Raw genomic sequence first — 112,128 nt, 5'->3', positions numbered from 1 at the left:
GGCTCGACCATGCGCGTGCTGCGGCCAGAACCGGGCCTGCTCGCCTTCTATGACGGCCGGATCGACGGGCTCCGGCTGCACTCGGCCGACCCCAACTGGCTGGACGACGGTGCCTTCGGCCTCGGCACCTGCACCTACGCGCTGGTCGAGGGCGAGGAGGCGCTGGTGTACGACACGCACATCTCGCTCGGGCACGCGCGCCTCATCCGCCGCACCTTGGCCGAGGCGGGCGTCCGGCGGACCCGGGTGGTGCTGAGCCACTGGCATGTCGACCATATCGCCGGCAACGAGGTGTTCGCCGATTGCGAGATCATCGCGCACCGGCTGACGGCCGAGGCGCTGCTGGCCCATCGGGCAGAGCTGGAGCATGGCGACCCGCCGGTGCGGCCGCTCGTCATGCCCCGCACCACCTATGAGGAGCGGCTGGATCTGCGCGTAGGCAGCATGGCGGCAGAGCTGCGACATGCCGACGTGCACAGCCTGGACGGCACGGTGCTGGTCCTGCCCGATCGCGACCTGATGCTGGCCGGCGACACGCTGGAGGACCCGATCACCTATGTGGTGGAGCCGGCACGGCTGGAGACGCATCTGGGCGGGCTGGCGCGCATGGCCGGCTGGGCGATCGGCCGGATCCTGCCGAACCATGGCGCGCCGGAACGGATCGCCGCCGGCGGCTACGGTTCCGGCCTGATCGACGCCACCCGCCACTATGTCGAGAAGCTGCTGCGCAGCCGGACCGAGCCGGCGCTGCGCCAGGCCGACCTGCGCGGCTTCCTGCCCGAGGCATTCGCCGCCGGAACCATCCTGTACCATCCGGCCTACGAGGCCGTTCATCGCCGCAACCTCCAAGCGGTCGCCTGAAGGAGACGAACTTGGCCAAGTCAGGAGCCCGCCGCGGCAGCCGTGCCGAAGCCCTGCCCCATCCCCAGCCGTCGACACCCGGCCTGACCGGCCGCCATCTGGTCCTCCTGCCCGAGGACGACGTGCGGACCGGGATCTCGGCGTTGAAGAGCGTGGCCGGCCTCAAGCTCGCCCATTCTCGCGACTTCGGCGAGCAGTCCATCCAGACCGCACTCGCCGAGGCCGACGGCATCCTGTTCGACCAGTTGCGGGTGGCGGTGGTCGCCACCCCTCCGGACCAACTCCACGCCCTGAACTCGGTCGGCACGGACGAGGGCATCCTGGCCATCGAGCCGGAGCGGGTCGTCCACGCCCTGGCGAACGGCCGGATCGGCATTCCCGAGCCGGTACCCACCCGACCGAACGATACGGCGACCGGCAACCTGTCGATCGACTATCTGCGCGGCTACCGTGACGGGGTGAACGCGATCCTGGACCGGCTGATCGGCGATGCCGGCAGCCGTGCCGGCCTCCTGCCGCAAGCCGGCGAGAGCGAGGTCACCTGGGGGCTGCAGGCGGTGCGCGCCACCACCAGCCGCTGGACCGGCCAGGGCATCCGGGTGGCCGTGCTCGATACCGGCATGGACCTGAACCATCCCGACTTTGAGAGCCTGCCGATCGAGGCGCGCAGCTTCATCGCCGGCGAGGCGGTCCAGGACGGCAACGGCCACGGCACCCACTGCATCGGCACGGCCTGCGGGCCGCTCCGGCCGGAGCGCCTGCCGCGCTACGGGGTGGCCGGCAACGCGACGATCTATGCCGGCAAGGTGCTGAGCGATGCGGGCAGCGGCTCGGACGGCAGCATCCTGGCCGGGATCGACTGGGCGCTGGCGAATGGCTGCGCGGTGATCTCCATGTCGCTGGGGGCACCGGTGGCCGCCGACGCCACGCCGTCTGCGGTGTTCGAGCAGGTCGGGCGACGGGCACTCGCGGCGGGCAGCCTGATCGTGGCGGCGGCCGGCAACAGCAGCCAGCGGCCGAATCGGCTGGCCCCGGTCGGCCATCCCGCCAACTGCACCTCGATCATGGCGGTAGCGGCGGTCGACCAGCGCCTGGAGGTCGCCTGGTTCTCCTGCGCCGGCCTGAATCCGCAGGGCGGCCAGATCGACCTCGCCGCCCCGGGCGTGGCCGTCTACTCCGCCTGGCCCGGCACGCTCTACAACACGATCAACGGCACCAGCATGGCCACCCCGCACGTGGCCGGCATCGCCGCCCTGTTCGCCGAGGCCGATCCGAATGCGCGGGGCCAGGCATTGTGGGCGCGGCTGGTGCAGACCGCCCGGCGCCTGGACCAGCCGGCCCGCGACGTCGGCACGGGCCTGGTGCAGGCGCCGGCCTGACCGGCAGGTGCGATCACTTCTGTGCATACTTGCGTAGCTCAAACGCAAGTGTTCGCTAAATGTTCTAGTTTTGTTCTCGTCACTTCGTCTTCCCATCCCTGCGTGGCACCTTGTCCAGCCCCATGATTCGAGGCACGTTCACTATGATCGAACGCCCACCATATATTGGTGGGTACCTCGCGGGGCTTCGAATGTCAGACAGGCTCAACGTCGTGGTGTCGGTCGACGAGGCCAGGCTCAAGGACTTCGCGGATGTCCTGCAGGAGATGGCCGACGCCGGCCTGCACATCGAGAACGAAATGGCCATGCTCGGCACCGTGTCCGGCTCGGTCGACGATCCACAGGTCCTGAGCCGGCTGCGCCGGGTCAAGGGCGTGGCGCATGTCGAGCGCTGCCGCCACTTTCAGATCGCGCCGCCCAACGCCGAGATCCAGTAGCGCCGCCCGCCCGGCGCGATCATCCTCGGTCCTGCCTCGGTATGGCGAACTTGCGCCGTCCTTGGCTGGAGGGAACGCGGATGGATGGCATCAGGATCTGCGCCGGCATCGTGCTGGCAGCCGCACTGGCAGCCCCGGCGAGCGCCCAGGATGGTGGCCTCTGGGGCATCTACGAGCAGCAGCTCAAGGGCGCCAAATATATCGACCTGACCCATGCCTTCGCCCCGGTGCAGCCGGTATGGCCGGGCTTCGCCAACGCCACCTTCGGTCCTGCCGTGGCCGGCCGGGACATCGAAGGCTATGTCGCCAAGGGCGAGGAGTTCACCTACGCCCGGCACGGCTTCGTCGCCTCCGCCTACCAGCTGCCGACCGACCAGTACGGTACCCAGCTCGATCCGCCGGCGCACTGGGACGAGTATGGCGCCACCATCAGCGACCTTCCGCCCACCTTCGCCATCCGGCCGCTGGTCGTGATCGACATGTCCGCCAAGGTCGCAGCCGATCCCGGCTACGCGCTCCAGGTTGCGGACATCGAGGCGTTCGAGCAGGAGCATGGCCGGATCCCCGAGGGGTCGGTCGTGTTCGTCCGCTCCGACTGGTCGAAGAAGTGGGACGACGTCGCGCACTTCAACGACAAGCCCTTTCCCGGGGTCGGGCTCGACGCGCTGAAATTCCTCCATCTCGAGCGCCGGATCCTGTTCCACGGCCACGAGCCGCTGGACACCGACGCCACGCCGACGCTCGAGGGCGAGGCCTGGCTTCTGCACAATCACTTCACCCAGGCCGAGGGCGTCACCAACCTGGACCGGGTGCCGCCGACCGGCGCGCTGGTGACCATCGGCTTTGCCAAGCCGCTGGGCGGTACCGGCGGCTATGCCCGCTATGTCGCGATTGCACCCGCGGACTGGCCGCACGGCGTCACCATCGCCGAGGCGCCGGGGGCCCCCTTGCCGAAGCAGCCGGCACCGCTCCGGCGCGGCGCCGACGGGGTCATGCGGCCGACGCCGCAGTCGTGACGCTGCTATGAGCTGATCACGACCAGGTCGCTGCCGCTCTGCCGGTCGGGTGTCAGCGGCAGGTCGGTGGTGATCAGGAGAGCGCCCTGGTGCAGGTGCCGGGCGATCGCCGCTCGCCCCGCCTCGTCCACCTGCACGCGCGCCATGATCTGCTCCGGCCGGGGCTCCGGCGGTCCACCCGCTTCCTGGCCGTGGCGGAATGCCTGCCAGCGCGCACCGTCCCGGCCGGCGCCGGCCAGCACCAGGACGTGCTCGCCCAGCGGCGTGGCCGGATCGGCGATCGTCACCGCACCCGATGCCACCGTGTCGCCGCCGAGCTGGATCACGAAGCGCTTGTCGGCGGAGGAGACCAGGATCGCCAGGGGCCCGGCCGGCGCCGCAGCACCCGCCACCGGCAGCTTCTGCCCGGCCTTGGCCTGCAGCTCGCCGTCGATCTCGCGCTCGGCCGCGGATGAGAGCAGCAGGCCCGGATGGACGATCTCGACCGGTGCCGAGGTCGCGTCCGCGATGATCACCACCGTGCCGACCCGGGTGATCGCGTAGAGCCGGTCGGAGAAGGCACGCGGCAGATGCACGCAGCCATGCGAGCTGGGATAGCCTGGCAGGCCGCCGACATGCAGTGCGATCCCGGTCCAGGTCAGCCGCTGCATGTCCGCCATCTCCGCACCGTCATAGATGTTGGAGTGATGGTCGACCTGCTTTTGCAGGATGGTGAACACGCCCGTCGGCGTCGCGTGGCCGGGCCGGCCGGTGGAGCAGGTCGAGACGCCGATCCGTATGCCGTTGCGATAGACATGGGTAAGCTGGTCGGGAAGCGAGACGATCACTGCCACCGGCCCTTCCGGCGATCGCTCCGGATGCCAAGCGAACTGGCCGGGTTTCAGGAGATGGTCGTCCTCGACCGCCTGCCCGAGTGCTGGCCCCGCCACGACGCCCGTGGCCATGCCGAGAAGGAGCGCGCGGCGTCGGATGGAGGCAGGGGGCACGGCAGGTAGCTCCGGCGGCTTCGGGTTCAGCCAAGGCCATCGTTTCGCGGCGGCGGGCCCAGGGCAAGCGGGATCGGCAGTGGCCCTTGTGCTTTGCCGCGCCAGCGGCCACCCCTCCCCCGAAGGCCGGCCCTGGCGACGATGATGCGGATCCTGCTGATCGACAATTATGACAGCTTCACCTTCAACCTCGCCCATCTGGTGGCGGAGGTGGTGGGCGAGCTGCCGCTCGTGCTGCGCAACGACGCGCTCGACCTGGCCCTGCTGGCCAGGCTCGACCCGGCGGCGGTGATCATCTCGCCAGGCCCCGGGCGCCCCGACCGGCCGGGCGACTTCGGCATCTGCACGCAGATCTTGGCTGCCTTCCATGGGCCGATCCTCGGCGTGTGCCTGGGTCATCAGGGCCTGGCGGTGGAGCATGGCGGGGCCATCGACTACGCAGCCACGGTGATACATGGCCGCCCCAGCCGGATCCGCCACGACGAAACCGGCCTGTTCCGGGGCCTCCCCCAAGACTTCCAGGCGATCCGCTACCATTCCCTGTTGGTGACCCGGCCCGGCGCCGGGCTCGTGGCCAATGCCTTTGCCGAGGACGGCACGATCATGGGCCTGCGCCACCAGGAGCGCCCGGTCCACGGCGTCCAGTTCCACCCGGAATCGATCGCCACCGAGCACGGGGCAGGCCTGTTGCGCAACTTCCTGGCCGAGATCCCCCGGGGACGGCCCTGGCCAGCACGGCAGCCGCCTCCCCACCCGGCCGGCACTGCCTCCCCGGGCCTGCGGATCTTCACCCGGGAGCTGACGAGCGATGTCTCGCCCGAACGCTGCTTTGCCGCCCTCTACGGCGATTCGGCGGACGCGTTCTGGCTGGACAGCGCCGCTGCGGCCAGCCCGCTCGGCCGCTGGTCGTTCATGGGCGACGCGTCCGGTCCGCTGGCAGAGCAGATCAGCTACTGCGTGGCGGGGCAGGAGCTCCTGGTGAACGGCGTGGAGTCCCAGGAGCGGCTGTTCGACGCCCTCCAGCGCTGGCTCACCGAGCGCCGCGTCGAGCGTCCGGTCGGGCTGGACGTGCCGTGCCTGCCGGGCTGGGTCGGCTATCTCGGCTACGAGCTGAAGGCAGATGCCGGGGCAGCAGCCGCCCACCAGGCCGCGACGCCGGATGCCAAGCTGATCTTCGCCGATCGCATCGTCGCCTTCGATCACCTGCAAGACCGCATCGTCCTGCTGGCGGCCGACCATGCGGATGCGGCTAGGCGTGCCGCGGCCTGGTTCGATGCCACCGCGGCCCGCATCCGGGAGGTCCCTGCCCTCCCCCCGCCACGCCCGCCGGCAACACCGCTGCGCTTTGTCCCTCACCAGGACGACCAGACCTATCTGGTGCAGATCCACGCGGCCAAGGCGGCGATCCGGCGCGGCGAGAGCTACGAGGTCTGTCTCACCAATGAGCTGGTGGCCCAAGGCGAGATTGACGCCTGGGCCGCCTATCGCCGGCTGCGGCAGGTCAACCCGGCGCCGTTCGCGGCCTTCCTGCGCTTCGGCGACCTGGCCGTGCTGTCCTCCTCGCCCGAGCGCTTCCTGCGGATCGGGCCGGATGGTGCGGTCGAGGCCCGCCCGATCAAGGGAACCGTCCGCAGAGGCCGGGATGCGGCCGAAGACCGGATACTGGCCGAGCGGCTGCGTGCCAGCGTCAAGGACCGCTCCGAGCATCTGATGATCGTCGATCTGCTGCGCAACGATCTGGGCCGGGTCTGTGAGGCCGGCAGCGTCCGCGTCGAGGGCCTGTTCGCCATCGAGCCCTATGCGACCGTCCACCAGATGGTGTCGACCGTCCGCGGCCAGCTCGCCGCCGGCAGCTCACCGGTCGGGTGCATCGAGGCTGCATTCCCGGGCGGCTCGATGACCGGGGCCCCCAAGCTGCGCACCATGGCGATTCTGGACGAGCTGGAGGGCCGGCCGCGCGGGATCTATTCGGGTGCCATCGGCTATGTCGGCCTGGATGGCAGCGTCGATCTCTCCATCGTGATCCGCACCGCCGTGCTGCATGACGGCACGGTGCGGATCGGTGCGGGCGGTGCGATCGTCGACCTGTCCGACCCGGCCGAGGAACTGGCCGAGCTCCGCCTCAAATGCAGAGCCCTGCTGACCGCGCTGGGCGGCAGCCTGGAAACGGAAAACGGGGAGAACGGATGAACTGCCGCATGGCAAGCTGGCTGCTGCTCGGCCTGACACTTCTTCTGGCCGGCTTCGCCGCTGATGCGGCCCGGCAATCGGTCGACTGGCATGAGCCCCCGCTGCGCACCCTCTACGCCAGTCCCGCAGGCAGCGGCGACGGAAGCAGCCCCGCAGCGCCTGGGGCCCTGGATCGGCTGCTGGCGATGCTGGGGCCGGGCGACCGGGTGGTCCTGCTGCCGGGCGACTATCCGGACACCCGGATTTCGGTCCAGGGCACGGCCGAGCGGCCGATCCGGATCGAGGCGGCCCAGCCGGCGGTAGCGACAGACGGCCATGCCGCCACCGGCACGGGCCGGGCGATGTTCCGGAACAGCGGCCTGGAGATCGACCGGTCGGCATTCCTGCGCGTGGACGGGCTGGTGTTCACGGTCGAGCCGGACCGGTACGGCAACGGCATCACCGTCACGGACAGCCACCATCTGGCCTTCGGCCGCAACCTGTTCCACCAGCAGAGCAATTACGGCCTGCTCCTGGCCGGGACCCAGGAGAGTCCGGTCACGCAGGTCCTGGTCGAGGGCAACCTGTTTCGCAACCACCTGCTGGAGAGCGAGGGCGGCGGCATCGGCGGCGTGCGCATGGATTACGGCCTGCGCGTCCATGGCACCCACGGGCTGGTGGTGCGGGACAACCGGTTCGACGGCTACTTCAACCACTCGGCTTCGCTGAAGGAGTTCGTCCAGGACGTCACGATCCGGGGCAATCGCTTTCGCACCTGCGGCCTGGTCTGCATCGAGGCCGGCCAGGAGCCGGATACCGAAGCCGCCGGGCGCGTGATGGACCGGACCGTCAGCGACGTGGCGATCACCGGCAATGACTTCACCGGGTCCGACGACGGCACGGTGGCCGTGTTCGCGCGCAATGCCGGGCAGGTGGTCATCGCCGACAATCGCTTCGCCGGGATCAGCGAGCCGCTGCGGGTCGCCAACAACGACCGCAACTCCCGCAGCTGCGAACGCCAGCTGCATTTCCTCGGCCGCAAGCTGCGCACCTGCGAGCCCGGTTCGCGCCTGACCCTGGCCGGCCGGCCCGCAACGGGCGTGCGGTTCGAGCGGAACGAGATCGCGGGCGATGCACAGCTGATCCTGGCGGGTCGCGGCTATGCCGACGATGCGGTGACCATCGGCGCCGCGCGCACCACCGGCACCGTGCGCATCTGCCGCCGCCCGTTCATCCATAACGGCGCCGACTTCAACGCCTGGACCGATGGCCTGCCGAACTGGAGTGCTGCACCACGCCTGCACTGGGACGAGCAGGGAGACTTCACCGTGCAGGATGGCGGCTGTACCGGCAAGGACCTCACCCATGACTGCGAGGCGGAGGGCAACTGCACCGGCCTGAACGACTGAGGAGCCGCCTCCTCAGCGCGGCGCCGCCAGCACCGACACCGTCGCGGTCTGGCCGGCCACGAGCCGGACACCGTTCGGCAGCGGGTCGAGTGCCACCCGCACCGGCACGCGTTGGGCGAGCCGCACCCAGGCAAAGGTCGGGTTGACGTTGGCCATCAGGCCGTCGCTGCGCTCGCGGTCCTCGATGCCGGCAGCGATGCTCTCGATCCGGCCGCCGAGCGGTGCGCCGCCGCCCATGAGCTGGACTTCCACCCGGTCGCCCACCCGGATCCGGGCGAGCTTGGTTTCCTCGAAATAGCCGGCGACATGGAAGGAGGCGTCGTCGACCAGGGCGGTGACCGCCTGGCCGGCCTCTATGTAGTCGCCTGGGCGCAGGGTGAGGTTGGTGATCACCCCTGCCACCGGTGCGCGGATCTCGGAGCGGGCCAGGTTGAGCGCGGCGAGATCACGATCGGCCTCGGCCAGGCTCAGGGCAGCTTGGGCCTGCGCTGCCGTGGTGGCAACCTGCTCCTGCTTCTGCCGGGCCACGATGTCCTCGGCGAGATGGCCGTAGCGTTCGACGTCGCGCTGGGCCTGGTCCAGTGCCGCCTGGCTGCTGGCGACGGCCGCCTCGGCCTGGCGCAGCGCCAGGGCGAACCGCGCCTGGTCCAGCCGGAACAGCACCTGGCCCTGCGCCACCTTCGCGTTGTCCCGCACCAGCACGTCGGCGACCATGCCGGAAACGTCCGGCGCCACCCCCACCACATCGGCCCGCACCCGCCCGTCCCGGGTCCAGGGTGCCCGCATGTAATAGTCCCAGAGCTGCCAGCCGACGAAGGCGGCAGCGGCAACAACCAGAAGAGTGACCAGCACCTGGCTGGCCCGGGCGAGATTGCGGCTCATGGAGATGTCTCTAGATGCGGGCCGCCAGGGCGGTGATGCCGCCCAGCAGCAGTACGAACAAGGCGAGGTCGAAGAGCGGGCGATGCCAGACGAAGCGGTAGGCGCCGATCCGCACCAGCAGGCGGCTGGCGAGCTCCTTCAGCACCAGCGCCAGCACCGCATAGACCAGCAGGGCCGGGAGGAAGACACCATAGAGGTCGATCTCACCGGGCATCACACGGCTTCCTACACAGGGTTCTTCGGCATGACCGGCCCGCCGGCCGGCAGGATGGCGCGCCGGATGCCGAACAGGGCCAAAAGTGCCGCGTCGGTCGCCTGATCCGGAGCAGTCCGCTGCATCAGGCGGGGCATCACGGCGTCGAGGCCAGCCGCCAGCCGCTCGCGGCTGCCTGGGTCGGCCCGCTCGCCCTGAAAGTGCCGGCTCAGCGGGTCGAGCAGTGCGGCGACGGTGCGGCGATCGTCGGGTGTCAGGGCATGGCGCAGGCTGCGCAGTTCCATGATGTTGAGGCCGGCGCGCAGGTCCGCCAGCACGGCGTCGGTATCCCGGACCTCGCCCCCGGCACCGGCCAGGCGCGGCGCCAGCAGGCCCAGCCGGTCGACCACGCGGCGGATCAGCCGGTGGAGGTCCTGGCCCTGCTCCCGGCTGGCGGCGCGGGCGATGTCCCGGCGGCCCGCGCGCAGCAGCCGCCTGGCACTCTGCTCGGCACCGATCGAGCGCAGGATCGCAGTGACGGCGGTGGCAGCGAGCACGCCCGCGACCGTGGCCAGCGCATTGTTGGTGAAGGCGGCGAAGTCCGCGTCGAAGCGGGACTGCAGGGCCAGCATCATCGGCACGTTGGCGGAGACGGTGAAGCCGGCCAGGCCCCAGCTTGCAGTGGCCATGAACGCGCCGCTCACCAGGAGGACCGGCGCCAGCACCAGGGCCAGCCCCTCGAAGCCGGTCACCATCGGCAGCACGGCGAACTGGTAGGCCAGGATCAGCACGAGGGACAGGCACAGGAACAGGGTGAACCGCCGGAGCATCGGCACCGGATTGTCCATGGTCGCGAAGATCGAGCAGAACACGGCACCCATCTGCGCGGCCGTACCCCCTTCCTGCCAGCCGGTCGCGATCCAGAAGACGCAGCAGACCAGCGTGCCCACGGTGGCGGCCACGCCCGAGAGGGCTGCCATGCCGACATCACGATGCAGGTCCTCGTCGCCGGCATAGCGGGACGACATGCGCAGGTGGGAGGGCAGCCCTTCCCTGCCCGCCATGATGTCCTGGTGGAGGATCAGGCAGTCGCTCCAGATGTCGATCAGGTCGTCCAGGCGGGCGCACAGGCTGGCCTGGAGCAACCGGTCCCAGTCCCGCGGCTGCTCCGGCCGGAGCGCAGCGATCTCCTGGCGCAGCCGATGGGCCTCGGCCGCCGGCGCATCCAGGCCCTGGCCGATCCAGGCAGCGATCGCCTCCAGCAGGACCGCCATCCCTGCCGAGGGCGGGTCTCCTGCCAGCCGGTCGCGCAGGGCCGACAGGATCGGCAGGAGGGCGATCATGCGCTGCTGGAGCACCCGCATCTGCCGGGCGGAGTGCCGGTAGCGCGAGGTGTCGTAGGCGAGATGGGTGGACAGGGCGACGAGATCGACCGTGTCCGCGGCGAGCCTGCGGCGAGCATGCTCGGCGTTGCTGCCGCTGCTCTGGCGCAGCAGCACGTCGTTCGCCCAGCTTCCGGCATCGGCCAGCCAGCGGTCGATCCGGCCAGTCACGATCGGGCCGACATGGCGCGGGAACAGGACCCGGCTGACCAGGGCCGAGCAGAGGATGCCGAGCGTGATCTCCAGGGTCCGGGCCAGCGCCGTGTCGAACACCAGGGCCGGCTCCGTGACGGAGGAAAAGCCGATGATCGCCGCGGTATAGCCGGCCAGCATGAAAACGTAGGAGCGCGGCGTGCGGTCCAGCAGGCTGACGAACAGGCACCCACCCACCCAGATGGCCAGGGCCAGGCAGAGCAGCTCCGGCGCATCGATGAGGTTGGGCACCAGGGCCACGGACGCGACCGCGCCGATCAGGGTGCCGAGCACGCGATAGACCGCCTTGGAGGTCACCGCACCGGCCAGCGGGTGGGCGACGATAAAGACCGTGCCCATCGCCCAGTAGGGCTTGGGCAGGTCGAGGCTGAGCGCCACCCACAGCGCCAGCAGGGCCGCCAGGAAGGTCTTGACTGAGAACAGGATCTCGGTGCGCCCGAGGCCGGCCACGCTGGTCATCCCGCCTGGTCAGAGGGGTGCTGCAGGATCTGCTCGACCCGCTGGAGCACCGACATGGTGACGGCGAGCTCGTCCGCAGGAATTTCCGACAGGATCCGCTGGCGGAACGCCACCACCACCTGGTCGATCTCGCCGACCCGCTCCCGGCCCGCCTCGGTCAGGGACAGGATCTTGGCGCGCCGGTCGGCCGGATCCTCGCGGCGGGTGATCAGCCCCTCGGCGACCAGCCGGTCGATGATCCGGACCAGGGACGGCCCTTCCAGGGACAGTTCCTCGGCGAGCGCGCCCGGCCGCTGGTGGTCGCCCAGCCGGTGCAGCGTGAGGAGCTGCAGGGCGGTGGCCTGGGACAGGCCGCACTCGGCCAACGCTTGGTCCACGGCGCGCCGCCAGTAGCGGCCCACATGGATGACGAGCTGGCCGAAGGCGCTGTGGCTGACGGGATCGTCCTGCATGGGCGGGAGATAAGCACCCATCACTTAGGCTACAACTAGATAGGATGCTAATTACCAACCAGAGATGCAGCCCGGGTTCCCTGCCCTGCCCTTGCTAGATCATGCGTCGCCACAGCAGGGCGTTCGGCTCGCGCGACGCTTCCATGAGGCGCAGTTCCTGCATGCGTGCCTGTTCCGCCGGTGGCACACCGATGTCCTGCCACTGAAGCTGGCTGAGACGGTCGATCTCCGTGCTGCCCGTCCAGCCGCTGCCCAGGCGGCGCCGGATCGTGCCCAGCAAGGTGCGCAGCCTGGGCTGGCCGGACGCCGGCACGTAGGGAATGGTGATCTGGGTTGCCATCTTCAACTCGCCTTTCAGCTCGTGTCAGCCCCCAGACTCAAGATTACCCCTGCTGCTGCCGGCTTGCCCAGCGAACGCTTCTTGAAGCAACATCAAGCTAAATTTGGTAATCAGGACGGATCGGCCATGGCGAGGTTGATTCCCGGGCTCGGCATGCTGCGGACCTTCGAGGCCGCCGCCCGGCACCTGAACTTCACCCGGGCCGCGGAAGAGCTCGACGTCACGCCGGCAGCCGTGAGCGCCCAGATCCGCAGCCTCGAGGACGTGCTGGGCGTGCGGCTGCTCTGGCGCACCAGCCGGAGCGTGCGCCTGACTGAAGCGGGCGAGGTGCTGCTGGAAGCGGTGAGCGAGTCGCTGGACCGGATCGGCCAGGCGGTCGACCGGATCAGGGCACCGTCCGGGCGGCCGAGTCTGAAGATCAGCACCGGCTTCTCCTTCGCCGCGAAATGGCTGGTGCCGAGGCTGGAACGCTTCCGCCGCCACCATCCCGATCTCGACGTGCGGCTCGACGTCAGCGAGCGGCTGGCCGATTTCCTGCGCGACGAGGTCGACGTGGCGATCCGCTTCGGCGCCGGGGTCTATCCGGGCCTGCGCAGCGATCGCCTGTTCGACGAGCAGGTCTTCCCGGTCTGCAGCCCGCGCCTGCTCCACGGCGACCCACCGCTACGGGCGCCGGACGACCTGCGCCACCATGCCCTGATCCACGAGGCTTGGCAGTCGCAGGACGGCACCTGGCCGGACTGGCGCATGTGGCTCCTGGCAGCCGGCCTGGAGGACATCGATCTCGGCCGCGGCCTTCATGTTCAGCAGAGCGCGCTTGCGATCCAGGCCGCGGTGGACGGCCAGGGCGTGGCGCTGGGCAATACCAGCCTGGTGGCCGACGACCTGGCCGCCGGCCGCCTGGTCCAGCCGTTCGCCCTCTCGCTCAACGTGCCTGGCTTCGCCTACTATCTGGTGGCACCCCGGCGCAGCGCCGATCGTCCGGTGGTGCGCGCCTTCCGCGACTGGCTGATGGCTGAGGTTCGTGGCGGGCCCGCCCGGAACTGAGGCCCTCCCCTGCCGCCCTAGGAAGCCTTGCGGTCCAGATAGGGCTTCAGCACCAGGAGCAGCTGCTCGGGGTCATAGGGCTTGGCGATGATCGGCAGGTCCTTGAGGTCCGGCGGGATCGGCAGCTCGGCGCCGTGGCCCGTGGTGAACACGCAGGCCGTGCCCTCGCGCTGCAGCCGGTCCGCCAGGGGGAATGACGTCCCATCCCGCAGCTCGATGTCCATGACCGCCACGGTCGGCCGTTGCCGGTTCACGAAGGCCTCGGCCTCGGCCAGGGTCAGCGCGGCATCCACCCGGCCAGCACCCAGCCGGTGCAGCGTCATGCTGGTGTCGAGCAGGATGATCGGATCGTCCTCGACCAGCAGGATGACCAGCTCGGCGGATCCCAACGTCATATCCTCTGGCTCCGGCCCGTCGCCTGCGGAGCGCCGCGGCTGATCGAACGGTGGAAGAAGAAGCACGGATCGGGAGACACTGTCTGTGCGCTAGTCGACAATTCTACGGACGCCGCGTAATTTGTCACGAGCCTGGGCTCACCCCTGCGCCGCGACCTCCGGCAGGATCCGCCGGAAGTGCCGGTACACGCTGGCATGGCACTCGCAGGACGAGGCTTCCAGACCTTCACGGCTGCGGATGATGATCCGCCCCCGCGCCTGCCGGATCAGGCCCCGCCGGTCGAGATCGCCCAGCGTCCGTGTCATGGTGGTGCGCTGCACCCCCAGCATCTGGGCGAGGAATTCCTGGGTGATCTCCAGCTCGACGCTGTCGGCGCGGTCCATGGTGGAGAGCAGCCAGCGGCAGCAGCGCTGGTCGAGCGGATGCAGGACGTTGCAGACCACCGACTGCAGCACCTGGGCCAGCAGGGCGTCGGCATAGCGGGCGAACAGGTCGTGCAGCCGCGGGCTCCTGGCCTTGCCCGCCTCCAGCCTCGCGGTCTCGATCCGCAGGCAACTGCCGGGCAACTGCACGATCGCGCGCGCGAATGCCGGCTTGTGGCCGGCACTCACCACCCCGCCGATCGCCCCTTCCCTGCCGATGGTCGCCGCCTCGGCGACCGAGCCGTCCGCCATGACCACGACCAGCGCCGCGACCATGCCCGAGATCGGGAAGTAGGTGCTCAGCACATCGTCGCCGCTGTCGACCAGCACGGTGCCGGCCGCCAGCTCGACGACCTCCGCACCTGGCAGCAGCAGTTCCCGCTCCGCCGGGCCGAGCGTGGCCAGGAGCCGGTTCTGCGCCAGCCGCTCCGAGGTCGCGGCGGGCAGATGGGCAGGAGACGAAGGCGTTGCGGCGGCCATGGCTAACGCATCCGACGTCGGATGAACGGCCGGCCGCCGCTCACGGGTTCCTGCCGAGTAGGCTGCCGAGCCGTTGCCAGACCTGCTCCAGCGTGGCGCGGGTGCCGTCGTCCAGTTCCCGCGCCTGCACGGCGTCCAGCGTGCTGAGCAGCCGGCGGCCGCTGTCGCCCACGATCCGCGCCGCCGGTCGAGTCGATACCGTCCGGACGGGTGCCGGCACCCGCCTCGCTGCTCGCACCTGCCGCACCGTCGCCAGGCCCTGCTTGGCGAGATCCCAGAGCCGGAGCTGCTCCGCCTCGTCCTGGACCTGGGCCAGCTCGACCAGGAGTGACCGCCCCAGCCCTGGCACGCCCGGATATTCCTCGCGGATCCGTTCCGGCAGCCGGGCCAGGGACAGGAGTGCCGAGACGGTGTTCTGCTTCTTGCCGACCGCCCTGCCCACCTCGTCCTGGGTCCAGCCCTTCTCCTGCATCAGGCGCAGGATCGCGGCGGCTTCCTCGAACGGCCCGAGCTGCTCGCGCTGCAAATTCTCGACCAGCGCCAGCTCCAGCGGGTCGCCATCGCTCACGATCGCGGCGATGGTGCCGCGCCCGAGCGCGCCCGACGCCCGCCAGCGCCGTTCGCCGGCCACCACGATCCAGCGGCCGGGCGTGGCGGCACGGCGGACCAGGATCGGCTGGAGCAGGCCGTGTGCCTCGATCGAGGCGGCCAGTTCCTCCAGCGCCTGCGGGTCGAAATGGCGGCGCGGCTGCTCCGGATCCGGATCGATCGTCGCCAGGTCAAGCTCGACGATCTTTGGCAGATCGGCCGAGGTGCGGAACAGCGCGTCCGTGGCGATCCGGTCACGCAGGGTCGGGCGGGCCGCCTTAGCGGATTTCGCGTTCGATCGCATCGGCGACCTCCTCGATGCCCCGGATGATGTCCGCCCGGATCTCGTCCGGCGCGGAGGTGACCGATGCCCGGTCGAAGGCGGTGGTGCGGCGGACCGGCGCGAACACCCGGTGCTTGGCGCCCACCGCCGCGGTCAACTCCTCCAGCGCTTCCCGGTCGTGCCGGTTGCGGGAGTCGTGGATGGTCGGCACCAGGCCCAGGATCCCGAGAGCGGGATTGAGCCGGGTCCGGATCCGGTCGATCGTGTCGAACAGCAGCGACACGCCCATGATCGACAGGTAGTCGGTCTTGACCGGCACCAGCACATGGTCGGCCGCTGCCAGCGCGTTCACCGTGAGCAATCCCAGCGAGGGCGAGCAGTCGATCAGGATCACGTCGAACCGGTCGGCCAGCGGCGCCAGCTTGTCGCGGACCAGGGTGGCGCCGTTCCAGGCAGCGACCAGCTCACTCTCCGCCGAGGCCAGGCGGATCGAGGCCGGCAGCAGGGCAGGCGCCTCGCCGAGCAGGACCTTGTCGACGGGCTGGCGGTCGAACAGCAGCGCATGGAGGGTCTGGTCGCGCCCCTCCAGCACCCGCGGGTCATGACCGGCATAGACGGTCAGGCTGGCCTGCGGGTCGTCGTCGATCATGAGCACGCGCCGGCCGCGCCGGGTCAGAGCATGGGCGAGATGGAAGGTCGTGGTCGTCTTGGCGACGCCACCCTTCTGGTTGGCGATCGCGATGGTCACCGCCATGTGGACGTCCGGAGCCTCTCGATCGGTGGAGCCAGCCCGATCGCTACGCGGGCACCGGTGCGGCCGCAAGTGGCCTGGGCATCCGACGTCGGATGAAGTGGCGCGTCGGCCACGTTATCCGACGTCGGATGAAGCCTGCCGTGTCTCGACGCCGGCCGAAGGACGTGGCACCTGCGTCGGGCGCCCAGGCAAGGCGAGGGGGAGCAGGCATGGCGATCAGTGGTGCGGCGCGCGTGGCAGGGGTGATGGGCTGGCCGATCGCCCACTCGCTCTCGCCGCTGCTGCACGGCTACTGGTTCGAGCGCTACGGCATCGACGGCGCCTATGTCCCGCTCCCAGTCCGGCCGGAGAATGCAACGGCCGCGATCCGGGCGCTGCCGCTGCTGGGCCTGCGCGGGTGCAACGTCACCCTGCCGCACAAGGAGGCGGCCTATGCCGCCGTGGACCGCCACGACGAGAGTGCCCGGCGCATGGGCGTGGTTAACACGGTGATGGTGCAGGACGACGGCAGCCTGCTGGGTGCCTGCACCGATGGTATGGGCTTTCTCGCCAACCTGACCGAGCAGACGCCCGGGTGGCGGCCGGCGCAAGGCGAGGCGGTGCTGGTCGGGGTCGGCGGCGCCGCCCGGGCGGTCGCGGTCACCCTGCTGGATGCCGGGGTGCCTGGTTTGCGCCTGGTCAACCGCACGGTTGCCAAGGCGGAAGCGCTCGCCGCCGAGCTCCAGGTGATGTTCCCCAGCGCCACCATCACCCCGCTCGGCTGGCCGGAGCGGGCAGGGGCGCTCGACGGTGCCGGGCTGCTGGTGCAGGCGACCGCCCTCGGCATGAAGGGCCAGCCCCAGCTCGACCTGAAGCTGGACGCCCTGCCGGTCACTGCACCGGTGGCCGACCTGGTCTACACGCCGCTGGAAACCGACATCCTCCGCCATGCCCGCCGGCGCGGCCATCCGGTGGTGGACGGGCTGGGCATGCTGCTGCACCAGGCCGTGCCCGGCTTTCGCCACTGGGGCGGGGTGACGCCGGCGGTGGACGCCGAGACGCGCCGGGTGGTCGAGGCAGCGCTCCGGCAGCGCGATCATTGACGCAACAGCCGGCGATGATGCCGGCCAGAGGGAGGACGACGGATGGATCTGGGCCTGCGTGACAAGGTGGCCGTGATCACCGGGGGCAGCATCGGGATAGGCCTGGCGATCGGCCATGGCCTGGCCGCCGAGGGCGCGCATGTGGTGGTGGCGGCACGCAACGAGGAGCGTGCCAGGTCCGCCGCCGAAGAAATCGCCGGCCGCCATGGCGTACGTACCCTGGCGCTGGGCGTCGACGTGGCGACCACGGCTGGCTGCGACACCATCGTCCAGGAGGTCGAGAAGGCATTCGGCGGCGGCGATATCCTGATCAACAATGCCGGCACCGGCAGCAACGAGACGATCCTGGAGGCGCCCGACGACAAGTGGCAGTACTATTGGGACCTCCATGTCATGGCCGCGGTGCGCCTGGGCAGGGGCCTTGCCCCGCAGATGATCCGGCGCGGCGGCGGCGTGGTGCTGCACAACTGCTCGATCTGCGCCACCCAGCCTTTGTGGTACGAGCCGATCTACAACACCACCAAGGCCGCCCTGGTGATGTTCTCCAAGAACCTCGCCAACGAGCTCATCCCGCACAACATCCGGGTCAACGCGGTCAATCTCGGCCTCACCCTCACCCCCGACTGGGTCAAGACCGCCACCCAGCTCACCGAGGGTACCGGCAGGACGTGGCAGGATTATATTCAGGGCATCGCCGACGAGTTCGCGCCGATCAAGCGGTTCGCCAGCCCGGAGGAAGTGGCGAACTTCTTCGTGTTCCTCTGCTCGGACAAGGCCACGTACAGCGTCGGCTCCACCTATTACATCGATGGCGGCATGCTGAAGACCGTGACCTGAGCCGCCGGCCGTGCCCGGTTCTACATCAGTGTGGCACGGTCATTGCTCATCTTCCGGGCAGCGTCGGGGGGCGCTGGCCGGAGCGATGAGCCATGCATTTCGATCTGATCGTCATCGGTAGCGGCCCCGCCGGGCGGCGGGGTGCGGTCCAGGCCGCCAAGCTCGGCAAGGATGTACTGGTGGTGGACCAGGGCCGCCGGGTGGGCGGCGTCTCGGTCCATACCGGCACCATCCCGAGCAAGACTCTGCGCGAAACCGTCCTGAACCTGTCGGGCTGGCGCGAGCGCGGCTTCTATGGCCGTTCTTACCGGGTGAAGAAGGAAATTTCTGCCGCCGATCTCCTGAACCGGCTGCACATCACCCTGAACCACGAGGTCGAGGTGCTGGAGCATCAGTTCGCCCGCAACCGGGTGACCACGCTCACCGGCACGGCCCGCTTCCTCGACCCGCACCGGATCGAGGTCGCGACCGCCTCGGGCGAGCGGCTGACCATCTCCGCCGACCGCTTCCTGCTGGCGGTCGGCACCCGTCCGCATCGGCCGGACCATATTCCTTTCGATGGCCGCAGGGTCCTGGACAGCGACCAGATCCTGGAGATGGACCGGCTGCCGCGTCACCTGGCGGTGGTGGGGGCAGGGGTGATCGGCGTCGAGTACGCGACCATCTTCAGTGCGCTGGACGTGCCGGTCACCCTGATCGAGCCGCGCCCGGCCATGCTGGAGTTCATCGACCAGGAATTGGTCGAGGACCTGGTCCACCAGCTCCGCGACCGCGGCACGACCCTGCGCTTCGGCAGCAAGGTCACCGCGATCGACACGCCGGCGGACGGGCCCTGCATCGTCCGGCTGGAGAATGGCCGCATGGTCCAGGCCGACATGGTGCTCTATGCCGCCGGCCGCACCGGCGCCACAGCCAGCCTCGATCTCGCCGCCTGTGGGATCGAGGCGGATGCGCGCGGCCGCCTCGCCGTCGATCCCAGGACCTTCCAGACCAGCCAGAAACACATCTACGCCGCCGGCGACGTGATCGGCTTTCCGAGCCTGGCCTCGACCTCCATGGAACAGGGCCGGCTCGCCGCCTGCCATGCCTTCGGCGTGGCCGCGCACGAGGCACCGCGCTTCTTCCCCTACGGCATCTATTCCGTGCCGGAGATCTCGACGATCGGGCTCACCGAGGCGGAGGTGCGCCAGCAGGGCATCCCGTACGAGTGCGGCATCGCCCGGTTCCGGGAAACGTCACGCGGCCAGATCATGGGGCTGAACGCCGGCATGATGAAGCTGATCTTCGCGCTGGACGGCGGCCGCCTGCTCGGCTGCCATATCGTGGGCGAGGGGGCGACCGAGCTCGTCCATATCGGCCAGGCGGTGATCAACCTGAACGGGACGCTCGACTACTTCATCCAGAACACCTTCAACTACCCGACCCTGGCCGAGGCCTACAAGGTGGCGGCCCTGGACGCCTGGAACCGGATGCCCCGATACCCCTGCCGCTGAGAGGGGAGGGGGTTTACCTGGCAGGTCCCGTGACCCAACTGGTTCGGGAACGCTCGCCGGTATGGAGAAGGCAGTTGGAACAGCGGGAACTCGGCAAGTCGGGACTCAGGATCGCGCCGCTCGTGTTCGGCGGCAACGTGTTCGGCTGGACGGCCGACGAGCGGACCTCGTTCGACCTGCTCGACCGCTTCGTCGATGCCGGCCTGAACGCGATCGACACGGCCGATGTCTATTCGGTCTGGGTGGATGGTCACCAGGGCGGCGAATCGGAGGCGATCATCGGCCGCTGGATGAAGGCGCGGGGTGAGCGCAACCGGGTCGTGCTCGCCACCAAGGTCGGCATGGACATGGGCGGCGGGCGCACCGGGCTGAAGGCCGCCTGGATCGCCGAGGAGGTCGAGGCCTCGCTACGCCGGCTGCAGACCGACCATATCGACCTCTATTTCGCCCACCAGGACGATTTGGACACGCCGCTCGAGGAAACGCTGGAGGCGTTCGCCCGGCTGGTGCAGGCCGGCAAGGTCCGCGCGATCGGCGCCTCCAACTACGAGGCCCCGCGCTTGGCCGAAGCGCTCGAGCTCTCGGCGAAGAACCGCTGGCCGCGCTACGAGGTGCTCCAGCCGCACTACAACCTCTACGACCGGATGGCCTATGAGGTGGCGCTGGAAGAGGTCGCCACCGAAGCCGGGCTGGGCGTGGTCACCTATTACTCGCTGGCCCGGGGCTTTCTCACCGGCAAGTACCGCAGCGAGGCCGACCTCTCCAAGAGCGTGCGCGGTCAGGCTCTGGCCAGCAATTTCGAGGAACGTGGCCTGCGCGTGCTGGCAGCGCTCGACGAGGTCGCGGCCGAGACCGGCGGCTCGCCCGCCCAGGTGGCGCTCGCCTGGCTGATGGCCAGGCCGTCGATCACCGCACCGATCGCGAGTGCGACCAGCCTGGCTCAGCTCGACGAGCTGATCGGCGCGGTCCACCTCCGGCTCGGCGCGGACGTGCTGGAGCGCCTGGACCATGCGAGCATGCCGAAGCTGCTGGAAGAATCGGAGAGGATCATCGTCAACGAGTGACGGGCGCGGGCGGCCTCACGCGGCCGCCTTGGTGCCCGCCACGGTGAGGCGCACCAGCTCGTCCACCACGCCGATCAGGGCCTGCTGCTCCGGCAGGTCGTCCTCCCGGCCGGTGGACCAGGCGGCGAGCTGCACTTCCGCGCTGGTGCCGCGGGCGACGATGTCGTTGGCGCGGCGCAGCTCGTCACCACAGCCGAGCTCGTCGGCATCCGCCTGGAGCTCCTCGACCAGCTCGGCCACCAGGGTGCGCACCGGCACCAGCCGGCCGCGCTTCAGGCAGGCGATCTCCGCCTCGACCCCGGCGATCTGCACCCGCCACGTGTTCTCCTCGGTGACCAGCTTCTGGAAGCGGTGCGGCTCCGGCTCCTCGGTGCGGGCGAACATCGCGAGCAGTGACTGGTAGAGGGCGGCCAGGGTGAGCGTGTCCTCCAGCCGGGTGCAGATCTCCGCGATCCGCAGCTCCAGCGTCGGCTGCCGCAGGCTCGGGCGCAGGTACCACCAGATCTTGGAGGGATCGGTGCACAGCCCGGTCGAGGCGAACAGCTCGGTGAGTGCCTGCCATTCCGCCCAGTTGGCCATCACCTGCGGGATCCCGGTGCGCGGGAACTCGCCGAAGATGGTCGGACGGAATGCCTTCATCCCGGTCGCATGGCCCTGCCAGAACGGCGAGGAGGTGGACAGGGCCAGGAAGATCGGCAGGTAGGGGATCAGCCGGTTCATCACCCGGATGCGCCGGTCCTTGTCCTCGATCCCGGCATGGATGTGCATGCCGCAGACCAGGGCGCGGCGCGCCACCATCCGGTAGTCCTGGGCGATCTTGCGGTAGCGCGCCCCCTTGCTGGTCACCTGCTCGTCCCAGCGCGAGAAGGGATGGGTGGAACTCGCCACCGGTGCCATGCCGTAGCGGCGCGCGATGGTCGCGATCGTGCCGCGCAGCCGCGCCAGCTCCCGGCGCGCCTGGCCCACCGTCCGGCACACCCCGGTCGCGATCTCGATCTGCGACTGGAGCAGTTCGCCGGTGACCTGGTCGCCCAGGGCCTTGCGGCACTCGGCGAAGAATTGGGGGTTGCGCCTCGGCACCAGGGCGCGGGTCTCCAGGTCGACCAGCAGATATTCTTCCTCGATTCCCAGCGTGTGGCGGACCGGCTTGCTGCTCATCGTTGCACGCAGTTCGGGCTTGGCCCGGCACCGCTGCCGGGCATTCGGTCAACCCGGGTGGATGCCACGCGGTTCCGTGTGAAATGGCAGGGCCCGATCAGAGGCCCAATGTGGTGAACGCCATGCCGCCGACGGCTGCTGCCGCCACCACCAGCCAGACCGGCAGCCGCCAGATCGTCAGCAGGAGGAACAGCAGCAAGGCCAGGGCGAAGTCGGCCGGACGATGGATGCTCGACACCCAGACCGGGTCGTAGAGCGCCGCCAGGAGGATGCCGACCACGGCCGCGTTGATCCCGGCCAGGACGGTGCGCACCAGCGGGCGGCGGCGCAGTGCTGCCCAGAACGGCAGGGTGCCCAGCACCAGGAGGAAGGAGGACAGGAAGATCGCGGCCAGGCAGAGCAGCCCGCCCGCGATCCCGTTCGGTTCCGGTTTCAGCACCGCGCCCAGATAGCCGGCAAAGGTGAACAGCGGCCCCGGCACCGCCTGGGCCATGGCATAGCCGGCCAGGAACCGGTCGGGGTCCACCCAGCCGGGTGCGACCACGGCGCCCTGCAGGAGCGGCAGCACGACATGGCCGCCGCCGAACACCAGGGCACCGGTGCGATAGAACCGGTCGAAGATCGCGAGCGACGTGCTGCCCGTGCTTTCGGCCAGGAGCGGCAGGCCTGCGAGCAGGAGGGCACAGAGCAGCAGGGCGCCTGCCGCGAGACCGGCCGGGGCCCGTACCAGCAGCATCTCGCCCTGCCCGGCCGGCGCCTCCCGCGGCAGGAACAGGCCGACCGCACCGCCGAGCGCGATCGCGGCGAGCTGCCCGCCGGAGCCCGGGGCCAGCAGCGCCAGCACCGCCGCGGCGGCGGCCAGCGTCGCCCTCCTCCGGTCAGGGCAGAGGCTGCGCGCCATGCCCTGGACCGCCTGGGCCACCACCGCCACCGCCATGATCTTGAGCCCGCGCAGCCAGCCGGCCGAGCCTGGGTCCAGGTCGGTGACGAGCAGGGCGAACAGGATCATGATCACGGCCGAGGGCAGGGTGAAGCCCAGCCAGGCCGCCCCGGCACCGGGCAGGCCGGCGCGCAGCAGGCCGATCCCCATGCCGACCTGACTCGACGCAGGGCCCGGCAGGAACTGGCACAGCGCCACCAGGTCGGCATAGGCGGCCTCGGTCAGCCACCGGCGGCGGACCACGAACTCCTCGCGGAAATAGCCCAAATGGGCGATGGGGCCGCCGAACGAGGTCAGGCCCAGGCGGAAGAACACCGCCAGCACCTCGATCGCCGGGTGCCGGGTCACGTCAGTCTTTTTCCACCGGGCGCAGCGCGGCCGCTTCCTGTTCCTCTTCCCGCCATTCCAGCTCCGGGTCGTAGGCCGCGATCTCGGAGAAGGCGAACAGCAGCAGCACCACGCCGAAGATGATCTCGGCGATCACCAGCAGCCGGGCGAAGGCGTGCAGCGGGGTGATGTCGCCATAGCCGATGGTGCTGAGGTTGATGAAGGAGAAGTAGATGGCATCGGGCAGCGCCAGCTTGCCGGGCGTGCCGGCGATCGCGAAGGAGGGCTCACTCGTCACATGGTCGAGCATGGCGAACAGGGCGGCGAAGACGATGCCGATCATCAGGTAGACGATCACGAAGGCGAACACCGGCACGATCCGGGCCTGCATCCGCCGCAGGAAGATCCGGAACAGGAGCCCGGTCTCGTTGAGCAGGAACACCACATCCGCCGCGAACCCGGCGCACAAGGCCCCGGTCAGGGCCGCCGCAGCCAGCAGTGCCAGCGTCACCGCCGCAGGGTGCTCGTCCGCCGGGAGCAGGACTACGGCCACGGCGCCGGCCAGGGTGCAGGCGCCCAGCCAGACCAGGCCGCGCTGGAGGATCCGCCGGGTCGCACGGCGCTGCGGGCGCCGGAGCTGCGCCAGGATCGCCGGCTGCTGCCGGGCGATGCCGAGCACCAGGCCCAGGAGCGGCAGGAAATAGGCGGCCGCCTCGCCCAGCGGATAGGCGCGGCGGAACAGCGATACGGAGGCCGCGGCGAACAGGGCGGTATAGATCGCGATGCAGATGGCGAGCGTCACGGTGATGCCGGTGGTGCCGGGCAGCAGTCGGCCGACGGCGAGGATGCCGCCGCCCGCTGCCGCCAGCATCAGCAGCACGAGGACAGGCCGGTGCAGGCCCACCGAGCCGGCGATCAGCAGGAGCATGACCAGGCTCAGCACGAGGCCGCCGGTGAGGATGGCAGGGCGGTGCGGCCCGTGCGGTTCAGCCGGCAAGGGCCGCCCCGATCCTGGCCTCGACCGCATCGGACCAGACCAGCTCGTTGTCATAGTCGCCGGCAAAGCACGGCCGGTCGTCCGGCAGGACGACCCAGGGATGCCGGGTTGCGGTGAAGCAGTGGATGTCCGGAACGATCGCCTCAGCCCGGTCGAGGATGCCGACCGGCACGATCGCGATCCGGTCGCCCAGCAGGGAATGGTTGCTCCAGAGCATCGCCCGGCAGGTCCGGCAGCGATGCAGCTTCTGCCCAGCCGGCAATGCCGAAGGCGTGTGGACCGCTTCGGGGTGCTGGCCGGTGAGCGTGATCCGGTCCGCCTCGATCATGGCGTTGACCGCGAACGGCGCGCCGGTGACCCGCTGGCAGAACCGGCAATGGCAGGCATGGGTGAGGATGGGCTCGTCTTCCAGGCGCAGGCGCACGGCACCGCACAGACAGCCGCCCTCGAACGTCCTGGCCATCACCCGTCCCCTGGCTCCGTCGCGCATCGGGCGCGAGCCTGTCAGCCGGACCCGGAACTGCCAAGCCCAGTCAGCGCCGCACCAGCCGGAGCAGGCTCCTTCCGTCTTCCCGGCTCGGCAGGAGCAGGTCGCGCAGGCTGGTGCCGAAGATTCGGTGCCAGGCGACCAGCACCGCCACCGCCACGGCCGCCTGCCCCAGCGTATAGGCGACCGCAGCGCCCGGCACGCCGTGGAGCGGGGTGAGCCACCAGGCCAGCAGGCCGTGGATCAGCGTGCCCGGCCCGAAGATCACCAGGCCGAGCTTGGCCTGGCCGCGCGCCGAAAGGCCCGGGAACAGCATGCTGGCCTGGCAGCCCAGCACCGCACCCGGCAGCATCAGCCGCAGCGACGGTGCCTCCGCGGCATAAGCTTCGCCCAGCAGCAGCGTGAGCAGGTACGGTGCCAGCACGGCCACCAGCACCGCGAACAGGGCCATGGCCAGCGTCAGGAGCCGCACCAGCCGGATGGTGGCGCGCGCTCCCTGGCCGTCCCGGTCCTGCTGGACGCCATGGGCGAACACCGCGACCCCCACCGCGGTCGCGAGCTCGGCCAGGAGCTCGGTCATCCTGAGCGCGCCGACATAGCGGCCCACCAGCTCAGGATCCCCCACCGCGGTGACCGCCCAGATGCCGACCCGGCCGAACAGCATCACCCCGATGATCCCGGACAGGAACGGCAGGCCGCCGACGACTAGGCCGCGCCCGAGCGCCAAAGAGGGCAGGGGCAGGGGGCGGAGCCGCCACAGGAGCTGGCCCGTCAGGACCAGTGCACCGCTCCACTGCGCCGCCACCAGGATCAGGAGTGCCGCCTCCAGGTCGAGCCTTCCGGTGAAAAAGGCCGGCACAGTCAGGAGGAGCAGGACGGCCCGCACGGCGAGCTCACCCACGTTCAGTTCCGCCACCCGCTTCAGCCCGAGCAGCGGCCCCTGCAGGGTGCGCATCACCACCTGCGGCGGCGTGACCATCGCGGCGCACAGGAGCAGGCTGCTGCCCAGCTCGTAGCCGGCCAGCGTGCAGGCATACCAGGTAGCGGCAGCACCCAGCGGCATCACGGCGAGCAGGAGCGCCATGGCGGTGCTGGCGACCGCACCGGCCGGCACGCCCCGCTGCCCGATCGCATAGGCGCCGGCTTGGCGCACGCCCAGGTCGAGGGCCACGGTCAGGATCAGCGTGGTCGCCACCAGGAAGCCGTAGAAGCCGAAATCGGCCACCGGCAGGGCACGGGCCAGCAGGGCCAGGGCCAGCACGTTGGCCCCGCGCATCAGGAGTCGGCTGGAGAGGACCCAGGCAGTATCGAGGACGAGGCGGCGCAAGCGGGAGATTCCTCGGGCGGCGGCAGGGTGGCGCCGGTTTGGTACTGGACGGGCGTCCTGCCAAGCGGCATCGCCTTGGGCGACGCCCGGGGCCGGCCCCTGGGCCCCAGGATGCAACGGGAGATGGCGATGGACCAGCGAGTGACGGCGGCATTCGAGGCGCTGCGCCAGCATGCGGGGGAGGTGCGGCAGCTTCACCTCCGCCAGCTCTTCGAGCAGGACCAGGGCCGGTTCGACCGGTTCACGGCACAAGCCTGCGGCATCCTGATGGACTATTCCAAGGCGCGGATCACGCCCGACACCATGCCGAAGCTGGCGGCACTGGCCGAGGCCGCCGGGATCGAGGCGCGCCGCGACGCCATGTTCAACGGCGAGAAGATCAACACCACCGAGGACCGGGCCGTCCTGCACACCGCCCTGCGCAACCGCAGCGGCGATCCGGTGCTGGTGGGCGGCAAGGACGTGATGCCGGACGTGCTGGCCGTGCTCGACGCCATGCGGAAGTTCACCGATGCGGTGCGTGACGGCAGCCGCACCGGCTCGACCGGCAAGCGCTTTTCCGACGTGGTCAATATCGGCATCGGCGGCTCGGATCTGGGGCCCCGCATGGTGGTGCGTGCGCTTTCGCCGGACAGCTCGCCGGAGCTGCGCGTCCATTTCGTCGCCAATGTCGATCCCGCCGACATGCACGACGTGCTGGCGCGGCTCGATCCGGCCACCACCCTGTTCGTGATCGCGTCCAAGACCTTCACCACCATGGAGACCATGACCAACGCCCGCGCCGCGCGGGCCTGGATCGCCGACGCGCTGGGCGAGGCCGCGGTCGGCGCCCATTTCGTCGCGGTCTCGACCAACGCCAGGGAGGTCTCGGCGTTCGGCATCTCCACCGACGAGATGTTCGGCTTCTGGGACTGGGTGGGCGGCCGCTACTCGCTCTGGTCGGCGATCGGCCTGCCGATCGCGCTATCGATCGGCTTTGCCAGGTTCGAGGAACTGCTGGACGGCGCCCACGGGATGGACCGTCACTTCCGGACCGCCCCGCTGCAGGAGAACCTGCCGATGCTGCTGGGCCTGCTGCGGGTCTGGGAGATCGACGCCATGGGCAGCACGTCGATCGCACTCCTGCCCTACGACCAGCGCCTGGAGCTGTTCACCCCGCATCTCCAGCAGGTTGACATGGAGAGCAACGGCAAGGGCGTGATGCTGGACGGGGCGCCGGTCGTGTCCGGCTCAGGCCCGGTGATCTGGGGCTCCCCCGGCACCAACGGCCAGCACGCCTTCCACCAGCTCCTCCACCAGGGCAACCGCATCATCCCGTGCGAGTTCCTGCTGGCCCGGCACAGCCGCACCCCGATCGGCGACGGCCACGCCAAGCTGGTCGCCAACTGCCTGGCCCAGTCCGAGGCCCTGATGCGCGGCAAGAACGAGGCGGAGGTCCGGGCCGAGCTGACCAAGCAGGGCCTGTCCGGCGAAGCTTTGGAGAAGCTCGTCCCGCACAAATTGTTCACCGGCAACCGGCCCTCGATCACCTTCCTCTACGACCGGCTGGACCCGCGCACGCTGGGCGCCATCACCGCCCTCTACGAGCACGCGATCTTCGTCCAGGGTGCTTGCTGGAACATCAACAGCTTCGACCAGTGGGGCGTGGAACTGGGCAAGCAGCTGGCCCTGCCGATCCTGGAGGAACTGACCGGCGGCAAGTCCGGCAGCCACGACGCCTCCACCGCCGGGCTGCTGGCCCGGGTCAAGGGTTGAGAGCAGGCGACCCGGCGAGGAAAATATCCTTGACGTTGCAGAGGAGATTCCGGAAATCCTGAAGTAGCTTCAGGAAGAGCAGCCATGCCGTGTCGCACCGCCGCGGCGGCCGGATGGCCGGGTGGTGGTGAGGCATGGTGGTGGGCAGGGCGTGGGCGGCGCTTGGTCAGGTCGGGCTCGTCATTGCCCTGCCAGCCGCAGCGGCAGCGGAGACCGGCGGTTCGACCTGGCTCGTGAGGATCGGTGGCGCGCTCGAATATGGTCCCGACTATCCGGGCGCCCGCTCCCGGGGCGTCACGCCGGTCCTGACCGACCTGGAGTTCTTCCGGGCCGAGGACGGGCCGACCTTCGGTGCGCCCGACGACGGCTACGAACTACCGCTGTTCGACAATGGCTGGCTCAACCTGGGCCCGGCCGGCGACTACCAGCCCGGCCGCTCGGCCAGCGACGATGCCCGCCTGGGCGGCCTCGACAACTATCCCGCCACCTTCGTGGCCGGCGTCTATGCCGAGGCCTGGCCGGTGGCAGACCGACTGCGCGGCCGGATCGAGCTCGTCCATGGCCTGCGCTCCGGCGCCGGCCTCCAGGCCAATCTGTTCGCCGACTGGGTCGAGCGGCACGGCCCCTGGACCTTCTCGGGCGGGCCCCGGGCGGTCTGGGGCAACGCCACGTTTATGCAGGACCGCTTCGGCATCTCGCCGGCCGCCGCCGCACGTAGTGGCCTGGCCGCCTTCGACGCAGATGCCGGGTTCGGCTCCGTCGGGATGACTCTGGCGGCCAGCTACGCGCTCTCGCCAGGTTGGACGGTCACCCTCTATGACACCTATGCTCGACTGGTCGGGGATGCTGCCGAGAGTCCCATCGTGACGACCATCGGCTCCAGGAACCAGAACGTCCTGGGCGTGAGCCTGGAATACACGTTCGACACGGGCCTTTGAGCCGGTTGCCGAGAAACGCCGGAGGAGAATCATGCGTCTGCTGCTGTTGCTCCTCGGGACCGAGACGTTGCGGCGGCACTGGGCCTGGTTCGTAGCGCTGGGCTTGGTCTGGCTGGCCGCTGGCATCTTCATCTTCGCCGATGCGCTCGACGGCAGGCTGTACTTCCCGCTGCGCCCGTTCGGCTGGCTGCTGGTGACGGAGGGCTCGCTCAGCGTCCTGCTGGCGCTGACCCGGATCGCCGTGCATCCCCCGCTGCGCCTGGCGCGCGGCCTGCTGGTCCTGCTGGCAGGCCTGCTCATCGTCAGCCCCTGGCATCTGCATGACTTCATCCTGGCCCTGGTGTTCGGCCTGTTCCTCCTGGCGGACGGCGTCTTCCGGATCGCGTCGGCCTGGGTCGTGCGCTTTCCCGGGTGGCGCCTGGCCCTGGCGGGAGGAGTCGCCGAGTTCCTGCTGGGCGTCTTCGTGCTGGAGCCGTATCCGACCTGGTATGCCGGCACCGTGCCCGGCTGCATCGGGATCGCCCTGGCGCTGACCGGCCGCTCCGCACTCCTGGTCGGCTGGCGGCTGTACCGGCTGCCGCCGCATGCCTCGCTGGGCATGCTCTATGCGCGGGGCCACTTCCTGCAGCGCAGCCAGCTCGAGCTGGAGCGGCAGCGGGTGGACCGCCCGTCCGGCGACGTGCTGACCGTCCATGTCTGGACCGCGACCGGCACGGCCAGCGACCCGCTGTGCCGCCCGCTGGTCGACCGCTACATCGCTGCGGTCGACAAGAAGGGCGTGATCTCCACCGGCCATGCCGCCCTGGAGCTGCCGCCCGACATCTATATCAGCCACTACCCGGCGGTGGAGATCGATCATTCCCCCACCGACTTCACCCGGATGCTGCGCGCGACCAGCGAGAACGACATGCCCGGCCGGTTCCAGCCGAGCTACCGGGAAGAAGCGGCGGAGTGGTGCGAATCCACCGCGAAGATCCGCTTCCGCCGGTTCGACGGCGAGCGGGTGCGGCGCTTCTGGGAGATGTACCGGCAGGATGCCACCTACAACCTGACCAACCGCAACTGCTCCAGCGTGGTGGCCCAGGCCCTTGAGATCGCGCTCGAGGGCACGCTGGCCCGGTCCGGGCGCGGCCTCGGCCATGTGCTGCGCATCCTGTTCAGCACCGAGTTCTGGGCGGCTGCCATCGTGCGCAAGCACGCCGAGTCCATGGCCTGGACGCCCGGCTTCGTCCTGGACTATGCGCGCAACCTCCGTGCCTTGGAGAACCCGCCGCCGCTCAGCCTGCGCGGCATGCTGGCGGCCATGCGCACCAACTGGCGGCACCGCCAAGTCCTGAAGCGGCGCCAGCAGCGCGACAGGGCCCTGGCATGAGCAGCCGCAGCATCGAACAGCCGGCGGGCGGCCGCGGCCGGCTGACCCTGCTCGGGATCGGGGTGGTCATCCTGGCCGCCTCGATCTTCGGCCTGGTCTATGGCCTGACCGCACCCCTGATCGCCGGCGACCTGGCGGCTCTCGGCCATGGCGAGTTCGTCATCGGCCTGAACGCCACGATGCACGCGGTGGGCGTCCTGCTGGTGGCACCGACACTGCCCCGCCTGACCCGCCGGTTCGGCACGCGCAACCTGGTGCTGGCGGCACTGCTGGCGAGTGCGGTGCTGCTCTGCCTGTTCCCCGCGATGCCGACGGTGTGGCTGTGGTTCCCCCTGCGCATCCTGCTGGGCGTGGCGGCGGAGATCCTGTTCGTCCTGACCGAGACCTGGACGGCGGCGCTGAGCACCGAGGCGATCCGCGGCCGGGTGATGGCGGTCTATACCGCCGCCATGTCGCTGGGCTTCGCCGGCGGCCCCGCCATCCTGGCGGTCGCCGGCACCGGCACCGAGGCCTATCTGATCGGCGCGGCCATCCCGATCATCGCCCTCCTGCCGCTGCTCCTGCCGATCGCCAAGCCGCCGCCGCCGGTGGAGGACGAGCCCGGGCACCCCATGCGCTTCGTCCGGCTCGCCCCGATCGCGATCGGCGCCACCTTCCTCAATGCCGCGGTGGAAACGGCCGGCCTGTCCTTCATCCCGCTCTATGCCGCCAATCTGGGCTGGACCGAGCAGGCCGGCCTCCAGCTCATCACCACGCTGATGGTCGGCGCCATCGTCCTGCAACTGCCGATCGGCTGGCTGATCGACCGGTTCGACCGCGAGCGCCTGGCCATCCTGCTGGCGACCCTGGCCGCCGTCGGCGCCCTGTTCTGGCCCTGGACCCTCGCCTTGCCCTGGCTCGCCTACGGCTTCGTGTTCGTCTGGGGCGGCCTGTTCGTCGGCATCTACACGGTGATGCTGACCATCGTCGGCAGCCGCTTCACTGGCAGTGACCTGGTGGGGATCTATGCGGTCATGAGCCTGGCCTGGGGCCTGGGCGCGCTGGTCGGCCCCACGGCGGCCGGGGCCGCCATGAGCCTGAGCCCGACCCTGGGCCTGCCGCTCGCCATCGGCATCGGCTGCGCCCTGTTCGCGCTCGCGGCGTTGCGGCAGCGCCGGAAGGGCTGAAGGGGCCGCCGGCTTCCGGTAGATGGCCTGCATCCCTTGCACCACCCAGCGCCACGGGCCGACGTCCAGGCTCGCGGCGGGCAGCAGCGGCCGGACCTGGTTGAGCTGCATGCCCTCGAACCAGAGGCCGAGGAAGGGCAGGCAGAGGAACAGGACCAGCATGACCGCACCGAGGGCCACCGGCCCATCCGCTACCGCCGCAGGTCCCTTCGCCCGCATCAAGATCGGCCCGTGCGCGGCTCCCAAAAAGGCCAGGCACCCGGCATCGGATCCTCAGCGGGCCTCAGCCGCCGCGCCGCTGCCGGACCATGAAGGCATCGTAGCCGAACTCCGCCACCTGCCACCACAGATACTGGTCGTCGCGGAACGCCACCAGGTGGTCATAGACCTTGCGGAAGTCCTCGCTCCGGTCGCGCAGCTCGGCATAGAGCTGCTGCGCCTGCTGCCAGGAAGCCTGCAGGATCTCCTGCGGGAACGGCCGCAGCACTGCACCGGCAGCGACCAGCCGCTTGAGCGCACCCGGGTTCACCGCGTCATACTTGGCGGTCATCCAGCCATTCGCATAGGCCGAGGCGTAGGTGACGATCGCGCGGTAATGCTCGGGCAGTTCCTGCCAGCTCTTCAGGTTGATCAGCGTGCAGGCGAGCGCCCCGCCTTCCCACCAGCCCGGGTAGTAGTAGTACTTCGCGACCTTGTAGAGGCTGAGCTTCTCGTCGTCGTAGGGGCCGACGAACTCGGCGGCGTCGATGGTACCCTTTTCCAGTGCCGGGAAGATGTCGCCCGGCGAGATCTGCTGCGGCACCGCGCCCAGGCGCTGCCAGATCTCCCCGGCCATGCCGGGAATGCGGAACTTCAGGCCCTTGAGGTCCTCGACCGTCTTCAACTCCTTGCGGAACCAGCCGCCCATCTGGCAGCCGGAATTGCCGCCGGGCAGGGCATAGGCGTTGTACTTCTCGAGGAACTGGTTGAGCAGCTCGCCGCCGCCGCCCTGGTACATCCAGGCATTCTGCATGCGCGTGTTCAGGCCGAAGGGGAGGCCGGTGAACAGGGTGAAGGTCGGGTCCTTGCCGGAATAGAAATAGGTGGGGCCGTGGCCCATCTCGACCGTGCCGTTCTGCACCGCGTCCAGCACCTGCAGGCCCGGCACGATCTCGCCCGCGGCGAACACGTCGATGCGGAACCGGTCCTCGCTGAGCTCGCCCACCACCCGGGCGAACTCCACGGCCGTGCCGTAGATCGTGTCCAGCGATTTCGGGAAGTTGGATACGAGCCGCCAGTGCAGCTCCGGCAGTTCCTGCCCCTGCGCCGGCCTGGGCGGGGCCAGCATCCCGATACCCGCCGCCGTGCCCGCCATGCCCGATACGAGGCCGCGCCGCCCGATCATCCGTCCTCATCCCACCGTTGGTCGCCGAGGCGGAGCCTACACGGCCAGAAGTGGCCCGTCAGCGGGAGCGCGGGTCGATCTGGCCGATCGAGGGCGAGGTGGCGGGCAGGTTGACGAAGCCCGGCCGGTGCCCGGGCGGCACCGGGGAGCGGCGGGTCATGCGGAACAGCACGAAGGCGGCGACCGCCCCGGTCACCGTGCCGCAGAACAGGAACAGGCCCGCTGGTCCCACCAGCTCCATCAGCCGCGCCGCGATGAGCGGGCCGATCGCCGCACCGATCGCCCAGATGAACAGCATGCCCGAGGCCAGCCGGGTCATCCCGCCGGCCGCCGCGACATGGTCGGCGGCATGGGCGGCGCAGATCCCGTAGAAGCTGAGCGCCACCCCGCCGAACAGCACGAACACCAAGAGCAGCGGCACGTCGCCCACGGGCGGCGCCAGCCCCAGCAGCGCCGAGACCGCGGCCACGCCGGCGAGACAGGCGACGATCACCCAGCGCCGGTCGATCCGGTCGGACAGGCGGCCGAGCGGCCACTGCACCACGAGCGAGCCCAGCTGCATCGCGGAGAGCAGCACCACGGGCAGGCTCACCCCGATGCCGATCGTGTCGCCCCAGACCGGCAAGAGGGCCGGCACCGCACCGTTGATCAGCCCCGCACCCATCACGCCCACCACCGCCGCCGGCGCGGTCTGCCAGAGCTCGCGCAGGCGGAAGCCGAACTCGGTGGGAGTGGGCGGCTCACGGGTGCGGGTCAGGGTGATCGGGATGAGGGCCGCGATGAAGCCGGCGACGGCGAGCGCGATCCAGAAGCCGGCCTCCGGGTCGCCGAAGGCGAACCAGGTCTGGGCCAGGATCACCCCGGCCTTGATCGCCACCAGGTAGAAGGCGATCACCCCGCCGCGCGAATCGCTGGGCGTGGCGGCGGCCAGCCATGCTTCCACCACCACGAACAGCGCCGCCAGCACGCCGCCCATCAAGAAGCGCAGGAGGATCCACAGCCAGGGTGAGGCGGTGGCCTCGAACGCCATGGCCACCAGCGCGCAGGCGGCGGCCAGTGCCGCGAATGCCCGGATATGGCCGACGCGCCGCACCAGGCGCGGGCCGATCGCACAGCCGAACAGGAAGCCCGCGCCATAGGCCGTGCCGATCAGGCCGACCATCACCGGCGAGGCCTGCGCCAGGGTCAGCCGCACCGGCAGCAGGATCGCGAACAGCGCGTTGGCGAACTGCAGGAGCGTCGCCCCGCACACGACCGCGATCACCGCGGCATAAGGACCCATCAGCGACTTCCCGCGATCCGGAGGAGCAGCCGGCCGGCTGGGGTGGCTACGGCCTGGAGCATGCCGCAAGGCGACGGCAGTGGCGACCACCGGGCGGCAGCCTGCCGCCGTTCATGCGCTGGCTGTGATCGCGGCGACGCCGCGCCTGGTCACGGGCGGCCGGGGCGCCCGCCCTGGCCCGATGGGTCAGACGCCCCGCCAGGCGCGCGGTGCGCCCGTGTCCACATGGACGAAGCCGCTGCTCGGATAGAAGCCCACGCCGCCGCGATTGAGGGCGAGCGCCGCATTGCGGATCTGCTTGGTGCTGCGGCCGGCGATCCGCAGGTCGATCGCCTGCCCCTTCATGTGGAAGCTGTTGGTTGCGGCCCCGCGCCGGCGCCGGCGCAGCATCGCGTTCGTCGCAGGCGTACGGTAGCCGGACAGGACGGTGATCCGCTCCTCCACCTCCAGCTTCTGCTGCAGATCCCAGAGCAGGTCGAGCAGGTCCGGGTCGATATGCTTGACCTCGTTGTTCCGCCAGTCGCGCAGCAGATGATCGATGCGCAGCAGGTTCTCCGGGATCAGCCGGCCATCCGCCTTGTACACCACCTTGAGCGATTCGCCGGTGTTCTGGTGATGGAACGACAGGATCCGCTCGATGCCCCTGGCCTTGCTGCGGGCGAGCGCAGGAGCGGGCAGGCCGGTGGCGGCAACGGCGATCGGAGCGGCGAGACAGACGCCAAGCCAGGAGCGGCGCGTCAGTTTTGCGCGCGGCACGGTATCGAGCAAGGGTCCCCCCGGACGAGACAAGGCTGAGGGAAGGGCCGCAGGCAACTGCCCCACAATGCAGTCAATTCAAGCTCTTGCGGCCGAACCTTCCCGTAGGGTCTCCTTACGGGCGAAGCAATCGGGTAAGTGAGCCACAGGAACTGTGGCAATGCCGCATCAGGCCTGGCGGCGGGAACCGCGCAGGCCCCACGACGCGAGCAGGCTGGCCGCCACCGCAAAGCCCGCACAGCCGTACAGAATCGCCGGGAACGACACCCCGGCATCGAGGAGGAAGCCCAGGGCGCCCGGTGCTGCGGCCGCGGCCAGGATAGTCGCCGAAGACGCGAGGGCACGGACACTGCCCAGGCTTTCCAGCCCGTAAAGTTCCGCCCAGGCCGAGGTGGTGACCGTGGCATAGGCGCCGATGGTGAGAGCGGCCAGCGCCATGAACTGGTACATGACCCCCGTGTGGTCGCCGCTGCCCAGCACCAGGCAGCCCGCGGCCAATGGCAGCATCAGCCAGGGCAGCAGCCGGATCGCGCCCAGCCGGTCGACCAGCCAGCCGGCGGCGAGCGAGCCGGTCACCGAGGTCGCGGCGAAGGCGACGAACGCGGCTGCGAACCGCCCGAGCGACCAGCCCTTGGCCTCCACCAGCGCCACCTGGTGGAAGAAGATGCCGGTCCCGACGAAGGGCGACGTCAGGATGAGCGGCAGGATCAGCCCGAAGCGCCGTTCGCGCAGCAGCCAGAATGCCGGCCGGACCGGGGCCTGCCCGTGCCCGGGCCGGCCGCTGCCCGCCGGCAGCAGCAGGAACAGCAGCGGCAGGAGCACGGCCAGGAGCAGCACGGCCGCCGCCGCGAAGACTAGGCGCCAGCCGAGCACATCCTGCAGTTGCACGGTAAGATATGGCAGGCTGGCTTCGCCTACGCTGAAGCCCAGTGCTGCCAGTGCGACGCCGCGGCCGCGAAAGCTGCCCAGATGCCGCGCCACGGTCGTCATCGCCGCATGGCTCATCAGGCCCTGGCCGAACAGGCGCAGGCCGAAGATCGCGAGCATGAGCATCAGCCCATGGGTCGCGGCCGCGAGGAGCAGGCAGGCTGCGGCCAGCCCGACCACCGCGCTCATGCAGAACCGGCGCAGATCGCTCCGGTCGATCTGCGCGCCCAGCCACAGCATGGTGAAGCCGCTCAGGAGGCTGGCGACCGAATAGAGCGCACCGTAGCCGCCATGGGACAGGCCGCCGATCGCGGCGATGTCCCGGGCGAACAGGGCGATGAAGAAGGTCTGGCCGAAGCTGGAGAAGTAGCACAGGCCGAAGCCAGCGCCGAGCCAGGCGAGGTTGGGCCGCGCTAGGAGGCGCGTCGGGGCGTGGTCGGCGGCAGGTCGCATGGCAGGCACTCTACCGGACTGGGCGAGGGCGCCGTCCGCCGCCTGCTTAACGATCCGGCGCGCCACGCGGCAAGCGCCCAGGCGCTCAGGCGGCGGAAGCTTCCTCGGGCGTGAGGGTGCGCAGCGCCAGCGCATGGACCCGCTCGGCCATGAGGTCCGCCACCAGCTCGTGCACGAGGCGATGGCGCGCGATCCGGCTCTGGCCCCGGAACCGCGGCGACACCACCAGCACCTCGAAATGGGTCTCGCCGCCTTCCCGCCAGCCGCCATGACCGCGATGGCCGGCCGACTGGTCCGCCACCTCGACCACCACCGGTTCCAGCGGCGCCAGCGCCAGCCGGATCCGCTCGCTCATGCTCATCCCGAACCCTCCAGGTTGCGCCAGCATCTGCCGCCGCCGCATCCGGATGGCAAGGGCCGGGACCGGTTTCAGCGTGAACGGATCGTTAACCTTTACGCCTTAAGGTTGCCCCCAGGCGCAACCGCGACGGGTGGTTGGCGGGTCTGGGCATGACGGAGACGAGCAGGATGAGCGTCAAGCTGGAGCGGCAGGGAGCAGCGGGGGCCGGGCGCTCCCGTGCCCAGGACATCGACAAGTTCGTGGGCAACCGCATCCGGGCGCGCCGCACCATGCTGGGCCTGACCCAGCAGCAGATGGCCGACATCATCGGCGTGACCTACCAGCAGGCCCACAAGTACGAGAAGGGCGTCAACCGGATCGCCGCGGGCCGGCTCTTCCAGATCGCCCAGGCGCTGGGGGTGGAGGTCGGCTTCTTCTTCGAGGGCATGACCCACAGCACGGGCGCCAGCCCGCCGCCCCAGCAGCGCATGCTCCTGGAACTCGCCCGCAACTTCATCGCCGTGCCGAGCCGCCGTCACCAGGAAGCGATCTGCAGCCTCGCCCGGGCCTTGGCCAGCGTCGAGGAATGAACGGCGGCTCAAGGTCCTGCGGCTCCACAGCACCGGTACCGGCGACCGGCTGGCCGGCCCTGGTCGAGACGAGCTCCTTCATCTCGCGCGGCTGCCGCTCGGGCAACGGCTTGCGTCGAGTAGGCTAGCGCCAGCAGTGCCGTGCCCGCGATTGCACGCCAGCTGCCGCCCGTGCGGGTATGCCGCAGCAGCCAGTGGCCGGCGGGTCCGGGATCTTGTAAGGCAGCGCCTGGATACTGGACTGATCCTCACCCTGGTCCTGGCAGGTTATGGCGAAAACGATCGGCCACGCCATCGACGTCAAGCTGTCGCTGACCGCCGCGGCATTGGGCGCCATCACTCGCAAGGACTTGGCCCTGGCGTTCCGCCGGGCGAACCCCGCGACGTCGTTCGATCTCGAGCGGGCGCATAAATGGCTGCAGGGCCGCTCGAAGCCGCGCGAGATGGCGCTCTACGAGGACTGGTCCAGCCTCTTAGGCCTGGGGCGGCCGGGCGCCTGGATCGCCGAGTGCAGCGTCGAGGACTTTCTCGACGCGGTCTGCCCCAAGGCCGATGCCGAGCGTACGGCCATGCTGCGCCGGGCCGAGGCCTTTCGCGGCACCGGGCATCGCGAACGCCCGGACGGCGTGCAGGAACTGGTGGGCGAATATGCCTGCTATTCCCACGCCTGGTCGCCTTACTTCGCCGGCCGGCTCATCCGCGGCTGCCTCAGCATCACCCTGCCGGCATCGAGCGCCCAGCCGCGCGCCGCCTATGCCGAGGCGCTGCCGCACGGCCAGCTCCAGACCGAGGGTCCGCTCACCCTGACACCCCACGGGCTCCAGCTGGACCTGCGTGACCCGCACGCCGGCGCCCAGCTCCTCCATGTCCTGTTCGGCCCCTCGCCGCCGGTCAGCGTGCTGGGCGGGCTGATGTGCGGCACCACCATTCTCGGGCCGGAGCGCGTCCCGTCCGTGACCCGGATCCTGATGGTCCGCCTGCCCGCGGGGGGCCGGGGCCTCGCCACGCACGACGCCTATCTGCCTGCCGACGCATCGGTCGCCCGTGATCTTTCCGGCCTGGGCCTGATCCTCGACGACCCGGACGAGGCCGACCGGCGCATCGCCCGCTTCCTCACCGGCTCACTGCGGCCCGGCATCGACCAGATCATGGCGGCCGACTTCCGGGCGGTCGTCGAGCTGCTCGACCAGGCCTGGATCACGCGCAACGGCCAGGCAGCCGGTTCCTGAAGCTCAGGCCCGCCAGAACGGCCTGGCCGCCTCCAGGCGCGCATCCTGCCGGGACACGCCGATGTCGCGCAGCTCCCCGTCGGTGAGCCCCGCCAGGGCCCGGCGCTGGACCACCCGGTCGAAGCAGCACCAGCCAAAGCGCCAGAGCCGCGCCAGAGCACGCCGTGTGCCGACCCCGTTCTCCGCTGCCGTGGTTACCCGTACCAGTTGCAGTGCCATTGCCCTTCTCCTGGCCCGGTCCTGGGCCGGCGAGGTTTAGGATCCTATCCTTTCGCAGGCATGGCGGAACGGGATCTGGATGGAGAGCGGTGGATTTCTGTGGAACTTCCTGGACAGTGCCGCCAGGCCGCAGCGAAACGGTCCCTGCACGTGGATCCGCCTTGCCGGACCCACCCGCGACATCAGGCCCTCGGCCCCTCGAGATCAGGAAGGACATGCCCTCATGGAACCAACCCAGCTCGCCTATGCCAACCTCGTCGACGTGGCGGAGCTGATCCGCACCAGGCAGGTCTCGCCGCGCGAGGTCACCCGGGCGGTCCTGGACCGCATCGAGGCGCTCGAGCCGAAGCTGCACGCGTTCACCGTCGTCACGCCTGAGCTCGCGATGGAACAGGCCGGCCGGGCCGAGGCCGAGATCATGTCCGGGCGCTATCGCGGCCCGCTCCATGGCGTGCCGGTCGGGCTGAAGGATCTGTGCTTCACCAAGGGCATCCGCACCTCCGGCGGCATGGCGATCCATGCCGAATACGTGCCGGAGGAGGACGGCACGGTCACGGCCAAGCTCGCCACGGCAGGGGCGGTGACGATGGGCAAGCTCCAGATGACCGAGGGCGCCTATTCCGAGCACCACCCCTCGGTGACGGCACCGCGCAACCCCTGGGGCAGCGCGTACTGGGCCGGCGCCTCGTCCTCGGGCTCGGGCGTGGCGACCGCGGCCGGGCTCTGCTACGGCGCCATCGGCTCGGACACGGGCGGCTCGATCCGCTTTCCGTCGCTGATGAACAACCTGACCGGCCTGAAGCCGACCTGGGGCCGGGTCAGCCGCTACGGCGCCTTCATCCTGTCGGAATCGCTGGACCATCTGGGCCCCATGACCCGCTGCGCCGCCGATGCCGCCGCCATGCTCCAGGCGATCGCCGGCGAGGACGACAACGACCCCACCACGCTGCTGGCCCCGGTGCCGGACTATCTGGGCAAGGTCCAGGCGGCCGGCGTGTTCGGCGCGCGCGGGTTGCGCATCGGCATCGACCGGCGCTTCAACACGACCGGGGTCGAGGACAAGGTCACCGAGCTCACCGATGCCGCAGCCAAAGTCCTGCGCTCGATCGGCGCCACCCTGGTCGACATCGACTTCCCCGACAGCAATCCGGTCCTGGAGAGCTGGGTCGAGTTCTGCGGCTACGAGACCGCGTTCGTCCATGCCGAGACCTATCCCAGCCGCCGGCACGAGTACGGCCCCGCACTCACCGGCCTGATCGAGATCGGCCGCGGGGTCAGCCCGCAGCGGATCGCGGAGATCGCGGTGGAGCGCGATCGGTTCAAGGGCCGGCTCGCCCGGGTCTTCCGCCAAGTCGACCTGGTCCTGGTGCCGGGCCTGTTCCTGGCCGGGCCCAGCCTGGAGCGCCTGGCGCTCAGCGAGCCCAAGGAGCTGACCACCCTGCTGAAATACACCGCCCCCTTCGACATGAGCGGCAGCCCGACCATCACCCTGCCCTGCGGCTTCTCCGACCAGGGCATCCCGGTGGCCTTCCAGCTGGTCGGCCCGCATCTGTCCGAGGACGTGCTGCTCTGCGCCGGCCACGCCTTCCAGCAGGCGACCGACTGGCACACCAGGCACCCGCCGGTCTGACGACGGGCAGTTCCCGCACCCCACCCCGGACTGCGCCGGGTGGGGGCGGGATCATCCTCGCCTCACGGCGCCATGCTGGAGAACACGCGGTCGCGCCGGACGAGCCCATGCATCAGGGCAGCGGCGAGATGGGCCAGGATCGTGGCGAAGAACAGGTAGGCCAGCATGCCGTGGGCCGAGCGCAACGCCGCGTAGAGCATCGGGCTGGCCGGCAGGATCGGCGGCAGATGGAGGCCCGGCCAGAGCTGGACCGGGTAGTCCTGCGCCGAAAGCATGCCCCAGCCCACCAGCGGCAGGGCGAACATCAGGAAATAGAGCAGGTAGTGCGACAGCTTCGCCAGCGCCTGCTGCACGGCCGGCAGGTCGGCGGGCAGGGGCGGCGGCGGATGGCCGAGCCGCCAGCCCAGCCGGACGAGGGCCAGCACCAGGATCGCGATGCCGAGCGGCCGGTGGATGCCGACCAGCAGCTGGTAGCGGGTCGAGACGGTCGAGACCATGCCCACCCCGATGAACAGCATGGCGAGGATCAGGACCGCCATCAGCCAGTGGAACAGGCGAGCCGGACCGGTGAAGCGCGCGTTCATCCCCCTTCTCCCACTCGCACGGCGGAGACTTGGACGGCACTCGGCCGCTTCGCCTCGCCATCCCGCCGGCGCAACCCTTCGGCATAGGCCGCCGAGCGTGCCGCAGGGATCGGGTCGTCGGCGGGCTCGATCCCGGCCGGCAGGACCAGCGGATCGAAGGTCACGTCCCGGCAGCTGCCGGTATCCTCGCCTTCGACCGACGCGATCGTGAGGGTGCCGACCTCCACCTGCTGCCGGTCAGCTGGCCAGGCGACGGTGGGATCGGCCGTGACGTCGTCGGGGCCTGCGACCGTCACGACCAGGCGCCAGTGCAGCGGCCCCTGGCGCACGGCCTCGATCAGCTCGTCGAACAGATAGTTCGGGCCGGACGGTGCCGGGCCGGACGGTGCCGCCTGCTCCGGCACCATCGACCAGCGCACTGCGGCCACCTCGCCGTCCGCGTTGACGAAGCGGAACGTGTTGAGCCCGTTATAGGTGGCGGTCGCAAAGCCCGCAGCCGCCGGCGCGGCCTTGATCGCCTGCAGCGCCGCCGCCGTGGCCGGATGGGCGCCCAGGAAGGCCTGCAGCGCGGCCGGGTCCGGCTTGCCGGTGGCGGGGTCGGGCCGCGTGGCCGCCAGGAAGCCCGCGAACTCCTCGACATTGCGCACGGGAAACACCGGGATGTTGTTCATGCCGGTGCGCCACTCGTCGCCGTCCGCCGGTAGAAAGCGCAGGGCCATGCTCCAGACCGGGCTCGTCTCGTCCGGCACGTCCGGCCGCCCCGCGGCCAGGGCCAGCCGGCCGACCACCGGTACCTCGGCGCCCGTGAACACGCTCGCCCTGGACAGGGCTGGGCCGGTCCCGTTGCCCGTGAACGTGCCGGCGATGCAGATGCCCTTGGCATGGTTGCGGCGAAAGCCCGGATGCTGGCCGTTGTTCGCCTCCAGGGCATCGACCACCCGCTCCGGCGAGAGCCGGGCAGGGGTCAGCCACCCGCCCGTATAGGCGAAGCCGGCAGCCGCGGTCAGGACGACCGCACCGATGGCGGCCAAGCGCACGATGGCGGCCGGCCCCCGGACCGGGCCCGGTCCGTCCTGGGCTTCGTGTGGTAGATGATGGGACAAGCCTACCTCCTTCGCAGCCCGAAGCCGCGGGATCGTTCAGGCCAGCAGCCCGGCGGATGCGGCGGCACGCACCGCACCCGCCCTTTTGCCGGTCTAGGTACGGGGTGCGAGCAGCTGCGAAAGCTTGGCCGCGCGTGGGTCATCGGCCCGGGTCACCACCGCATAGCTGTACGCACCATGCGTCCAATACTGCGCCAGCAGGCCGCCTTCGGTCCGGGCACCCTCGATCGTACGCCCGGGCCGCGGCCGGATGTAGAAGCTCACCTCGTTGCCGCTAGAGTCCGCGTAGAGCACCAGTGCCGCCGCACCGTCATTGGTGACCAGGGCCTGGCCTTCGACCGGGCGGAGTCCCAGCTCGTCCAGGTCCGGCAGCCCGCCGCCATGGCCGAACTGGGCGGCCAGCCAGGGCTGGATCGTGTCGGGCGGCAGGCTGGGCGGCGGCCCGGTTTCGGTGTCGGCGAAGAGGCGATGCGCCTGGATGGCATCGGCCATCGGCTGGGCTCCACTGCCCGGCACGGTGGCGCGGAGCTGCCAGCCGCCCCCGGCACCCAGGCAGATCCCCAGCACCAGGGTCGCCGCCAGTGCCGCTCGTCGCCGGCGGCGGCGGCGCAGCGCCTGGCGCAGCCGCAGCGGTTCGAGCGCGGGATTGGCCGGCAGCAGCGTCGGATTGGCCATGGACGCCCGCAGCCGCTCGGCATCGCGCTGCCAGCCGGCCACCAGGGCGGCCTGATCGGGCCTGGCCGCCAGATAGGCCTCGACCTGCCGTCGTGTCGCCGGGCCGAGCTGCCCGTCGACGAAGCCATGCAGGTCCGCCTCGCTCACATGGGATTCGTTCATCGGACCACTCGCAGCCGGGGCAGCCCGGCCTCCCCATCGACCGTGCTGCGCAAAAACTGCCGGGCGCGGCTCAGGCGGGACATGACCGTGCCGATCGGCACGCCCAGGATCTCGGCCGCCTCACGATAGGAGGCGCCCTCGACCACGATCAGGACGAGCAATGCCCGCTGCTCGTCCGGCAGTTCACCCAGTGCGCCGAGCGCGGCCCTGGCCAGGACCAGGTCCTCGGTCGAGGCCGCTGCCGGCTCCGGCTCCCCGGCAAGCCAGCCCAGCAGCCGGAGGAACCGGCGCGAGCGCCGCTTCCCGTCAATGAACTGGCGATAAAGGATTCCGAACAGCCAGGCCCGCATGTCCCCGTCGGCGCGCCTCGTGTCCCAGCGCGACAGGGCCCGCTCCAGGCTGGCCTGGACCAGATCGTCCGCACTGGCCGGATCGCGCGTCAGCGAGAGCGCGAACCGGCGCAGCCGCGGCAGGAGCTGGCGCAGCTCCGCATCATCGATGTCCGGCATTGTCCGCCATCCGGCCGCGTTCCTCGTTGCAGGTGCGTTCGGATGTCGGACGATCGGCCAGCGGGATTATTCGCCGATCCACACGAAAAAAATGCCGGCCGGTCCGTCAGACGAACACCATGCCGCCGTCGACCAGCAGCGACTGACCGGTCATGAAGTCGGAATCCGGCGAGGCCAGGAACTTGGCGACGCCCACCAGGTCGGTCGCCACCGAGGGCCGGCCGAGCACGGCCTGCGCTGCCATGTCGTGGAAGGAGGTATCTTCGCCCTGGCTCAGCCCGTGGGACTGGAAGCCGCGGTCGATCACCTTCCACATCTCGGTGCCGACCACGCCGGGGCAGATCGCGTTCACGTTGATCTTGTCCTTGCCGAACGCGCGCGCCGCCGCCTGGGTCAGCGCCACCACCGCCCATTTGCTGGCGCAGTAGTGCGCGAGCGGGTCGTAGCCCTGCTTGCCGGCAATCGATGCGGTGTTGATCACCTTGCCGCCGCCACCCTGGGCCAGGAAGACCTTGATTGCCTCCTGCATGCCGATCAGCACGCCCAGCCCGTTCACGTCCATGACGTTGTGCCAGTCGTCTTCGGTGATCTTGAGGAAGGGCTGGACCTGCGCGATTCCGGCATTGTTGAAGATCACGTCCAGCCGGCCGAACTCCGCCACCGCCGCCTGGATCATCGCCTGGACCTGGCCACGGTCGCGCACGTCCGCGCCGAACCCGATCGCGGTCCCGCCGTCCGCCTTGATCGCGTCGACCACCGACTTGGTCGAATCGGCGCTGAGGTCGGCCACCACGATCCTGGCCCCTTCGGCGGCCAGCCCCTTGGCGATCTCCGCCCCGATCCCACGGGCACCGCCGGTGATGACGATGCTCTTGCCGTCCAGCTGATAAGGCATTGCGCTCTCCCTGACCTGGGCCCGCATCCTTGCCGGGCGGGCCTTCGCTCCGGGTGATGACGCCGAAGAAGAAGCCTGTCGAGGGTGCACGATGCCGGCGGATCAGCGGCGCGCCGCGATCAGCAGCAGCATCGGCCGGTCCTGCTCCTCCAGGAGTTCCGGCTGTGCGCGGAGCTGCTCGGGCGAGGGTCGCCATTCCTCGACCCGGTGGATGGTGAAGCCCGCCCGGATGAGCGTGTTCAGCGTCGTGCCGAGCATCCGGTGCTGCTTGACCACGCCTCGGGCCAGCCAGTCGGTCCGGCGCTCGCCTTCCACGGCGTAGTGGTCGACCGGCCAGGTCCGCTGCCCGTCGGGGTGTGCCAGCCAGCCCGGCTGCAGGGAGGCCATGTAGATTGGGTGCTCGATGCTGAGCACGAGGTCCGCACCCGGCACCAGCGCGCGGCACACGGTCGCGGCCAGCCGGTCGAGATCGGTGATGTAGTGCAGGGTCAGCGCGCTGAAGGCGAGGTCGAACGCCGCCTCCGGCAGTTCCAGGCGCTCCAGGTCCATGTGCCGGTAGGTGATCGCCGGATCGTCCGTCAGCTCGCGGGCCCGCGCCAGCATGTTGCGCGACAGGTCGATCCCCAGCACCGCTGCGGCACCGCCGGCCCGGGCGAAGCGGGCGAACCAGCCGAACCCGCAGCCGAGATCGACCACCCGCCGCCCGCTCAGGTCCGGCAGCATCGCCCGCAGGACCGGCCATTCCGGGGCGCCGGCCAGTCCTTGGACCGAGCGCGGCAACCGGCTGTAGGCGGCAAAGAAGTCCGCACGGTCGTAGATGTTCTGCGCCATCGGCGAGGTCGTCTCGAACATGGCCTTGCACCGTGTGCCCGATATGGCTTTGCCTGAAGCCAGACAAGCCGGAGTACCGCCATGCCCCTTACTTTGAACGGATCGTGCCGCTGCGGTGCCGTGCGCTTCACCTGCCAGAGCCACACTCCGGTGCCCTATCAGCGCTGCTACTGCACGATCTGCCGCAAGACGGCCGGGGGAGGCGGCTATGCCGTCAATCTCGGCGCCGACGCGGATTCCTTCCGGATCGACGATCCGCACGATGCGGTGGAGATGTACCAGGCGCAGATCGTCCAGGACGACGGTACCTGCGAGCTGTCCACGGCCGAGCGCAATTTCTGTGCGGGCTGCGGCACGGCGCTCTGGCTGTTCTCGCCGGAATGGCCGGAACTGGTGCATCCGTTCGCCGCAGCGATCGACAGCGAGCTGCCGCGCCCGAAAGCCCTGGTCCATATGATGCTGCGCTTCAAGCCGGACTGGGTGGTGCCGGAGATCGGCAAGGCCGACCAGCAGTTCGAGCTCTACCCGGAACTGTCGCTGGCCGACTGGCACAAGCGGCACGGCCAATGGGTCGACTGAACCGCCCCGGTCATGGCATGATCGGCGGTCACCCATGCCGGCCTGGCGCCGACGCCCATAAGGCCGGCATCATCATGCTTTTTGCACGAACGAACCCGAGCAGCCCTGCCAAATCAACGACTTGAAAACTCTCGACACGGGATTCAGGCGGCTGAACCCGGTGCCGGCAGGTGCGGCTCGATCGCCGCGATCTCGTCCGCGGTGAGGGGTCCCGCCGCCAGTGCCGCCAGGCTGTCGTCGAGCTGGGCGACGTCGCGGGCGCCGATCAGGGCGGAGGTGACCCGCCCGTCGCGCAGCACCCAGCTGAGCGCCAGCTGCGCCAGGCTCTGCCCGCGCCCCTTCGCCAGCTCGTTCAGCGCCCGGAGCCGTGCCTGTAGCTCGGGCGTCACCCGCTCGGGCTTGAGCGAGGTCGTGCCACGGCTGGCCCGCGAGCCCTGCGGCACGCCATCCAGATACTTGGCACTGAGCAGCCCCTGGGCCAGCGGCGAGAACACGATGCAGCCGATCCCGCCCTCGTCCAGCGCGTCCAGCAGCCCGCCTTCCGCGGTGCGGTCCAGCATGGAGTAGCGCGGCTGGTGGATCAGGCAGGGCGTGCCCAGCTCGCGGAGGATCGCCGCCGCCCGGCGGGTCATTTCCGGCGGGTAGTTGGACAGGCCGGCATAGAGCGCCTTGCCCGAACGCACCGCCTGGGCGAGCGCCCCCATCGTCTCCTCCAGCGGCGTCTCGGGGTCCGGCCGGTGGCTGTAGAAGATGTCGACATAGTCCAGCCCCATACGGCGCAGGCTCTGATCCAGGCTGGCGAGCAGGTACTTGCGCGAGCCGTGGTCGCCATAGGGGCCGGGCCACATGGTGTAGCCGGCCTTGGTCGAGACGATCAGCTCGTCGCGATAAGGCCGCAGATCAGAGGCCACCACCCGGCCGAACAGTTCCTCGGCCGAGCCCGGCGGCGGGCCATAATTATTGGCCAGATCAAAATGGGTGATGCCGCGATCGAACGCCCGGTGCAGCACCGCGCGGCCGGTTTCCGGCGCATCGATGCCGCCGAAATTCTGCCAGAGCCCGAGCGCGATCGCCGGCAGCTTCAGGCCGCTCTTGCCGCAGCGTCGGTAGGTCATCGTCCCGTAGCGGCCGGCATCGGCCTGCCAGTCCAGCGCCATCGGCATCATCCCGCCTTCGATCTAGCCCACCCGGTCTGCGGCCAGGATGCCCTTCTGTCCACCGCGCAGGCGCCGGGCCGACCGTAGCGGCGGCGCAACGATCGACGGGGGCAAGAAACTGGAGTTTTCTGGTCAACAATCTTATAGACCGGGCGGACCTGTCGGATCTCGTGCTTCCCCCGCCTGCAGCGATGCCGGATCTGGGGGTCGCCGGGCCATCGGCACCGCCGCGCGATTCCGGATATGCCTGCGCGGATCGGACCGTTGACCCGGTACGCCCTGTTTGGGCATGGCTCGACGCATCTTTCAGGAATCCAGGCTTCCGCCACGGCGTCCGGAACCTTGTCACAGCACCTGACCCCATCGGATCATCCAGGCACCATGTCCCATCTCGACGAGCTCGAGGCCGAGAGCGTCTACGTCCTCCGGGAGGCGTTCGCCAAGCTGGAGCGCCCCGCCATCCTCTGGTCCCTGGGCAAGGACAGCAATGTCGTCCTGTGGCTCACCCGCAAGGCGTTCTTCGGGCACGTGCCGTTCCCGGTGATGCACGTCGACACGGGCAAGAAGTTCAAGGAGATGTACGCGTTCCGGGACCGCTACGCCAAGGAGTGGAACCTGAACTTCATCCGCGAGGAGTGCCCGCCGGTCGAGATGACCGACCCGACCCTGCCGCCGGCCGCCCGCTCGGCCGCGCGCAAGACGCTGGGCCTGAAGGCGGCACTGGCCAAGCACCAGTTCACCGGTCTGGTCGCCGGCATCCGCCGCGACGAGGAGGCGATCCGGGCCAAGGAGCGCTACTTCTCGCCGCGCAGCGAGGACGGTTCCTGGAACCTGAAGGACCAGCCGCCGGAAGTGTTCGAGCAGTACATGACCAGCTTCCCGCCGGGCGTGCACGTGCGCATCCACCCGCTGCTGCATTGGACCGAGCTGGACATCTGGCGCTACACCAAGCGCGAGAACATCCCGGCCATCGACCTGTACTTCGCCAAGAACGGCATGCGTTACCGTTCGCTCGGTGACGAGGACATCACCAAGCCGGTGCCGTCCACTGCATCCACCATCGACGAGATCATCGCGGAACTGGAGACCACCAAGGTGGCGGAACGCTCGGGCCGCGCCATGGATCACGAGGCCGAGGACAGCTTCGAGCGCCTGCGCGCGACCGGCTACCTCTGATCCTCCGCCCGCTCATCCGATCCGCCCGGAAACGACCAAGATGCCCGACCACAGCGGTCAGAAACTCGCCATCGTCATCGTCGGCAGCGTGGACCACGGCAAGTCCACCCTGATCGGCCGCCTCCTGCACGACACCGGCTCCCTGCCCGAGGGCAAGTTCGAGGCGCTGCAGGCCATGTCGACCAAGCGCGGCATGCCGTTCGAATGGGCCTTCGCGCTGGACGCCATGCAGGCCGAGCGCGACCAGGGCATCACCATCGACACCGCCCGCATCCGCTTCGCCACCAGGAAGCGCGACTACATCATCATCGATGCGCCCGGCCACCGCGAGTTCCTGAAGAACATGGTGACCGGCGCCTCGGCGGCCGATGCGGCGCTGCTGCTGGTCGACGCCGAGGAGGGCGTGCGCGAGCAGTCGCGCCGCCACGCCTATGTGCTCCACCTCCTGGGCATCCGGCAGGTCGCGGTCCTGGTCAACAAGATGGACCTGGTGGGCTTCGACGCCGATCGCTTCGGCAAGGTGGCGGAGGCGATCCGCGGCAACCTCAACGCGCTGGACATCGAGCCTACCCACATCATCCCGATCGCCGCACGCGACGGCGACAACCTGGCGACCAAGAGCCAGCGGATGCTCTGGTACCAGGGCCCGGCGGTGGTGGACGTGCTGGACGAGTTCCACCCCCGCACCCGCGGGATCGAGGCGCCGCTGCGCCTGCCGGTGCAGGACGTCTACAAGTTCGATCAGCGCCGGATCATCGCCGGCCGGATCGAGAGCGGCCGGCTGGAAGCCGGCCAGCAGATCCTGTTCTCGCCGTCGGGCAAGGTGGTGAAGATCGCCTCGGTCGAAGCCTGGAACGTGCCGGAGCCGCCGACCTCGGCGGTCGCCGGAGCGGCGGTCGGCATCACCCTGGACGAGCAGGTCTTCGTCGAGCGCGGCGAGATCATCAGCCATGTGGAGAACCCGCCGGTCCTGACCAACGTGTTCCGTGGCAAGCTGTTCTGGCTGTCGAAGAAGCCGCTCGAGGTCGGCCGCAGCTATACGCTGAAGCTGGCGACCGTGGAGGCGCCGGTGGTCGTCGAGAAGATCGAGAAGGTCATCGACACCACCGATCTCGGCGAGCGGCAGATGGAGCGGGTCGAGCGCGACGAGGCGGCGGAAGTGATCTTCCGCAGCACGCGCATGCTGGCGCTGGACGAGTATCGCAGCGTGCCCGGCACCGGGCGCTTCGTCCTGGTCGACGACTACCTGACCGTCGCCGCAGGCTTGGTCTCGATGGAGGGCTATCCCGACCAGCGGCGCCAGCTCGCGGTCAAGGCGACCAACGTCCATGCGGTGGGCCATGCCGTGACCCGGGAGGCGCGCACCCTGCGCAACGGCCATGCCGGCGGCGTGCTCTGGCTGACCGGCCTGTCGGGTGCCGGCAAGTCGACCCTGGCCCTGGCGCTGGAGCGCGAACTGTTCGCCAAGGGCTGGCATGTCTATGTGCTGGACGGCGACAATGTCCGCTCCGGCCTGAACCGCGACCTGGGCTTCGGGCCGGAGGATCGGGCGGAAAACATCCGCCGGATCGGCGAGGTCGCGGCCTTGTTCGCCGATGCCGGCTTCCTGGTGGTCACCTCGTTCATCTCGCCCTACCGCACCGACCGGCAGCGGGCGCGCGAGGCGGCGGGCGAGCGGTTCCGCGAGATCTACGTCAAGGCGTCGCTCGAAGCCTGCGAGGCCCGCGACCCGAAGGGCCTCTACCGCAAGGCGCGCAGCGGTGCGATTACCGACTTCACCGGGATCCAGGCGCCCTACGAGGAGCCGGAGCATCCCGACGTGATCGTGGAGACCGACCGGCAGAGCGAGGCCGAGTGCATCGAGGTGCTGATGAACTTCGTCCGCCAGCAATTCGCGATATGACGGGACGGGCCGGCCTGGCCGGCCCCGCAAGCCTTCTGCCCGATGCTGGCGGGCACCGGGACGGCGGCGAGGTGGCATGCGCATCGCGGTGATGATGCGGCATGTCGCGGAGGACGGCGGCACCGGCACCTATACCCGCGAGATCGTGCGCCGGCTGGTAGGGCAGGGCAGCGGGCATCGCTTCGACCTGCTGCTCGACGAGCCGGACCAGGTGCGGCACTGGCAGGACCTGCCCAATGCCCAGCCGGTCGTGCTGCCGGCCAGCAGCCGACTCGCCTGGGATCAGTGGGTGGTGCCCCGCTGGTGCAATGCCCGGCAGGTCGATGTGATCTTCAACCCGAAGCACTCGATGCCGTTCCTGGCCAAGGCGCCATGCCTGTTCGTGCTCCACGGAGCCGACTGGTTCGTGGTGCCAGAGAACTATGGCTGGCGCCTGCGGGCCTATCAGGCCGTGGCCCTGCCGCTCTACCTGCGCAAGGCCGCCTACACGATCAGCGTGTCCGAGGAGAGCCGCCAGCGCCTGGCCACGCGCTTCCCGTTCACGCAGGAGCGGTCCTGCACGATCCATCACGGCGTGTCCGAGCGCTTCGCCCCGGTGACCGACCAGCGACATCTGGACGAGGTGCGCCGCCGCTACCGGCTCCCTGAGCGGTTCGTCCTCTATCTCGGGCTCATCTACCGGCAGAAGAACGTGGCCGGGCTGCTGGAAGCGTTCCAGCTCCTGGCGCCGGCCGTGCCGCACGACCTGGTGCTGGCCGGACGCCCGGCCTTTCACGGCGAGCGGGAGCTGGCGCAACTGGCCGACTCGGAGCTGGCGCGCCGGGTGCACCGGCCGGGCTGGATCGCCGATGCCGACCTGCCGGCCATGCTGTCGCTGGCGGAGCTCTTCGTCTTCCCGTCCCGCTACGAGGGCTTCGGGATCCCGCTCCTGGAAGCGATGGCCTGCGGTACGCCGGTGGTGACCTCGACCGGCGGCGCGTGCCCGGAAGTGGTGGGCGACGCCGCACCCACGGTAGATCCGGAGCGCCCGGACCTGCTGGCCCGGACGATGCAGGCGATCCTGACCGACCCTGCCCGCGCCGCCGAGCTGCGCCGCCGGGGCCTGCAGCGGGTCCGCCTGTTCGACTGGGACACGGCCGCTGCCCGGACGCTGACCGTGATCGAGGCTCTCGGCCGAGGCGGCCTGCCGCACCTGCAGGCCCCGCCCGGCCTGACCGGCGCAGTACGCGGGTTCCAGGACTGGCCTGCCGTTCCGTCCGAACCCGACGCCCGGCCGGACCCGGTGCGCTCCTAGGTCTGGGCGAGGCTGCCTGCCGGCAGCACCAGGGCCGCCTGCCGGTCGAAGCCGATGGTGACGAGGCTGCCGGGTGCCGTGTCGATCAGGCCGCCACCGTTAGTCAGATGGACCGACAGCTCCCGACCCGGCCCTTCCGCCACGATGTTGGCATAGGCGCCCTCCAGGTCGACCCGGATCACCCGCGTGTCGACCCGGTTGTCGACCGGCTGGCCGTCGACCAGGCGGCACCGCTCCGGGCGGACGAACAGGATGGCCGCGTCGCCCGGCCGGGTGGTATCGCCACAGCGGCCGAGCAGGCGGCCGTGCGGGGTGTCGAGTGCCGCGATGCTGTCCGCCACCTCGACGATCCGGCCGGGGAAGGCATTGTTCTCCCCGACAAAGGTCGCGCAGAACGCGGTGCCCGGGCGGTCATAGACTTCCTGCGGCGTGCCGGTCTGCTCGATCCGCCCGTTGCTCATCACCGCGATCCGGTCGGACATGGTCAGCGCCTCGCCCTGGTCGTGCGTGATGTAGACGAAGGTGACGCCGGTGCGGCGCTGCAGGGTGCGCAGCTCGGCGCGCATGTGCTGGCGCAGCTTCAGGTCCAGCGCCGAGAGCGGCTCGTCCAGCAGCAGCACGGAAGGCTCGACCGCGAGTGCGCGGGCGATCGCGACCCGCTGCCGCTGCCCGCCGGACAGTTCCGCCACCATCTTCTCGCCCTGGCTGCCCAGGGCCACCAGTTCCAGCAGCTCCTCGGCGCGCCGGCGCCGTGCCGCCTTGGCCACGCCGCGCACCTCGAGCCCGAACGCGACGTTCTCCCAGACCTTCATCAAGGGGAACAGCGCCAGGTTCTGGAAGATCAGGGCGGTCGGGCGGCGGTTCGGCCCGATCCCGGCCATGTCCTTCTCGCCGATCAGGATGCGGCCCTCGGATGGCTCCATGAAGCCGCTGATCATCCGCAGGATGGTGGTCTTGCCGCAGCCGGACGGGCCCAGGAAGCTGAAGAACTCGCCCGGCTCGATGCGCAGGCTGACATCCCTGACCGCGGTGAACGCCCCGAACCGGATGGTGACCCCCTCCAGCGAGATGCTCTGGCCGTTCATCGCGGCGGATCCCCAGGCTGCCGTTGCCGAGGGGCGAAAGCGTAATGATGCCCGGGCGGCGGTGGAAGTGGCTGCGCGACGCAGCCCACCAACCCAAAACGGTACGCGCCCGCCAGTCCGGGACTGGCGGGCGCGTCATGGCGAATGGAGGGAGGGAACTACTCGGAATAATACTTCGTATAGGTACCGTAGTACTCGCCAGCGTCACCGTAGCCGTAGCGCTTGTGCTTCTTGACGTCGACCTTGGTCAGCACCGCGCCCAGCAGCTTGGCCCGCGCACCGCGCAGCGCCTGCACCGCATTATGCGCCAGCTGATGCTTGGTCTCGGCCCACTGGGTCACGAACACCACCGTGTCCGCCACCGGGCAGAGCAGCAGCGCGTCGTTCACGCCCAGCACCGGCGGGGTGTCGAGGATCACGTAGTCGTAGGTGCTGCGTGCCTCCTCGATGAAGGTCCTGAGCTTCTTGCTTTCCAGCAGTGCCGCCGGATTGGTCGGCCTGCGGCGCACCAGCAGCAGGTCCACGCCCGACCCCGGATGCTGGACCACCGCGTCCTCGAAGCTCACCTCGCCGCCCAGGAACTCCACCACGCCATTGGCGGGCTCGACGCCGAAATTCTTCGCCTGCACCGGACGGCGGGTATCCAGGTCGATCACCAGCACCCGGTGGTCGGCCGCCGCCGAGATCACCGCCAGGCTCTGCGCCAGCGTGCTCTTGCCTTCGCCCGGCACGGACGAGGTCACCAGGATGACCCGCGGCGGGTTGTCGACATCGGCGAACCGGATCGCCGTGCCGACCCCGCGCACCGATTCCGCGAACACCGAGAGCGGCTTGTCCTTGAGGAACCGCCAGGCGGGGCGCTTGGCCGTGATCTCCTTGGTCTGCGGGATCAGGCCGACCCGCAGGAGCCCCAGATACCGCTCCACGTCCTCGGCCGAGCGCAGGCCCTTGTCCATCCGCTCCAGGAGCAGGGCGCCCATGCTGCCGAGCAGCGAGGAGGCGACGAAGCCGACCGCCAGGAAGATCGGCAGGCCGGGCGTGGACGGCTGGACCGGACGCTGGGCGGCAGAAAGAAGCTTCGCGTCCGAATCCAGGATCTGCTGCTGCTCGCGGGTCTCCTTGTAGCGCTGCAGGAAGCTCTCGTAGAGCTGCTTGGTCGACTGGGCCTCGCGCTCCAATTCGCGCAGGCCGACCTCCGCGACCATGCCCTCGCCGCTCTTGCCTTGCGCCTGGCCCAGCTGCTCCTGCAGGACGGCGATCTGTGCCGCGTTGACCTGCGCCTCGTTCTCCATGTTGGCGATGATCCGCTCGATCTCGCCGTTGACGCTGTGGCGCAGCTTCTCCTTCTCCGTGGCGATCAGCTGCACGCGCGGATGCTTGGCGCCGAAGGTGGCGCGCAGCTCGCCTTCCTGGCGCTCCAGGTCGCTTTCCTGGGCCCGCAGCTGCAGGACGAGCGGCGAGGCCAGCACTTCTGGCAGCGTGTCGAGCGGCTGGCCCTTGGCCTTCAACTCGCGCACGAACTGCAGCCGCGCCTCCCGCCCGGCCTGCTGCGCCTGGGCAGCCAGCAGCTGCTGGTTCATGTTGGTCAGCTGCAGGTCGGTCAGGTCGGTCCGGTCGCCGGACGTGAGGTTGTGGTCGATCTGGTACTGCTGGACCTGGGCCTCGATCTGCTCCAGCTCCTTGCGCAGCTCCTCCACCCGCTGGCCCAGCCAGTCCCCGGCCTGATCGGTGGTCAGGCGCTTCTGGTCGATCTGGCTCTGGACATAGCTCTCTGCCAGCAGGTTCGCGACCCGCGCGGCCTTGTCCGGACTCTCGGACGTGAAGGACACGCCGATCACGAAGGAGCGGCCCTCTGGGGACACGGTGAGGTTGCGCAGGAACTTGTCCCGGGCGACCTGACGATAGGGATCGGCGGCCAAGGCCGTGGAGAACTGCTCGCCATACGGCCCGCTGGTGAGCGGGTCCACCACCGGTGCCGGCGGCTCACCCGCCATGGCCGGGTCTGCCGTGGCCATCGGGACCGCCTGAACGTCCGGCAGGGCACCAGCCGGCTCGACGGGTGCTTCGGCCGAGAGCGCCGGCATGCCGGCATCCGGCACCGCCCCCGGCGCCGCATCGCCGGGCGCAGCCGACAGCCCGTCGCCCGCGCCGGCCGTAGGAAGCGGGGCCTCCTGGTCGAGCGTCGCCATCTGGATCAGCTCGCTGGCGACCACCGGCTCCTTGGCGAGGCCAGTCGCGATCAGCCAGCTGTTCGGCACGAACGAGGCCGCGGTCGCGAGATAGCCGCTCCAGGGCTCCGGCAGGGTGAAGACCAGAACCTGGCCTTCCTCGCCCTCCTCGACGGACGGGCGGAACTCCTCGTCGTCGAACAGGTTGAGCCGGGTCATCACCCGGTCGATCACCGGTGCCGACTGGAGCACGCGGATCTGGGTCTCGACCGTGGTCGGGTTCGCCTCCAGACCGGCTGCGACCTGCTCCATGTTGACCACATTGGAGCTCTGGCCCTGGACCACCACCATGGCCTTGGCGGTGTACTTCTTGGTCATCGACAGGCCAGCCAGCCCGGCAAGCCCGGTGCCCAGGACCACGATGCCGATGATCATCGCCTTGCGGCGCCAAAGGGTCGCTGCCAGCTGGCCCAGATTCGGCCCGTCGGCTTCGCCCTCATAGTCGGCCGGGCGGTAGGCGACCTGGTTCTGCGGAGGATATCGGTACTGGTCGTCGGCCATGATCACGGTCACATCACGTCAGGGGTGGCTCGGCGCCCGGTCAGGCACGCGGAAGCGTGATCGGATGCTGATGGAACGTGATCGAGGAAACCCCAGAACAAGACACACCCTAGCTGTCCATGCAGACCGGCATGGTCTTCTTCTGCTGCGTTTCCGATCGAATCAGCGTCCGCTGCACTGCACCCAAAGCAGTCCATAACAGCGAAACGCTATGACGGGAAAGCATGTTGTAGTCGACCCGCCTGCGGCGATGTCGCCCATCGAAACAAGCTTTTCGCTCTCCGGTTAAGAACAGGAGCGAGCCATCCTTACCGGATGGCTCAGCAGTCGAACCACAGTCCTGTCTGGCCCGGACCTCAGGCGGCCGTGTACTTCTCCACGTATTCGGTCCGCACCGGATTGAACCAGGGCGTCACCATCGGCCACCACCACAGATTGTCCACCGCACCCTCTGGATAAGCCGCCTCGAACGCGGCCTTGGCCTCCGGCTTGAGCAGGGGCACGGCCTCCGCCACCACACTGTTGTAGCCGGACTGGTTGGCCATCGCCGCGCCCATGTCCGCTCGGTACATGTGGTTGATGAAGGCATAGGCGCCCTCGACATTCTCGGCCCCGGTCGGGATCGACATGCCGTCGAGCCAGGCGAACCCACCCTCCTTGGGCATGAGGTACCTGATCCGCCCGCCCGATGTCCGGCTGAGCACGATGCCCGGCCCGTCCCAGGTGAGGCCGATGACGCAGCCGTCCTGGTTGAACGCCGTGTACTGGTCGTCGGCGCTGTTCCAGAACTTCTTGATGTTCTTCTTCAGCTCGATCGCGACCGGCACGATCTGGTCGAAGATCCTCCGGGAGGTTTCCTTGTCCTTGTAGGCGTCGAGCATGCCGTTGGACTTCAGCTTGCCCTCCGCGTCCATGGTGCGGCCGATCGCGATCAGCGCCGACTTCTGCCGCACCGTGGCCTTGCCGACCATCTCGGGCCGCCACAGATCGCCCAGCGATAGCGTACCATAGCTCGCCTGGAACGCGCTGCTGTCGTAGGTCATCCCCTCCGTGCCCCAGTTGAAGGGCAGGATGTAGCGCTTGCCGCGATAGGTGCCGCCGAGGTCGACCGACCGCTCGTAGATCGAGGGATAGATGGCCTCGATGTCGATCTTGCTCTCGTCCAGCGGCTGGAGCAGGTCGCCCGCATCATACCATTGCGGGCCCTCGGTGGTGGTCGGCATGACCAGGTCGAAGCCGGCGCCGCCCGAGGCCTTCAGCTTGTTGAACAGCTCGTCGTTGCTGCCGAACTTGGACAGCTCGATGTCGAGCCCGGTCTCCTTCTGGAAGCTGTCGATCATGTCCTGGTAGACATAGTCTGACCAGGCGTAGACCTTCACCACGCCCGCGGCCGCGGCATGCCGGCCGACCCAGGGTGCTGCCACGGCGGCCATCCCGGCACCCAGTGCCAGCCTGCCCAGCTCGCGCCGGCGCCAGTTCCGTGCCGCCTCGATCGTGCTGCTCGTCTCGGTCATGGTGCACAACTATCCCCCCTTCGATCGGGTGGGCGCGACCATGGTCGGCGACATGCCGGCAGAGCGCCCCGCCATGGTAAGAAGTGTCCTGATGCAGCCAGAACCGGTCAAGACCGCATCGGGACATGAAATGACGACTTCGGCCGATTACGCGGGCCGCGCCGAAGTGTTCAGTCCTCGGCCTCGCCCTGGGCGCTCCAGTCGACCTCGTCCTCGCTCACGAGCATCCCCAGCATGGATGGGCCTTCCTCGTGGACACGCTGCCGGTCGCCACAGACCAGGTGATGCCAGTCGGGCAGATCGTATCCATGCGCCACCAGCCGATAGGCGCAGCTGTGCGGCAGCCAGGTGAGCTCGTAGACGTTCTCCGGCGTGATCGCGACACAGTCCGGCACGCGCTGGTGGCGATTGCCGTAGTCGCTGCAGCGATTGGTGCACAGGTCGAGAAGGCGGCAGGCGACGTCGCTCAACGCCAGTTCGCCCGTGTCCTCGTCCTCCACCCGGATCTGGCAGCACAGGCCGCAGCCGTCGCACAGCGACTCCCATTCCTTGGGCGTCAGCTCATCCAGGTTCTTGGTGCGCCAGAACGGTGCGAGGGCGCCGGTCCCGGCATGGTTGGCGCGGCTGCGGCGGCGCATCGCCGATCCCATCGAAAGTTTCGTTCCCGCCCGAGGTGGCGACGGCGAGGGCGTTCGGCAACCATGCATGAATTCGCCTGATGCGGGAGTGGACAGGCTCCGGCGAACTGCCGTAAGTACGTGCCTATGGCACCAGCAGCTCCGCCGCCCCAGGGCGGGCCACCCGATCGCAAGCTCACCGTGCTGTTGCCGGCCGACGTGCTCCGGCAGCTGCGCACCCGGGTCGCCGAGGACGATACCACCATGCGCGCGCTGGTCCTGGATGCGCTGGCGCGAGCCGGCTACCGGATCGATGCGGCCGAGATCCGCGACCGGCGCCGCCCGGAGAGCCGCGACGGGGAGCGCCGATGATTCGGAACATCGTCCACATGGTGCCGCGCGCTGCCGAGGCCGAGGGCGGTGCCGCGGGGCAGGGGCCGGCCGAGGAGGCGGCCAGCACCGCCCGAACCAGGCGGCGGCTCGCCGCGGATGGCGAGGGTGCCGCCACCGGCCGGCAGGTGGACCTGTTCCTCGACAGCCTGATCAGCGCACCCTTCAAGGACGACCGGGCGCTGATGGAGTTCCCGTTCTTCTCCTTGCAGAAGACGCCGCGCACCAAGCCCATGATCTATGACGACGGCAAGGTGCGGGTGGAGATCCGGCCGGGCGACCGTGGCATCGCCACGATCTGGGACAAGGACGTCCTGATCTACCTGGCCTCGATCATCAACGACCGGATCGAGCGGGGCATGCCGGTGGAGAAGACCGTGCGCTTCAACGCGCACAATCTCCTGCAGGTGACCGGCCGCGGCTCGGGCAAGCGGGCCTACGAGCTGCTGCTGGACGCGATCTACCGGCTGCGCTCCACCACCATCGTCACCACCATCGAGTCGCAGGACATCAAGGAGCGGCGCGGCTTCGGCTGGATCGAGACCTTCCGCGTGCTGGAGAAGAAGACCCGCACCGGCAAGAAGATCATGGCCGGTTGCGAGATCACCCTCAACGACTGGATGTTCCGGGCGATCGTCAAGGACCGCCGCGTCCTGACGATCAGCCCAGAATATTTCCAGATCAGCATGGGCCTCAAGCGCCGGCTCTACGAGCTGGCCCGCAAGCATTGCGGCTCCCAGTCACGCTGGGTGATCTCGCTGCCCAAGCTGATCGACAAGTGCGGCTCGGTGATGGAAGCGCGCTTCTTCAAGCCGCAACTGCGCAAGATCGTCGAGGACGACGACCTGCCCGACTACCACATCGCGATCAATTTCGATCCCGCAGACCGCCAGGCGGTCGAGCATGACGGGTTCGACGGCCGGCGCTGGGCCTCCAACGAGCGGCTGCTGGTGGTGTTCTCGCCGCGGGCCGGCTGACGAGTCGGTACTTCGTCCACATCGCCGGCAAGACCGGTTCGGTACTTCGTCCACATTGCGCCGTGCAACGTCCGCATGGACAGGCGGTTCACGCCCTCGCTTGCGTGAATGATGTACCGAGATTCGGTACTTCGTTCACGGATGGCCTCGGCCATATCGGTACTTCGTCCACGCATTGGCAGGGACCGGAGTCGGTACTTCGTCCACATGACCCGCGAATCCGCCATAGGCAGGCGGAGGGGTCTGAAACGGACGGACGGTCAGCAGCTTTCAGGGTCCCACAGTGCCAGACCGGGCTGCCGCTCTCGGTGAACGAAGTACCGTATGAGGCAGCGGCAGGCAGAGCAGCGCCGACGTCGGAGGCTCGAAGCTCGGTACTTCACCCACATAAACGCGAAAGTTCACGCGGTGCCTGCTCGGTACTTCATCCACGCGAGGTCGGTACTTCGTCCACGCGGCTGCTCGGTACATCATTCACCACGATCCGGTACATCATTCACAGAAACCACTGCTAACCGGTTGTACCTGTTGGGATTCGCGGCCCTTTAACTTTCTAACTCCTGAAATATCTTAACTCCTTAACGGCGCGGCACCCTGCAGACGCCGGCAGGGCGGCCTGTTCGGGCTCGTGGCGTGGAGCGCCCGACCCATGGTGATCCCGGAAGTCCGGGATTGTTCATGATGCGGCGGTCCCCGGCCCTTCCAGGTCCGACCGATGCCGGCCGATCAGGCGGCCGCTGCTGCCAGCGCCTGGTCCAGGCTGGGCTCGACCCGGACGATCCGGTCGAACCCGGTCATCTTCAGGATCTGCGCCACCGCATCGCTTGGGCTGGCCAGCACGAAGCTGCCGTCCTTGCCGTGCCGCCGTGCCGCCACCAGGAACACCCGCAGCCCGGCCGAGGACACGTAGCGGATCTGGCTGAGGTCGAGCACGATCCGCCGGCAGCCGTTCTCGGCGTGGCCGGCGAGTTCCGCCTCGAGCTGTCCGCAGGATGCAGCGTTGAGGTCGCCCGCCGGGCTCACCACCAGGACCTCGCCCTTGCGCGCGCTGCTCAGTTCCATCACCGACCACTACTCCCGCGCTGCCTGCGGCGCCCAGCCATGCCTCATCCTTCCGCAGCAAGACGCGCCCGTCCAGCCGCCTCGACCGGCAGGGCCGCCGTCACCAGCTCGTCGACCCGCAGGTCTGCCGCCAGGCCCAGCAGGCGACGCAGGTCCAGGGCGTACTCCTCGACGTCATAGAGCCGCAGCCCGGCTTCCGCGAAGGCCGAGAACTCCTCCGATTCCGGCAGGCCGAAATAGCTCATCCGTTCCGGGTCCTGCGGCTTGGCACAGAGCGGCTGACCTGCCGCCAGACGCGCCACCGCCGCCAGGATCGCCGGCACGCCCGCCTCGTAGGCACGCAGCACATGCCAGAGCATCGACCGGCCGGAAGCAACCGGCATGGGCTGCACCGTCACGACCGGGCCGGTGTCGATGCCGGCATCCACCCGATGCAGCGTGACGCCGATCTCGGGGCGCCCCAGCAGCATCTGGCGGAAGATCGCGAACAGCCCGCCGAAGCCAGGCAGCGGCCCCGGGTGAAGGTTGAGGATGCCGTGGCGGGGCAGGTCCAGCATGGGCTGGCGGAACACCAGGCTGAAGCGGATCGAGAGAACCAGGTCCGGCCGGAACCGGGCCGCCCGCTCGAAACCGTCGCCCGTATTGATCCGCCGGATGGTGCCGACCTGGATCGCCAGCTCCCTGCGGAGGCGCTCGAAGCTGCGCAGCCCCGGCCCGCCGGGTGCTGCGGCTTCCGCCAGGGGCAGGAGGACCGAAAGCGGCAGGTCGCGTTCCAGCAGCTTGAGGACGGCCAGGTCCGGTAGGTGCCGCTCGGCCGGCCGCACCCGCTCGGTGAGCAGCACCTCGACATCGTGCCGCCCGGCCAGTGCCGGCAGCAGCCGGTTCATGGCGATCAGGCTCGGAAGATCCGCCTTGGTGCAGACCAGGATGCGCACGTCGCCCGTGTCTCGCCTTTGCGCTGTTACCGCACTCAACTCAAGGAACGATGCGCGCCCGCCCCCATCGCTTGAAGTAGTGAACTGGTAGCCAGTATGGTTTTGCGTGTCCATGCGAAGCGACCGCCGCCGGATCTCACGTCGTGCGACGGAGGTCCCGCGGCTCGGAGGCTTCTCCGCATGGGCGCCGCATTGCGACGCCCGGGGACGCTGCCCAGCGGAGATACTGATGTTTTCCGGAACTTCTCTGGTCGGCCGTCTCGCACTCACCGCCTTCGTTCTCGTGCTCGCTAGCCTGCTGCTTTCCGCGGCGCTGAACCTGCTGAAGTTCCACCGGGTCGTGCAGCAGAAGGAGCAGGCCCGGTTCGAGTTCCTCGCCAGCGATCTGGCCGCGGCCATCCAGGACGGCATGCGCATTGGCCTGCCGCTCAGCGCGCTGCGCTCGATCCAGCCGCTGATCGACCGGCGGCGGACCATCGACCGGCTGATCGACTGGGTCGTGGTGTTCGACGATGCCGGGCGCCGCCTGTACAGCACCGATCGCGGCGCCGCCTCCGACCAGCCAGTGCCGGACGCGTGGCGCGCGGCGGTGCATGAGCGGCAGGGCGAGGCCATCGGCCAGCGACGCCTGGACGTGTCGGTGATCGTCGTGCCGCTCACCAATCTGTTCGAGCAGCCGGTGGGCGGCCTGGCACTCGGCTACAGCGAGGCCGGCATTGAGCGCACCATGATCGCGATCCGGGTCATCCTGGGCCAGGCGATCCTGGAGGCGAGCGTGCCGGCGGCGATCGTGCTGATCCTGGGCATCGCCCTGGTGATGCACCGCTCCAGGCGGCGGATGCAGGCCAGCAGCCACGCGATCATGGACGCGATCGGCGGCTCGGTGCTGCACAAGTCGGGCAAGGCAGCCCCGCCGGATCCGGTCGCGGCCATCGCGCAGGAGACGCTGGCCCGGCTGCACGGGGCCGAGGCGCGGATCGAGAAGGCGGACGTGTCTTGATCGCGCAGGGGAGCAAGCCATCGGCGGCAGACCGGGCACCCGCCGTGGCGGGCGGCGGCGAGAGCGCCGCCCTGATCCTCCTGGTCGTGGCGGTGCTGGTCCTCACGACCCTCTACGTCGCCAACCGTGCGTTGGACGCGTTCAACCGCGAGCTGCTGCCGCTGATGGACCGCGAGGCCGAGGCCGTCTCCAGCTCGATCGCGGCGACGATCGAGCGTGCCCTGGCGCTGGGCATTCCCGCCGACCGGCTGGTGGAAGTCGATCCGTTCCTGGACGAATTCCGCCGCCAGTTGCCGAGCCTGGGCTATGTGGCGCTGCTCGACGGCAAGGGCAGCCTGATGCATGGCGTGGGTCCGGAACTGCCCGCCTTCGAGGCGATGCTGGCGGCCGGGCGGGTGCTGCGGCCGGACCTCGCCCTGGTGCGGGCCCAGCCGGACCCCGACAGCGATCTGGCCGGCCGCTCGATCAGCACGAGCCTGGAAGGGATTCGGGACACGGCCTGGCCGATCGTGGTGCCGGGCCAGGAGGCGCTGGTCCTTCATATCGGCTCCTCCAGCCGCGCCTATGACGCCCAGATCGCCGATGTGCAGTGGGACATCTGGATCGTGCTGCTGGTCTCGGTGCTGGCGACCTACGAGGTCCTGATCTTCCTCCTGGCCCGGTCCGCCGAGGCGCCGATGACGCTGCTCGGGCGCGCGGTCGACCGGGTGGCGAGGGGTGACTGGACCCGGACCGTGGCGGTGATCGGCTCCGACGAGAGCCGCCAGGTGCTGCGCACCTTCAACCTGGCGGTGCGCACGGTGAACGAGGCCTTCGCCCGACTGACCTGGAAGGCCGAGGAGATCGCGCGCGAGGGCAGGGAGGCCGCCGAGCGGATCGGGCGGGAGATCAGTGCGCTTACCGAGCGGCACCGCTTCGCACCCGGCCGGCTCGTCCGGATGACCGCCCTGCCGGGCGCGGCGATGGCGCGCACGCCCTTGTTCATCTTCGTGCTCGCCGAGCAACTGCCCACCTCGTTCATGCCGCTCTATGCGGGCTCGCTCCATTCCCCCTTCTCCTGGCTCGATCCGGCGGTCGCAATCGGCCTGCCGCTATCGGCGTTCGTGGTGGCGGTGGCGGTGGCCACACCCTTCGGCGGCTGGTGGGTCGGGCGGATCGGCAGCCGCAACGTGTTCTTGCTGGGCGCCGTACCGGCGGTGCTGGGCCATGTGCTGGCCGGCTTGGCCGCGGACCTGACCATGCTGATCGGGGCACGGGTGATCGCCGCGATCGGCTATGCGCTGGTGACGATCGCCTGCCAGCACCATTTCGTGCAGGTGGGGAATGCCGGCCGGCAGGCCGGCACCCTCGCCGTGTTCGTGCTGGCGGTGGTCACCGGCACCATCTGCGGCATGGCGATCGGCGCAGTGGTGGCCGACCGGCTGGGCTTCACCAACACGTTCATGGCCGCGGCCGGGCTGGTGGCGGTGGCAGCGCTCCTGGCGGCCTGGGCGCTGCCCGCCGACGGTGACGCAGCCCCTGCCCGGCCGGCTGCGGCGGGCGGCTCGGCCTGGCTGCTGGCGCTGCGGGCACCCCGGTTCCTCGCCATCGTGATCCTCGCGGCCATCCCGGCCAAGATCGCGCTGAACGGGATGGTCTACTATCTCGCACCGCTCTACCTGGCGCAGGCCGAGGTCACCCTGCCGGCGATCGGCCGGACCATCATGATGTATTCGATCGGGATGCTGGTGGCGATCCGGGCCGGTGCGTGGCTGGCCGACCGCCGTCGCCTTTATCTGGTGCCGATGGCGCTGATGGGGCTCCTGCCGGCAGCGGGTGTGCTGCTCCTGCCCTGGCAGGACCCGGCGACCGGCATACTGATCGCGGTGACGGCGCTCGGGATCGGCCATGGCCTGGGCAGTGCGCCGATGCTGGCGGCCGTGCCGGCCTTGTGCCCAGGGCCGGACGGGCGGCGTCAGGCGGCCCTGCTGCTGGGCTTTTTGCGCAGCGCCGAACGGATCGGCAGCATGCTGGGGCCGATGATCGGCGCCACCTTGCTTGCGACGACCGGGCCTACCGGTGCAGCGCTTTGGCTGGGGTTGATCCCGGGTGCCGCGGCGATCCTGCTGGTCCTGGCCGGCTGGCTGTTGCCAGGGCGCGGGCTGGTGCCGGCGGTCGACGGAGGCAGGCGATGAGCCGTCATCTGCTCGGGCGGCGCGGCCTGCTGGCCGGCGGGCTCGGGATCGGGCTGGCGGCCCGTCGCCCGGTATCCGCGCAGCAGCGCCTCTGGCGGATCATGATGATCACCTGGCGCGGCTGGGAGGATGCCTGCCAGGGCTTTGCCGACTATTTCAGCGAGCGGAACGTCCCGGTGGAGCTGATCCTGCGGGATGCCGGGCAGTCCGCAGCAACCGTCACCCGCCATGTCGCCGAGGCCAAGGCGACCCGGCCGGACCTGGTCTATCTGTGGGGCACCACCACCGCCATGGTAGCGCTCGGGCCCTACGACGCGGTCGACCCGGCCATCCACCTGGCCGACGAGATCCCGGCCGTGTTCAACATCGTGACCGAGCCGGTGTGGAACAAGATCGTGCCATCGCTGGAGCGGCCGTCCCGCCGGGCCACCGGCACCCTCTACATCACCGCGATGGAACAGCAGCTCGCCACGCTCGCGACCTACCGGCCGTTCCGCTCGATGGGCATCACCTACAGCCCGATCGAGGGCAATTCCCGTGCGGTGGTGGAACTGCTGGGCCAGGAGGCCAAGCGCACCGGCTTCGAGCTGATCGACCGGCCGGTGCCGCTGGACGATGCGGGCAAGCCGATCGCCGCGGCCCTGCCCGGCAAGGTCGCCGAGATCGCCCGGGCCGGCGCGGAATGGCTGTACATCGCACCGGACAGCTTCCTGAACGGCAACAAGCTGCCGCTGACCCAGGCAGCACTGGACGCCGGCCTGCCGAGCTTCACCTCGACCGAGCCCTACATCCTCCAGGCACACGCCCTGTTCGGCCTGGTGAGCCGCTATTATGCGGTCGGCCAGTTCACCGCGTTCAAGGCGGAGCAGATCCTGAACGGGGTGGAGCCCGCCACGATCCCGGTGGAGCCGCTGGCCCGCTTCTCGCTGATCGTGAACGTGCAGACCGCCAAGCGGCTGGAGTTCTACCCGCCCCTTTCCCTGCTGCGCTTCGCGGAGACCGTCTAGCATGCTGCTGCGGATCCGCCTGGTCCTGGTGCTCCTGCTGGTGATCGCGGTGATTACCGGCCTGGTCGCCGCCGCTGCCACGGTCATCGCGGAGCGGGTCGGGCGCGACGCCAACCGCACCGAGCGCACCGCCCAGCTCAAGGTCTGGGAGGTCACCGTACGGGCCGAGGCTTCGCCCTTGCTGCAGCTCCTGCGCGAGCTCACCGGCGATACGGTCTTCCGGGAATCGATGGAGCTGGGCGACCGCTTGGCCGCCACCGATCGCCTGGCGGAGCGGGTCGGCGGGCTCGACCGGAATCTCTACGAGCGCATCGACCTGCTCGGCCCGGACGGCCAGCTCCTGTGGACCAGTGCCGGCCATGGCGAGGATCGCGCCATGGTCGACGTGCGTCGCCTGGCCCCCGAGGCGCGCGCCGGCGACGGCATCTCGGTCGGGCTGCAGTCCGAGGCCGGCGGCAGGCTGGCTCCGACCGTGGTTTCGGCCCTGGCCGGCGGCCATCTGGCGATCAGCCGGCCGCTGGGGCCGACGCTGAAGGCCTTTGCCGACACCTATGGCGGCAATGCCTACCTGATGTCGGCCGACACGACCCGAATTGCCGCCACCGACGAGCGGGCATGGCCGGACCTGGAGGCGGCCTACCGGTCCGGCGACATCGACCCGGTGATCGAGGACGTGGACGGGCGGGTGCACAAGGCGCGCAGCGTCGAGATCTCCGACCTGAGCGGCTCGCCCGCCGGCTGGCTGATCGCGTTGCGCGACGTCACCGTCGAGCGCGAGCAGCGCTGGCTGGTGACCAGCACCACGATCGTGAGCTGCGGCCTGATCCTGCTCATCGTGGTCGGCATGCTCTATGGCTGGCTGCGCCACAGCCTGCTGCCCCTGGAGGAGCTGGCCCTGGTGGTCAAGGCGGTGGCGAGCGGCAACCTGCTGCTGTCGCCCGACCCGCCGCGCCGGGCCGACGAGGTCGGCGGCATCGCCCAGGCGGTGGGTGTGCTCCGCGAAGGGGCGATCGCCTTGGAGCAGATCCGCTTTAGGCAGTCGCGCGAGCGCCGGCGGTCCGAGGCGATGATCCGCGAGAAGATGCAGGAGCTGGCGGCGACGCTGGACTCCCCGGCGCGGGCCGAGCTGGAGCATGACCTCGCCAGGATCGAGGCGGAGAGCCGGGTGGGCGAGGGCGAGGCTGGTGGTGCCAAGCCGCTCGCCGTGGCCTTCGAGCACATGACCGGCCGGGTGCTGGCCCAGTACCAGGAGCTGTCCCGCCTCCTGGCGGAGCGCACCCGCGACCTGGAGCGGCTGAAGGAGGCGGTGCGCGAGCGCGAGGAGCTGGTCCATCTCCGCCAGGAGCTGTCGATCGCGCGGACCCTGCAGCTCTCCAGCCTGCCCACGAGCTTTCCGGCCTTTCCCGAGCGCACCGAGTTCGACGTGTTTGCGGCGATGCGGCCGGCCGAGGAGGTGGGCGGCGACTTCTACGACTTCTTCCTGCTCGACGACGATCAGGTGGCCGTCGCGATCGGCGATGCGTCGGGCAAGGGGGTCGCTGCAGCCATGTTCATCGCGATCGCCCGCAGCCTGATCAAGGCCGCCTGTCTGCAGGGGCTGGGGCCGGCAGAGGCGATGCGCTTCGTCAACGACGTGCTGGCCCGCGACAACCCGCAGATGATGTTCGCCACCGCCCTCGTGGCGATCCTCGACACGCGCACCGGCCTGTTGCGGCTGGCCAATGCCGGGCACAACCCGCCCTTCCTGCGCCGCCATGACGGCGAGCTCAGCGCGATCGACCGGTTCCTGGGCCCGGCCCTGGGCGTGTCCGACCTGGCCGGCTTCGAGGAGGTGACGCTGCAGCTGCGCGAGCGGGACCTGTTGTTCCTGTTCACCGATGGGGTGACCGAGGCGGCCGACCGGCAGGAACGGTTCTTCGACACGGATGGCCTGGTCCGTGCCCTGGGTGAGCTGGATGGCGGCGACCCGCGCCGGGCGGTGGAGGACGTCCAGGCCGGCCTGGACGCGTTCACCGCAGGCGCGGCCCAGGCCGACGACATCACCATGCTGGCGCTGCAGTTGCGCGCGCTGAAGCGGATCCGCGCACTGGCCGCCTGAGCCCGCTCCTTACGGCTGCGAGGCCTGTTCCTGCAGGATCGTGTTGCTGCCGGAGCCGGGTATCTCGTCCAGGACCAGCAGATGGACCTCGTCCGTGCCTGCGTTGACGGCCGAGTGCCACTGGTCGACCGCTTCCACGACCAAGTCGCCCGACCGGTAGGTGGTGGTCTGGCCAGTGTCCTGGTTGGTCACGGCGAGCGTACCGGACTGGACCACGGCGTAGCGAGGATAGGGGTGCTTGTGCACCGGCAGCTTTGCGGCCGGCGCGATCCGGTAGTCGGAGAGCACCACGCGGATGTCGCCGCTCGGCAGGCGGATCGGCTGGCCCGACGCGGTGGTGGTGGCGCTGGCGAGCTCGGCCACCGTGACGGGCTTTGCCGGTGGTGCTGCCTGGCCGGCGCAGCCAGCGAGCAGACCGGCCAGCAGGAGCGTTGCGAGCCGGAAAGACGGCTGCATCGATGCTTCTCCCTGACGATTGGGCTTGTTTGATGGCGGGCCGACTGTCGGTGGTGCAGTCGCCTGTTGCAATGGTGCGTTGTGCCGCCCGGGCTAAGCCGCACCCCTTGCCCTACCTCAGGGGGCTCGAGCTGCTGGATGGAAGAGCGGAAAACTGCATCGTGTTCGAGGACAGTCGGGCCGGCCTCCGCTCCGCCGTGGCCGCGGGGCTGCAGATGGTAGGAACAACGTCGGCACTTTCCGCGGCGGAGATCCTGGCGCTCGGCGCGGGCATGGTGATCATGGATTATCACGACCCGCGGCTGCCCCTGCTGCTGGAGGCTCCGGAAGCAAACACGGCCGTCCGTGACGGAATCTCGTTGACGGGATAATATTCCTTACATAGGAGTAAGGCAGAACGGGAATGCATTCCCATCAGGCCAGCGTGCCAACTGCCCGGAGCACTCCGCCATGCCCATCGCCCGTCCCGACCATTTCGCCACCCAGCCGGGCCAGCCGGTCACGATCGCGCCCTTCGCCAATGACGAGGGTGCCAGCCTGACCTTTCTCGGCTTCTCCTCGCCGGCCAACGGCACGGTGGCGCCGGGGCCGGCCGCCAATACCCTGATCTATACGCCGCAATTGGGCTTCTCGGGCGTCGACCAGTTCACCTACACGGTGGGCGACACGACCGGCGAGGCCGCCCAGGCGGTCGTGACCATCACGGTCAGCGCCGCCAATCTCCAGCCGGTCGCCAACGACGATGCGGCCGCGACCGCACCGGGCACGCTGGTCAACATCGCCGTGCTGGCCAACGATCTGGATCCCGACGGCGACCCGCTCCAGCTCGGCAGCATCTCGATGCCCGACCACGGCAGCATCACCGCCCATCCCGACATGACGGTGACCTACCAGCCCGAGCTCGGCTTCACCGGGGTCGACCGCTTCACCTACACGGTGATCGACGGGCAGGGCGGCTCCGACTCGGCCGAGGTCACCGTCGCGGTGGCCGGCGTGAACCTGCCGCCCGTGGCGAACGACGACCAGGTGACGACGGGTCCCGGCCAGCCGGTCCTGATCACCGTGCTGGCCAATGACAGCGATGGCAACGGCGACCCGCTGCAACTGTCCGGGATCGCCATGCCCGCAAACGGCACCGTCTCGATCGACGGGCTGGATCGCCTGCTCTACACGCCGGCTGCCGGCTTCACCGGCACCGACCAGTTCACCTACACGATCACGGACGGCCAGGGCGGCACGGCGGCCGGCCGGGTGACCGTGCAGGTCCAGGCCAGCAACACCGCCCCGGTGGCGACCCCGGATTCGGTCACCACCTACGCCAACACCGCGGTGACCATCCCGATCCTCGCCAACGACACCGATGTCGACGGGGACGCCATCCGCCTGATCGCCCTGACCGTGCCCACGAACGGCACGGTCGCGGTGGATGGGCAGCAGCGGGTCGTCTACACGCCGGCCGCCGGCTTCACCGGCACGGACGGCTTCACCTACCGGATCGCGGACAGCCGCGGCGCGGAGAGCAGCGGCACCGTGGCGGTGCAGGTGCAGGTGCAGCCCGCCCCGCTCGCCTATCCCAACGGCTACCGCTATCGTCGCCGCCTGGTGGTGCCGCGCACCTCGCTGACCGAGGGCTCGCTCACCGACTTCCCCATGCTGGTGGAACTGTCCGGCAACTGGCTGAAGCACAAGTCGGCGAGCAACGGCCGACTCGAATCCCCGGCCGGGCTGGACCTTCGCTTCGAGACCGCCCCCGCCTCCGGCCCCGGCGTGAAGCTCGACCACGAGGTCGAGGCCTATAACGGGACGGCCGGCACGCTGCGCGCCTGGGTGCGGATGCCGAGCCTGCTCACCACGGCCGACACCACCATCTACCTGTATTACGGCAAGGAGGGGGTGACGATCCCGGAGGAGAATGCGCCGGGCGTCTGGAAGGACTATCTGGCCGTCTATCACCTGCCGGTGGCTGCCGACCGGACCGGCCGCGGCCGTGACCTCACCCTGAACGCGCTGGGCACCAGCAGCCTGGTCGGTGCCGCCGGCGACTTCAACGGGACCGACAGCGAGGCCAGCCGCGAGGCACCGACCTTCCTGGATGCGCTGTCCGCCTACACGGTCCAGGCCTGGGTCAAGGCGGACCAGGTCGGCACCGACCGCGGCATCGTCTCGGTCGGGCCCATTACCGGCCGGGACGACGCGATGGGCTTCTGCCTGCGCTACGACAAGGCCGGCCATTCCGGCGGCGGCACCAACGTCATCCTGCTCGAACAGCAGCTGACCAGCGGCCGCACCCGGATCGAGACCGCCTCGGATGTCCAGCGCACCGCCCCCCAGTTCCTCGCCGTCACCTGGCAGCAGAACAGCAATCCGCAGATCTGGATCGACGCCAAGGCCGACACGCCCAGCTACGAGACCTCGGTGCGCAGCGGCACCACGAGCTTCAGCAACGGCCCCTTGCGGATCGGCCGGGCTTCCTTCGACGCGTCGTCCGCCTGGGATGGCGCCATCGACGAGGTACGGCTGCGTGCTTCGGCCCTGCCCGAGAACTGGCTGAAGGCCGAGCACCTCAATCACCGCCGGCCGGGCGCCTTCTATGGCCTGGGTGGCGAGGACGCGTTCGGCACGACCAACCAAGCGCCGGTGGCAGTGCCCAACCGGGTCGCGACCTCGCGCAACACCGCGGTCACCATCGATGTCCTGGCCAACGACATCGACCCCGAGAGCGGCACGCGCAGCCTCGTCTCGGGCCAGGTGGGTGCGCCCGCGAACGGCACCGCGGTGATCTCGTCCGGCAAGATCATCTACACGCCGACCACCGGCTTCGTGGGCGAGGACGCCTTCACCTACACGATGCAGGACGCGCAGAACCAGACCTCGGTCGGCACGGTGGTGGTCGAGGTCGCCCAGCCGGCCGCACCCACCAACGACGACAAGCCGTACCGGGGCCGCCTGTACGGCTGCGCCATCCATGCCGAGGCGGTGGGGAATACCCGCTATGGCTACGGCAAGCCGGCCGCGTTCCGCTTCGCCGCCGAGCGGAGCGGCCAGATCACCTCGCTGCGCTACTTTCTGCGCTACGATCAGGCCACCGGCCATGTCGGCTACAGCATCGGCAATGGCGGCACGATCCGGATCGAGCTGCGCACCAACGACCCGGCCACCGGCTTCCCGACCAACACGGTGCTGGCCAAGACCGCCAACCTGACCAACCTCATGAACTCGGACCGCTTCGCGCAGATCCCGTTCCAGGCGCCCTACCCGGTGCTGACCGCCGGCGAGATCTACCACCTGGTCTTCCTGCAGCTCGATTCGAGCGGCAAGAACGAGATCTCGGTCAACATGCTGCACACCAAGATGCCGATCCCGACCGGCGGCACCGGCCGGATGGGCCCGTTCCACGGGGACGCCATGGCCCATCTGTGGGTCAACAATTCCGGCGGCTGGTACGTGCGCACCGACCGCTGCCCGATCTTCGAGGTGTACTATGCCGACGGCATGGCCTGCGGCGTGGGCTGGATCTATGCCCATGACAGCGGCGACAAGCAGGTCGGCGGCTCGCTGATGGCAAGGCAGCGCCTGCCGATGCTGGACGAGAGCCGGAGCGTGAACGGCGTGTGGCTGCGGGTGCGCAAGTCCGGCGGCTCGCCCACCGACCTGATCTGCCAGCTCATCGACGCTTCGGGCGGCACCATCCTGGAGGACGTCCGGATCCCGTCCTCACAGGTGGTGACCAGCACCCGCTACGACGTGGCGGTGCCCTGGCAGTTCAAGTCCTTCTCCCAGCCGCGCCTCCTGACCAAGGGCAAGACCTACCACATGCGCTTTTCCGCCACCTCCGGCAATTACTGGTTCGGGGCTTCCCAGCAGGGCACGGCCTACGGGTTCAAGGACCGCAACATCGCTCCCTCGTCCTATGCCGAGTACAGCGTGAACGGCGGCTCCAGCTGGGCGGGCTGGAACTTCACCTCCGAATCACAGGGCACCCACACCAGGACAGACATGGACCTGCCGGTAGCCCTGCAGATCGCCTGAACGACACGGCTGGTCGAAAGCGGGAGGGCAGCGTCCGGGTGGGCGCTGCCCTCGCCGTTGGCAGGGCCATGCATGTGAGGCAGATCGCCCGGCAGGGGCGGGCCGGGCTCGCGGCGGCTGGCCGGGCGTGGCATGAGGGGCGCCGTTCCTGTCGCCACCGGAGCCGCCCGCCCCCGTGCCCGCCCGCCTGATCTCCCGCTTCAAGAAGGGCGGGCTCGCGCGCAACGCGCTCACCGTCACGCTCGGCACCCTGGCTGCCCAGGCATTGGTGATCGCGATCACGCCGCTGCTGACGCGCCTCTACACGCCCGCCGACTTCGGCGTGCTCGCCGTGTTCACGGCCGTGGTCTCGATCACGGGTGCGGTCACCAATCTGCGCTACGAGACCGCCATCCCGCTGGATGGCCGTGACGAGGACGCCGCCGCCACCTTCCTGGCGGCATTGCTGACCGGTGTGGCCACGACCTGCCTGGTGGCCCTGGTGATCGTGCTGCTGGGCGACAGGCTGGTGGAGGCTGCCAACGTGCCGGGCCTTCAGCCGCTCCTGTGGGCGATCCCGCTCGGCACGCTCGGCATGGCCTTCTACAACGCCACCAATCTCTGGGCGGTGCGCCGCCAGGCTTTCCGCGCGGTAGCGTTCAGCAAGCTGGCCCAGTTCGCCTGCATGGCTGCCTGGCAGCTCCTGCATGGCTGGCTCGCCAAGGGTCCGGCGGGCCTAGTGGTGGGCCAGGCGCTCGGCCAGCCGGCGGGCATCGTCAACTTCATCCGCAGCTTCGATGCCGATGACCGCCGCCTGCTGCGCTCGACCCGCATGGCCGCGATCCGCCGGGCGCTGGTCCGCCACCGCCGCTTCCCGCTGCTGCTGACCCCCTCCCTGCTGCTGAACACCTCGGCAAAGATGCTGCCGGCCGTGTTCCTGGCGACGCTGTACGGTCCGGTGGTCGCCGGCCAGTTCGGCCTTGCCCAGCGGGTGGTGCTGGCGCCGGTCCGCCTGCTCGGCATGAGCATCGGCCAAGCCTATCTGGGTGCCGCACCCCGCCTGGCGCGCGAGGACCGCCAGGCCATGCTGCGGCTGTTCCGCACCACCACCTTCCACCTGGCCTGGATCGGCCTGCTCGGCATGGCGGCGGTCGCGATCCCAGCACCCTACCTGTTCGCGCTGGTGTTCGGCGAGGCTTGGCGCGAGGCCGGCGTGCAGCTGCAGATCCTGGCGATCATGTACTTTGCCCAGTTCGTGATCTTCCCGATCGGCCAGACGCTCGCCATGTTCGGCCGCCAGGACCTGAACCTGTGGTGGGACGGCGGCAACATGACGATCACGCTGGCCGCCTTTACGCTCGGCTGGCTGGCCGGCCTGTCCGCGAACACGACGCTCCTGATCTACAGCATCGCGATGAGCCTGAACTATGGTGCCAACTGGCTGCTCAGCCGCCACGTGATCCTGCATGGCACGCCCGCCGGCGAGCCGGGCAGCCCCGCAGCGGTAGAGTAGCGGCACGCCCGCTCTGGTACTAACGAGCGCAGGAGGCGCATCCCGGGGCAGCCGGGTGTGGCCTGCGGACCCGGGTATGGCCGGCTGGCTTGCGCTTTGGCCGTACTCCCTGGCATTTACCGCGTCCGGGAACTCTGTCGACCTGCCACGGGCCGTTTCATGTCCTTCGATCCGATCTTCCGCCGGCTGCCGGAGCCGGGTGCGGCTTGACGAACCTATCTCCGGTCGAGCCTGAAGCGCAGCGGCGCCCTCGGGTCGTCCACCTGACCTCGGTCCATCCGCTCCTCGACAACCGCATCTTCGAGAAGGAGTGCGTGTCGCTGGCGGAGGCCGGCTACGACGTGGCGCTGGTGGTGCCCGACCCGGACGGCGACCGGGTGCTCAAGGGGGTGCGGATCCTCACCGTGCCGGTGCCGAACGGGCGCAAGCGGCGCATCCTGGAGACGACCCGGGCGGTGATCGCGCGGGGTCTGGCCGAGGATGCCGACATCTACCAGTTCCACGACCCGGAGCTGATCCTGCCGGCATTGCGGCTGCGGGCGAAGGGCAAGCCGGTCGTGTTCGACGTCCACGAGGACTACTACACCTCGATCCTGGACAAGACGCCCTACCTGTCCGGGCCGGCGGCCCGGGTGGTGGCATCGGGCTATTATGTCGTGGAGCGGCTGACCCGGCGTGCCTTCCGCACCGTGATCGCCGAGCGCTACTACGCCCGCCGCTTCCCCGAGGCAGTGCCGGTCCTGAACTATCCGCGACTCGAGCAGTTCGCCGAGGTCCTGGCGGGGCGCCCGGCCGATCCGCCGGACCGGCCGCGCCTGGTCTACACTGGCGGGCTGAACGCTGAGCGCGGTGCTCTCACCTATGCCGACCTCGCCCGGGTGATGCCGGATGCGGAGGTCCATGTGGTCGGCCGCACCCCGGCCGACCTGGCCCAGCTCATGCGCGAGCGGGCAGGGGATGGTGCGGAGCGCCTGCACATCACCGGGATCGGCAGCCAGTTGCCGTTCTCCGCAATCCTGGACGCCTACCGCCAACCATGGACCTGCGGCCTCGCCGTGATGCCCGACACCGGCCATTACCGCGAGAAAGAGCTCACCAAGTTCTTCGAGTACATGGCGGCCGGCATCCCGATCCTCGCCTCCAACTTCCCGGTCTGGCGCGAGCTGATCGAGGGCAACGATGTCGGGCTGTGCGTCGACCCGACTGATCTGGACGCGGTGACGGCCGGCGTGCGCCGGCTGCAGGCCAGCCCCAATGAGGTCAAGCGCATGGGCGAGAACGGGCGGCGCCTGATCAGGTCGACCTTCAACTGGGCAACGCAGGCAGAACGACTGATCGGTCTCTACAAAGACATTCTGGGGGAACGCTCATGACCGCGAGGTACGTTCCATGATTTCCTGGCGCACCGGCCCCCTCGTTCCCGTTGTCCTGTTCCTGTTCTGCTGCGCGCTCTACGCCATCAACCTGGACAAGGCTCCGCACTTCGACGAACTCTACCATGTGCTGGCGGCGCGCGGCTACCTGGCCACCGGCGACTTCGCGATTGCCGAGGGCGTCTATAACCGCGCCCGGCCCTTCACCTGGCTGGTGGCGCAGCTCTTCGCGCTGCTGGGCGACCATCTCTGGGTGGCGCGGCTGCCGTCCCTGGTGAGCACTGCCCTGCTGGCGACCGTCCTGTTCGTCTGGCTGCGCCGGGAGGCCGGCAGCCTGGCTGCGATCATCGGCGCCGGCCTGTTCGCCGTGTCGCCATTCGCGGTCGACATCGCCGAGTTCGCCCGGTTCTACGGCATCCACGGCCTGGCGTTCGGCGTTGCCGCCCTGCTCGTCTATGATCTGCTGACCCGCGAGCTGACGCCGCGCTCCCTGCTGCTGCGCGGCCTGGGCGCCATCCTGGGCTTCCTGGTGGCGATCATGTTCCAGGTCACCACCTTCATCGGCATCGCGGGCCTGGCGGCCTGGGCGGTGCTCTATCTGTGCGCGCCCTGGTTCCTGCGCGAGGACGTGCCGCCCGTCCGCCGCCTGGGTGTGCTCGCGGCGGTCCTGGCGGTGGGGCTGGTGCTGGCGGTGGTGGCACTGGGCAGCGACCAGCTCGCCGGGGCCCTGTCCCAGTACCGCAAGACGCCGCTCTGGTCGGAAGGCAACGCCAACGACGTCGCCTACTACCATGTCTGGCTGATCCTCTATTACCCGACGCTGTGGACGCTGCTGCCGGTGCTGTTCCTGGTCGGGCTGGCGGTCCGCGCCAGGGCCTGCTTCTTCGCAGCCGTCCTGTTCGGCACCGCGATCATCCTGCACAGCTTCGCGGGTGCCAAGGACCTGCGCTACATCTTCTACGCCATGCCGTTCCTGTTCGTGATCTGGGGGATCGCGCTGGCCGCGGTGCTGGCGCAGCTCGTGCGCTTCGTCCGCATCCAGGCCGACACGGTGCTGGCCCGCCTCCTGCCGGAGCGGCCCGTCGGTGGGCTGGTCACGGTGGCCGTCGCGGTCTGCGCGCTGTGGCTGGTGGCGGCCAATGCCGCCTCGGTCCGCTCGGCCCTGATGCTGGCGGACATCACCATCCCACCTGAGCGCCCGGCTCCCCGCTGGGAGGAGGCTCGGCCGATCCTGGAGCCGCTGATGGCGGAGGCCGACGTGGTGGTAGTGACCTCCGAGCTGGAGGCGCTGTACTTCCTCGGCACCTATGACGTGCTGATCAGCCGGAGCCGGATGGGCGAGGGGGCGGCCGCCTCCCGCGGCGGGGTCAACGAGGAATTCTTCCGCGACCCGCGCACCGGCAGGCCGGTGATCAGCACCCCGGAATCGGTCGAGCGGCTGATGGCCTGCCACCAGCGCGGCATCATCATCACCTCGAACTATCGCTGGCGCCACGCGCCGATGCTGAGCAACGAGGTGGCCGACCTGATCGTACAGCACACTGCCCCGGTCGAGCTGCCGCCGCGCAGCCAGGTGATGGCATTCACCTGGGACCGGCCGACCGGCGCCACGACCGAGCCATGTCCGGACCTGGACCGGCAGACCGCCTCACCGCCGACCTCCTGAAGACAAGTCCGGCCGGGCCGGGCGCAGCGCTCCCGGTCAGTGCCGGACCGTTGCCGGTCCTGCTGCCGCCGCACCCGGCGCATCGCTGGTCGCCACGGTGACCGGCGGCTCGCCGGCGGCGGGCGTCGCCGGCAGCAGGTCCGCCACCCGTTCGGCAAGGCACTGGTAGCTGGCGTCGGTCATGTGGATCTTGTCGGCGACCAGCATGGTCGCAGGCGAGAACAGCCCCGTCTCGATCCAGTGACGCATCAGGGCGTAGCGCGGCAGGAACTCCACACCCGCGTCGGCAGCGGCCTGGTGAATCGTGGCCCGAGCCTGGCTGAGCGCCTCGGTCTCCGGCCGCTCGGGGAAGTATTGGGATTCCATCAGCACGAGCTCGGCACCGGCCGCCCGCACCTGGCGAATGCCGGCCTGGACGCCGGCATAGACCTCCTGGACGGCCTTCTTCTGGAAGGCGTCGTTGGTGCCGACTTGCCAGATCACCAGGTCGGGATGATGCGCCAGCACGTCGCGATCGAACCGGGCGAGGTTGCGGGCCACGGTCTCGCCGCCGATCCCGGCATTGATCACCTCGACCTTCGCCTGGGGGAAGCGCTCTCGCAGGATGCGGGCGAGCTGGGCCGGGTAGCTGTGCTCGCGACTGGTGGCACCGGTCCCGTAGGTGCTGGACGAGCCGATTGCGACGACCTTGAGCGAGCGGGTTGCAGCCAGCCGCGCCTGGGTGCGCTCGAGTGGGGCGAATGGGCCCCATATGCCAGAAGGCGCGTCGCAGGCAGCAGCCGGGGCGGGGGATGGCAGCCCGGCGAGGGCGAGCGTCATCAGGCTCAGAGCGAGCAACGATCTCATGGCATGTCGTTCCGAACGGAAAGGCCGGATATGGCCTCTCGCGGCAGGTCGGTATGATCGGTAAGCGGGACACGCCTGAGTTGCGAGCGCTATTTCGACCGTAGCGCGAGCGGCCTCCATCGACTGGGCCGATTGTGGCGCCGGTACCGCAGCCCCGGCGACGATGACCGCTTCCCTACCCTTCGTTAAGGGCAGGCATCTCAAGCCTTTGTGTGTGGAACTTCCGGCACCATATCCGCTTCTTGCAGCGGGCTTGGCGTTTCCGAGCATCCGAGGATTGGGCGTTTCCGGGTGGCCTAGGGTGCTTCCGCCTGCCTCTTCGGGTGGTCCGATTGCCAGGCGGTGACGGACCAAGGCGGGTGGCAATGCGGCGTCTCGAACTTCTGGACGGGCTGAGGGGCTACTTCCTCACCTTCATGATGTTGAACCACCTATACTTCACCGGTGGCCTGACGCTGGTGCACGTCAACCACGCCGAGCTGGGCTTCGTCGAGGACGCCCAGGGCTTCGTGTTCCTGTCCGGGCTGCTGATCGGGATGGTCTATGCGAGGCGCATGAGCCGCGACGGCTTTGCCCAGGGTGCTGCCCGGATCTGGCATCGTGCCGCCGAGCTGTATTTCTACGCGCTGTTCTGCCTGTTCGCGCTGCTGCTGGCGGTTCGGCTCCTGCCGGAGCTCCAGCCGATCTGGACCAACTGGATGGGCGAGCTGGCCCTGCCCGGCTGGGCTTCGACCCTGGCGGCGGTGACGCTGCTCCATCAGCCGACCTACATGGACATCCTTCCGCAATACATCGCCTACCTCCTGGTAGCGCCCCCGCTGGTCTACCTGGTGCTCAAGGGCCGCTGGGCGGTGGTGGCGGTCATGTCCGCCCTGTTCTGGATGGCGGTGCAGCTGGGCTTCCACCTGCCGGTGGCGGCCGCGGTGGACGGGCTGCTCGGCCGGATGGACGAGGGGCTGGCGATGCGCAACCATTTCAACGTGTTCGCCTGGCAGGTCGTGTTCATGGGCGGGCTGGTGCTGGGTGCGCTGACCAGTGCCCGCATGATCGAATGGCAGCAGGTGTTCCATCCCGAGCGGCGGGTGATCCTGACCGCGGCGCTCGCGTTCTTCCTGTTCTTCATGCTGTTCCGGCTGGGCTGGACGTTCGGGCTGATCCCGTCCCTGACCTGGGACCGGTTCGTGGCGATCACCAACCGCGGCGAGTTCAGCCTCGTCTATCTCCTGAACTTCCTGGCCACCGGCTACCTGCTGGCATGGACCATGATCGCCGGCCCGCGCGCCGCGGAAGCCTGGCTGCGCCGGATCGCCGAACTGCTCGCGCGGCTGTTCTCGCTGCCCTTCCTGCGGCTGATCGGGCGCCATTCGCTGCAGGTCTATGTGTTCCACGTGTTCGTGGTCTACCTGATGCTGGCGATCGACCGCAGCTTCGGCCCGTTCCCGGAGGTCGTGCGCACGGCCCTGACACTCCTCGCGATCGCCTCGCTGGCGATCCCAGCCTGGCTGCGCGAGACCGACCTGCGGGCTCTGCTGCGCCAGCCGATGGGGCTGCAGCGCTCGGCGCCGGCGGACTGACCCGCTCGCCCGGTGCAGCGCCATGTGGCCCCGGCCGACTTCGTCCGTGGCCCGCATAGGATTTGCATCTTGATTGCCGCCGTCCGGCGGGCCTACCCTGCGGCCATCTCCGCACCACTCGCAGAGGATCCGCAGGCATGGAACATGCAGGCCGTACTGCCCTTGTGACCGGTGCCACCGGTGGTCTGGGCGTCGCCCAGTCGCGCATGCTGGCCGAAGCCGGTGCGCGCGTGCTGATGCTCGACGTGAAGGGCGAGGCGGCGGTGGACGAGCTGCGCTCATCCCTGTCCGAGGGTGCGGGCGAGCTGGCCTGGGTCGCCTGCGACCTGGCTGACCCGCAGGCGACCAAGGAGCGGGCCGCGGCCCTGGACGCGCAATATGGCGGGATCGACATCGTGGTGAACAACGCCGCGATCAACCCGCTCAAGGCGATCGACGCCTATGATCTGGCCGAGTGGCAGCGGGTGCAGGACATCAATGCCACCGCCTGCGTGGCGATCGCCCAGGCGACCGTGCCGTCGATGAAGCGCAAGGGCTTCGGGCAGATCGTGAACATCACCACGGTGACGCTCAATGGCGGCTGGGAGGACTTCACCGCCTATGTCGGCTCCAAGGGCACGCTGCTGGGCCTGACCCGTTCCATGGCGCGCGAGCTCGGCAAGTTCGGCATCCGGGTGAACTGCATCAGCCCCGGTGCCATCCCTACGCCTCTGGAACAGGAGGTGTGGGCGGACCAGATCGATAGCTATGTGAAGTTTCTGATCGACCACCAGGCGCTGAAGTACCGCGGCAGCGCGGACGACATCGCCCACGCGCTGATGTTCCTGATCTCCGATCGGGCCCGGTTCGTGACCGGCCACAACCTCTCGGTGGATGGCGGGTGGTGGATGCACTGATGAAGGACCCATGGAACCCGACCCTGCGAATCTGATCGACCAGTCCCGTACCTATGGCGCGCGCGGGGTCCATGGCCGCGTCGTCGAGCATATCGGCAACCGTATCGTGGGCGGCGAGCTGGCCGAGGGCGAGATGCTGCCCAAGGAGGCGGAGCTGATGGCCGAGCTGCAGGCCTCGCGCACCACGATCCGCGAGGCGATCAAGGTGCTCGCGGCCAAGGGCCTGGTGGAAACCCGCCAGAAGCGCGGCACGCTGGTCCGGCCGAAGTCGGACTGGAACCTGCTCGATCCGGACGTGCTCGCCTGGCTCGTGGCGGGCGATCCGGACCCGGAGATCACCCGGCTGATGATCGAGCTGCGCCGGCTGATCGAGCCGGGTGCGGCGCGCATGGCCGCAGCGCGCCACGACAAGGCGCAGCTCACCGCATTGGCCGCCGCGCTCGATGACATGCGGACCACCGATGTCGGCTGCTACTATGCCGCCGACCGGGCGTTCCACCGCGCCCTGTTCGCCGCCACCGGCAATCCCTTCATCGACCGGCTAGGCTCGATCGTCGACGCAGTGCTGGCGGTGAGCTTCGGCCTGCAGAGCCGCTCGCTGATCCCGGCCGAGCAGGGCTTTGCCCTCCATGCCAGGGTCTATGAGCGCATCGCCGCGCGTGACGCGGCAGGGGCGGGACAGGCGATGCTGAGCATCATCAACGACTCCCAGGCCGCCCTCGACCGGTCGATCGAGGCGATGGGCAGGCTCGCCGCCTGACGGCCAAGCGGATCTTCGCTCCGGCAGGTCGAGCTGCTTCCAGACTTCCGTCAGTGCCGCGACCAATCGGTCCATCAGCCGGTCGTCGTGCAGCGGGCTCGGGGTCAGCCGGAGCCGTTCGGTGCCGCGGGGCACGGTCGGGTAGTTGATCGGCTGCACATAGATGCCGTGGCATTCCAGCAGGAGGTCGGACAGGAGCCGGCACCGGACCGGGTCGCCGACCAGCAGCGGCACGATGTGCGATGGCGACGGCATGACCGGCAGGCCGGCGTCTTGCAGCCGTGACTTCAGGGTGGCGGCCCGCTCCTGGTGGCGGGCGCGCAGCGCCTGGCCCTCCGGGCCACGCAGGATCTCCAGCGCCGCCAGGGCTGCCGCCACGGTCGCCGGCGGCAGCGAGGTGGTGAAGATGAAGCCCGGGGCGTGGCTGCGCAGCGCGTCGATCAGGGCGGCCGGCCCCGCGACATAGCCGCCGGCAGTACCCAGCGCCTTGCCGAGCGTGCCCTGGATCACGTCGACCTGGTCCGCGAGCCCGTCCCGCTCCGCGATGCCGCCACCCTGCGCGCCATACATGCCCACCGCATGGACTTCATCCAGGTAGGTGAGGGCGCCGTGCCGCCTGGCGATGGCGCAGATCTCCGCGATCTTCCCGAAATCGCCGTCCATGGAATAGACGCCCTCGAAGGCGACGAGCTTGGCGCGGCCCGCCGGCTGTGCCGCCAGGAGCCGCTCCAGATGGGCGGGGTCGTTGTGCCGGAAGATCTGCTTCTCGCAGCCCGACGCCCGGATGCCGGCGATCATCGAGGCATGGTTGTCGGCATCGGAGAGGATCAGGCAGTCCGGCAGGAGCTGGGCGATGGTGCTGATTGCGGTCTCGTTGGCGACATAGCCGGAGGTCATCAGCAAGGCGGCGGGCTTGCCGTGCAGCTCGGCCAGAGCGCGCTCCAGCCGGACATGGAGATGGGTGGTGCCCGAGATGTTGCGCGTGCCGCCGGCACCGGCGCCATGGGCACGCAGCGCGGCACATCCCGCGTCCAGCACGGCCGGATGATGGCCCATGCCCAGATAGTCGTTGGAGCACCAGATCACCACGTCGCGCGGACCTGCGGCGGTCCGCATCCGGGCGCGGGGATAGGCGCCGACCTCGCGGGCCAGGTTGGCGAACACCCGGTAGCGGCCCTCGGCGCGCACGCGCTGAACGGCCGCACGGAACCATGCGTCGTAATCCATGATCGTCCTCGGGAAGCAGGGGTGCCTGGGCGATACCTGCCTTGTGAAGGCAGCAGGGCCCCGGCCGGCTGTCGGTCCGACCGGGGCCCTCGTCAGTCGCCTGACCGGTCCGGGAAGCTCAGAGAGCTGCCAGGAAGTTGGTCAGGTCGGTCTTCTCCTGCTTGGTCAGGCCCATGCTGAACCGCTTGTTGTAGAAGTTGACCGTGTCGGCGATCGTGTTGGCTGAGCCGTCATGGAAGTACGGCGCGTGGGAGGCGAGGCCGCGCAGGGTCGGCACCGAGAACTTGCCGATGTCCGCGCACCTGCCGGTGACCAGGCCCATGCCGGGGTCATTGACCAGCACGGTCTTGTTGTCCGGGAAGAAGGGCGGCTTCTCGCCGGTGCAGGTGATCTTGAAGACCGGCAGGTCACTCCGCAGCGGGTTGCCCCGCCGGCTGGCGAAGTCTCCGGCCGTACCGATGTTGCGCTGGCTCGCCTGGATGATGTCCGAGCCGCCGGCGACGCCATTGTGGCAGGTGGCGCAAGTGGAGCCCGGCACCGGATCCGTTGGTGCGCCAGGGAAGGCGTCGTTGAAGCCGGCGACTTCTCCGAGGGTGAACTTGCCCCGGTCATTGGGAGCAGTACCGTTGAACAGTGCCTGTCCCCGCGCAATCGACTGCTGGTGCTTGGACTTTGACGATGCCCAGCCGTCGAACTCGTCGAATGGCAGCTTGGCGACTGGCGGATTCTGGCTCAGGTCGAGGAAGATGACTCCTTCTTGCTCCACGCTGGTCTTCAGGTGCTGCGGGCCGCCCGTTGCACCGCCCTTGTCGAGCGGTCCGGCCTTCTTGTCGCGAATCTGCGCGGCAAAGAAGCCGACTTCATACTCGACGATCTTCTTGATTTCGTCGGAGTCGACGGTGAGGGTTCCCTGACCTCCCTGGGAGGTGGGCCGGTTGTCACGCTGCGCATGGCCGAGCGTGGCGCTCAGCGCCTGGGAGAACAGGGTCGGCTCGCGCCCATCCCACATGATGTTGCCGCTCAGGCCGCCAGGCGGGCCGAGAGCCAGGAACTCGGTCTTGAAGTCGAGCGCCATGCCTATCAGCGGACGACGGTACATCGAGTAGATCGGGATCGTCCCGCCGGACCCATTGGCGCCGTCATTGCCGTCCGAGGTGCTGGCATGCGGGTTGCCGGGCGTGTTGCAGCCGTACGGATCCTTGACGACCTCGATCTTGAAGTCGCGGCTCGTGGTGGCCGGCATGAAGATCCGGAACAGCCCGTCGTTCAGAAGCAGCGAACGGGCCTTGCGCGAGTCGCTGCCGCGTCCGCGACGGCCACCGTAGAACCGCGACGCCCTGGTTTCGGAAGCCGGAACCAAGGTTGGGCAGTTGGCACCATCCACCGGCGCGAAGATCGGGTCCCTCACGCCGAACCGGTTGAACCGCGCACGGATGTCCGAGACGCTGACGCTCATCGCCTGTGACGGCTGGTGACACGTGCCGCAGCTCCGGCCGTTGCTGCCCAGCGACTTGAAGAACGGGTGCTCGCCAGCACCGGCCGTTCTCGCGGCACCGGTGCGGCTGATGAAGCCGAGCGTGCCGTCTGAATTCGACTCGGTGCCCTTGGCCGGCACCGTGACCGGCAGCGTCTCGTTGCCGATGATCGCCGGCAACGGGGCGCCCAGCGCCGCACGATAGGTCGGGGGAAAATATTTTGGCGCCCGATTTGGAATGGCCGAGGCCGGGACCTCCTGTGCCTGGCTGGCCAGGGACAGGCAGCACAGGCTGGCGGCTGCCAGCAACAGGCGGCAAAGATTATGTCCGACGACAGAACGTGTATTTGATTTCCGCACGACACCAGCCCTCCCTATGGACAGGGATGAAGTACTTTCTGGTAAATTTTGGAAGATGGTCGAGTTAATCCGTAGACTGTCCAGAAGCGATCAGTCGAACGGAGTCACGAGTTCTGCTTATCGACGACCGTAGCGCGATCCGTCGTGTTCGATTGTAGAACTACTCCAATGATTAGCATACGGTGCAACCGTGGCAACATCAAATTTGTTGCACCAGGATAAGACCGACGTCAGGTGGATCACCATATCCTGATGAATGGACTACAATATTGACGGAGCGGTCAATATAAGCTGCAAGTATACGCAGTAAATCGGGGCTGACTTCTTGCGTGTGTTGTGGCGCGAGGCGGTGGTGGTTGTGCAACCCGCTGGAGCACGCCAAAATCGTGTTCTAGTATATGAATCTACTACCTGGATGAGCGGAACCCGCAACCGATGGCCGTCGCGGATGCCCGGCGGCTTGCCCGCGGGCGGGCAAAAATCCAGATCAGTGGCTGAAAACCTAGGGAGGGCGAGCATGGCCAAGCATCCGTCGGCATGGTTTCTAATCGGCCTGGCAATGACATGGGCTTCAACTGCCGCGGCCGAGCCGGTCGACCTGGAACTGGTGCTGGCGGCGGACGGGTCGGGCTCGATCGATGACGGCGAGATGCGTCTGCAGCGCGAAGGCTATGCCGCTGCCCTGACCGATCCGGAGCTGGTGTCCGCCATGACTGCCGGGGCGCACGGCCGGGTGGCGCTCATGTATTTCGAGTGGGGCGGTGCCAATTCGCAGGTCGTGATCGCCGATTGGGCAGTGATCGACGGACCGGACAGTGCTGCGCGCTTTGCCGACACGCTGCGCACCACGCCGCGCGGCGCGTTCGGCTGGAACTCGATCTCCAATGCGATCGACTTCGGCCGGCGTGCCATGGCCGGGAACAGCTATGACGGCATCCGCAAGGTGATCGACGTCTCGGCCGACAGCGGCAATTATGGCGGGCTGCCGCTGCCGCTGGCCCGGGAGGCGGCGCTGGCGGAGGACATCACCATCAACGGGCTGGCGGTCCTGTGCCGGACCTGCGACGGCCGCCCGGCACGCGCCGATCTGGAAGGCTATTTCGCCAGCCAGGTGATCGGCGGGTTCGGCGCCTTCGTCGTGACTGTGGACCAGACCACCAGCTTTGCCGAGGCGGTGCGGCGCAAGCTGCTGCTGGAGATCGCTGGCCTGCCTCAGTCGGTCGCGGCGGCGCGCTGAGCGGCTGGTTCGGCCGTCAGCAGTGCCTCGACCTCGGCCAGGTCCATGCCGGCCGGGACGATCAGCCACTCGCTTGGCGCGCTCGAGCGGATCATCACCACGCCCCACCTGGGGCAGATGTCGAGGCAGCCGATCTCGACCACGCCCAGGTGCGCCTTGCGCCCCTTGGCAGGGCTGCCGTCCCTGGCCAGATGCCGGCGCAGCGCCTTGGCCAGGTGCTGGTCGCCATCCGGGCCGAAGCCGCCCTTCAGGCACCTGGAGCATTTGCGGCAGATCAGCGCCACGCCCTCCCACCGGGACGCGACCTTGCGCAGCTTGCGCCCGCTCATCGGGGCGATCTCACGCGGAGGCGGTGCTGCGGCGCGGATCGAACAGCTCGAGCGGCCTGGGCGCGGCGTCGACCGGTTCGCCCTCTGCCAGCCGGGTCAGGAAGGCGATCACGCGCGGCACCAGTTCCGGGTCGTAGGGCTTGCGGAGCAGGCCCATAGCCACGTCCACATGGGCCCGGGCACGCTCCGCGCAGGCACTGGTGAACAGGAGCGGGATCTCGTAGCGGCGGTGCAGGTGGCGCGCGATCTCCGTGCCGTCGCCGCCGTCCGCCAGCTCGATGTCGACCAGCGCCAGGTCAGGCGTCCTGGCTTCGGCGAGCCGCAGCGCCTCCTCGGCCACGCCGGTCGGGCCCAGCACGTCGTGGCCCTCCTTGCGCAGCGCCATCTCGACGGCCAAGGCGGTCAGCCCATCATCTTCGGCAATGAGGATAACCACCAGACGATCCTCGTTCCAAGCTCGCGTTGCCGTGCCATTCCCAGCTGCCGGCGATGATAGCGAACCTTCGCAGGATGAGCGGGTTCCCCAAAATGCTTGCCAAGCCCCGGCCCGGGTTCTACAGTAGGTTGATTACTTCAACCCCGGCCGTTGGGAGGGTCTGCATGATAGTGATGCGATTGCTCGTCCCCGACGGGTCGAGCCGCTAGGTTCGATTCAGCCGCCATTTGCGGCGCGCATTCGCCTCCCACGAGATAATCCGGTGGATCCTGCTCCTGACGGGGCGGGAATGATCCGGATGCGACCATCCCCCTGGGACGTGAGGGGTCATGTCCGCGTGGCCCGCTCGCTCCTTCGGAACTCTCCCATGACTGCTATGCTCGGTCGCGCGAATCCGGTTCGCGCGGTTCTGCTGTTCGTATATGGCCACTGGCGGCGGCAGGGCTGGCGGGCTTGGCTGGTGGCGCTCGCCATGATCGCCGCGACGCTGACCGAGATCCTGGTGCCGCTGTTCGCAGGGCAACTGGTGGACGCGGTGTCGGCCAATGTCGGTCTCCCGGCATCGGACATCCTGCGACAGGCGATCCTGCCTTTCGTGGCGATCGTGCTGCTGGGCCTGGCCGGGCTGGCATTGCGCACCGGCGCCATCTTCGTGGTGGTGAAGCTCACCCTGGGCGTGATGAGCGGCATCGGCCAGGATGCGTTCTTCCGGATCCAGCGGCTGTCGAGCGACTGGCATGCCAACCATTTCGCCGGCTCGACCGTCCGCAAGGTCAGCCGTGGCATGAACGCCATCGATTCCCTGCACGACACCCTGCTGATCGCACTCCTGCCCTCGGTGATGGTGCTGCTGGGCTCGGCGGTGCTGCTGGGCTGGCGCTGGCCGGCCATGGGCTTGGTGGTGGCCGGCAGTGCGATAGGCTACCTGGCGCTCACCGCCGTCCTGTCGCTGTGCTGGGTGGCGCCGGCAGCCCGGCTGGCGAATAGTTGGGATTCGCGAATGGGTGGTGCCCTTGCCGATGCGATCGGCAGCAATGCCGTGGTCAAGGCCTTCGGCGCCGAGGCGCGCGAGGATGCCAGGCTGGCAGCGCTGGTCGGGCGGTGGCGGCAGCGTACCCGGCGGTTCTGGCTGCGCGGCACGGTCAGCGAGGCGGCGCAGGGCCTGGCGCTGCAGGTGATGCGCGCGCTCGTGATCGGCATGGTGCTCTGGTTCTGGTGGCACGGCCGTGCGACACCGGGCGATGTCGCTTATGTGCTGACCATGTTCTTCGTCGTGCAGGGCTACCTGCGTGACGTGGGCTATCACGTCCACGCGCTGCAGCGGGCGGTGAACGAGATGGAGGAGGTGGTGGCGATCCACGACCAGCCCATGGAGATCGAGGATCGTCCGGATGCCCGACCCTTGCGGATCACGCGGGGCGAGATCCGCTTCGAGAATGTCGACTTCCACTATGGCCGGCACCTGGCGCCGCTGTACCGGGGCCTGTCGGTGACGATCCCTGCCGGCGAGCGGGTCGGCCTGGTCGGGCGCTCGGGCTCGGGCAAGACCACCTTCGTCAAGCTCATCCAGCGGCTCTATGAGCCGGCGGATGGCCGGATCCTGATCGACGGCCAGGAGATCGACCGGCTGACCCAGGCATCGCTGCGCGCGCAGATCGCGGTGGTGCAGCAGGAGCCGATCCTGTTCCACCGCTCGCTGTTCGAGAACATCGCCTATGCCCGCTGGGAGGCCGGGGTCCCGATCGGGCTCGACGAGGTGCGGGCGGCGGCGGCCCTGGCCAATGCCGACGAGTTCATCATGCGGCTGCCCAAGGGCTATGCCACCACGGTGGGCGAGCGCGGCGTCAAGCTGTCCGGCGGCGAGCGCCAGCGTGTGGCGCTCGCCCGCGCCTTCTTCGCCGATGCGCCGATCCTGATCCTGGACGAGGCGACCTCGAGCCTCGATTCTGAATCGGAGGCGCTGGTGCAGGATGCGATGGAACGGCTGATGGAGGGCCGGACCGCGATCATCATCGCCCACCGCCTGTCCACCGTGCGCGCCGTGGACCGGATTCTGGTGTTCGAGGGCGGCCGGATCGTCGAGGACGGCAGCCACGACGAGCTGATGCAGCGCAAGGACGGGATCTACCGCCGCCTGTTCGAGCGGCAGGCGGAAGGACTGATCGAAGAAGGCGCCGCTTGAACACCGAACAACCCCACTCAGATCAGACATATTGATGGAGAAGACGACATGACTGCCGACAAGAATGCCACCCCCGGCATCACGGTCACGACGCTGGATCACCTCCGCCTGACCGGCGTGGTCGAGGCGTTCGAGCGCCGGGGCCAGGGCGAACTGGTGGAAGCGCTGGCCGAGGAGCTGGACCGTGCCGAGATCGTGGCGCCGGAAGCGGCACCGGCGGATCTCGTGACCATGCATTCCCGCTGCCGCTTCGCGTCGAGCAGCGGCGAGGAGCGGGAAGTGACCCTGGTCTATCCGGGCGAAGAGGACGTCGAACAGGGCCGGATCTCGATCGTCACCCCGGTCGGCAGCGCCCTGCTGGGCCTGCGCGTGGGCCAGTCGATCAGCTTTGCCGGTGCGGACGGGCACAGCCGCGCGCTGACGCTCAAGGCCGTGACCTGGCAGCCCGAGGCGGAGGGCGTGGACGTCGGCAAGCCCGGGCGAAGCTGAGTCGAGCCGCCCGGCAGCACCGGTGCCGTGGATCGGGTTGTCCTGAAAGATCGAAAGCGCCTAAGCTCGACCGCCCACAAGACGATGGGCGGCCGAGCTTGGGCCAGCACGAAGATCAGGGAACGCCCATCCATGAACCGGATCGCCACTCTTCTTGCCGCGTCGGCATGTGCAGTTCTGGCCAACGGCGCACATGCCGCCGACAAGACCTTCGCCCTCGTGCCCAAGAACATGAACAACCCGTTCTTCGACCAAGCGCGCGACGGCTGCCAGAAGGCGGCCGAGGAGATCGGCGGGATCGAGTGCTATTACATCGGGCCGGGCGAGCATGGCGGCGGCGACGAGCAGTTCCAGGTCGTCCAGGACCTGATCGCGCGCGGCGTCGACGGCATCGCCGTGTCGGTCGCCAATGCGCCGGCGATCGCCAAGGCGGCGCAGGCGGCCAAGGATGCGGGCATCCCGTTCGTCACCTGGGACAGCGACCTGCTCGACCAGGACCAGGCACTGCGCTCGACCTATATCGGCACGGTCAACACCGAGATCGGCAAGGAACTGGCCAAGCGGCTGATGGCGCTCAAGCCCGAGGGCGGTACCTACTGCATCCAGAGCGGCGGTCCGGCAGCGGTCAACATGAACGAGCGGATGCAGGGGATGACCGAGACCCTGCCGGCCGACAAGTGGACGCAGGTCGCCGGCTGCCCGCTCTACAACAACGACGACTTCCCGCTCTCGATCGTCCAGATGACCGACATCCTGGCCAAATATCCCGACCTGGATGCGATGCTGAACGCCGGGGGCGCGCCGCAGATGCTGCCCGAGGCCTACCGGCAGCTCACCAGCCAGTACCAGGACCGGATCGAGTTCGGTGATCTCGTCCTGCTGTTCGTCGAGACCATGGACGTGCAGATGCAGTTCCTGAAGGAGGGGCTGAGCCACGGCCAGGTCGGCCAGCGCCCTTACGAGATGGGCTATCGTGCCATGTACGTGCTGAACGACCTGGTGAACGGCAAGCCGGTGGACGATCCGATCACGGTGGGGCTGGACGTCTGCACCAGGGAGACGATCGACAGCTGCAAGACCAGGTAGCCCCAGACCTGCCGGGTTGACCCGACCACTCCCTGCGCTATCCGCTCCACGCGGGCAGCTCGAGGGAAAGCGGGTGGAATACGATTATGTGATCGCAGGCGGCGGGTCGTCCGCCTGCGTGGCGGCGACCCGACTGGTCCAGGAGCACGGCGCCAGGGTGCTGCTGATCGAGCGCGGCCCGGCCAGCTATGCCCGGCTGATGCGCATGCCCGCTGGCTACATGAAGTATCTGTGGCGCGAGGACTTCCTCGAGATGCACCACACGGCACCCCAACCGCAACTGGGCGGCCGCGGTCCAATCGTGCCGCAGGCGCGGGTGCTGGGCGGCGGCAGCTCGGTCAACGCCATGGTCTACATGCGCGGCCAGCGCGAGGACTATGACGGCTGGGAGGAGTATCTGGGGAAGGGCTCGGGCTGGTCCTATGTGGACCTGCTCCCGCACTTCAAGGCGCTGGAGAAGAACGCCAACTTCAACGACGCGTATCACGGCATCCATGGCCGGCTGCTGGTCTCCGATCCGGGCCAGCTCTGCGACACCACCCGGCGCTACATCCTGGCGGCCCAGGGTGCCGGCATCCCCTACAACCGCGACTTCAACGGCGCCACCCAGGCGGGCGTGGGCGTCATGCAGCACACCATGGGCATCGCGCCGAACGGCAGGATGGAGCGCTGCGACGCGGTCACCGCCTTCCTGTCCCAGGTGATGGGCGACGAGCGGCTGACGGTGATCACCGATGCCACGGTCACCCGGGTCCTGTTCGACGGCCCGCGGGCTGTAGGCGTCGAGTATCTGCGAGGCGGTTCAAGGTACCAGGCCCATGCCGCGCGCGAGGTGCTGGTCGCGGCCGGAACCTACAACACCGCCAAGCTCCTGATGCTGTCCGGGCTGGGCCCGGCGGACCATCTCCGCGAGCATGGCATTGCGGTCCAGGCGGACCTGCCGGGGGTCGGCCAGAACCTGCAGGACCATCACGAGGTCCCGGTGATAGCACTCAGCCGGCAGCCGGGCGGCTACCATGGCGAGGACCATGGCTGGCGGATGGTCCGCAACGGCCTGCAATACCTGCTGTTCGGCACCGGCCCGGTGACCACGACCGGGATCGAATCCTGCCTGTTCTACGACCCCGACGGTGGCGAGCGGCCGACCATCCAGCTCTATTGCGGCCCGATCGTCCATGTCGACCGGGACATCTCCGACGTGGAGGACGGGGACGGCATCACCATCGCCTCCTGCCTGCTCCGGCCCAAGGCGCGCGGCACGGTCCGGCTGCGCTCGGCCGACCCGCACGACCAGCCCAGGGTGAATGCGAACTTCTTCGGCCATCCCGACGACCTGCGCCTGACGCTCGCCTCGATGCGCTTTGCCCGCACCCTGCTGGCAACCGAGCCGCTCGCGTCCAACATCGCCCGCGAGATCCTGCCGGGTGCGGACAAGCTGAGCGACGAGGAACTGACGGCATTCGCTGGTAAGACGGTCAAGACCAACTTCCATCCGGTCGGCACAGCCCGGATGGGCCCGGACCACGACCCGATGGCGGTGCTGGACGCGCGGCTGCGGGTGCGCGGCGTCGAGGCGCTGCGCGTCATCGACTGCGCCTCGATTCCGTTCATCCCGTCCGCCAACACCAACGCGATCGCCCTGACCCTCGGGCACAAGGCGGCCGCCCTGATCATGGCGGACGAGGCGGGCCAGGAATCGGTGCAGCAGGAGGCGGTCGCCGCCTGAACTCGCTCGTGCCGCCATCCGATGTCGGATGGCGGCGCTGCTGGCTCATGCAGGGGCGATGCCCCGGATCAGGCGCCTTCCACCGCGATCGCCTCGAACACCGCGGCGCCCAGCCGGAAGCTGCGCGCTTCCTGATACTGGGCTGAGGCGAAGAACGCCTTCAGCCGGTCCATCGAGGGAAACTCGATGACCACGATCCGCCGCGCCTCCGCCGGCCCTTCCAGGGCCTCGACGGTACCGCCGCGCACCAAAAAGCGGCCGTCGAATGCCGCCACGGCGTCCGGGGTGCGCGCGGTGTAGCCCCGGTAGGCGTCAGCGTCGGTGACCTCGACCCGCGCAATCAGGTAGGCCTTGCTCATTTGACTGCTCCGAAGGTCAGTCCACGAACCAGGTGACGCTGCATGGCCCAGCCCAGCAGCACGATCGGGCCGATCGCCAGCATCGAGGCACCCGACATCTTGGCCCAGAACATGCCTTCCGCCGCCTTGAAGCTGGCGATGAACACGGTGAGGGGTGCGGCGTTCGAGGCGGTGAGCTGCAGGCTCCAGAAGCTCTCGTTCCAGGCCAGGATCGTGCAGAGCAGGGCGGTGGACGCGATGCCGGGGATGGCAGCGGGCAGGAGGATGAAGCGCAGCTCCTCCACGATGCCGGCGCCATCGACCCTGGCGGCCTCCAGGATCTCGTTAGGGATCTCCTTGAAGTAGGTATAGAGCATCCACACGGCGAGCGGCAGGTTCATCAGGAAGAAGATCAGGACCAGGCCCATGATGTGGTCGAGCAGGCCCGCCGCCTGGAAGATCAGGTAGATGGGAATGATCACGCCGACCGCCGGCATCATCTTGGTCGAGATCATCCAGAGCAGGGTCCCGTTGGTGCGCTTGCTCGGGAAGAACGACATCTGGTAGGCGGCCGGGATGGCGAAGAGCAGGCACAACAGCGTCGAGCCCAGCGCCGCGATGATCGAGTTGGTGACGAACTTCGAGTAGGAGCCGCGCGCAAAGACCTCGTTCAGGGACGACAGGGTCGGCTCGAAGAACAGGATCGGCGGCATGGAGAAGGCGTCGATCTCGGTCTTGAACGCGGTGATGATCATCCAGAGGATCGGGAAGAACATCAGGAAGGCCAGTCCGTGGCCCAGTACGGCGTGGCCCAGATGGGAGCGCTTCATCCGAACTTCTCCGGGTTCTGCATGTTGCGGGCCACCAGGCGGATCAGGAAGATCGCGACGATGTTCGCCAGGATCACGGCGAACAGGCCACCCGCCGAGGCGGAGCCGACGTTCCACTCCAAAAAGGCGCGGGTGTAGATGATGTAGCTGAGCGTGGTGGTGGCCTGGCCGGGGCCGCCGCCTGTGGTGGTAAAGATCTCGGCGAAGATCGACAGGAAGAAAATGCTTTCGATCATCACGACCGCGGTGATGGCGCGCGACAGATGCGGCAGGATGATCTTGAAGAACATCTGGACCGCGTTGGCGCCGTCCAGCCAGGCGGCCTCCTTCTGCTCCTCCGGCATGGACTGCAAGGAGGTCAGGAACACCAGCATCGCGAACGGCGTCCATTGCCAGGCGATGATGATGACGATCGCGGTCATCGGCCAGTTCTGGAACCAGTCGACCACCGGCAGGCCGATCGTGCCGAGGATCCAGGAGAGCAGCCCGTAGACCGGGTGCATCAGCATGTTCTTCCAGACCAGGGCTGCCACCACCGGCATGACGAAGAACGGGGCGAGCGCCATCAGCCGGGCGATGCTGCGGCCGGGGAAGTCCTTCTCCAGCACCAGCGCCAGGATGATGCCCAGCACGACCGTGACGATCAGCGAGGCACCCACCAGAATGAGCGTCTTGCCCATCGCCCCCCAGAACATCGGGTCGTTCAGGAGCAGGGAGAAGTTGCGGAAGCCGGCAAAGCCGAACCGCTCGGGATAGAGCACGTTGTAACGGTGGAAGGCGTAGTAGATCGTCATCGCCAGCGGGACGATCATCCACACGAGCAGCACGCCCACTGCCGGTGCGATCAGCGCCAGCATGGTCCAGCGCTGCCTGGACCATGCTTTCTTGGCCAGGCCACGCCCGGCCACCGCCGTCCCGCCCTGGCCCTGCAGACTAGCTGCCATGGTTTTTTGTGATCCTTCCGCCGTTGCAAACGCGGCGGGGCGGCCGCGGATGCACCCCTTGGTGGAGGTGCATCCAGGCGGCCGCCCCGACCTTCGAAGAGAAGCTGCGGCTCAGTAGTAGCCGGCTTCCTGCATGATCCGGTCGGCTGCGGCCTGGGCATTGTCCAGCGCCTGCTCGACCGTGGTCTGGCCGGCGACCGCACCGGCGATGGCGCGACCGAGCTCGGTGCCGATCGCCTGGAACTCGGGGATCGGCGCGTACTGGATGCCGACATAAGGCACCGGCTTCGCGGTGGGGTCGGTCGGATCCGCCGTGTTCATCGCGTCCAGGGTCGGCTGGGTGAACGGCAGCTTGATGTATTCCGGCTCCGCATAGGTGCTCTTGCGGGTGCCGGGCGGCACGGCGGCCCAGCCGTTCTCGGTGGCGACCTTCTGGATGTATTCCTTGCTGGTCGCCCAGTAGATGAAGTCCTTCGCCGCTTCGGCGTTCTGCGAGGTGGCCGGGATCGCCAGCGACCAGGCCCACAGCCAGTGGTTGCCCTTCGGCACCGGGCCGACCGGCGCGTTGGTGAAGGCCACCGTGTCGACGACCTTGGACTCGTCCTTGTTGAACATGTAGCCGGCGGCCGAGGTGGCATCCATCCACATGGCGCAGTTGCCGCCGGCGAACAGCGTGCGGTTCTCGAGATGGCCGTTGCCGGTGACGCCGGGCGGGCCATAGTTGTTGACCAGGTCGACATAGAAGCCGACCGCGGTCTTCCACTCCTCGGAGTTCAGCTCCGGCTTCCACTCCTCGTCGAAGTAGCGGGCGCCGAACGTGTTGCCCATGGTCGAGATGATGGCCATGTTCTCGCCCCAGCCCGGCAGGCCGCGCAGGCAGATGCCGTACTGCTTGTTGGCCGGGTCATGGAGCTTGGCCGCCCATTCCTTGACCTGCTCCCAGGTCGGCTGCTCCGGCATCTCGATGCCGGCCGCCTCGAACAGGTCCTTGCGGTACATGGTGAAGCTGCTCTCGCCGTAGAACGGCATGGCGAAGAGCTTGTCGTCGACGCTCAGGCCCGCCCGCACCAGCGGGAACACGTCCTCGATGTCGTAGTCCGCCGGCACGTCGTCGAACGGCACCAGCCAGCCGAGCTTGCCCCAGATCGGAACCTCGTAGGTGCCGATGGTCAGGATGTCGTAGGCGCCGGCCTTGGTCGCGATATCGGTGGTGACCTTGGCGCGCAGCTCGTTCTCCGGCAGCACCACCCAGTCGAGCTTCACGTCGGGGTTGGCGGCCGTGTACTCGGCCGACAGACGCTGCATCGTGATCATGTCGGGATTGTTGACCGTCGCGATCGTGAGGCGCGTTTCCTGCGCAAAGGCACTGGTGCCCATCAAGGCGACAGCCAAAGCTGCGCCGATCATTCCGAGTTTCATCGCTCACCTCCCAAGTATTGGGCGCCCGCGGCGCCAGCCGTGGATCGTTTCAAACTTGAGCGCTTCTGGCGGCCACCTTTCTACAAAGAGCCGGCGGTCGGATCAACCGCCATGGCTCCTCTGGCGGCCAGCCCTAGCCGCGCTTGACGATGTAGATGCCGATGAGGACGGTCAGGATCGTGCAGACCCAGAGCGGGATGGCCTGCTCCAGGAAGCGCATCCACAGGAGATGCAGGAAGATCCCGAACACGACCCCGATGAAGCCGCGGTCGAACGCGTTGGTCTTGATCGGCAGGAAGCCGTCGCGCGCGCTCACTTCGTGGACGACCGGATGGTCCATCGCTTCACTCCTTGACCGCGCCGAAGGTCAGGCCGGCCACGATGTGCCGCTGCACGAAGCCCAGGAAGATCAGGGCCGGTGCCAGGGTCAGCATCGAGAGCGCGGCGAGCTCGCCCCAGTTGGTGCCGGTCACCGTCACGAACTCGGCGAGGCCGGTCGTGATCGTGCGGGCCTCGACCGAGGTGAGGGTCGCGGCGAACAGATACTCGTTCCAGGCGAACATCCAGGTGAGGATGGCGGTGACCGCCAGCCCCGGCTTGGCCAGCGGCATGACCACCCGGGTCAGCACCTGGAAGGTGCTGGCGCCGTCGATCATCGCCGCCTCGTCCAGCTCCTTGGGGATGCCGTCCATGATGCCCTTCAGCAGCCAGATCGCGAAGGGCAGGTTGAACACGCAATAGAGCAGGATCAGGCCGATCCGAGTGTCGAACAGCTGGAAGTCACCGAGCCGGAAGACCTGCGTGTAGAGCAGGAACAGCGGCAGGAGGAATACCGCGGCCGGCGCCATGCGATTGGTGATCAGCCAGAAGAACAGGCTATCCTCGCCGGCCAGCTTGTAGCGGGAAAGCGCGAAGGTCGCGAGGAACGCCAGCACCGTGACGATCAGGCAGTTGCTGGTCGCCACGATGATCGAGTTCCACAGATAGAAGCGGAACTCCTCGTTCTCCAGGACCTCGACATAGTTGCCCCAGTAGAAGCCGTCGAGCAGCAGCGAGGGGCGACCGAACAACTGCACGCGGGTCCGCATCGAGACCACGAACAGCCACCAGATCGGCAGGAGCGTGATGAGCGTCATCACGCACCAGACGACGATCGGCAGGAGGATGCCCTTCTTCTTCATGACGCACGCGGCTTTCTGGCGACCAGGCCGACATAGAGGAACCAGCACAGCATGATGGTCAGGTAGAGGGTCATCAGCGACATGGCCGCGCCGTACCCGTAATCGGTCTGAGGAAAGACCACCCGCCAGATATGCAGGCCGATATAGCGCGTGGCGGTGCCGGGGCCGCCACCGGTGAGCATCCAGACCTCGTCCACGGTACGCAGCGCGTCCATCAGGCGGATGAAGGTCGTGGTGATCAGCACCGGCTTCAGCAGCGGCAGCATGATGTGCCAGAAGGTCTGCCAGCGGTTGGCGCCATCCACCTGCGCGGATTCGAATGGTTCCTTGGGCATGGCCGAGAGGCCGGCCAGCAAGGTGAGGGTGACCAGCGGGGTCCAGTGCCAGATATCCATCACCACGGTGGTGATGAACGCCTGGTGCTCGAACGAGCCCAGCCGGAAGTCGATGCCGAACCAGCGGTTCAGGTAGAAGGGCAGGGGACCCAGCCCCGGCACGCACAGCAGCCGCCAGGCGGCACCTACCGCGATCGGTGCCACCAGTAGCGGCAGGGTGTGGATGGTGCGGAACAGCCCCTTGAGCGGGAAGTCGCGCATGAACAACTGCGCAAGCAGGTAGCCGATGATCAGCTGGCTCAGCACGACCCAGAAGGTGAACTGCAGCGTCAGCCCGATCGAGCGCAGGAACTGGTTGTCGAAGACTAGGCGGCGGTAGTTGTTCACGCCGGCGAAGACGAGGTCCGGGTTCGCGGCGAACGGGTTCCAGTCGAAGAAACCCACGACCGCGACATAGATGAACGGCACTAAGCCGAACACCACCAGCACCAGGATGGTGGGCGCCAGGAACAGCCAGCCGGTGACGGGTGAGCGCAAGGGTGCGTTCCGTTCAGCAGGTTCGGGAAAGGTACGGGCGGGGTGACGGAGTTCTTCCGTCACCCCGCCCGGGATCGAGGTCAGTTCTTGCGGTAGCCCAGGCGGGTCAGCTCTTCCTCGGCACGGGCAGCGGCCTTGTCGAGCGCCTCGTCGGGCGTGATCGAGCCGGTGATCGCGTCATAGAAGAACGGCGCGATCGCCTCGCGGAGCTGGCCATGGAACGGGAAGGCCGGGGCGCCGCCGAACAGCTTCCCCTGGTCACGCATCAGCGTGTAGTAGCCGTTCGTCTTCTCGTCCTGCTCCTGGACGCGCGGGTCGTCATAGGTGGTCTGGTGGGTGACGCGCGCGGCGTTGACGGCCCAATCCACCTGGACGTCATTCTGCCCGATATACTGCAGGAACAGCAGCGCCGCTTCCTTGTTCTTCGAGGAGTGCGGGACGCCGAAGGCGCCGCCGTCATAGTAGCCGATATAGCCCTCGCCGGCCTCGATCTCCTCCATCACGCCCGGTTCCACCGGCGGGAGCGCCACGCCGACCTTGCCGACCACGGTCGACTTGGTGTCGTCAGTCGCGATCCAGGCAGTGTTCTCGCCATAGACGAGGGCCTGGGCGGCGCGGCCGGCGGAGAAGCTGGCGGCGACCTCGTCCCAGGTGGAGCTGGTCGATTCCGGGGGAGCATACTGGAGGTTGCCGACCCACCAGTTCAGCGCTTCCTTGGCCTTGTCGCTGTTCATGGTGCCGCCGTTCTCGACGGTGGCGGCCCAGGTCTCGGTGTTCAGGCCCCAGTTGTAGACGCCGTAGGTCGGCGCGATCGACTCGACGAACTCGTAGAACGATGCCGGATGGCCGGAGCTGGCCTGGACCGTGGTGCCCCACAGCTCCAGGTCGTTGTCCTGGCCGTACTGGGTGAAGAACTCGGCGATCTCGCGATACTGCTTGTGGTCCTTCGCCGGGGCGAGGTCCCAGCCATACTTGGCCTTGAACTGTTCCTTGACCGCCGCGTCCTCGAACAGGTCGGTGCGATAGAGGTACGTCTTGATGAACGCCTCCATCGGCATGCCGTAGAGGTCGCCGTTCTCACCCTTGAAATAGTTCGCGAAGGTCGTGAACTCTTCCGGCTTGAAGGTCGGCGAAGCGATCGACGGATTGTCCTTCAGCGACTGCGTGATGTTCACCAGGAAGTCGCGGGACAGGTAGGAATAGATGATGTCCTGCTCGATATAGACGAAGTCATAGATGCCGGAGCCGGCCTCCATGTCCTTGATCGCCTTGTCGTACATCTGGTCCCAGGACGTGGTCTCGAACTGGATGTTGATCCCGGTCTTCTCCGAGAACTCCTTGGCCAGGACGTCCTTGGCATAGTTGGACGACGGGGTGCTTTCCGACACGCCGCGGATGGTGATACCCTTGTAGGGCTCGGCGGCCTTCGCCCAGAAGGCATCGTCCGCAAACGCGTTGAAGCTCGTCGTCGACATCAGGACGGCGAGCGCAGCCGCGCTCAGTAACCCACGTCGGTTCATTTTCGACCCCCCATCCTGCTCAAACGCTCATCATTTCGAGCGCGAGCGCCTGCCCAATTGGTGGGCGACTGTTCGCCCAACTGGCCGGCCAGGGTCAAGCGCTTTCGCATAGCAGCCTTGCGGTGCTCTCATCCGTCACGAGCTGGTCGATCAGCCTGCCCCGCAGCACAGCGCGGACAGCTTCCAACTTTTCCAATCCAGCGGCAATCGCGAGCAGGGGATGGGGTCGCGGCAGCGGCAGGCTGGTCACCCGGAAATTGTGCGGATGGTCGAGCAGCTGGCCGCGCATATCGTAGACGAAGCCCGACAGTTCGGCGACCGCGCCATGGGCGATGAGGTCCGCCATCTCGCCGCTGTCGATGAAGCCGTCCGCCACCAGCGGCGCATCGGCGCCCATCTGGCCGATGCCGCTCACCCCGAGCGTCACCCGTTCCGCCAGTGCTTCCAGGATCCGCCACAGCCGCTGCGACTGCCACAGATCCCGTTCGTCCGGGCTGTCCACGACCAGCGGCATCGGCATCGGCCAGCGCTGGGCGCCGATCCGGTCGGCCAGGCGGACCACGACCTCGTAAGGATTGGCCGAGCCGCTGCGGGCGATCGAGCCGACCATGCCGATGATCTGGTGCTGGGGCCGCTCGATCGCTGCGACTTCCGCCGCCGCGGCGCGCACCGCGCGGCCGGCGCCGACCGCGACGATCGTCGGCACCTTGGCGGTGAGCACCCGGTCGAGCCGTGCCGCGGCCGCATGGGCCAGTGCCCTTCCGCCGACATCCGGCACCACGTCAACGCTGCCGATACCGTAGGTCTCCTCGATCCGGGAGCTCAGGCGCATGCAGGCGGCGATCGGATGCTGGATGCGCACGCTGACCAGCCGCTCCGCCAGGGCCTGGGCCACCAGCCGCTGCACCGCGGCCCGGCTCAGGCCGAGCGAGCGGGCGATCTCCTCCTGGGTGTCGCCCTTGACGTACCAGAGCCAGGCAGCGCGTGCCGCGAGTTCACGCCGTGGCTCGGTCGCCAGGTTGATGTCGTCCAACCATCAGCCTCCGCATTATTGGCCCCTTCTCTAGGCAGGTTCGGGCAGATGATCAAACGGTGAGCGAACGCCCTGCATGGACCCGCATGGTCGCAGTGCCGGCCGTTGCCAGCCGGGCTGCTCTGCCGGTATCTGCCTGCGGCAGGGAGGACGGATGAGGGCCACGGGAACCGGCACCGCAACAGGTCTCTCGTGAAACGATCTTTCGCGACGCCGACCCTGCTGGTTCGTCCCCGCGAGCTGGCCGTCAACGTGTCGACCCGGACCGGCAGCCCGTCGACCGACTTCGTGAGGAAGCAACATGTTCAAGCAGTTCTTCGACCTGAGCGGCCGGGTGGCCGTGGTGACCGGCGGCGGCCGCAACATCGGCCTGTCGACCGCCATGGCGCTCGCCGAGTTCGGCGCCAAGGTCGTGATCGCCGAGATCGACCCGCAGGTCGGCGAGGAGGGACTCGCCGCGCTCCAGGCCAAGGGCTACGAGGCCGAGCTCCATCAGCTCGACGTCACCGACAGCAAGGCCGTCACCGCCTGCGCCGATGCCGTCGTCAGGAAGTACGGCCGGGTCGACATCGCCGTCGCCAATGCCGGCATCGCCCTGGGCTCGCCCGGCGAGCTCATGCCCGACGAGCAGTGGCACAAGGTGATCGACATCAACCTGCACGGCGTCTTCTACACCAACCGCGCCTTCGGCAAGCACATGCTGGACGCCGGCAAGGGCTCGATTGTCAATATCGGCTCGATGAGCGGCATCATCTCCAACAAGCCGCAGGAGCAGGTGCATTACAATGCCGCCAAGGCCGGCGTGCATCACCTGACCAAGTCCCTGGCCGGCGAATGGGCCAAGCGCGGGGTGCGGGTGAATGCCGTGGCGCCGACCTATATCGAGACGGCGATGACCAAGACCGGGGCAGCGAACCCGGACTGGTTCAAGACCTGGATGGAGATGACCCCAATGGGGCGGATGGGCCAGCCGTCGGAGATCGCGGCCTGCGTCCTGTTCCTCGCCTCGGACGCGGCCTCGCTGGTCACCGGCCACGTACTCGTCGCCGATGCGGGCTACACCGTCTGGTAAGAGGCTCCAGGATCCGCGTGCGGTTCTCCGCACGGCGGATGCCGACCGGCGCCTGCCCGCCGGCTTCGCTCGCGGATTGACGGCGCCACCCGCCGCTGGTTCCCTGGCGGCGGGGCATGGCCCCGTCATGTCGGGCCGGGCTCGCCGGCGGGTCAGCGCGGTTGCTGTTCAATTCCTTCATCTTCATCTTCGGCTTCATGCCGCTGGTGCTGGCCGGCTACTATGCGCTCGGCCGGGCCGATGCGCGCCGCGCAGCCTTGGTCTGGCTGGGCTTGGCGTCGCTCGTCTTCTATGGCTGGGGCGACCTGCGCCACCTGCCCCTGCTGCTCGCCTCGATCGCCGGCAATTTCCTGCTCGGCCGGCTGATGAGCCGGCGGGCCGAGGCGGGCCTGCCGAACGGGCGGCTGCTGGCGCTGGGTGTGGGCCTCGACCTGGCCGTGCTGGCCTGGTTCAAGTACGCGGACTTCGCGGCGGCGAACCTGGCGGCACTGGGCCTGCCCGTGCGCCCGCCCGGCATCGAGCTGCCGGTCGGGATCTCGTTCTTCACCTTCACCCAGATCGCCTATCTGGTCGATTGCTGGCGGGGCGAGACCCGGAATTACCGGCCGCACGAGTATTTCCTGTTCGTCACCTACTTCCCGCATCTGATCGCGGGGCCCATCCTCCTGCACCGGGAGGTGATCCCGCAGTTCTGGCAGGCCCGGCCCTATCGGTTCGAGCTCGCCCGCCTCCTGGTCGGCCTCACCATCTTCACGATCGGCCTGTTCAAGAAGGTCGTGCTCGCCGACGGGGTGGCGCCTTACGCTGACCAGTTGTTCGACGGGGTGGCGGATGGCGCCGATCCGGACGCGGTGGGGGCGTGGATCGGCGCTCTGGCCTATACCATGCAGCTCTATTTCGACTTCAGCGGCTATTCGGACATGGCGGTCGGCCTCTCGCACATGCTGGGCTTCCGCCTGCCGGTGAACTTCTGGTCGCCCTATCGTGCCGGCTCGATCATCGAGTTCTGGCGCCGCTGGCACATCACCCTGTCGCGCTTTCTGGCCGACCATCTCTACCGGCCGCTCGGCGGCAGCCGGCGCGGTGCCAGCCGGCACTATCTGAACCTGATGATCACCATGCTGCTGGGTGGTCTCTGGCACGGTGCCGGCTGGACCTTCATCGCCTGGGGCGCCCTGCATGGCTGCTACCTGTCGCTCAACCACGCCTTCCGCCGCTGGGCAGGCAGCCGCCCCGCCATCGCCCGTGCATTCCAGCGCCCGCCGCTCCGGGCACTGGCGGTGCTCGTGACCTTCCTGGCGGTGGTGCTGGGCTGGGTGCTGTTCCGTGCGGAGAGCCTGGCGGATGCGGGGATCGTCATCCGGGCCATGGCCGGCCAGGGCGGCGGCGAGAAACTGTTCGACGGCATCGGCCGGACCTGGCTGCACCTCCTGCCGCTCCTGGCGATCCTGTTCTTCGCGCCGAACAGCTTCCAGATCATGCGCCGCTACACGCGCTATCGCCCCTATGCGAGCGGCAGGACGCTGGGCGGGTCGGCCACCGAGCCGGGGACGGGGCAGGGGCGGCTCGCCTGGCGCATGACCGGGCCATGGGCGGTCGCCACCGGCTGCGCCCTGGCCCTGGCACTCCTGTCGATGCTGACGGCGAGCAGTTCGCCGTTTCTCTACTTCCAGTTCTAGCCGCATGCGCTCCCGCACCGCCCGGCACCAGGCTGTCCGGTTCCTTTGCTGGCTGCTGGCGGCCGTGCCTTGCACGCTCCTGGCACTGCTGCTGCTCTGCTTCGGCGTCCCGGCGTTCAAGCCCTATCTCTACCCGTCCCCGGACATCGCCTGGATCCGTGATCTCTACCGGCACAAGGATGCGGCCCTGGCCCCGGTCCCCGGCCCCCGCCTGCTGCTGGTCGGCGGATCGGCGGTCCATTTCGGCTTCGACGCCGACCGCATCACGGCGGCACTCGGGATCGAGACCTTCAACTATGGTGCGCATGGCGGCCTGGACCTCACCTACCTCCTGGACCGGGCGGAACGGGCGGCACGGCCGGGGGACACGGTTCTGCTGGCGATCGAGTACCCGCTGTTCCGCACGGCAGCGCCGTTCACCGCCCTGCCGGTGTTCTACAGCTCGTTCCACGACAAGCGCTTCTGGCAGCGCATGCCGGCTGGTCTCTGGCTGGACTATGCCAGCCAGTACGACCCGCGCCTGGTGCTGCGGGCCGCCGCGGACAATCTCACCCACTGGAAGAGGGCACCGCTGAGCGAGCGCGGGGGCGGCTATCGCGTGGCGACGGTCGATGCACGCGGCAGCGAGCGCGGCGCCAGCGAGGCAGGCGCGACCCAGCGGATGCGCCAGCAGGTGGCCCAGGACCGGCAGGTGATCCGGCCGCTGGATCGGCATTCGCCCGGTAGCCGCGCCGTGGCCGGGTTCGTGCAGCGCCAGCAGGAGCGGGGGGTGGCCGTGCTGGCGGGCTGGCCGCCCAGCCAGCGACGGCCGGAATACTGCGAGCCCGCAGCCCACCGCCTGTTCGCCGAGCTGCGCGCGTTCTGGGGGGATCTGGGGGTGGCGGTGGTCGGCGCGCCCGAGCAGTTCATGGTGCCGGACGAAGCGGTCTACGACACGAGCTTCCACATGAACGACAGGGGTCAGGCCATGGTGACGGCAGCGCTCATCGACGCACTGCGCGCCCGCCCTGTCCAGGCTGTCCGGAACGCGCCCTGAACTCGGCCGTTCCTGCATGGAGTGGTGGAGCCGGACGGAAAGGCGGAGCGTCATGAGCAGGGTCGTCTACGAAGTCGTCCAGCACGATCACGGCTGGGCCTATCGGGTGGGCGATTCCTTCTCCGAGACCTTCCCCAGCCACGACGATGCCAGGCGCGCGGCCGAGGACGCGGCACGCCGGCAGGCGCAGGCCGGCGATACCGAGTCGATCGAGTACCAGGATAAGGCGGGGAACTGGCACGAGGAGACCGCTCCCGGCGACGACCGGCCGGAAACGGAAGTCCAGGGCTAGGCTTCCGGCGGCAGAAGCTTGCCCAGAAGGAGCCGGTTGTGGCCATCCAGGCGGTCGTAGCGCACTTCGTCCATCACGTTGCGCACGATCAGCAGGCCGAGCCCGCCCACGTCGCGCTCCTCGAGCGTATCGGCCAGATGCGGCAGCGGCGCCTCGCTCGGGTCGAACGGCGGGCCGTCATCGGCGATGACCGCCTCGATCCGGTCGGGATGGTGCAGGATCGAGATGTCCACCCACACCTCGCGGCCCGCCACCTGCGTCGCGTGGGTCGCGAGGTTGCTGACGGTCTCGTCGAGAACCAGCATGAGCTGCAGGGCCAGATCGAGCGGCAGGCCGGCCGAGACGAGGCCGGCCTCCACCTGACCCAGCACCTCCCCCAGCGCGTCCAGCGATGCCGGGATGCGGCAACGCAGCAGTTCCGGGCCCTCCGGCGCGGGCGGTGCCTGCGGGGTCATGCGCAGGATTCGCCCTGGCGAATGACGGCGTTCGTGACGCCGGGGCGGCCGGGCGCCCTTCCGCCTGGCGCGGTTCCAACGATGCGCCGTGGTCGCCGGCTCGCGTTCATCCTGGCTCCTGGCGCCATGCTGCAACCAGCCCCTGTCTCACTGCGCAGAGCGCTGGCGGAGGTCAAGGATGTCGCCAGCCGACGGCAGCGGCAATGCGGTGTGTCGGCCAGACGTGAATGATGTACCGAACACGGCGAGCGGGGCGGTGCGGCGTGCTGCTCAACTGCCCCTGAGCCCCAGCGCCGCCCGCAGGCGCCGGTCGCGCCCGTAGACGTCGTCCAGCAGGACCAGCCGACCATCCTTGCCGACCCAGGCGGTGAGATAGGCCAGGTGGATCGGCACCGGTTCGGCCAGCCGGACGAACTGTTCCGGCCGCCCGTTTGCGATGGCGGCCTCCAGCCGCGGCCGTGGCCAGTCCTGGTCGCGCGCCAGCACGTCCGCGAGCGCCAGCGGGTCCTCCACCCGGATGCAGCCATGGCTGAACGCGCGCACGCTGCGCTGGAACAGGTGCTTGCTGGGCGTGTCGTGCAGGTACACGTCGTCCTTGTTGGGGAACAGGAACTTGATGACGCCCAGCGCATTGCCGGGCCCGGCATCCTGCCGGATCCGCCAGCGCCAGTTGCGGGCCGTGACGCCCGACCAGTCGATGCCATGGGGATCCACCTCCATGGCACCCGGCGTCGCGTCGGCGAACAGGCGCAGCCGCTCCCTGGCCAGCCAGCCCGGGTCGCGCTGGAGCTCCGGCAGCATCTCCCGGACCATGATCGAGCGCGGCACGCTCCAGTAGGGGTTGAGCACGAGGTGGCTGATCCGGTGCGACATGGCCGGTGTGGCGGTGAATGGCGCGCCCACCACCACCCGGCTGGCATGGACCGTCCGCTCGTCCGCCACGACCTTCAAGGTGAAGTCGGCAAGGTTGACGAACACGTAGCGGCGGCCGAGCTCGCGGGGCAGCCAGCGACGCCGCTCCATGTTGACCCGGATCTGGTCGACCCGGTCGGCCACGCTGGCATTGAGGGCGCGCAAGGTACGCTCGCCGACCACCCCATCCGGGTCCAGCCCGTAGCGAGCCTGGAAGGCTCGGACCGGGCCCAGCAGGTCGCGGTCGAACAGGGCGGAAAGCTGCCCTGGCACGGCCGGCGGCGCCAGCAGGCCCTCTTCCACCAGACGCAGGCGCAGTGCCACGACCTCGGGGCCTGCCAGTCCGACCGTCAGCCGCCTGCCGTCCGGCACCCTGGTCCAGGCCGGCCAGTCCAGCTTCGCCCGCCATTCTGCCAGCGCGCTGCGCAGGCGGGCATAGGGCGGCCCCTGCGGCGGCAGGCTCGCCAGCCAGCCGGGAAGGTCATCGGCCTGCGCGGCCTGGGCCAGCAAGCGGGCGGGCAGGGCGGCGTCGGCGGGCCGGGGATCGCCATCCTGCTCCTGTTCCGGGCCGACCCGGCCCGCCGACACATCCAGCGCATAACGCACCAGTGCCCGCGCCAGCCGCAGCTCGAACTCGACCCGTGCCGCCGGCTCGCCGGCCTCGGCCGCCGGCAGGAGTGCCGACAACAGCTCGACCTCGTAGGCTGCGGGCTCCAGCCCTTCCAGGTCCGCCCGCTGGAGCGTCGCCAGGATGGTGCTGCCACGTGCCGTCCCGTCCGGATCACCGGTGAAGGCCAACAGCTCGCCGCGTGCCCGGTAGAAGGGCAGGAGCGGGCGCAGGCTCGGGTCGCCGGCGCCGCTCTCCGCCGCGGCCAGGGTCGCACGGAGCAGGCGGACGGCGGGATCGACCGCACCCGGAGGTGCGATGGCTGCCACGCTGCCGACCGGCGGCCCTGCGATGGCGCGCTCGATCGGGTGCGCCACCGCGGATGCCGGCAGCAGCCAGAGGAGCCCCACGGCCAGTGCTGCCGCCGCCCGCCATCTGCTCGCATACCGTCCGACGCGCCCGCTGCCCATCGCCCGTCCGCTGCCCGTCATCGTCCCGAAGCTAATTCTACCAGAGCGACAGCCACGCTGCATCCGGCTTGCGCAGGCCCCCTAGCCGCCAGCCGTGCCTCGCCCCGGCTCGTCCGCCTGGTCGGGTGCATCCGGTCCCCCGCCTGCTCCTGACGCGTCCTGGAACGATGCCAGGCGCAGGCGGGTGCGATGACCGGCTCCGCCCGCCGCGCCATCCGGCATCCGGCCGCGAAAATAGCCCTTCTGCCACTTCTCCGCCCGTGCCGCTGAGCCTTCCTCCTGCAGCGCCGCGTTGAATCCGTTGCGCGCGGCCACCCATGCCCGGTAGGCCGCCGCGGTCGCCGCATCCTGCTCGATCGGCATGAAGACCGGGTGGACCTGCTCGATCAGGTCGAGGCGGAGCGGGAAGAAGAAGCAGAACGGCTCGCCCTGCTCGAACCGCACCCGGCCCGGCCGGGTGAAACGCCAGTTCATGGTGAAGGTGTAGGGCGCCCAGTCGGTCTCCACGACCGCTGCCAGCGGCTGGATCCCGTCCTTGATCCGGTTGGGTGAGCCGGCCACCCAGAGCTGCACGGCGGGCTCGGTGCGGAACAGGCCGTGGAGGTGGAAGGTGAGGACGCCGCTGCCGAAATGGCTGACCGGCAGGAGGTGCGGCGGGGCATCGGCAGCGATGGTGATCGCATCCGCCGCCGTTCCGCCGTCCCAAGTGGCGTCGAAGCCCGCCGAGCACAGCACCTCCCAGCCATGGGCATTGGCGATGTCGAGCGGCAGGCAGCGATAGGCGAAGGCTTCGGGCGAGTGGTCCATCCAGTCGCGTTCCACCGGTGCCGGGCGGATCAGCGGCTTCTGGTCGTGGAGCGTGTAGCAGATCAGGCGCACGCGGCGTCTCCGGCAGCCAAGCGTGGTTGCCAGATGTGCGCGCCGTCGCGACATAGCACAATCGCCACCGGGAACCGGCAAGAGGAGCAGGGCAGAAGTGTCGTCCGCGTGCAGCATCCCGATCTATTACGATCTGCCGGATTCGGAGCCGCCGATCGGTGCTCCCGCCCTGGCAGGCGATCAGGATGCCGAGATCGCGGTGGTGGGCGGCGGCTTGGCGGGACTTGCGGTCGCCTTGTCGCTGGTCGAGCGTGGCGTCCGCCCGGTCGTGCTGGAGGCGGCGCAGGTGGGCGATGGTGCGTCCGGGCGCAATGGCGGCTTCCTGCAGCTCGGTTGGGCAGCGGACGACGAGCGGGTCGAGGCGGCCCTAGGTGCCGATGCCGCCGTCCTGTTCGACGCGGCCAAGGACGCCGTGGCCCTGGTGAAGGCACGGGTGGCGCGGCATGCCATCCGCACGGCCGTGACGCCCGGCATCGTGGAGGCGAGCCTGTTCGCCGACGCGGACGAGCTGCGCCGTCGGGCCGACCTCCTGAGCCGACGGCACGGGGTTGCCTTCGCGCATCTCGACCGGGCGCGGCTGGGCGAATGGTACCGTACCTCCGTCTATCGCGGCGGTGTATTGGACCCGTGCTCGGTGCATCTGGACCCGCTGGCGCTGACCCGCGGCTATGCCCGGGCGGTCCTAGCGGGCGGCGGCCGGCTGTTCGAGCACAGTCCTGTCCATGCCCTCGTCCCGGAGCCCGGCGGCATCCGCCTGGTCACCGCCAATGGCCGGCTGCGCGCCCGCCAGGTGGTCCTCGCGACCTCGGTCTACGGGCGGGATCCGGACGGCCGCGCCGCCCGCGCACTCCTGCCGGTCATGACCTATGCCCTGGTGACGGCACCGCTGGGCCGCCGCCTGGAGGAGGCGATCCGGGCACCCTATGCCGTGTTCGATGACCGGTTCGCCATGGGCTACTGGCGGCCGTTGCCGGATGGCCGGCTCCTGTGGGGCGGCAAGATCGGGCTGAGCGACGCGCCGCGCGGCCTGGAGGCGGCCATGCTGGCGGATCTCCACTGGGTGTTCCCCCAGTTGCGTGACGTGGCGGCCGAGCGCGTCTGGTCCGGGCGGATGGGCTTCACCCGGCACCGCATGCCGCTGGCCATGCCGATGGATCCCGGCCTCTGGCTCGCTACCGGGTTCTGCGGCCACGGACTCGGCACCACCACCGCGGTGGGCGAACTGCTTGCGACGGCACTGCTGGAAGGCGACCGGCGCATCGATCTGCTGGCCCGCTTCGGCCGGCCCTGGGCCGGCGGTGTGCTCGGGCCGCTCGGGGCGCAGCTCCTTTATGGCTGGCTGGAGCTGCGTGATCATGTCCGGCTCCGACGCTTGGCCAGTACAGCGAATTGATAACGATTCCTTCATGAATGGCTGCTAGACAAACGGTGCCCGGTCGGCAGGTGCCGGCCGGTCATCGGGATTGCTGGCATGCTCACGTGCTCGTTTCGGTTCCGTGCCTGGCACAGCCGCCTGATGCTGCTCGGCATGATGCTGGCCCTGCTGCTGCCGGCTTGCGCGGCGGCTGCCGGGAACGTCGTGCCGGTCCGGCTGCCGCTGGCACCCGAGCGTCTGCCGGGTGATCGTCCGCCTGGTCGACGGGCAGGAGCGGATGCTGACCGTAAGCGAGCTGGAAGCGCTCGGCACTTGGCGGGTGCGGACGGTCTCCCCCTGGGAGCAGGGGCAGATCGTCCTGGAGGGCCCGCTGCTGCGCGACGTCCTGGCCCATGTCGGGCTCGGGGACGCCACGCACATCCTGGTGCGGTCCCATGACGGCTATGCACCGGTGATTCCTCACGAGGACTGGCGCGACTACCCGGTCATCTTGGCGACCCGGGCCGATGGCCGGCCGCTGGGTCATCGGCACAAGGGCCCGACCCGGATCGTCTACCCGTTGCTGGAACATCCGGAGCTGGCTTCGCCCGACCGGCACGCGCGCTAGGTATGGCTGATCGCCACTATCGAAGCGGCGGACGACTGAGCGGCCGGGGCAGGGCTTGCTTTTGCGCCGGCCTCACTCTTCGCCGCTGCAGTTCTGGCGCGCGCACATGATCTCGATCTGGATGTCCTGGATCTCCATGAGCCGTTCCCACAAGTGGTGGAGCATGTGGTCGAGCTTGTCGTGCAGGAGCCGGATCTCGAGCTCGGCCTTGAGGTTGACCAGACAGTCGTTCTCGGCGCGCTTGCGGTCCTGGATCTCCTGCCGGTTCTGGCTCATCATGATGACCGGCGCCTGGACCGCCGCCAGACAGGATCAGGCTCAGCAGGATGTAGGGGCAAGGGCCGGACGACGCCGGCGCAAGAGACAGGTGTTCAGTGCCATCCACAGGACCAGGAGGAGGGCGAACATCCCGATGAAGGACCAGCTGCCCCCGAACGATGCCACCCGATCCGCCAGACGCCGGCCGAAGCTGATGCTGCGGTCAATCTCGGCATCGACCGGTGCTGCCACCGGTATGTGCCGGCTCAGTCGGTCCAGCATCAGCTCGTCGACCCGGGCCGTCTCGCCGGCCTGCTCCTGCAGGAGCAGGCGAACATGGGCCGCCCGGTAGTGGTCCAGGTCGGCACGGCAGACGAAGCCGGTGTGATCGAGCCCGGGATGCTCGGCCCGCATCAGGGCGACCACCTGCTCTCGCACCGAAGGCAGCGGCCTGCCTCTGACCATGACGCGCTTGTCCGTCTGGAAGGCTTTACCTGGCAGCGAAGGCGGGTACTGCATGTTCTGGCGAACGAGGTCGCGGTTGGCCATCGCCGGCCGCAAAGCTGACGAGTACGCGGCGCGTCGGGGTGGAGGATCAGGTGAGCGCAGCGAGCCGGGTCGCTGGACATGCCAGGGCCGCACATGCGGCACTCGGCGCAGGTAAGCCTCGTGCCGCAGTCGAGGCGGCCCGAGCCGCGGTCCGGCTGCGGCCGGGCGATCCCGATCTGCTGTGCCTGCTGGCGGTGGCGCTGTTCGAGGCGGGTGAGCATCCGCTTGCCCTGGAGGCGGCAGACCGTGCCGTCACGCTGGGGCGAGGCAGCGCCAGGACGCGCTACAACCGGGCGGTGTTGTTGCGCCGGACCGGTGACGCCGCGCGTGCCTGCCGCGCGCTGGAGGAACTGCTCGACCTGGCGCCGGATCATCCGGCTGCGCGAATCGAGCTCGCCCAGGCCCTGGCCGCACTCGGTGACCTCGCTCAGGCGGTGGTCGTGCTGGCCCAGCAGGTGCGGCAATGGCCGGGCGACCGGATCGCGTGGCGCGACCAGGCGATCTTCGCCGAGCGCGCCGGCGACTGGGAATCAGCCGCTGCTGCCTGGGAGGCCGTGCTGGCACTGGATGACACCGACGACGAGGCCAGGCTGCGCCGGTATGTTGCCCAGGCCGAACTGTCCGGCATCACGCCCGCCGAACTCGACCGGCTGAGGAACGATTATCCGCGCATCGCCTACGCCATCGAGCGCGCCATCGCTCATGCGGGCCGCGGCTGCCTGCGGCTCTAGCCTGCCCGTCCCTGCTCATGCCGCGTCATTGCAGTTTCCCGAAGAGCAAGGGGCACGCAGGCGCGGGACGGCAGTCCCGAGCGGTCCCGCATCGGCCGGTCGGATCAGCTCGATAGTAAGGGGCGCTGGTGGCGGCGATCGGGGAAACCTGCCCCTGCCTGCGGCATGTCAACCGGTACCTCGCGCTCCGCCTGTGGTTGCTCGATGCTGCCCGAGGCGTCGGAGGAGCCGCCATCCCGATGAATTCGATCCCGAGGCCGGCACGGACTCCGTTGAACCTAGGAAGATGGACCGCTCACCTGCAAGGCGGCCCCTCCCGCCCTTGAGGTGGCCGGCATTGTTCTCTGCTTGAATCTACTCATGGACGTTTCCAGCCACGTCCAGCCTGCCAAGCTTCGCCGTAGGCCTTGATCTGTCATAAGCAGCCTACCCAGTACAGCCCGTTCCAGAAGCCTATTTCCCAGGATTTGGGATGATCATATAGGTTCTTCTACCTGAAGGAGTACAAACAGGCCTCACCTCCGAGAACAGGACAAGAACATCCACAGGCAATGCACCGGGCTGGGGCTTGCGGCGTGGCCGGCACGCGACACCGGCTGTCGGCCGCCCAAGTTGTCCACCGATGCGTGGATGACCTTAGGGATCCGGGTGTGGAGCATGGCAGGCGGCTCGGCGCCAAACCCGCGGCAGGCTTGGCTTCGTCCGGGTTTTCCTCCGGCGGTGGGGCGTGCTCGCGGCGCCCCCGCGGCGTCTGGCCAAGCCGATTCCGGTTGACGAGAACTGGCATGCCGCGGTCGCGAACCTGTCATGATCTTCGCACAATCCAGCGATGCCGGCACTTGCGCCGGTGGCTCCCGACTGCGAGCCAGCAGGTCGAGCGGAAGAACTGGATCCGGATGGGAATGATGTTGCCTTGGCTGGCGCTGATCCTGGCCCTGTATCTCGCGATCGTCGGCAGCCTCTATCTGGCGCAGGATGGGCTTCTGTTCCCGCACGGGGCCACCAGACGCGGCATGCTGCCCTTGCCCGAGGGAACGGTGCGACACGAACTCGTGACGGCGGATGGCCACCGGCTGGTGGGCCATAGCTTGCGGCGCAATGGCAGCCGGGACATCGCGCTCCTGTTCACCGGCAATGCCTGGAACGCCGAGGATTGCCTGATCTTCACCACCGAGCGGCTGCCGGACGTCCATCTCCTGGCCTTCCACTACCGCGGCTATGCCCCCTCCGAGGGCACCCCATCCGAGGCAGGGCTGGTGGCCGATGCGCTCCTGCTGCGCGCACAGGCAGCGCGTCTGCTCGGGCTGGAAGCGACGGCGGAACCGCCCAGGATGTTCGCCATCGGTTACAGCATCGGCAGCGGCGTGGCCGCGCAACTTGCTGGCCAGGGCCAGGTGGACGGGGCGATCCTGGTCACGCCGTTCGACTCGATCGAGGCCATCGCCCGCCAGCGCTACTTCTTCGCACCGGTCGGCCTGCTGCTGCGCCACCCGTTCCGCAGCGACCTGGCCCTTGCCGGCCGGCACGTGCCGGTGGCGGTCATCGCAGCCGGCCGCGACCACATCGTGCCGCCGGCCAGAACAGCGGCGCTGGTAGCGCAGCTCGCCCGGCCGGTGCTGGTCGCCACCGTGCCGCAGGCGGATCACGTCTCGCTCTACGACCTGCCGGAGTTCGACCAGCTCCTGGACCGGGCACTCCGGGCGGTGCAGGCGGCCGCGCCGCCCGCAGCGGCACCGGTGAAGGGCCGCTAGATTTGGCCCCAGCGTGTAGTGCCTCGCTGCGGCAGCACATCTGGAGAGACGAGCCATGCGCCAAGCACTTCACGGCCGCGCCCACGACCGAGGCGGTGCGCCGCGCGATCCAGGCCAGAAACGGTATTCAAATGCTCAAGCTGCTGATCTTGCCAATCTTTTCAGCATGATCCGGCTCATGGGGCATAGGTCATGGCCTCGCTCGTCTGAGGCAGCCAATCATAGCCCCTGCAGAGCCACCGTGACCGGTCGAGCCAAGCGAAGGTTCTCTCCACCACCCATCATCGGCCAGCCGCCGATGATCCGTTTCCGAAAGGACCGCGGTCAGCAGACTGCGGAGGCGCCTTGGCAGGACGCGAAACGCGTTCTTGGCTACTCCTTGAACCCGTAGCGCCAGAGTTGACGATCCAGGTGGCGACGGGAGGCGCTGCCTCCGATCCTTGAGGTGCTAGCCTCGCTCGGCCTGAAGTTGGGGTGCAATCGGGCCGGCGCGCACCGGCTGGATCGGGCAGATCCGCTGCATGCACGCACACGAGCAGGACGAGGCCAACGCCTGCCCCGGGAAGCGTCCTTTAGGTGTTTGATCCCGCAATGTGGTGGTACAATGGATCACCATGCGGCAAGGGATGCGCTATGGGCCAGGTTCTTCATGGAAGCGCCACCACGACGGAGGCGGTCCGTCGGGCGATCCAGCTACGTCAAGAGAGCGTGAGGGCGCTGGCGAAGCGCTATGGCGTCAGCCCCACCACGGTCCAGAAGTGGCGCAAGCGGTCGGCGACCGCGGACGCGCCCATGGGGCCAAAGCAGGTTCGATCCACCGTGCTGACGCCCGAGGAGGAAGCGATCATCGTCGCCTTCCGCCGGCATACACTGCTGCCGCTGGACGACTGCCTTTATGGCTTGCAGCCGACCATCCCGCACCTGACCCGCTCATCCTTGCATCGCTGTCTGGAGCGGCACGGCATCAGCCGACTGCCGGAGATCGAGGGCGACAAACCTGCCAAGAAGCGCTTTGCCAACTACCCGCTCGGCTATTTCCACATCGATCTGGCCGAGGTCAGTACTGAAGAAGGCAAGCTGCGCCTGTTCGTGGCGATCGACCGCACCAGCAAGTTCGCCTTTGTTCGATTGGTCGAGAGTGCGGGCAAGATGGAGGCCGCCCAGTTCCTGCGCGACCTGATCCTGGCCATTCCCTACCGCATCCTCACGGTGCTGACCGACAACGGGGTCCAGTTCACGCCGCGCAAACAGGACATCTGGGACATCCAGCACATCTTCGACCGCGTGTGCGACGAGAACGCCATCGACCACCGGCTGACCAAG

The 112,128-nt window shown here is 69.0% G+C and carries 103 protein-coding genes and 2 pseudogenes (1 of these 105 only partly in view); 50 read left to right on the top strand and 55 right to left on the bottom strand.

Annotated features, from left to right (window positions below; translation table 11 throughout):
- The 4 genes from HLA95_RS16815 to HLA95_RS16800 all read left to right on the top strand — a co-directional run.
- Window positions 1–861, top strand: the 3' portion of a protein-coding gene (locus HLA95_RS16815; RefSeq protein ID WP_222183928.1) for an MBL fold metallo-hydrolase. It extends 12 nt beyond the left edge of the window; 861 of the gene's 873 nt are visible here — the last part of the coding sequence; the start codon falls outside the window, past its left edge; it ends in the stop codon at window positions 859–861.
- Between the two features lie 11 nt (window positions 862–872).
- Window positions 873–2,240, top strand: a complete 1,368-nt coding sequence (locus HLA95_RS16810) for a S8 family peptidase (RefSeq protein WP_222183926.1) — start codon at window positions 873–875, stop codon at window positions 2,238–2,240.
- A gap of 191 nt (window positions 2,241–2,431) precedes the next feature.
- Complete coding sequence (locus HLA95_RS16805; RefSeq protein ID WP_191062084.1) at window positions 2,432–2,677, top strand: hypothetical protein; 246 nt, start codon at window positions 2,432–2,434, stop codon at window positions 2,675–2,677.
- Between the two features lie 80 nt (window positions 2,678–2,757).
- Window positions 2,758–3,693, top strand: coding sequence for a cyclase family protein (locus tag HLA95_RS16800; RefSeq protein ID WP_191062083.1), 936 nt, complete (start codon window positions 2,758–2,760; stop codon window positions 3,691–3,693).
- A gap of 5 nt (window positions 3,694–3,698) precedes the next feature.
- Here the strand turns inward: HLA95_RS16800 and HLA95_RS16795 are convergent, their stop codons facing one another.
- Window positions 3,699–4,679 carry a L,D-transpeptidase gene (locus tag HLA95_RS16795; RefSeq protein ID WP_222183924.1) on the bottom strand — a complete coding sequence of 327 codons (981 nt, stop codon included), beginning with the start codon at window positions 4,677–4,679 and terminating at the stop codon, window positions 3,699–3,701.
- A gap of 141 nt (window positions 4,680–4,820) precedes the next feature.
- Between HLA95_RS16795 and pabB the strand changes: the two genes are divergently transcribed.
- A complete protein-coding gene (gene pabB, locus HLA95_RS16790; RefSeq protein ID WP_222183923.1) occupies window positions 4,821–6,869 on the top strand; it encodes an aminodeoxychorismate synthase component I in 2,049 nt (682 codons plus the stop codon).
- A gap of 8 nt (window positions 6,870–6,877) precedes the next feature.
- Window positions 6,878–8,257, top strand: a complete 1,380-nt coding sequence (locus HLA95_RS16785; RefSeq protein ID WP_191060409.1) for a right-handed parallel beta-helix repeat-containing protein — start codon at window positions 6,878–6,880, stop codon at window positions 8,255–8,257.
- Window positions 8,258–8,269: 12 nt separating this feature from the next.
- Here HLA95_RS16785 and HLA95_RS16780 read toward each other — a convergent pair whose 3' ends face one another.
- From HLA95_RS16780 to HLA95_RS16760, 5 genes are all read right to left on the bottom strand, one after another.
- Window positions 8,270–9,139 carry an efflux RND transporter periplasmic adaptor subunit gene (locus HLA95_RS16780; RefSeq protein ID WP_191060410.1) on the bottom strand — a complete coding sequence of 290 codons (870 nt, stop codon included), beginning with the start codon at window positions 9,137–9,139 and terminating at the stop codon, window positions 8,270–8,272.
- 10 nt (window positions 9,140–9,149) lie between these two features.
- Window positions 9,150–9,353: a DUF1656 domain-containing protein gene (locus HLA95_RS16775; RefSeq protein WP_191060411.1), complete on the bottom strand. Its 204-nt coding sequence runs from the start codon at window positions 9,351–9,353 to the stop codon at window positions 9,150–9,152.
- 11 nt (window positions 9,354–9,364) lie between these two features.
- Window positions 9,365–11,377: an FUSC family protein gene (locus HLA95_RS16770; RefSeq protein WP_222183921.1), complete on the bottom strand. Its 2,013-nt coding sequence runs from the start codon at window positions 11,375–11,377 to the stop codon at window positions 9,365–9,367.
- Between the two features lie 5 nt (window positions 11,378–11,382).
- Window positions 11,383–11,859, bottom strand: coding sequence for a MarR family winged helix-turn-helix transcriptional regulator (locus HLA95_RS16765; protein WP_222183919.1), 477 nt, complete (start codon window positions 11,857–11,859; stop codon window positions 11,383–11,385).
- 73 nt (window positions 11,860–11,932) lie between these two features.
- The gene (locus tag HLA95_RS16760; RefSeq protein WP_191060663.1) at window positions 11,933–12,178 is read right to left on the bottom strand and encodes a hypothetical protein; all 246 of its coding nucleotides are present in this window, start codon (window positions 12,176–12,178) and stop codon (window positions 11,933–11,935) included.
- Window positions 12,179–12,304: 126 nt separating this feature from the next.
- Here HLA95_RS16760 and HLA95_RS16755 point away from each other — a divergent pair, with 126 nt between their 5' ends.
- Window positions 12,305–13,225 carry a transcriptional regulator GcvA gene (locus HLA95_RS16755; protein WP_191060664.1) on the top strand — a complete coding sequence of 307 codons (921 nt, stop codon included), beginning with the start codon at window positions 12,305–12,307 and terminating at the stop codon, window positions 13,223–13,225.
- Between the two features lie 17 nt (window positions 13,226–13,242).
- Here HLA95_RS16755 and HLA95_RS16750 read toward each other — a convergent pair whose 3' ends face one another.
- The 4 genes from HLA95_RS16750 to HLA95_RS16735 form a co-directional block, all read right to left on the bottom strand.
- Complete coding sequence (locus HLA95_RS16750) at window positions 13,243–13,620, bottom strand: response regulator (RefSeq protein ID WP_191060665.1); 378 nt, start codon at window positions 13,618–13,620, stop codon at window positions 13,243–13,245.
- Window positions 13,621–13,758: 138 nt separating this feature from the next.
- Window positions 13,759–14,523 (bottom strand): Crp/Fnr family transcriptional regulator, encoded by a 765-nt coding sequence (locus tag HLA95_RS16745; protein ID WP_191060666.1) that lies wholly within the window; start codon window positions 14,521–14,523, stop codon window positions 13,759–13,761.
- Window positions 14,524–14,563: 40 nt separating this feature from the next.
- On the bottom strand, window positions 14,564–15,415 hold the full coding sequence (locus tag HLA95_RS16740) for a ParB/RepB/Spo0J family partition protein (protein ID WP_222183917.1): 852 nt from the start codon (window positions 15,413–15,415) through the stop codon (window positions 14,564–14,566).
- Window positions 15,390–16,148 (bottom strand): ParA family protein, encoded by a 759-nt coding sequence (locus HLA95_RS16735; RefSeq protein ID WP_191060008.1) that lies wholly within the window; start codon window positions 16,146–16,148, stop codon window positions 15,390–15,392. The genes HLA95_RS16740 and HLA95_RS16735 overlap by 26 nt, the downstream gene beginning before the upstream one ends.
- Before the next feature lie 209 nt (window positions 16,149–16,357).
- On the opposite strand from HLA95_RS16735, the gene HLA95_RS16730 reads away from it, so the two are divergent.
- From HLA95_RS16730 to HLA95_RS16715, 4 genes are all read left to right on the top strand, one after another.
- The gene (locus HLA95_RS16730; RefSeq protein ID WP_191060009.1) at window positions 16,358–17,230 is read left to right on the top strand and encodes a shikimate dehydrogenase; all 873 of its coding nucleotides are present in this window, start codon (window positions 16,358–16,360) and stop codon (window positions 17,228–17,230) included.
- Window positions 17,231–17,272: 42 nt separating this feature from the next.
- Window positions 17,273–18,067 (top strand): SDR family NAD(P)-dependent oxidoreductase, encoded by a 795-nt coding sequence (locus tag HLA95_RS16725; protein WP_191060010.1) that lies wholly within the window; start codon window positions 17,273–17,275, stop codon window positions 18,065–18,067.
- A 92-nt stretch (window positions 18,068–18,159) separates the two neighbouring features.
- On the top strand, window positions 18,160–19,560 hold the full coding sequence (sthA, locus tag HLA95_RS16720) for a Si-specific NAD(P)(+) transhydrogenase (RefSeq protein ID WP_191060011.1): 1,401 nt from the start codon (window positions 18,160–18,162) through the stop codon (window positions 19,558–19,560).
- Between the two features lie 74 nt (window positions 19,561–19,634).
- Window positions 19,635–20,624: an aldo/keto reductase gene (locus HLA95_RS16715; protein ID WP_191060012.1), complete on the top strand. Its 990-nt coding sequence runs from the start codon at window positions 19,635–19,637 to the stop codon at window positions 20,622–20,624.
- A gap of 15 nt (window positions 20,625–20,639) precedes the next feature.
- On the opposite strand, the gene HLA95_RS16710 is transcribed toward HLA95_RS16715, so the two are convergent.
- The 5 genes from HLA95_RS16710 to HLA95_RS16690 form a co-directional block, all read right to left on the bottom strand.
- The gene (locus tag HLA95_RS16710; RefSeq protein ID WP_191060013.1) at window positions 20,640–21,782 is read right to left on the bottom strand and encodes a carboxylate-amine ligase; all 1,143 of its coding nucleotides are present in this window, start codon (window positions 21,780–21,782) and stop codon (window positions 20,640–20,642) included.
- A 97-nt stretch (window positions 21,783–21,879) separates the two neighbouring features.
- Window positions 21,880–23,070, bottom strand: coding sequence for a chromate efflux transporter (gene chrA / locus HLA95_RS16705; protein ID WP_322100142.1), 1,191 nt, complete (start codon window positions 23,068–23,070; stop codon window positions 21,880–21,882).
- A gap of 1 nt (window position 23,071) precedes the next feature.
- The gene (locus HLA95_RS16700) at window positions 23,072–24,046 is read right to left on the bottom strand and encodes a potassium channel family protein (RefSeq protein WP_222183915.1); all 975 of its coding nucleotides are present in this window, start codon (window positions 24,044–24,046) and stop codon (window positions 23,072–23,074) included.
- Window positions 24,036–24,509: a GFA family protein gene (locus HLA95_RS16695; protein WP_191061589.1), complete on the bottom strand. Its 474-nt coding sequence runs from the start codon at window positions 24,507–24,509 to the stop codon at window positions 24,036–24,038. Before HLA95_RS16695 ends, HLA95_RS16700 begins: the two co-directional genes overlap by 11 nt.
- Before the next feature lie 70 nt (window positions 24,510–24,579).
- Window positions 24,580–25,860 (bottom strand): lipopolysaccharide biosynthesis protein, encoded by a 1,281-nt coding sequence (locus HLA95_RS16690; protein ID WP_191061590.1) that lies wholly within the window; start codon window positions 25,858–25,860, stop codon window positions 24,580–24,582.
- Window positions 25,861–25,989: 129 nt separating this feature from the next.
- Between HLA95_RS16690 and pgi the strand changes: the two genes are divergently transcribed.
- The 4 genes from pgi (at window position 25,990) to HLA95_RS16670 (ending at window position 31,091) form a co-directional block, all read left to right on the top strand.
- A complete protein-coding gene (gene pgi, locus HLA95_RS16685; RefSeq protein ID WP_255592021.1) occupies window positions 25,990–27,615 on the top strand; it encodes a glucose-6-phosphate isomerase in 1,626 nt (541 codons plus the stop codon).
- 134 nt (window positions 27,616–27,749) lie between these two features.
- Complete coding sequence (locus tag HLA95_RS16680; RefSeq protein ID WP_191061024.1) at window positions 27,750–28,553, top strand: MipA/OmpV family protein; 804 nt, start codon at window positions 27,750–27,752, stop codon at window positions 28,551–28,553.
- Window positions 28,554–28,584: 31 nt separating this feature from the next.
- Window positions 28,585–29,925 (top strand): HdeD family acid-resistance protein, encoded by a 1,341-nt coding sequence (locus HLA95_RS16675; RefSeq protein ID WP_191061025.1) that lies wholly within the window; start codon window positions 28,585–28,587, stop codon window positions 29,923–29,925.
- Window positions 29,922–31,091, top strand: a complete 1,170-nt coding sequence (locus HLA95_RS16670; protein ID WP_222183911.1) for an MFS transporter — start codon at window positions 29,922–29,924, stop codon at window positions 31,089–31,091. Before HLA95_RS16675 ends, HLA95_RS16670 begins: the two co-directional genes overlap by 4 nt.
- Before the next feature lie 283 nt (window positions 31,092–31,374).
- Here HLA95_RS16670 and HLA95_RS16665 read toward each other — a convergent pair whose 3' ends face one another.
- The 5 genes from HLA95_RS16665 to HLA95_RS16645 form a co-directional block, all read right to left on the bottom strand.
- The gene (locus HLA95_RS16665; protein WP_370467493.1) at window positions 31,375–32,472 is read right to left on the bottom strand and encodes a TRAP transporter substrate-binding protein; all 1,098 of its coding nucleotides are present in this window, start codon (window positions 32,470–32,472) and stop codon (window positions 31,375–31,377) included.
- 61 nt (window positions 32,473–32,533) lie between these two features.
- Window positions 32,534–33,757, bottom strand: coding sequence for an MFS transporter (locus tag HLA95_RS16660; RefSeq protein WP_191061663.1), 1,224 nt, complete (start codon window positions 33,755–33,757; stop codon window positions 32,534–32,536).
- A 186-nt stretch (window positions 33,758–33,943) separates the two neighbouring features.
- A complete protein-coding gene (gene mepK, locus HLA95_RS16655; RefSeq protein ID WP_255592020.1) occupies window positions 33,944–34,525 on the bottom strand; it encodes a peptidoglycan L,D-endopeptidase MepK in 582 nt (193 codons plus the stop codon).
- A gap of 156 nt (window positions 34,526–34,681) precedes the next feature.
- On the bottom strand, window positions 34,682–35,893 hold the full coding sequence (locus HLA95_RS16650) for an MFS transporter (protein ID WP_222183891.1): 1,212 nt from the start codon (window positions 35,891–35,893) through the stop codon (window positions 34,682–34,684).
- A gap of 85 nt (window positions 35,894–35,978) precedes the next feature.
- Window positions 35,979–36,248 (bottom strand): BolA family protein, encoded by a 270-nt coding sequence (locus tag HLA95_RS16645; RefSeq protein WP_306422329.1) that lies wholly within the window; start codon window positions 36,246–36,248, stop codon window positions 35,979–35,981.
- Between the two features lie 173 nt (window positions 36,249–36,421).
- On the opposite strand from HLA95_RS16645, the gene HLA95_RS16640 reads away from it, so the two are divergent.
- Window positions 36,422–36,823 carry a helix-turn-helix domain-containing protein gene (locus HLA95_RS16640; RefSeq protein ID WP_191060467.1) on the top strand — a complete coding sequence of 134 codons (402 nt, stop codon included), beginning with the start codon at window positions 36,422–36,424 and terminating at the stop codon, window positions 36,821–36,823.
- Window positions 36,824–37,092: 269 nt separating this feature from the next.
- Window positions 37,093–38,052, top strand: coding sequence for a hypothetical protein (locus tag HLA95_RS16635; protein ID WP_191060468.1), 960 nt, complete (start codon window positions 37,093–37,095; stop codon window positions 38,050–38,052).
- Between the two features lie 3 nt (window positions 38,053–38,055).
- Here the strand turns inward: HLA95_RS16635 and HLA95_RS16630 are convergent, their stop codons facing one another.
- The gene (locus HLA95_RS16630; protein WP_191060469.1) at window positions 38,056–38,271 is read right to left on the bottom strand and encodes a DUF1127 domain-containing protein; all 216 of its coding nucleotides are present in this window, start codon (window positions 38,269–38,271) and stop codon (window positions 38,056–38,058) included.
- 223 nt (window positions 38,272–38,494) lie between these two features.
- Here HLA95_RS16630 and HLA95_RS16625 point away from each other — a divergent pair, with 223 nt between their 5' ends.
- Window positions 38,495–39,901, top strand: coding sequence for an amidase (locus tag HLA95_RS16625; RefSeq protein WP_191060470.1), 1,407 nt, complete (start codon window positions 38,495–38,497; stop codon window positions 39,899–39,901).
- 62 nt (window positions 39,902–39,963) lie between these two features.
- On the opposite strand, the gene HLA95_RS16620 is transcribed toward HLA95_RS16625, so the two are convergent.
- The 6 genes from HLA95_RS16620 to HLA95_RS16595 all read right to left on the bottom strand — a co-directional run bounded on the left by HLA95_RS16620 (window position 39,964) and on the right by HLA95_RS16595 (window position 44,660).
- A complete protein-coding gene (locus HLA95_RS16620; protein WP_191060471.1) occupies window positions 39,964–40,485 on the bottom strand; it encodes a cytochrome b in 522 nt (173 codons plus the stop codon).
- Window positions 40,482–41,588 carry a catalase family peroxidase gene (locus HLA95_RS16615; protein ID WP_222183890.1) on the bottom strand — a complete coding sequence of 369 codons (1,107 nt, stop codon included), beginning with the start codon at window positions 41,586–41,588 and terminating at the stop codon, window positions 40,482–40,484. The genes HLA95_RS16620 and HLA95_RS16615 overlap by 4 nt, the downstream gene beginning before the upstream one ends.
- 93 nt (window positions 41,589–41,681) lie before the next feature.
- Window positions 41,682–42,425, bottom strand: coding sequence for an anti-sigma factor family protein (locus tag HLA95_RS16610; protein ID WP_222183889.1), 744 nt, complete (start codon window positions 42,423–42,425; stop codon window positions 41,682–41,684).
- Window positions 42,422–42,934, bottom strand: coding sequence for a sigma-70 family RNA polymerase sigma factor (locus HLA95_RS16605; RefSeq protein ID WP_191061507.1), 513 nt, complete (start codon window positions 42,932–42,934; stop codon window positions 42,422–42,424). The genes HLA95_RS16610 and HLA95_RS16605 overlap by 4 nt, the downstream gene beginning before the upstream one ends.
- 106 nt (window positions 42,935–43,040) lie before the next feature.
- Window positions 43,041–43,829, bottom strand: coding sequence for an SDR family NAD(P)-dependent oxidoreductase (locus HLA95_RS16600; RefSeq protein WP_191061508.1), 789 nt, complete (start codon window positions 43,827–43,829; stop codon window positions 43,041–43,043).
- Window positions 43,830–43,931: 102 nt separating this feature from the next.
- Window positions 43,932–44,660 carry a class I SAM-dependent methyltransferase gene (locus HLA95_RS16595; protein WP_191061510.1) on the bottom strand — a complete coding sequence of 243 codons (729 nt, stop codon included), beginning with the start codon at window positions 44,658–44,660 and terminating at the stop codon, window positions 43,932–43,934.
- Between the two features lie 81 nt (window positions 44,661–44,741).
- Between HLA95_RS16595 and HLA95_RS16590 the strand changes: the two genes are divergently transcribed.
- The gene (locus tag HLA95_RS16590; RefSeq protein WP_191061509.1) at window positions 44,742–45,239 is read left to right on the top strand and encodes a GFA family protein; all 498 of its coding nucleotides are present in this window, start codon (window positions 44,742–44,744) and stop codon (window positions 45,237–45,239) included.
- A gap of 143 nt (window positions 45,240–45,382) precedes the next feature.
- Here the strand turns inward: HLA95_RS16590 and mgrA are convergent, their stop codons facing one another.
- Window positions 45,383–46,396, bottom strand: coding sequence for an L-glyceraldehyde 3-phosphate reductase (gene mgrA, locus HLA95_RS16585; RefSeq protein ID WP_306422328.1), 1,014 nt, complete (start codon window positions 46,394–46,396; stop codon window positions 45,383–45,385).
- Between the two features lie 381 nt (window positions 46,397–46,777).
- Between mgrA and cysD the strand changes: the two genes are divergently transcribed.
- From cysD to HLA95_RS16570, 3 genes are all read left to right on the top strand, one after another.
- Complete coding sequence (gene cysD / locus HLA95_RS16580; RefSeq protein ID WP_191060680.1) at window positions 46,778–47,572, top strand: sulfate adenylyltransferase subunit CysD; 795 nt, start codon at window positions 46,778–46,780, stop codon at window positions 47,570–47,572.
- A 40-nt stretch (window positions 47,573–47,612) separates the two neighbouring features.
- The gene (gene cysC / locus HLA95_RS16575) at window positions 47,613–49,475 is read left to right on the top strand and encodes an adenylyl-sulfate kinase (protein WP_191060681.1); all 1,863 of its coding nucleotides are present in this window, start codon (window positions 47,613–47,615) and stop codon (window positions 49,473–49,475) included.
- A gap of 76 nt (window positions 49,476–49,551) precedes the next feature.
- Complete coding sequence (locus HLA95_RS16570; protein ID WP_222183888.1) at window positions 49,552–50,769, top strand: glycosyltransferase family 4 protein; 1,218 nt, start codon at window positions 49,552–49,554, stop codon at window positions 50,767–50,769.
- Here HLA95_RS16570 and HLA95_RS16565 read toward each other — a convergent pair.
- The 4 genes from HLA95_RS16565 to HLA95_RS16550 all read right to left on the bottom strand — a co-directional run bounded on the left by HLA95_RS16565 (window position 50,766) and on the right by HLA95_RS16550 (window position 56,735).
- Window positions 50,766–51,854, bottom strand: coding sequence for an ABC transporter ATP-binding protein (locus tag HLA95_RS16565; protein ID WP_191062426.1), 1,089 nt, complete (start codon window positions 51,852–51,854; stop codon window positions 50,766–50,768). The genes HLA95_RS16570 and HLA95_RS16565 overlap by 4 nt on opposite strands.
- 158 nt (window positions 51,855–52,012) lie before the next feature.
- A complete protein-coding gene (locus tag HLA95_RS16560; protein WP_255592030.1) occupies window positions 52,013–54,583 on the bottom strand; it encodes a GumC family protein in 2,571 nt (856 codons plus the stop codon).
- 356 nt (window positions 54,584–54,939) lie between these two features.
- Window positions 54,940–56,097: an extracellular solute-binding protein gene (locus HLA95_RS16555; RefSeq protein WP_222183886.1), complete on the bottom strand. Its 1,158-nt coding sequence runs from the start codon at window positions 56,095–56,097 to the stop codon at window positions 54,940–54,942.
- Window positions 56,098–56,267: 170 nt separating this feature from the next.
- Window positions 56,268–56,735 (bottom strand): YcgN family cysteine cluster protein, encoded by a 468-nt coding sequence (locus HLA95_RS16550; RefSeq protein ID WP_191061524.1) that lies wholly within the window; start codon window positions 56,733–56,735, stop codon window positions 56,268–56,270.
- A 126-nt stretch (window positions 56,736–56,861) separates the two neighbouring features.
- On the opposite strand from HLA95_RS16550, the gene HLA95_RS16545 reads away from it, so the two are divergent.
- Both HLA95_RS16545 and HLA95_RS16540 read left to right on the top strand, forming a co-directional pair.
- Window positions 56,862–57,086, top strand: a complete 225-nt coding sequence (locus HLA95_RS16545; RefSeq protein WP_222183884.1) for a hypothetical protein — start codon at window positions 56,862–56,864, stop codon at window positions 57,084–57,086.
- On the top strand, window positions 57,083–58,081 hold the full coding sequence (locus HLA95_RS16540) for a replication initiator protein A (protein ID WP_255592019.1): 999 nt from the start codon (window positions 57,083–57,085) through the stop codon (window positions 58,079–58,081). Before HLA95_RS16545 ends, HLA95_RS16540 begins: the two co-directional genes overlap by 4 nt.
- Before the next feature lie 726 nt (window positions 58,082–58,807).
- Here the strand turns inward: HLA95_RS16540 and HLA95_RS16535 are convergent.
- Both HLA95_RS16535 and HLA95_RS16530 read right to left on the bottom strand, forming a co-directional pair.
- Window positions 58,808–59,143 (bottom strand): STAS domain-containing protein, encoded by a 336-nt coding sequence (locus tag HLA95_RS16535; RefSeq protein ID WP_223861596.1) that lies wholly within the window; start codon window positions 59,141–59,143, stop codon window positions 58,808–58,810.
- 44 nt (window positions 59,144–59,187) lie between these two features.
- The gene (locus tag HLA95_RS16530; protein WP_191060592.1) at window positions 59,188–60,078 is read right to left on the bottom strand and encodes a formyltransferase family protein; all 891 of its coding nucleotides are present in this window, start codon (window positions 60,076–60,078) and stop codon (window positions 59,188–59,190) included.
- Window positions 60,079–60,307: 229 nt separating this feature from the next.
- On the opposite strand from HLA95_RS16530, the gene HLA95_RS16525 reads away from it, so the two are divergent.
- The 4 genes from HLA95_RS16525 to HLA95_RS16510 are packed head-to-tail and all read left to right on the top strand — an operon-like array spanning window position 60,308 to window position 66,357.
- The gene (locus tag HLA95_RS16525; RefSeq protein WP_191060591.1) at window positions 60,308–61,078 is read left to right on the top strand and encodes a hypothetical protein; all 771 of its coding nucleotides are present in this window, start codon (window positions 60,308–60,310) and stop codon (window positions 61,076–61,078) included.
- On the top strand, window positions 61,075–63,252 hold the full coding sequence (locus HLA95_RS16520; RefSeq protein ID WP_222183882.1) for an MFS transporter: 2,178 nt from the start codon (window positions 61,075–61,077) through the stop codon (window positions 63,250–63,252). The genes HLA95_RS16525 and HLA95_RS16520 overlap by 4 nt, the downstream gene beginning before the upstream one ends.
- Entirely contained in the window at window positions 63,249–64,259 is a 1,011-nt protein-coding gene (locus HLA95_RS16515; protein WP_222183880.1) for an ABC transporter substrate binding protein, read from the top strand. Before HLA95_RS16520 ends, HLA95_RS16515 begins: the two co-directional genes overlap by 4 nt.
- 1 nt (window position 64,260) lies before the next feature.
- The gene (locus HLA95_RS16510) at window positions 64,261–66,357 is read left to right on the top strand and encodes a PP2C family protein-serine/threonine phosphatase (RefSeq protein WP_191061113.1); all 2,097 of its coding nucleotides are present in this window, start codon (window positions 64,261–64,263) and stop codon (window positions 66,355–66,357) included.
- Window positions 66,358–66,366: 9 nt separating this feature from the next.
- Here HLA95_RS16510 and HLA95_RS16505 read toward each other — a convergent pair whose 3' ends face one another.
- A complete protein-coding gene (locus tag HLA95_RS16505; RefSeq protein ID WP_191061114.1) occupies window positions 66,367–66,813 on the bottom strand; it encodes a cupin domain-containing protein in 447 nt (148 codons plus the stop codon).
- A 32-nt stretch (window positions 66,814–66,845) separates the two neighbouring features.
- Here HLA95_RS16505 and HLA95_RS16500 point away from each other — a divergent pair, with 32 nt between their 5' ends.
- The 5 genes from HLA95_RS16500 (at window position 66,846) to HLA95_RS16480 (ending at window position 75,373) form a co-directional block, all read left to right on the top strand.
- Complete coding sequence (locus HLA95_RS16500) at window positions 66,846–67,184, top strand: HAD-IA family hydrolase (protein ID WP_222183878.1); 339 nt, start codon at window positions 66,846–66,848, stop codon at window positions 67,182–67,184.
- Window positions 67,185–67,263: 79 nt separating this feature from the next.
- Entirely contained in the window at window positions 67,264–70,842 is a 3,579-nt protein-coding gene (locus HLA95_RS16495) for a DUF2341 domain-containing protein (protein ID WP_222183876.1), read from the top strand.
- 175 nt (window positions 70,843–71,017) lie between these two features.
- Window positions 71,018–72,334, top strand: coding sequence for a lipopolysaccharide biosynthesis protein (locus HLA95_RS16490; RefSeq protein ID WP_191060956.1), 1,317 nt, complete (start codon window positions 71,018–71,020; stop codon window positions 72,332–72,334).
- A gap of 206 nt (window positions 72,335–72,540) precedes the next feature.
- Complete coding sequence (locus HLA95_RS16485) at window positions 72,541–73,707, top strand: glycosyltransferase family 4 protein (protein WP_191060955.1); 1,167 nt, start codon at window positions 72,541–72,543, stop codon at window positions 73,705–73,707.
- A 16-nt stretch (window positions 73,708–73,723) separates the two neighbouring features.
- Complete coding sequence (locus tag HLA95_RS16480; protein ID WP_191060954.1) at window positions 73,724–75,373, top strand: glycosyltransferase family protein; 1,650 nt, start codon at window positions 73,724–73,726, stop codon at window positions 75,371–75,373.
- A 36-nt stretch (window positions 75,374–75,409) separates the two neighbouring features.
- Here HLA95_RS16480 and HLA95_RS16475 read toward each other — a convergent pair whose 3' ends face one another.
- Window positions 75,410–76,219 carry an SGNH/GDSL hydrolase family protein gene (locus HLA95_RS16475; RefSeq protein ID WP_222183874.1) on the bottom strand — a complete coding sequence of 270 codons (810 nt, stop codon included), beginning with the start codon at window positions 76,217–76,219 and terminating at the stop codon, window positions 75,410–75,412.
- 365 nt (window positions 76,220–76,584) lie between these two features.
- Between HLA95_RS16475 and HLA95_RS16470 the strand changes: the two genes are divergently transcribed.
- From HLA95_RS16470 to HLA95_RS16460, 3 genes are all read left to right on the top strand, one after another.
- The gene (locus HLA95_RS16470; protein WP_191061101.1) at window positions 76,585–77,793 is read left to right on the top strand and encodes an OpgC family protein; all 1,209 of its coding nucleotides are present in this window, start codon (window positions 76,585–76,587) and stop codon (window positions 77,791–77,793) included.
- A gap of 137 nt (window positions 77,794–77,930) precedes the next feature.
- On the top strand, window positions 77,931–78,689 hold the full coding sequence (locus HLA95_RS16465; RefSeq protein ID WP_191061100.1) for an SDR family NAD(P)-dependent oxidoreductase: 759 nt from the start codon (window positions 77,931–77,933) through the stop codon (window positions 78,687–78,689).
- A gap of 10 nt (window positions 78,690–78,699) precedes the next feature.
- Entirely contained in the window at window positions 78,700–79,449 is a 750-nt protein-coding gene (locus tag HLA95_RS16460; RefSeq protein WP_191061099.1) for a FadR/GntR family transcriptional regulator, read from the top strand.
- Window positions 79,450–79,482: 33 nt separating this feature from the next.
- Here HLA95_RS16460 and hemA read toward each other — a convergent pair.
- Together hemA and HLA95_RS16450 are read right to left on the bottom strand one after the other, a co-directional pair.
- Window positions 79,483–80,676 (bottom strand): annotated as a pseudogene (gene hemA / locus HLA95_RS16455) (5-aminolevulinate synthase); the annotation flags it as partial.
- A gap of 118 nt (window positions 80,677–80,794) precedes the next feature.
- On the bottom strand, window positions 80,795–82,330 hold the full coding sequence (locus HLA95_RS16450; protein WP_222183872.1) for a hypothetical protein: 1,536 nt from the start codon (window positions 82,328–82,330) through the stop codon (window positions 80,795–80,797).
- Window positions 82,331–83,027: 697 nt separating this feature from the next.
- Here HLA95_RS16450 and HLA95_RS16445 point away from each other — a divergent pair.
- Window positions 83,028–83,747: a DUF1194 domain-containing protein gene (locus HLA95_RS16445; protein ID WP_191058526.1), complete on the top strand. Its 720-nt coding sequence runs from the start codon at window positions 83,028–83,030 to the stop codon at window positions 83,745–83,747.
- Here HLA95_RS16445 and HLA95_RS16440 read toward each other — a convergent pair.
- Together HLA95_RS16440 and HLA95_RS16435 are read right to left on the bottom strand one after the other, a co-directional pair.
- On the bottom strand, window positions 83,723–84,076 hold the full coding sequence (locus tag HLA95_RS16440) for a (2Fe-2S) ferredoxin domain-containing protein (RefSeq protein ID WP_191058525.1): 354 nt from the start codon (window positions 84,074–84,076) through the stop codon (window positions 83,723–83,725). The two genes, HLA95_RS16445 and HLA95_RS16440, sit on opposite strands and share 25 nt — an antisense overlap.
- A gap of 10 nt (window positions 84,077–84,086) precedes the next feature.
- Window positions 84,087–84,512: a response regulator gene (locus tag HLA95_RS16435; RefSeq protein ID WP_191058524.1), complete on the bottom strand. Its 426-nt coding sequence runs from the start codon at window positions 84,510–84,512 to the stop codon at window positions 84,087–84,089.
- 367 nt (window positions 84,513–84,879) lie between these two features.
- Here HLA95_RS16435 and HLA95_RS16430 point away from each other — a divergent pair, with 367 nt between their 5' ends.
- The 4 genes from HLA95_RS16430 (at window position 84,880) to HLA95_RS16415 (ending at window position 89,995) form a co-directional block, all read left to right on the top strand.
- Window positions 84,880–86,694, top strand: a complete 1,815-nt coding sequence (locus tag HLA95_RS16430) for an ABC transporter ATP-binding protein (protein WP_191058523.1) — start codon at window positions 84,880–84,882, stop codon at window positions 86,692–86,694.
- Window positions 86,695–86,742: 48 nt separating this feature from the next.
- Window positions 86,743–87,183, top strand: a complete 441-nt coding sequence (gene rnk / locus HLA95_RS16425) for a nucleoside diphosphate kinase regulator (protein ID WP_191058522.1) — start codon at window positions 86,743–86,745, stop codon at window positions 87,181–87,183.
- A gap of 132 nt (window positions 87,184–87,315) precedes the next feature.
- A complete protein-coding gene (locus tag HLA95_RS16420; protein ID WP_191058521.1) occupies window positions 87,316–88,269 on the top strand; it encodes a substrate-binding domain-containing protein in 954 nt (317 codons plus the stop codon).
- Window positions 88,270–88,342: 73 nt separating this feature from the next.
- Window positions 88,343–89,995, top strand: coding sequence for a GMC family oxidoreductase (locus HLA95_RS16415; RefSeq protein WP_191058520.1), 1,653 nt, complete (start codon window positions 88,343–88,345; stop codon window positions 89,993–89,995).
- A 68-nt stretch (window positions 89,996–90,063) separates the two neighbouring features.
- Here the strand turns inward: HLA95_RS16415 and HLA95_RS16410 are convergent, their stop codons facing one another.
- The 9 genes from HLA95_RS16410 to HLA95_RS16370 form a co-directional block, all read right to left on the bottom strand.
- Window positions 90,064–90,354 (bottom strand): DUF1330 domain-containing protein, encoded by a 291-nt coding sequence (locus HLA95_RS16410; RefSeq protein WP_191058519.1) that lies wholly within the window; start codon window positions 90,352–90,354, stop codon window positions 90,064–90,066.
- A complete protein-coding gene (locus tag HLA95_RS16405; RefSeq protein ID WP_191058518.1) occupies window positions 90,351–91,163 on the bottom strand; it encodes a carbohydrate ABC transporter permease in 813 nt (270 codons plus the stop codon). The genes HLA95_RS16410 and HLA95_RS16405 overlap by 4 nt, the downstream gene beginning before the upstream one ends.
- Window positions 91,160–92,107, bottom strand: a complete 948-nt coding sequence (locus HLA95_RS16400) for a carbohydrate ABC transporter permease (protein ID WP_223861408.1) — start codon at window positions 92,105–92,107, stop codon at window positions 91,160–91,162. The genes HLA95_RS16405 and HLA95_RS16400 overlap by 4 nt, the downstream gene beginning before the upstream one ends.
- A gap of 111 nt (window positions 92,108–92,218) precedes the next feature.
- Window positions 92,219–93,526 carry an ABC transporter substrate-binding protein gene (locus HLA95_RS16395; protein WP_222183870.1) on the bottom strand — a complete coding sequence of 436 codons (1,308 nt, stop codon included), beginning with the start codon at window positions 93,524–93,526 and terminating at the stop codon, window positions 92,219–92,221.
- A gap of 133 nt (window positions 93,527–93,659) precedes the next feature.
- Window positions 93,660–93,866 carry a DUF2160 family membrane protein gene (locus tag HLA95_RS16390; RefSeq protein ID WP_191060446.1) on the bottom strand — a complete coding sequence of 69 codons (207 nt, stop codon included), beginning with the start codon at window positions 93,864–93,866 and terminating at the stop codon, window positions 93,660–93,662.
- A 4-nt stretch (window positions 93,867–93,870) separates the two neighbouring features.
- Window positions 93,871–94,707, bottom strand: coding sequence for a carbohydrate ABC transporter permease (locus HLA95_RS16385; RefSeq protein WP_191060445.1), 837 nt, complete (start codon window positions 94,705–94,707; stop codon window positions 93,871–93,873).
- Window positions 94,704–95,579, bottom strand: a complete 876-nt coding sequence (locus HLA95_RS16380; protein WP_191060444.1) for a carbohydrate ABC transporter permease — start codon at window positions 95,577–95,579, stop codon at window positions 94,704–94,706. Before HLA95_RS16380 ends, HLA95_RS16385 begins: the two co-directional genes overlap by 4 nt.
- Before the next feature lie 80 nt (window positions 95,580–95,659).
- The gene (locus HLA95_RS16375; protein ID WP_191060443.1) at window positions 95,660–97,099 is read right to left on the bottom strand and encodes an extracellular solute-binding protein; all 1,440 of its coding nucleotides are present in this window, start codon (window positions 97,097–97,099) and stop codon (window positions 95,660–95,662) included.
- 94 nt (window positions 97,100–97,193) lie between these two features.
- The gene (locus HLA95_RS16370; protein WP_222183868.1) at window positions 97,194–98,132 is read right to left on the bottom strand and encodes a sugar-binding transcriptional regulator; all 939 of its coding nucleotides are present in this window, start codon (window positions 98,130–98,132) and stop codon (window positions 97,194–97,196) included.
- Between the two features lie 301 nt (window positions 98,133–98,433).
- Between HLA95_RS16370 and HLA95_RS16365 the strand changes: the two genes are divergently transcribed.
- The 4 genes from HLA95_RS16365 to HLA95_RS16350 all read left to right on the top strand — a co-directional run bounded on the left by HLA95_RS16365 (window position 98,434) and on the right by HLA95_RS16350 (window position 102,211).
- A complete protein-coding gene (locus HLA95_RS16365; RefSeq protein ID WP_191061325.1) occupies window positions 98,434–99,204 on the top strand; it encodes an SDR family NAD(P)-dependent oxidoreductase in 771 nt (256 codons plus the stop codon).
- Window positions 99,205–99,365: 161 nt separating this feature from the next.
- The gene (locus tag HLA95_RS16360) at window positions 99,366–100,883 is read left to right on the top strand and encodes an MBOAT family O-acyltransferase (protein ID WP_191061326.1); all 1,518 of its coding nucleotides are present in this window, start codon (window positions 99,366–99,368) and stop codon (window positions 100,881–100,883) included.
- 4 nt (window positions 100,884–100,887) lie between these two features.
- The gene (locus tag HLA95_RS16355; RefSeq protein ID WP_222183866.1) at window positions 100,888–101,919 is read left to right on the top strand and encodes a hypothetical protein; all 1,032 of its coding nucleotides are present in this window, start codon (window positions 100,888–100,890) and stop codon (window positions 101,917–101,919) included.
- A 52-nt stretch (window positions 101,920–101,971) separates the two neighbouring features.
- Complete coding sequence (locus HLA95_RS16350) at window positions 101,972–102,211, top strand: DUF2188 domain-containing protein (protein WP_191061909.1); 240 nt, start codon at window positions 101,972–101,974, stop codon at window positions 102,209–102,211.
- Here the strand turns inward: HLA95_RS16350 and HLA95_RS16345 are convergent.
- From HLA95_RS16345 to HLA95_RS16335, 3 genes are all read right to left on the bottom strand, one after another.
- Entirely contained in the window at window positions 102,208–102,666 is a 459-nt protein-coding gene (locus tag HLA95_RS16345; RefSeq protein ID WP_191061910.1) for an ATP-binding protein, read from the bottom strand. The two genes, HLA95_RS16350 and HLA95_RS16345, sit on opposite strands and share 4 nt — an antisense overlap.
- A 270-nt stretch (window positions 102,667–102,936) precedes the next feature.
- Window positions 102,937–104,655, bottom strand: a complete 1,719-nt coding sequence (locus HLA95_RS16340) for a L,D-transpeptidase family protein (protein WP_222183863.1) — start codon at window positions 104,653–104,655, stop codon at window positions 102,937–102,939.
- An 81-nt stretch (window positions 104,656–104,736) separates the two neighbouring features.
- Window positions 104,737–105,534, bottom strand: coding sequence for a DUF6065 family protein (locus HLA95_RS16335; RefSeq protein ID WP_223861537.1), 798 nt, complete (start codon window positions 105,532–105,534; stop codon window positions 104,737–104,739).
- A 97-nt stretch (window positions 105,535–105,631) separates the two neighbouring features.
- Here HLA95_RS16335 and HLA95_RS16330 point away from each other — a divergent pair, with 97 nt between their 5' ends.
- Both HLA95_RS16330 and HLA95_RS16325 read left to right on the top strand, forming a co-directional pair.
- A complete protein-coding gene (locus HLA95_RS16330; RefSeq protein WP_191060000.1) occupies window positions 105,632–106,927 on the top strand; it encodes an NAD(P)/FAD-dependent oxidoreductase in 1,296 nt (431 codons plus the stop codon).
- A gap of 226 nt (window positions 106,928–107,153) precedes the next feature.
- Window positions 107,154–107,516 carry a putative pterin-binding protein gene (locus HLA95_RS16325; RefSeq protein WP_191059999.1) on the top strand — a complete coding sequence of 121 codons (363 nt, stop codon included), beginning with the start codon at window positions 107,154–107,156 and terminating at the stop codon, window positions 107,514–107,516.
- A gap of 72 nt (window positions 107,517–107,588) precedes the next feature.
- Here the strand turns inward: HLA95_RS16325 and HLA95_RS16320 are convergent, their stop codons facing one another.
- Together HLA95_RS16320 and HLA95_RS16315 are read right to left on the bottom strand one after the other, a co-directional pair.
- Window positions 107,589–107,822, bottom strand: a complete 234-nt coding sequence (locus HLA95_RS16320; RefSeq protein ID WP_223861538.1) for a DUF1003 domain-containing protein — start codon at window positions 107,820–107,822, stop codon at window positions 107,589–107,591.
- Window positions 107,823–107,834: 12 nt separating this feature from the next.
- Window positions 107,835–108,239, bottom strand: coding sequence for a DUF1003 domain-containing protein (locus HLA95_RS16315; RefSeq protein WP_191059997.1), 405 nt, complete (start codon window positions 108,237–108,239; stop codon window positions 107,835–107,837).
- A gap of 134 nt (window positions 108,240–108,373) precedes the next feature.
- On the opposite strand from HLA95_RS16315, the gene HLA95_RS16310 reads away from it, so the two are divergent.
- Together HLA95_RS16310 and HLA95_RS16305 are read left to right on the top strand one after the other, a co-directional pair.
- Entirely contained in the window at window positions 108,374–109,054 is a 681-nt protein-coding gene (locus tag HLA95_RS16310; RefSeq protein WP_191059996.1) for a tetratricopeptide repeat protein, read from the top strand.
- Window positions 109,055–109,956: 902 nt separating this feature from the next.
- Entirely contained in the window at window positions 109,957–110,805 is an 849-nt protein-coding gene (locus tag HLA95_RS16305; protein WP_191059995.1) for an alpha/beta hydrolase, read from the top strand.
- A 135-nt stretch (window positions 110,806–110,940) separates the two neighbouring features.
- On the opposite strand, the pseudogene HLA95_RS29915 reads toward HLA95_RS16305, so the two are convergent.
- A pseudogene (locus tag HLA95_RS29915) lies at window positions 110,941–111,086 on the bottom strand (IS5 family transposase); the annotation flags it as partial.
- 352 nt (window positions 111,087–111,438) lie between these two features.
- Here HLA95_RS29915 and HLA95_RS16300 point away from each other — a divergent pair.
- Window positions 111,439–112,128: DDE-type integrase/transposase/recombinase (locus HLA95_RS16300; RefSeq protein ID WP_222183859.1), on the top strand; the 690-nt coding region annotated here is incomplete at its 3' end.

The organism is Geminicoccus harenae, from assembly GCF_019800005.1.
GTDB classification, from domain to species: domain Bacteria; phylum Pseudomonadota; class Alphaproteobacteria; order Geminicoccales; family Geminicoccaceae; genus Geminicoccus; species Geminicoccus harenae.
The sequence above is the reverse complement of the archived record's forward strand: the minus strand, read 5'-3'. Positions and strand labels throughout refer to the sequence as shown.

What these genes read in the sequence shown, in the direction of transcription:
- HLA95_RS16805 (WP_191062084.1), top strand. Translation starts at nt 2,432, where the DNA reads ATGTCAGACAGGCTCAACGTCGTGGTGTCGGTCGACGAGGCCAGGCTC.
- HLA95_RS16800 (WP_191062083.1), top strand. Translation starts at nt 2,758, where the DNA reads ATGGATGGCATCAGGATCTGCGCCGGCATCGTGCTGGCAGCCGCACTG.
- pabB (WP_222183923.1), top strand. Translation starts at nt 4,821, where the DNA reads ATGATGCGGATCCTGCTGATCGACAATTATGACAGCTTCACCTTCAAC.
- HLA95_RS16785 (WP_191060409.1), top strand. Translation starts at nt 6,878, where the DNA reads ATGGCAAGCTGGCTGCTGCTCGGCCTGACACTTCTTCTGGCCGGCTTC.
- HLA95_RS16780 (WP_191060410.1), bottom strand. Translation starts at nt 9,139, where the DNA reads ATGAGCCGCAATCTCGCCCGGGCCAGCCAGGTGCTGGTCACTCTTCTG.
- HLA95_RS16775 (WP_191060411.1), bottom strand. Translation starts at nt 9,353, where the DNA reads ATGCCCGGTGAGATCGACCTCTATGGTGTCTTCCTCCCGGCCCTGCTG.
- HLA95_RS16765 (WP_222183919.1), bottom strand. Translation starts at nt 11,859, where the DNA reads ATGGGTGCTTATCTCCCGCCCATGCAGGACGATCCCGTCAGCCACAGC.
- HLA95_RS16760 (WP_191060663.1), bottom strand. Translation starts at nt 12,178, where the DNA reads ATGGCAACCCAGATCACCATTCCCTACGTGCCGGCGTCCGGCCAGCCC.
- HLA95_RS16755 (WP_191060664.1), top strand. Translation starts at nt 12,305, where the DNA reads ATGGCGAGGTTGATTCCCGGGCTCGGCATGCTGCGGACCTTCGAGGCC.
- HLA95_RS16750 (WP_191060665.1), bottom strand. Translation starts at nt 13,620, where the DNA reads ATGACGTTGGGATCCGCCGAGCTGGTCATCCTGCTGGTCGAGGACGAT.
- HLA95_RS16745 (WP_191060666.1), bottom strand. Translation starts at nt 14,523, where the DNA reads ATGGCCGCCGCAACGCCTTCGTCTCCTGCCCATCTGCCCGCCGCGACC.
- HLA95_RS16740 (WP_222183917.1), bottom strand. Translation starts at nt 15,415, where the DNA reads ATGCGATCGAACGCGAAATCCGCTAAGGCGGCCCGCCCGACCCTGCGT.
- HLA95_RS16735 (WP_191060008.1), bottom strand. Translation starts at nt 16,148, where the DNA reads ATGGCGGTGACCATCGCGATCGCCAACCAGAAGGGTGGCGTCGCCAAG.
- HLA95_RS16730 (WP_191060009.1), top strand. Translation starts at nt 16,358, where the DNA reads ATGGCGATCAGTGGTGCGGCGCGCGTGGCAGGGGTGATGGGCTGGCCG.
- HLA95_RS16725 (WP_191060010.1), top strand. Translation starts at nt 17,273, where the DNA reads ATGGATCTGGGCCTGCGTGACAAGGTGGCCGTGATCACCGGGGGCAGC.
- sthA (WP_191060011.1), top strand. Translation starts at nt 18,160, where the DNA reads ATGCATTTCGATCTGATCGTCATCGGTAGCGGCCCCGCCGGGCGGCGG.
- HLA95_RS16710 (WP_191060013.1), bottom strand. Translation starts at nt 21,782, where the DNA reads ATGAGCAGCAAGCCGGTCCGCCACACGCTGGGAATCGAGGAAGAATAT.
- HLA95_RS16695 (WP_191061589.1), bottom strand. Translation starts at nt 24,509, where the DNA reads ATGGCCAGGACGTTCGAGGGCGGCTGTCTGTGCGGTGCCGTGCGCCTG.
- pgi (WP_255592021.1), top strand. Translation starts at nt 25,990, where the DNA reads ATGGACCAGCGAGTGACGGCGGCATTCGAGGCGCTGCGCCAGCATGCG.
- HLA95_RS16680 (WP_191061024.1), top strand. Translation starts at nt 27,750, where the DNA reads ATGGTGGTGGGCAGGGCGTGGGCGGCGCTTGGTCAGGTCGGGCTCGTC.
- HLA95_RS16675 (WP_191061025.1), top strand. Translation starts at nt 28,585, where the DNA reads ATGCGTCTGCTGCTGTTGCTCCTCGGGACCGAGACGTTGCGGCGGCAC.
- HLA95_RS16670 (WP_222183911.1), top strand. Translation starts at nt 29,922, where the DNA reads ATGAGCAGCCGCAGCATCGAACAGCCGGCGGGCGGCCGCGGCCGGCTG.
- HLA95_RS16660 (WP_191061663.1), bottom strand. Translation starts at nt 33,757, where the DNA reads ATGGGTCCTTATGCCGCGGTGATCGCGGTCGTGTGCGGGGCGACGCTC.
- HLA95_RS16650 (WP_222183891.1), bottom strand. Translation starts at nt 35,893, where the DNA reads ATGCGACCTGCCGCCGACCACGCCCCGACGCGCCTCCTAGCGCGGCCC.
- HLA95_RS16645 (WP_306422329.1), bottom strand. Translation starts at nt 36,248, where the DNA reads ATGAGCGAGCGGATCCGGCTGGCGCTGGCGCCGCTGGAACCGGTGGTG.
- HLA95_RS16640 (WP_191060467.1), top strand. Translation starts at nt 36,422, where the DNA reads ATGAGCGTCAAGCTGGAGCGGCAGGGAGCAGCGGGGGCCGGGCGCTCC.
- HLA95_RS16635 (WP_191060468.1), top strand. Translation starts at nt 37,093, where the DNA reads ATGGCGAAAACGATCGGCCACGCCATCGACGTCAAGCTGTCGCTGACC.
- HLA95_RS16630 (WP_191060469.1), bottom strand. Translation starts at nt 38,271, where the DNA reads ATGGCACTGCAACTGGTACGGGTAACCACGGCAGCGGAGAACGGGGTC.
- HLA95_RS16625 (WP_191060470.1), top strand. Translation starts at nt 38,495, where the DNA reads ATGGAACCAACCCAGCTCGCCTATGCCAACCTCGTCGACGTGGCGGAG.
- HLA95_RS16620 (WP_191060471.1), bottom strand. Translation starts at nt 40,485, where the DNA reads ATGAACGCGCGCTTCACCGGTCCGGCTCGCCTGTTCCACTGGCTGATG.
- HLA95_RS16610 (WP_222183889.1), bottom strand. Translation starts at nt 42,425, where the DNA reads ATGAACGAATCCCATGTGAGCGAGGCGGACCTGCATGGCTTCGTCGAC.
- HLA95_RS16605 (WP_191061507.1), bottom strand. Translation starts at nt 42,934, where the DNA reads ATGCCGGACATCGATGATGCGGAGCTGCGCCAGCTCCTGCCGCGGCTG.
- HLA95_RS16600 (WP_191061508.1), bottom strand. Translation starts at nt 43,829, where the DNA reads ATGCCTTATCAGCTGGACGGCAAGAGCATCGTCATCACCGGCGGTGCC.
- HLA95_RS16595 (WP_191061510.1), bottom strand. Translation starts at nt 44,660, where the DNA reads ATGGCGCAGAACATCTACGACCGTGCGGACTTCTTTGCCGCCTACAGC.
- HLA95_RS16590 (WP_191061509.1), top strand. Translation starts at nt 44,742, where the DNA reads ATGCCCCTTACTTTGAACGGATCGTGCCGCTGCGGTGCCGTGCGCTTC.
- mgrA (WP_306422328.1), bottom strand. Translation starts at nt 46,396, where the DNA reads ATGGCGCTGGACTGGCAGGCCGATGCCGGCCGCTACGGGACGATGACC.
- cysD (WP_191060680.1), top strand. Translation starts at nt 46,778, where the DNA reads ATGTCCCATCTCGACGAGCTCGAGGCCGAGAGCGTCTACGTCCTCCGG.
- cysC (WP_191060681.1), top strand. Translation starts at nt 47,613, where the DNA reads ATGCCCGACCACAGCGGTCAGAAACTCGCCATCGTCATCGTCGGCAGC.
- HLA95_RS16570 (WP_222183888.1), top strand. Translation starts at nt 49,552, where the DNA reads ATGCGCATCGCGGTGATGATGCGGCATGTCGCGGAGGACGGCGGCACC.
- HLA95_RS16565 (WP_191062426.1), bottom strand. Translation starts at nt 51,854, where the DNA reads ATGAACGGCCAGAGCATCTCGCTGGAGGGGGTCACCATCCGGTTCGGG.
- HLA95_RS16560 (WP_255592030.1), bottom strand. Translation starts at nt 54,583, where the DNA reads ATGGCCGACGACCAGTACCGATATCCTCCGCAGAACCAGGTCGCCTAC.
- HLA95_RS16555 (WP_222183886.1), bottom strand. Translation starts at nt 56,097, where the DNA reads ATGACCGAGACGAGCAGCACGATCGAGGCGGCACGGAACTGGCGCCGG.
- HLA95_RS16550 (WP_191061524.1), bottom strand. Translation starts at nt 56,735, where the DNA reads ATGCGCCGCCGCAGCCGCGCCAACCATGCCGGGACCGGCGCCCTCGCA.
- HLA95_RS16545 (WP_222183884.1), top strand. Translation starts at nt 56,862, where the DNA reads ATGGCACCAGCAGCTCCGCCGCCCCAGGGCGGGCCACCCGATCGCAAG.
- HLA95_RS16540 (WP_255592019.1), top strand. Translation starts at nt 57,083, where the DNA reads ATGATTCGGAACATCGTCCACATGGTGCCGCGCGCTGCCGAGGCCGAG.
- HLA95_RS16535 (WP_223861596.1), bottom strand. Translation starts at nt 59,143, where the DNA reads ATGGAACTGAGCAGCGCGCGCAAGGGCGAGGTCCTGGTGGTGAGCCCG.
- HLA95_RS16525 (WP_191060591.1), top strand. Translation starts at nt 60,308, where the DNA reads ATGTTTTCCGGAACTTCTCTGGTCGGCCGTCTCGCACTCACCGCCTTC.
- HLA95_RS16515 (WP_222183880.1), top strand. Translation starts at nt 63,249, where the DNA reads ATGAGCCGTCATCTGCTCGGGCGGCGCGGCCTGCTGGCCGGCGGGCTC.
- HLA95_RS16510 (WP_191061113.1), top strand. Translation starts at nt 64,261, where the DNA reads ATGCTGCTGCGGATCCGCCTGGTCCTGGTGCTCCTGCTGGTGATCGCG.
- HLA95_RS16505 (WP_191061114.1), bottom strand. Translation starts at nt 66,813, where the DNA reads ATGCAGCCGTCTTTCCGGCTCGCAACGCTCCTGCTGGCCGGTCTGCTC.
- HLA95_RS16500 (WP_222183878.1), top strand. Translation starts at nt 66,846, where the DNA reads ATGGCGGGCCGACTGTCGGTGGTGCAGTCGCCTGTTGCAATGGTGCGT.
- HLA95_RS16495 (WP_222183876.1), top strand. Translation starts at nt 67,264, where the DNA reads ATGCCCATCGCCCGTCCCGACCATTTCGCCACCCAGCCGGGCCAGCCG.
- HLA95_RS16480 (WP_191060954.1), top strand. Translation starts at nt 73,724, where the DNA reads ATGATTTCCTGGCGCACCGGCCCCCTCGTTCCCGTTGTCCTGTTCCTG.
- HLA95_RS16475 (WP_222183874.1), bottom strand. Translation starts at nt 76,219, where the DNA reads ATGAGATCGTTGCTCGCTCTGAGCCTGATGACGCTCGCCCTCGCCGGG.
- HLA95_RS16470 (WP_191061101.1), top strand. Translation starts at nt 76,585, where the DNA reads ATGCGGCGTCTCGAACTTCTGGACGGGCTGAGGGGCTACTTCCTCACC.
- HLA95_RS16465 (WP_191061100.1), top strand. Translation starts at nt 77,931, where the DNA reads ATGGAACATGCAGGCCGTACTGCCCTTGTGACCGGTGCCACCGGTGGT.
- HLA95_RS16460 (WP_191061099.1), top strand. Translation starts at nt 78,700, where the DNA reads ATGGAACCCGACCCTGCGAATCTGATCGACCAGTCCCGTACCTATGGC.
- HLA95_RS16445 (WP_191058526.1), top strand. Translation starts at nt 83,028, where the DNA reads ATGGCCAAGCATCCGTCGGCATGGTTTCTAATCGGCCTGGCAATGACA.
- HLA95_RS16440 (WP_191058525.1), bottom strand. Translation starts at nt 84,076, where the DNA reads ATGAGCGGGCGCAAGCTGCGCAAGGTCGCGTCCCGGTGGGAGGGCGTG.
- HLA95_RS16430 (WP_191058523.1), top strand. Translation starts at nt 84,880, where the DNA reads ATGACTGCTATGCTCGGTCGCGCGAATCCGGTTCGCGCGGTTCTGCTG.
- rnk (WP_191058522.1), top strand. Translation starts at nt 86,743, where the DNA reads ATGACTGCCGACAAGAATGCCACCCCCGGCATCACGGTCACGACGCTG.
- HLA95_RS16420 (WP_191058521.1), top strand. Translation starts at nt 87,316, where the DNA reads ATGAACCGGATCGCCACTCTTCTTGCCGCGTCGGCATGTGCAGTTCTG.
- HLA95_RS16410 (WP_191058519.1), bottom strand. Translation starts at nt 90,354, where the DNA reads ATGAGCAAGGCCTACCTGATTGCGCGGGTCGAGGTCACCGACGCTGAC.
- HLA95_RS16405 (WP_191058518.1), bottom strand. Translation starts at nt 91,163, where the DNA reads ATGAAGCGCTCCCATCTGGGCCACGCCGTACTGGGCCACGGACTGGCC.
- HLA95_RS16400 (WP_223861408.1), bottom strand. Translation starts at nt 92,107, where the DNA reads ATGGCAGCTAGTCTGCAGGGCCAGGGCGGGACGGCGGTGGCCGGGCGT.
- HLA95_RS16395 (WP_222183870.1), bottom strand. Translation starts at nt 93,526, where the DNA reads ATGAAACTCGGAATGATCGGCGCAGCTTTGGCTGTCGCCTTGATGGGC.
- HLA95_RS16390 (WP_191060446.1), bottom strand. Translation starts at nt 93,866, where the DNA reads ATGGACCATCCGGTCGTCCACGAAGTGAGCGCGCGCGACGGCTTCCTG.
- HLA95_RS16385 (WP_191060445.1), bottom strand. Translation starts at nt 94,707, where the DNA reads ATGAAGAAGAAGGGCATCCTCCTGCCGATCGTCGTCTGGTGCGTGATG.
- HLA95_RS16375 (WP_191060443.1), bottom strand. Translation starts at nt 97,099, where the DNA reads ATGAACCGACGTGGGTTACTGAGCGCGGCTGCGCTCGCCGTCCTGATG.
- HLA95_RS16365 (WP_191061325.1), top strand. Translation starts at nt 98,434, where the DNA reads ATGTTCAAGCAGTTCTTCGACCTGAGCGGCCGGGTGGCCGTGGTGACC.
- HLA95_RS16355 (WP_222183866.1), top strand. Translation starts at nt 100,888, where the DNA reads ATGCGCTCCCGCACCGCCCGGCACCAGGCTGTCCGGTTCCTTTGCTGG.
- HLA95_RS16350 (WP_191061909.1), top strand. Translation starts at nt 101,972, where the DNA reads ATGAGCAGGGTCGTCTACGAAGTCGTCCAGCACGATCACGGCTGGGCC.
- HLA95_RS16345 (WP_191061910.1), bottom strand. Translation starts at nt 102,666, where the DNA reads ATGACCCCGCAGGCACCGCCCGCGCCGGAGGGCCCGGAACTGCTGCGT.
- HLA95_RS16340 (WP_222183863.1), bottom strand. Translation starts at nt 104,655, where the DNA reads ATGGGCAGCGGGCGCGTCGGACGGTATGCGAGCAGATGGCGGGCGGCG.
- HLA95_RS16315 (WP_191059997.1), bottom strand. Translation starts at nt 108,239, where the DNA reads ATGGTCAGAGGCAGGCCGCTGCCTTCGGTGCGAGAGCAGGTGGTCGCC.
- HLA95_RS16305 (WP_191059995.1), top strand. Translation starts at nt 109,957, where the DNA reads ATGATGTTGCCTTGGCTGGCGCTGATCCTGGCCCTGTATCTCGCGATC.